This is a genomic window from Achromobacter sp. LC458 (genome assembly GCF_001005835.2).
Classification (GTDB): Bacteria; Pseudomonadota; Gammaproteobacteria; order Burkholderiales; family Burkholderiaceae_B; genus Achromobacter; species Achromobacter spanius_B.
This window is the reverse complement of record NZ_LBHW02000002.1, coordinates 113,468-224,960: the sequence shown is the minus strand read 5'-3', so window position 1 is coordinate 224,960 and position 111,493 is coordinate 113,468. Positions and strand designations below refer to the sequence as shown.

Sequence of the window (111,493 nt, the reverse complement as noted above, 5' to 3'; positions counted from 1 at the left end):
AACCTGCCCGCCACGATCGAGGCCACCAGCCCCAACCTGTACGCCGACCAGATCGAATGGATGCACAAGAACCTGGCGCGCCGCGACAGCATCGTGCTTAGCGTGCACCCGCACAACGATCGCGGCACCGCCGTGGCCGCCGCTGAATTTGCCGTGATGGCCGGCGCCGACCGTATCGAAGGCTGCCTGTTCGGCAGTGGCGAACGCACCGGCAACGTCGACCTCGTCACGCTTGCCTTGAACCTGTACACGCAAGGCGTGCATCCCGGTTTGGACTTTTCCGACATCGACGAAGTGCGCCGCTGCGCGGAATACTGCAACCAGTTGCCGGTGCACCCGCGCCATCCGTATGCCGGCGACCTCGTCTTCACCGCGTTCTCCGGCTCGCACCAGGACGCCATCAAGAAGGGCTTCGCGCTGCAACAGGCCGACGCCGTCTGGGAAGTGCCGTACTTGCCGATCGACCCGGCCGACCTGGGCCGCAGCTACGACGCCGTGATCCGCGTGAACAGCCAGTCGGGCAAGGGCGGCGTGTCGTACCTGCTTGAGCAGGAACACGGCCTGGTCTTGCCGCGCCGCCTGCAAATCGAATTCAGCCGCGCCATCCAGCGCGTGACGGACGAGACGGGCAGCGAAGTCACCGCCGACGACGTGCACACCATCTTCAATCGCGAATACCTGGAACAAAAGGCGCCCTGGAAGTTGATCCGCCACCGCATCGACGGCAACCCGTCGGCCGGCGAAGGCCAGCATTTCAGCATCGAAGCCGAACTCGAATACAACGGCGAACGCCGCATCGTGACGGGCAAGGGCGATGGCGCCATCTCGGCATTCGTGGCGGCGCTGGACGTGCCCGTGCGCATCATGGACTACCACGAGCACGCCATCGGCACCGGCACCGACACGCGCGCCGCCTCCTATGTCGAACTGCGCGTGGGCGAGTCCTCCACGGGCTTTGGCGTAGGCATCGACCGCGACATCGTGACGGCCTCGTTCCAGGCCGTCCTTAGCGCCGTGAACCGCCACATCAACGCGGGCGCCGTGGCGTCCGCCGAGCAGGAAGCCGCCGAGGCCGCGTGATCCGCGCTCGCCTTCTGAACTGAACGCCCGAAGCCGGCCCGAAACATGGGCCGGCCAACAACCAGGAACACACCTCTTCCTGGCGCGACCGGCACAAAAAAGCCCGCCTTATCGGCGGGCTTTCTGCTTTCTGCTTTCTGCTTTCTGCATTTGATTGAACGCGCGCCGCGTTCAGCCTCGCGGCCACATGTCCGACGCACCGATATCCGGCGCATTGGCCTCAAGCAGGCGCTCATGCACCCACGCGCCGATCGCCAGCGTGCGGTAGTCGTCATAGCGCTGCCCGATCAGCTGCAACCCCACGGGCAGCCCTTGCGGGCCGGTGGCGAACGGCAGGTTCAGGCAGGGCAGGCCGAACAGCGTCCAGGGCCGCGAGAACTGCGGATCGCCCGTGCCCAGGTCGGCAAATGGCGCCTCGCCGGCGGCGCTGGGCGCCAGCAACACGTCGCAGTCGTCAAACCAGCTGTTCACCCGAATGCGCGACTCTTCGGCGCGCGCCAGGTTCTTGATGTGTTGCTCGGCCGATATCTGCGCGCCCGCTTCCAGCACCGCCTGGATCTTCGGGCTAAGTTGGCCGGCGTGTTGCAGGCGCTCGAAAGCCAGCGACTGCGACGCCTCGTACGCCATGATGTCGGCGTGCAGCTGCACCAGCATGCAATCCTGCGACGGCAGCGGCACCTCTTTCACGGTGGCGCCCGCGCGCGACAAGATCGCCGCCGCCTGGGCGAACGCTTCCTTCGTTTCGGCCTGCGCGTGCCGCCACTGCAACGTGCGGCACATGCCCACGCGCGGCTTGGCGTCGTAGGACAGGTCCTGCATGCGGGCATCGCGCATCATCACGGACGCAAACAAGGCCACGTCGGGCACCGAACGGGCAAAGCCGCCCACCGTGTCCAGCGATTCGGCCAGGCTTTTTACGCCCGCGCGGGGAATGGCGCCGAACGTGGGCTTGAAGCCGACGATGCCGCAATAAGACGCCGGGCGGATGATGGAACCCGCCGTTTGCGAGCCCAATGCGAAGGGCACCATGTCGTCCGCGACCGCGGCGGCCGAGCCACTGGAGGAGCCCCCAGGCGTGTAGGCCTCGTTGCGCGGATTGCGGGTCGGGCCGGCTTGATAGGTCGCAAATTCAGTGGTGACCGTCTTGCCCACCACGATGGCGCCCGCGCCCCGGCAAAGCGCCACGGCGGCGGCGTCCAGGCCGGGGCGGTGGCGCTCATAAATAGGCGAGCCGTAGCGGGTAGGCAGATCGACGGTGTCGAACAGGTCTTTCACGCCGATCGGCAGGCCATGCAGCGGACCCTGCAAAGGGCCATCGTCCAGGGCCTGTGCAACGTCCAGCGCCGCCTGTTTTTGCAGGGCGGTCCAGGCGTGGATGGTATTTTCGCGCTGCTCGATACGGGCAAAACAGGCTCGTACCAGTTGCACCGCGGTTAACTCGCGCCGTTGCAGCTTGCGCGCGGCTTGAACCGCGCCAAGGCTGTTTAAGGCAGTAGACATTTTCCTTTCCTCTTTACCGGCGCCGCGCAAGGCGTGGCAGCTGATTACGCACCCGGTCCCCTTGACCGAGGGGTCTGCCCTTGCGTTGCCGGCGGCGTTGTTGCGCCGTGGGGCAATGCGGACCGATCCCTGCCATTGTGCGCGCCGCGTCAATTAGGAAAAACACCAAAAACACCGTGTTTTCCCGGGTAAAACGACTGCAACGCGCCTAGGCTTTATGTTGTTGCGTTCACACCAGCATAGCGCAAACCCGTGCAACACAAAGGTCATATTTGTCTTGTAAGATGAAAACGTTTTCAGCAAATCGACAGTAATCCCGGTATGGCTACGCGCCCGTCGCCCCGCTTTTCCATCATTGAAGTGGCCCGCAAGGCAGGCGTATCGCCGGCGACGGTTTCGCGCGCGTTCAATCAACCCGAGATCGTCCATCCCGACACGTTGGCGCACATCCGCAACGTGGCAAAGCGCGCGGGGTTCAGGCCGAACCGCGTTGGCCGCAGCCTGCGCTCCGGCAGCACCCGCACCATCGGGTTGATTCTGCCCACCCTGTCCAATCCCGTGTTCGCCGAGTGCTTTGAAGGCGCCGAGCGCCGTGCGCGCGAATCGGGCTACAGCGTCATGTTGACCGCCACCGGGTATGACCCCGCCGTTGAATCCGCCGCGGTCCAAGGCCTGATCGACCATCAGGTCGACGGCCTGATACTGACCGTGGCCGACGTCAACAAAAGCGCCACGCTGGACGATCTGGACAGCGCCGGCATGCCATATGTGCTGGTCTACAACGAGTCGTCCACGCACCCGTTTGCGTCGGTGGACAACCGCGCCGCTGCCAGTGACATGGTCGCGCATCTGGCCGCGCTGGGGCACCGCCGCATTGCGCTGGTGACCGGGCCGCTGACCGCCTCGGATCGCGCCCGCCGCCGTTTGACCGGCGCCCGCGCCTGCGCCAAGAAGCTGAACCTGGACACCGTGCAGCACATCGCCATGAGCTCGCACACCGGCAGCGATGCCGACGTGCTTAAGGCCGCGCTGCGCGGCAAACAGGCGCCTACCGCCCTGTTCTGCTCGAACGACTTGCTGGCCACTGCCGTCATCGCCGATCTGGTGGCGCTGGGCCTGCGCGTACCCACCGACATTTCGGTGTGCGGCTTTGACGGCATGCGCTTCGGCGCCTTGCTGACGCCGCCGCTGACGACCGTGGCGCAACCCAGCGACGGCATCGGCCAGACGGCGTGCTCGAACCTGCTGGCGCAGATCCATGGCCAACCCGCCCAATCGAACCGCTTGCCGCATTGCATCGTGGTGGGCGGTACCGCGGCGTCCGTACGCCGCTGATCTCTTCAATTACGACAACGCACGCATCATGCTCATTGCCCAAATCACCGACCTGCACATGCGCACCCCGGGCGACAAGGCCTACGGCATCATCGACCCGGCCGCATTCCTGGCGCCGGCCGTGCGCGCGCTGAACGCGCTGACGCCGCGCCCCGACTGCGTACTGATCACAGGCGACTTGACCGACCTGGGCCGCCCGCACGAATACCAGGTGCTGCGCGACCATCTGCAAGCGCTGGAGATTCCGTACTTTCTGCTGCCCGGCAACCATGACGACCGCGCGCAACTGCGCGCCGCCTTTCCCGACCACGATTACCTGCAAGGCGGCGGGCCGTTCATTCAGTACGCCATCGAAACCTATCCGCTGCGCCTGTTGGCGCTGGACACGGTGGTGCCGATGAAAAGCCATGGCGAACTTTGCCAGGACCGCCTGGACTGGCTGGCCGCGCGCCTGGCCGAACAGCCGGACCGGCCGACGCTGGTGTTGATGCACCACCCGCCGTTCCTGACCGGCATCGAACACATGGATGCCATCGGCCTTCTGGCCGGGGCGCCAGAGCTGGAACGCGTGGTGTCGCGCTTTCCCAATGTAGAACGGGTGCTGTGCGGGCATTTGCATCGCACTATCTTCCAGCGCTTCGGCGGCACGATCGCGTCAACCTGCCCGGGCACGGCACACCAGTTGGCGCTGGAGCTGGGGCCGCGTCCCACGCTGCAATACATCATGGAACCGCCGGGCTACCAGCTGCATTGGTGGCAAGGCACGAACCTGGTTACGCACCACGCGGTGCTTGGGGAATATCCCGGGCCCTATCCGTTTGCCTGAGCGCTGCGCCGAAGGGGCGCGCAGCGTTGTTTGCAGCCGTTTGGCTTGCCACGAATCCGTCATGTTTGCGCTGCACAATGAAAAGGTTTTCATAACAGGCAACAATGCGGATCTAACAATTAGATCGTCGAGACAGCATGTCATCCATCGTTCTGGATAACCTCACCAAACAGTACGGCGGCGCCGCCGCCATCCACGGCGTCAGCTTCACGGTGCCGGCGGGCAGCTTCACGGTGCTGCTGGGCCCATCCGGCTGCGGCAAGTCGACCACCCTGCGCATGATCGCCGGCCTGGACACGCCCACATCGGGCACCATCCGCATCGGCGATCGCGACGTTACGCAACTGCCGCCGGCCAAGCGCCGCATATCCATGGTGTTCCAGTCATACGCGCTGTTCCCGCATTTGTCGGTGCGCGAGAACATCCTGTTCGGGCTCAAGGTCCGCAAGGAACCCGCGCGCGACTTCGACCGCCGCTTGCAGCGCGTGGCCGGGCTGCTGGGCCTGGAGCATCTGCTGGACCGCAAGCCGTCGCAGTTGTCGGGCGGCCAGCAGCAGCGCGTGGCGCTGGGGCGCGCGGTGATTTCCGAAGCACCGGTGTGCCTGATGGACGAGCCGCTATCCAATCTGGATGCGCAGCTGCGCCACGAGATGCGCCGCGAGATCCGCGCCTTGCAGCAGGACCTGGGCATCACGATGGTGTACGTCACGCACGACCAGACCGAGGCGATGAGCATGGCCGCTCAGGTGGTGCTGTTGCGCGGCGGTCAGATCGAACAACACGACACGCCCGACGGCCTGTACGCACGGCCGGCCACCGAGTTCGCCGCGCGTTTCATCGGCACGCCGCCCATGAATCTGATCGGGCTTGCCGCCGCGAACGGCGCCGCCGTTATCGCCGGCACGCAAGGCCCCGTGATCGCCAACGCACCGGCCGGTGCCGTCAAGCTGGGCGTGCGCCCGGAACACATCCGCATCGACAGCACCGGCATACCGGTCATTGTCGAAAGCGTTGAATACTTCGGCGCGGATTCCATCGTGGTGTGCCGGGTAGGCGACACCAGCGGCGTGGCCGTACGAGTGGGCGGCCATTTGCGCGCCCGCGCCGGCGAGGCCCTGAACCTGTCCTGGCAGGACGGGCAACAGCATTTCTTTGCCGCCGATTCGGCGGTGATCAACACCGTCGGGCGCTAGAAGACGCCCATTGCACAGGAAAGGAAACGCCACCATGCGACGCATCGTACTGAAGACCCTGGCCGCCAGCCTGGCCGCCGCTTGCCTGTCCCTGCCGGCACAGGCGCAAAACAAACCCGTCGAGGTCGAGTTCTATTACCCGGTTGCCGTTGGCGGCCCGATCACCAAGATCGTCGACGACATGGTCGCGGACTTCCAGAAGGAAAATCCCGACATCAAGATCAAGCCGATCTACGCCGGCTCGTATCAGGATTCGATCGCCAAGGCGCTGACGGCGCTCAAGGGCGGCACGCCGCCGCAACTGGCCGTGCTGCTGTCCACCGACATGTTCACGCTGATTGATGAAGACGCCATCGTGCCGATCGATTCGCTGGCGAAAAGCGACGCCGACAAGAAGTGGCTGGGCAGCTTCTACGACGCGTTCATGCAGAACAGCCGCACGGGCGGCCACACCTGGGGCGTGCCGTTCCAGCGTTCGACCATCGTGATGTACTACAACAAGGACCTGTTCAAGGCAGCGGGCCTGGACCCCGAACGCGCGCCCGCCACCTGGGCCGAGCTGGTCGATTACGGCAAGAAGCTGACCAAGCAGGACGCCTCGGGCAACACCACGCAGTGGGGCATCGAGATCCCGTCGGGCGGCGCGTTTGCGTACTGGCTGTTCCAGGCGCTGACCACGCCGAACGGCGCGATCCTGATGAACGAAGCCGGTAACGAGGTCTACCTGGACAAGCCGGCGGTGGTGGAAGCCGCGCAGTTCTGGCGCGACCTGTCGGCCAAGCACAAGATCATGCCCACCGGCACCATTGACTGGGGCACCACGCCCAAGGACTTCCTGGAAAAGAAGGCCGCCATGGTCTGGACCACCACCGGCAACCTGACCAACATCCGCAAGAACGCCGACTTCCCGTTCGGCGTGGCGATGATGCCGCAGCAAAAGCGCGGCGGCAGCCCGACGGGCGGCGGCAACTTCTATATCTTCAAGAGCGGCACGCCGGCGCAGCAGCAGGCCGCGCTGAAGTTCGCGCAGTGGGTCACCACGCCGGAACGCGCGGCCGACTGGAGCATCGCCACGGGCTACGTGGCCGTGACGCCGGCCGCCTGGCAAACCGAAAAGATGAAGAAGTACGCGCAGGAAGTGCCGGCCGCCACGGTCGCGCGCGACCAGCTGGAGGTCAGCGTGGCAGAATTTTCCACGCATGAAAACCAGCGCGTCACCAAGACCCTGAACGACGCGCTGCAAGCGGCGTTGACGGGTTCGAAGACGCCGCAGCAGGCGCTGACCGACGCACAGCGCGAGGCCGACCGCATCCTGCGTTCCTACAAATAAACCGACAAGCACGATGAGCCGCTCTTTACATGCGCTTTATGGCTGGCTGCTGTTGCTGCCAGCCATCGTGCTGCTCGCCGCCTTCACGCATTACCCGGCGGTGGCGACGCTTTGGCACAGCTTTTTTTCCACGCCCAAGGGCGCGCGTCCGGCGCGTTTCGTGGGCCTGGAGAACTACGCCGTCATGCGTGACGACCCGGTGTTCTGGCAGTCGCTGTGGAACAACCTGTGGTTTGCGCTGGGCACGATCCCCACGTCCATCGGCATCGCGCTGATCATGGCGTTGTGGGTGAACCGCAACCTGAGCGGCCGCGGCTTTTTGCGCATGGCGTACTTCACGCCCACCGTGCTGCCGATGGTGGCGGTGGCCAACATCTGGCTGTTCTTCTACACGCCGCAGTACGGGCTGATCGCGCAGGTGATGGGTTGGTTCGGTTCGCCCGGCCCGAACTGGCTGGGCAACCGCGAAACTGCCTTGCCCGCGCTGATGCTGGTCACGGTGTGGAAAGAATCCGGCTTCTTCATGATCTTCTATCTGGCCGCCTTGCAGACCGTGTCGCCGTCGCTGCGCGAGGCCGCGATGCTGGAAGGCGCTTCGCGCTGGCAGTATTTCCGCCGCATCCTGTGGCCGCTGTTGATGCCCACCACGCTGTTCGTGCTGATCAATGCGCTGATCAACGCCTTCCGCCTGGTGGACCATGTGGTCGTCATGACGCGCGGCGGGCCGGATAACGCCAGCACCCTGCTGCTGTACTACATCTACCAGGTGGGTTTCAGTTTCTGGGACACGGCTTACGCCGCCACGCTGACCGTCGTGTTGCTGGTGGTGCTGGCGCTGACCGCGCTGTTCAAGTTCCGCTGGCTGGATCGCAGGACGCACTATCAATGAAAGACAAGCTAGATACCCTGGGCGCCTGGGCGCTTGGCCTGTTGTGGATCCTGCCGCTGGCCTACGCGATGTGGGCGGCTTTCCACCCACCCGCCTACGCAACCCGCTTCGAGCTGTTCGCGCCGTTGACGCTGGATAACTTCGTGCGTGCCTGGCACGCGGCGCCGTTTCCGCGCTATTTCCTGAACACCTTCCTGCTGGTGACGATGGTGTTGGCAGCGCAGTTGGTGCTGTCCACGTTGGCGGGCTACGCGTTCGCGCGCTTCGAATTCCGGGGCCGCGATTTCGTCTTCATGCTGGTGCTGCTACAGCTGATGATCATGCCCGACGTGCTGCTGGTAGAGAACTACCGGTCCATGAGCCAGCTGGGCGTCCGCGACACCGTGTTCGCCATCGGCCTGCCGTACTTCGCGTCGGCGTTCGGCATTTTCCTGTTGCGCCAGACCTTCAAGACGGTGCCGCGCGAACTGGAAGAGGCGGCGCGCATGGAAGGCGCGGGCCCCATGCAGATTCTGTGGAAGGTGTATGTGCCGTTGGCCAAGCCGATCTACGTGGCGTACGGGCTGGTGTCGGTCAGCCACCACTGGAACAATTTCCTGTGGCCGCTCATCATCACCAACTCGGTGGAATCCCGGCCGCTGACGGTGGGCTTGCAGGTGTTCTCGTCCACGGACCAGGGCATCGACTGGTCGGTCATTACCGCCGCCACGCTGATGTCGGCGGCGCCGCTGCTGATTGCCTTCCTGCTGTTCCAACGGCAATTCGTGCAGTCGTTCATGCGGGCGGGGATCCGCTAGCCTGTGGTCTGTGGTCTGCGGTCTGTGCGGCTGGCGCCGCGCACCCGAAAAAATCCCCGCCTTGAGCGGGGATTTGTTTTGTGGCGCTTGCCGAGAGCCGCGCCGTCAGTAGCCGACGGTCAGCCCCGGCAGGTCCACCGTGATGCGCGGGCGTTCCAGCGCCAGCGCCAGGTGCTCGGCGAACTCGCGGGCTTCCTTGGTGTCGGTGGACAGGGTGTCGTAACCCAGGGCATCGGCCACGCCCAGCACCTTATCCAGCAACAGCACTTTGCCGCTGGGCCGCAAGGGTTCGCAGCCCAGGGTTTCCCAGGCGCCGTCGAACCAATCGCGCGCATCGCTCTGGCGCTGCGGGGACGGCTCTACCGTGGCGGTCAGGTCCAGCGACCGGCGGGGGTCGAAAACAATGGTGATGTCGCTGCGCATAAGGGTTTCCTTGAAAGGGCGTCAGGCCGCAAGGGTAAGGCAAAAAACACCGGTCGGATTGTCCGCCCGGCGACATTGCTTACCACCCGCGCGAGGCTTCCCAGGTGACTTCGACGCCCGCTGCCTGCGATTGCCGCAGCATGTCCAGCAACGGAAACGCGCGTTCCTTCAGGCCCACCGTGCGCGCCATGGCCGCACGGGGCGCCTTGTCTTCGTCGTCTTCGTCGTCAAGCGGGCGTTCGGCGACCTCGATGGCGTGTTCGATGCCGGCGATGGCGGGGCCCAGTTGCTCCACCGTGAAAACGCCGCGTTCGGGGATCTTGTCGCCGATGGGTTTGCCCGCTGCCTGCAGAATGGGACCGGCGTGGTCGGACAGCATCAGGACCTCGGCCACGACCTTGGAGTGAAAGGTAATCAGCATATTGCGGTCTCCCTTATTGAATACGTTACATACACTACCGCAACGCCCCAGGGATGCCAACTGGCGCCCTCGCGCGCGCGACACGGCCCGGACACCGGGCACCCGCGCCGCTGGCTAGGCATTTGATTTTGTTCAGAGTTCCGCCCGCCGCGCGAACGCTTGCCGGACGGTTTGCACGCCCGATCCGCCCGATTGGGCCGCCAAATCAACTATCATTCCGGATGATTCCCGTGACACTGCCGGCCCGGACACCGTCCGTTTGATTCCCGCCTTGGTCACTCACCCAGAACTTCTTCAGACGCCCATGCTCCCCGAGCAACAAAAACAGCTTATCTCCCTGATCCAGGCCGCCGTTGCGCAGAGCCTTCCCGACGCCCAGGCCAATGTGCTGCTTGAGCGCCCCAAGGTCGCCGCCCACGGCGACGTCGCCACCAACGTAGCCATGCAGCTGGCCAAGCCGGCCCGCCGCAACCCGCGCGAACTGGCCCAGGCCATCGTGGACGCGCTGATGACCGCCCCCGGTGCCCGAGATCTGGTCGACAGCGCTGAAATCGCCGGCCCCGGCTTCATCAACCTGCGTATCACCGCCGCCGCGCGCCAGGCCGTCATCGCCGCCGTGGCCGAGCAGGGCGCAAGCTTTGGCCGCGCCCCGCGCAGCGGCGAGAAGATCCTGGTTGAATTCGTGTCGGCCAACCCCACCGGCCCGCTGCACGTGGGCCACGCGCGCCAAGCCGCGCTGGGCGACGCCCTGTGCCGCCTGTACGACGCCATCGGCTGGGACGTCACCCGCGAGTTCTACTACAACGACGCCGGCAACCAGATCCACAACCTGGCCATCAGCGTGCAGGCGCGTGCCCGTGGCCTGACGACGGAATCCCCCGACTGGCCGGAAGACGGCTACAAGGGCGACTACATCGCCGACATCGCGCGCGACTTCCAGGCCGGCAAGACCATCCAGCCGTCCGACGGCGAACCCGTCACCGCCACCGGCAACATCGACAACCTGGACGACATCCGCGTTTTCGCCGTAGCGTACCTGCGCCGCGAACAAGACCTGGACTTGCAGGCGTTCGGCCTGGCGTTCGACAACTACTACCTGGAAAGCTCGCTGTACACGTCGGGCCGCGTCGAAGCCACCGTCAAGGCGCTGGTTGCCGGCGGTCATACCTATGAAGAAGGCGGCGCGCTGTGGCTGCGCACCACCGAACTGGGCACGGGCGACGACAAAGACCGCGTCATGCGCAAAAGCGAAGGCGGCTACACCTACTTCGTGCCGGACGTGGCGTATCACAAGGCCAAATGGGAACGCGGCTTTCACCGCGCCGTGAACATCCAGGGCAGCGACCACCACGGCACCGTGGCCCGCGTGCGCGCCGGCTTGCAGGCGCTGGAAGAGGGCATTCCCAAGGATTACCCGTCGTACGTGCTGCACAAGATGGTCAAGGTGATGCGCGGCGGCGAAGAGGTCAAGATCTCCAAGCGCGCCGGCAGCTACGTCACCATGCGCGACCTGATCGACTGGGTGGGCCGCGACGCCGTGCGCTACTTCCTGATCCAGCGCCGCGCCGACACCGAATTTGTATTTGACGTGGACCTGGCCTTGTCGAAAAGCGACGAGAACCCGGTCTATTACATCCAGTACGCGCACGCTCGCATCTGCACGATGATCAACAACGCCGGCATGCCCGCCGCTGACGTGGCCGCCGCCGATACGTCCTTGCTGACCGCGCCGTCCGAATTCGCGCTGATGCAACGCCTGGCCGAATTCCCCAACGTGGTGGCGTTGGCGGCGCAAGACCTGTCGCCGCACCACATCGCGTTCTGGCTGCGCGACTGCGCCTCGGACTTCCACGCCTGGTACAGCGCCGAACGCGTGCTGGTGGACGACGTGGCCCTGAAGCTGGCCCGCCTGCGCCTGGCCGCCACCACGCGTCAGGTCCTGGCCAACGGCCTGGAACTCATGGGCGTATCCGCGCCCGAGCGGATGTAACATCGGTTCATGGCAACAAAGCGCAAACCCCCCCGCCGTTCCTCCGGCGAAAGCGGCAGCACCCTTTACGGGGCGCTCGCCGGCCTGCTCATCGGTCTGATCGTGGCCGCCGTCGTGGCCTTCTACGTCACCAAGGCCCCGATCCCCTTCGTGGACCGGGCCACTCGCCAGGGCGACCCCGGCAAGCTGCCCGATCCGCGCCAGGCGCCGGACCCAAACGCCGGCCTCTACGGGCGCGACGGCGCGGCGGGCGCGCCACCCACCGGCCCCACCGCCACCGCTCCGGCGCCGCTACCGGGCGCCGGCACGGGCTCGGGCGCCGCGTCCAAGCCTGACGAAACCCCGTCCCGGCTGGACGATCTGGGCGCGCTGATCGCCACGCTACCGTCCACCGCCAAACCGCAAGCCGCCGCGCCTGCGGCCAGCACCCCCGGCACCGCGCCCACGCCTTTGTCCAAGCCCGCGCCAGCGCCCACGCCGGCTCCTGCCGCCAAGGCCGCCGCGCCGGCCGCAACCGGCACGTACTACCTGCAAGCCGGCGCATTCCGAGGCGAAAACGACGCGGAATCGCTCAAGGCCCGCATTATTCTGCTGGGCTTGCCGGTTGCCGTGCAAAAGGCCGAAGTGAACGGCAAGCCGCTGAACCGCGTGCGCGTCGGCCCGTTTGCGCGGCTGGACGACATGAACCGGGCGCGCGGCCGCCTGGGCGAAAACAAGATCGAAACCGCCGTGGTGCGCCAGTAGCGCGATGCGGCGCCATTTTTTTCATTGAACTAATCCGGCCCCGGGCCTGTCTGTAACTTTTTACTCAGGAACCTCTCATCCATGTTGTCCCCCAAGATCGTTCGCATCATGGCCGCGGCCGCGCTGACCGCCTCCGCGTTCTTCAGCCCGGTTAGCCACGCCCAAGGCACCCAAGCCTACGTGGCCATCAACCCGCCGCTGCCCTCCGATACCCCGGGCAAAGTGGAAGTGCTGGAATTCTTCGCCTACACCTGCCCGCACTGCGCCGCCATGGAACCCATGGTCGAAGCCTGGGCCAAGACCGCGCCGTCGGACGTCGTCCTCAAGCAAGTGCCCATCGCCTTCAATGCCGGCATGAAGCCGCTGCAACAGGTCTACTACACGTTCATGGCCCTGGAACGCCCCGACCTGCACGCCAAGTTCTTCACCGCCATCCACGGCGAAAACAAGCGCCTGTTCGACAAGAAGTCGATGGGCGAATGGGCCGCCTCGCAAGGCGTGGACCGCGCCAAGTTCGATTCCGTGTTTGACTCGTTCAGCGTGCAAACCCAAGTGCAGCGTGCCACGCAGCTGGCCGACGCCTACCGCATCGACGGCACCCCGTCGTTTGCCGTCGGCGGCAAGTTCATGACCTCGCCGGTCATGGCGGGCAACAGCTATGAAGGCGCCCTGAAGGAAGTCGACAAGCTGGTCCCGATGGCGCGCAACAAGTAAGTCACGCGCCCCCCTTCGCTTCATCGTGCAAAACGCCTCGGCCACATGGCCGGGGCGTTTTTCTTTGGGAAATCGTTGAGAAAGTCTTCCCTCTTTCTGATTTGCCGGGGCTACACTTTTGCCACAAGAATTCGCCGCGACGACGGCATCAAAAGGGTGGAAGACAAATGAAGCAGCAATTCCTGCGTAAACGCGCGGCACAAGCGCTTGGCCTGTGCCTGGCATTGACCGCCATCGCCACGCACGCCAACACGGCGGACGGCGTGAAGATCGGCGTACTGACGGACATGGCGGGCGTTACCGCCGACGCCACCGGCAAGGGCTCGGTGGAAGCCGCCCGACTGGCTATCGAAGAAATGGGCGGCACGGTGCTGGGCAAACCCATCTCGCTGGTCTCGGGCGACCACCAACACCGCCCCGACATCGGCAGCAGCATGGTCCGCAAGTGGTACGACACCGACGGCGTGGACGTTGTGGTGGACGTGCCCAATTCCTCGGTCGCGCTGGCGGTGCAGGGCATCGCGCGTGAAAAGAAAAAACTCGTGCTGTTCTCCAGCCCCGGCACCACCGCGCTGTCGCAGGCGCAGTGCTCGCCTTACGGCGTGCAGTGGACGTACACCACCTACGCCTTGTCGCGCGGCACCGCCACCGCCGTGGTGAACGAAGGCAACAAGCGCTGGTTCATCCTGGCGTCGGACTACGCCTTCGGCAAACAGCTGGCGGCGGACACGGAAACCGTCGTGAAAGCCAATGGCGGCGAAGTCGTAGGCACCGTGTTCCACCCCCTGAACGCGTCGGACTTTGCGTCGTTCCTGTTGCAGGCGCAGGGGTCAAAGGCGCAGATCATTGCCATTGCGAATGCGGGCGGCGACACGATTTCGGCCATCAAGCAGGCGGCGGAATTCGGCATTGGCGGCGCACAACAGCTGGCAGCGATGCTGCTGCTGATCACGGACGTGCACAGCCTTGGGCTGCAGGCGGCGCAGAAAACCTACCTGACGGTGCCGTCGTACTGGGACATGAACGAGGGCACGCGCGCCTTCACCAAGAAGTTCGAGGCGCGCGTCGGCCGCCCGCCCACCTTCCTGCAAGCCGGTGTGTACGGCCAGGTGCGGCACTACCTGCAAGCGGTGAAGGCGGCCGGCACGGCGGACTCGGACGCAGTGATGGCCAAGATGAAATCGCTGCCCATCGATGACCCGTTCAGCATGAACGCACGCATCCGCGAAGACGGCCTGGTGGTGCGCGACATGATGCTGGCGCAAGTGAAGACCCCCGCGCAGTCCAAGGCCCCGTGGGACTACTACAACATCGTGCGCAGCATTCCCGGGGACACGCTGGCCTGGCCGCTGTCGGACAGCCAATGCCCGCTGGTCAAGCGATGACGCGGCCCAAGCCTGACGCCGGGGCTGCCCCGCGCGCGCAGCCCCGGGGCGATGCCGTCACGCTGGCCGACTTCGGCAGCTTCTACGCGGGCGGCAGGCCGGTGCGCGTGGCCGGGCTGCCGCAGCGCGAGATTGCTTTCACAAAAAGCGCGTCGCTGGCGTATGACCCGAATGGCCTGTACCACTTCGAGCAGGCGTATGTGCAGTACTTCATCCCGGCCCGCTTGGCACATCCGCTGCCCATCGTGCTGCTGCACGGCGGCGGCATGACGGGCGCGATGTGGGAACAGACGCCGGACGGTCGCGCGGGCTGGATGCAGCACTTTTTGCGCCAGGGCCACGCGGTGTATGTGGTGGACAACGTCGAACGCGGCCGCGCCGGCTGGGCGCCGTTTGAGCAGGTGTGGCCCGAGGCGCCCATCATGCGTACCGCCGAAGAAAGCTGGTCGTTGTTCCGTCTGGGCCGCGCCGAGGATTTCGGGATGCGCCGCCCCTTCGCGGGGCAGCGCTTTCCGGTGGGTGCGTTCGACGATTTCATCCGGCACGCGGTGCCGCGCTGGCTGAGCAACAACGAGGCGGCGTTGCACGGTTTCTGCGCGGCGCTGGATCGCATCGGACCCTGCGTGGTCGTGGCGCACAGCCATGGCGGCGAGGTCGCTTACCGGGCGCTTCATGCGCGGCCCGATCTGGTGCGTGGTGTGATCGGCATCGAACCGTCGGGCTACTCCGCCGACGTCACGGCCGCCGCCGTGGCGAACAAGCCGTTCCTGTTCGTCTATGGCGACTATCTGGACGCCACGCCGCTATGGCAACGCCTGTGCGCAAGCGGGCGGGACTATGCAGAATCGTTGGCACGCCACGGCGCCCGGGTAGACACGTGGCGGCTGGCCGACATGGGTATCGCCGGCAATTCGCACATGCCGATGATGGACGACAACAGCGACGACATCGCCGCCCGCATCGGCGCGTGGATCCGCGGCGGCGTCACATAAGCCGGCGGCGCTATGCGCTGACCGCCGCCGCTTTTCCCAGCGCCTGGGTCAGGTCCGCGATGATGTCCTCGGGCGCTTCCAGGCCGATGTGCAAGCGCACCAGCGCGTTCTCGCCTTCGCCCCAATAGCGGTGCTTGGACAAATCCTTGGGCGACACCAGCTGCACCAGGCTTTCGTAGCCGCCCCACGAAAAGCCGATGCCGAACAACGTCAGGGCATCCACGAACGCGCGCGCGGCGGCGGGCGACAAGCGCAACTCAACCGACAGCATGCCGTTGGACCCGGAGCAATCGCGCTGCCACAGCGCGTGGCCGGGATCTTCAGGCAACGCCGGGTGGAAAAGGCGCACGGTTTCGGGGCGACTCTTGAAGAATTCGCACACCTGCAAGGCATGGCGCGCGTGCTGCGCCATGCGGATCGGCATCGTGCGCACGCCGCGCAGCGCCAGCCAGGCGTCGTCGGCGCTGATGGAATAACCCATCGCGTACTGCGTGCGGTTCAGCTTTTTGGCAATGCCTTCGTCGTTGGTCACCACCGCGCCCAGCATCAGGTCCGAGTGCCCGCCCACGTACTTCGTGCCGGCAATGATCGACACCTGCGCCCCCAGCGTCAACGGACGGTAGATGTAGCCCGAGCCCCAGGTGTTATCGGTGGCCAGCACCAACCCGTGGCGCTTGGCGAAGGCGGCCATGGCGCCCATGTCCAGCATTTCAAACAGCAGCGAGCCGGGCGATTCCACGTACAGCAGTTTCGTGTTGGGCTGCACCAGCGCGTCCAGGTCGTCGTCGGCCGCGAAGTAGGTGATGTCGATGTTCATGCGCTTGAGCACGGCGTCGTCCAGTTCCCGCATCGGGCCGTAGACGCAATCGGAGATCAGCGCGTGGTCGCCGGCCGAGCACAGCGCCATCATCACCATCGTCATCGCGGACAAGCCCGAGGGCGCCAGGTAGCAATGCGTGCCGCCTTCCAGCTGCGTAAAGACCTGTTCCAGCGCGGCGTGGGTGTCCATGCCCATGCGGCCATAGGTGGTGGCGCGACCGCCTTCGGCCTTGCTGCGCTGCGCTTGTTCCAGCGCGGCCAGGTTCTGGAACCGCACGGTGCTGGCGCGCATCGGCGGCAGCGGCACGGGCGCGGTACCGGTCTGGGGGTCGAACGGGGCGGTGCCCGCGTGCTGCAAAACCGTATCGATGTGTTTGGAGGTCATCTTCGAAGGAACGCTGGAGAAATGAACAGGGCCGGACTCGGGGCGAACAGGGTGAACCATATCAGGCGTGGCGGCGCCTGTCCCTAGGCGGTGACCCAACTGACCGTTTCGGGCAGGTCGGCGCGGCGCGTGCGGTAGCTGTTGGCCGGATGATCGGCGTCGGCATAGCCGAACGAGATGCCGCAGACCACGCGCCGGTCGGCGTCGATGCCCAGCACGTCGCGCAGTACCTCGGGGTACATCGCCAGCGACGCCTGGGCCACCGTGGCCACGCCGTTGGCCTGCGCCGCCAGCAGGAAGTTGGCGACGTAGCCGCCGCAATCCATCGCGCCGTATTCGCCCAGCGCTTCGTCGGTGGTGATGATGGCTACGTGCGGCGCATCAAACAGCTGGAAGTTGCGCAACTCTTGCCTGCGATAGGCGTCGCGATCACCGCGCGCCACGCCCACCGCGCCGTACAGCTGAAAGCCCGATTCGCGGCGGCGCGCCAGGTATTCGTTGCGGTATTCGCGGGGGAAGGGGAAGTCGGGGGTGAAGCCCGACGCCGCATCGGCTTGTTGCGCGCGCGCCAGCAGCGCGGCGCGCAAGCGATCGGTACCCGCGCCTTCGGTCACCGCGACCCGCCAGGGCTGGCAGTTGCACCATGACGCCGTGCGCTGGGCCAGCGTCAAGATGCGTTCGATGACGTCGCGCGGCACGGGCGCGGGCAGGAAGGCACGGCAGCTGTGCCGGGCCAGCAGCTGGGCGTGCAGCGCGGCGTCGGGGCCGGCTGCGGTGTCGAGGCCGGGGCCAGCGTGGGAGGCATGTCGGGCCGGGGCGGCTTGCGATGTTTCGGACGCTTGCGATGTTTCTGGCGCTTGCGATGCTTCTGGCGCTTGCGATGCTTCTGGCGCTTGCGATGCTTGCGATGCCTGCGCGGCGTTTGTCGTCATGGCGTGTCTCTCTCTGTCCTTGGGGTTCCGTGGCAGCGCTGAACTGCGGGGAATTTGCCCTTATGATGCCATTCTCCGGGCTACCCGGCGCCCACCTCCACCAGGCCACGTCCCATGCTGCCCTTCGACACCCTGATCGCTTTTTTCGGCATTGCCGTGCTGCTGGCGCTGACGCCCGGGCCGGACAATGTGTTCGTGCTGATGCAGTCCGCTATCTGGGGACGCAAGGCGGGCATGCTGGTGGTGCTGGGGCTGTGCACCGGTCTGCTGGGCCACACGGCCGCCGTCGCCCTCGGGCTTGCCGCCGTGTTCGCGGCCTCGCCCATGGCGTTCACGGCGCTTAAGCTGGCGGGTGCGGCGTACCTGACATACCTGGCGTGGCAGATCCTGCGCGCCCCCGTGGAATCGGAAGACGGCAAACGGCCCGAACCGCTCAAGCCCGGCGCGCTGTACCGGCGCGGCATCGTCATGAACCTGACCAACCCAAAGGTGCTGCTGTTCTTCTTCGCCTTCCTGCCGCAATTCACCACGCCCGCGCTGGGCCCGGTCGGCTTGCAGGTCATGCAGCTGGGCGCCGTGTTCATGGTGTCGACGTTGCTGGTGTTCGGCGCCATCGCGTTCTTTTCCGGCGCGTTCGGCGAACTGCTGCAACGCTCGGTCACGGCCAAGCGTTGGCTCAATCGCATCGCCGCCCTGGTGTTCGTGGGCCTTGCCGTCAGGCTGGCCACGGCGACACGCTGACGGGTCCGGTCATGAACCCGCCGCGCTTGTCGATCACGCAGCCGTGAACCGCACAATGCCGTCGTCGCCGGTGGCACGACGCAGCTTGCCCTCGAAATACAGCGCATGCAGGTGCGCCAGCGCTTCGCCCATGGCGAAGGTCAGCTGATGCAGGTCCAGCTTGCGCTTGAACAGCACCGGCAAGATGTCCGTCGTTGACTGCGGCTGCGCGGCGCATGCCTCAAGCACTTCGGCCAGACGATCGCGGTGGTGTTCGTGCTGCTGCGCAATGCGCTCGTGCAGGCCCTTGAACGGCCGCCCGTGCGAGGGCAGCACCAGCGCGTCGCGGGGCAGGCCGGCGTAGCCGTCCAGCGACCGCAGGTACAGCGGCAAGGGGTTGGCGTCGGGCTCGTAATCGAACACGCTGATGTTGGTGGAAATGCGCGGCAGCACCATGTCGCCCGAGATCAGCACGTTCAGGTCGACGCTGTACAGCGAGGCGTGTTCCGGCGCGTGGCCGTAACCCACGATCACGCGCCAGTCGTGGTCACCGATGCGCACCTGATCGCCGTGCATGATGCGCGTGTAGCGGGCGGGCACCGCCGGCACCAGGTTGGGGTAGTAGTTGGCGCGCTGGCGGATCTGCTCTTGCGCGTCCAGGTCCATCAGGCCATGGCGCGCAAAGTGTTCGACGGCGGACTGGCCGCCCGGGCCGCCGCCCGCTTCGTTACGGCGCGACGACCACAACGAGGCCACCATGAAGTCCGTCATCGTCATCCACAGCCGCGCGTTCCAGCGTTCGCACAGCCAATGCGCCAGGCCGATGTGGTCGGGGTGCATATGCGTGACCAGGACGCGCAGCACGGGCAGGCCTTCCAGTTCGTTCTTGAAGACGTCTTCCCACAAGGCCTTGACCTCGTCGCGCGAGATGCCACAGTCAACGATGGTCCAGCCGTCCTGGCCGTCGATGCGGTCGCGCAGCAGCCAGAGGTTGATATGATCCAGCGCGAACGGCAGCGGCATCCGGATCCACTTGACGCCTTCCGCCACCACATGGGCCCGGCCGGCTTCGGGCTGGAAGTCCGCCCAGGGGTACTGCAATTTCTGTTCGTTGGGGTTCATTGCCTCTTGCTCCACGCTTGACGTTGACGTCAAGTCATCATAATTTACGTTTACGTAAACTGCCACACGCCGCATGCCCTCGTCAACCTGGACCATCTCTGAGCTCGCCCGCGAGTTCGACGTCACGCCTCGCACGATCCGCTTCTATGAAGACCAGGGTATCGTCAGCCCGGCGCGCGAGGGCCGCAACCGCATCTTTGGCCCGCGCGACCGAACGCGCCTGAAACTGGCGCTACGCGGCAAACGCCTGGGCTTGCAGCTGTCTGAAATCCTGACGCTGATCGACATGTACGACGGCCCCGGCGATACCGAAGTGCAATTGCGCCAGTACCTCAGCGTGCTGGAGCAGCACCGCGACACGCTGGAACAACAGCGCCGCGACATCGAAGACACCTTGCAGGAAATTGCGCAGCAGGAACGCGAATGCCGCGCGCTGCTGGCGCAAAAACCCTGAGGGCGCGCACGTGGCGGCCCTGCAAACCCTTGCGCTGTTCGTCCTGACGGCGCTGGCCGAAATCATCGGCTGCTACCTTCCATACCTGTGGTTGCGCAAGGGCCATTCCATCTGGCTGCTTGCCCCGGCCGCGGCCAGCCTGGCGCTTTTCGCGTGGCTGCTGACGCTGCACCCCGCCGCCTCCGGCCGCGTCTACGCCGCTTACGGCGGCGTGTACATCGGCATGGCGTTGATGTGGTTGTGGGCGGTTGACGGCGTGCGGCCCAGCGCAAGCGACTGGCTGGGCGTGGGCCTGTGCCTGGCCGGCATGCTTGTGATCATGTTCGGACCCCGCCCGACCTGACGCGGCGCGGCCTGCGCGGCCCGGCCTACGCGGCCCGACCTGCACAGCCCGACCTCCCCCCGTCGGCGCCTCAGAAAGTTCCGATCAAAAATAAGACTTATCCAATATCTTTGCGTCCGACAGGAAGGCAAGATCGGCAATCGCCATCCCCGCTGCATCGCGGCCGTGATTGCCCGAAGCCCTTGCGCGCCTTCCTTCGGCTTTGCTTCTGTCTTGCCGGGTTCTTGCGGCGGCGCACGGTGGTCAATGGCGGTGTCTCTGGCAACAGGATTCCTCATGCACACGAAGCCCCAACACCCCATCCTCGACCGCCAACCGCAATTGCGCATCGCCGCCGACGCGGCCGGCTTTGAATGCCTGGATACGCATTGGCGGGGCTTGTCGGCGATGTACCGTTTCCAATGCACCGCAGGGCACCAATTCCAGCGCACGCTGCAAACTTTCGGCCGCGCGCTGCAAGTCAAATGCCCGTTATGCGCGGCCGAGGCCAACTTCACACGCTTGGGCGAACTGGCGCAGAAGAACGGGGTCACCTGCCTGGAGCCGCACTGGCTGGGCTGGGATGTACCGCATCGCTTTCAATGCGACGCCGGCCACGCCTGGAACCGCAAGGGCAACAAGGCGCTGCAACGTATCGGTTGCGCCGTGTGTGGGCGCGACGCGGGCTACCGGCGTCGGCGCGACGACCTGCTGGTGCGTATCCAGAAGACCGCCATCGCGCGCGGCGGGCAGTGCCTGGATACCGCCAGCCCGCGCGGGCAAAAGAGCTTTCAGTTCCGCTGCGGCGCGGGGCACGAATGGGAAGCGGCGGGTGCGGATGTGCTGCGTCGAACCTGGTGCCCGGAATGCGCGCGCCTGCGCAAGGTCGAAGGCTATCGGCATCCTGACGGCCTGGCCCGCCTGCAACGCAAGGCCAAAGAGCGCGGCGGCCTGTGCCTGTCGGACGCGTATCGCGGGCTGGGCGTGCGGTATCGATTCCGCTGCGCCGACGGCCACGAATGGCTGACCACCGGCGGCAAAATTCTGCTGGGCAGTTGGTGCGGCGTTTGCGCCAACTTGAACAAGCGGCTGGGCATCGAGGCCGCGCATCAGGCGGCCCGCGATCGCGGTGGCGAATGCCTGACGTCCGTGTACTTGAACACCACCCGAAAAATGCACTGGCTGTGTCATCGCGGTCACGATTGGCATGCGCCGTTCGCGTCGATTCGCGCGGGCCATTGGTGCGCGCAGTGCGCCCACATGGCCCGCATCACCAATGCCAAATCGTTGGCCGCCATGCGTTATCGGGTCATGGGGCTGCCGGTGGATGACCGCGGGCTGCCTCACAAGCCCAGGCTTAATCGGCCTTGATATTGCCTTCTTTGATCAGGCGGGCGTTGTTGGTGAATTCCGCCTGCACCTGCTTGGCAAACGCCTCGCCGGTCGCGGTGCCCGGTTGCAGATACGACTTGGCCAGCAGGTCCTGGAAATCAGCGCTGGCCACCGCGCGCGTCAGCGCCGCCAGCAGCGGCTGGGACACGGTGGGCGGCAAGTTGGCGGGCGCAAACACGCCGAAGTTCGAGTAGTACTGCGCCTGCGGCAACTTCAGTTCGGCCATCGTCGGCACGTCGGGCCATGCGGCCAGGCGTTGCGGCGCCATCACCGCCAGCGGCTTTAACGCGCCGTTAGCCACGTGCGGCAGCACCACGTCGCTATTGACCACCAGCAATTCCACCACGCCGCCCAGCCCGTCGGTCAGCGCCTGACTGTTGCCCCGATAGGGCACGTGCAGCATCTGCGTGCCGGTCTGCCTGGTGACGGCGGCCATGCCGATATGCGCCACGGTGCCCTGGCCCGGCGTGCCGTAACGCACGCCTTCCGGATGCGACTTGGCGTAGTCGATCAAGCCCGCAAAGTCCTTGACCGGCAGGGCCTTGGTGGCAACGATGGCCACCGGCGCGACGGCCACGCTGGCCACCGGCGTCAGGTCCTTCATCGGGTCGTAGTTGGTCTTGGCCAGATGCGGGAAGATCGTCAGCGGGCTGGTCGACGCCAGCAGCAGCGTCGTACCGTCCGGCTGCGAACGCGCAACGAAGTCAGTGCCCACCGAAGCGCCCGCGCCCGGCTTGTTTTCAACGATGACCGTAACGTTGGCTTCCTTGCGCAGCACGTCGCCCAAACGGCGGCCGATGGCGTCCGCGCTACCGCCCGCCGTGTACGGCACCACCAGCGTGATGGGTTTGGCGGGCCAGCCTTGGGCCATGGCGCCGCTTGCCACGATTGCCAGGGCCGCCCCCGCGGCCTTGATCAGCAAAGTCTTCTTTTTCATATTGTCCTGGTGATGTTGCGTAGCACTGCGTGAGGTAAAGCGTCGGGCGAACAGGCCCGTCAGGCCGTCAGATAGCGTTGCGCCAGGCGAACCCAGTACGACGCGCCCGCCGGAATCAACGAATCATTGAAGTCATAGCTGGCGTTGTGCAACATGCACGGGCCCAGCCCGTGGCCGGCCATGCGGTGTTCGCCATCGCCGTTGCCCAGGAAGACATAGCAACCCGGCTTTTCCTGCAACAGGAACGCGAAGTCTTCCGATGCCATGGCGGGTTCGATCGTCAGCGCGCGTTCGTCGCCGACCACATCGCGCATGACCTGCATGCAGAATTCCGTTTCGGCCACGGTGTTGACCAGCGCCGGGTAGCGGCGTTCGAAGAACACGTCGGCCTCGCAGCCGTGCGCGGCGGCGATGTTGCCGGCTATTTCGTTCATGCGGCGTTCGATCAGGTCGACGACCTCGGTGCGATACGCCCGCACCGAGCCGCCCAGCCACGCCGTGTTCGGAATGACGTTGATGACGCTGCCGCCTGCCTGCACCTGCGTGATCGACAGCACCGCCGCGTCCAGCGGACGCTTGCTGCGGGTCAGGATGGTTTGCAGCGCCTGGCCGATGGCGAACAGCGCGGGCACCGGGTCGTTGCAATCCTGCGGCGCGGCGGCGTGGCCGCCCTTGCCCTTGACGGTGATCTTGAAGCCATTGGCCGCCGCCATCATCGGGCCGGCGCATACGCCGAACGCACCGGCCGGCAGGCCCGGCCAGTTGTGCATGCCAAATACGGCTTCACAGGGAAAACGTGTAAACAGGCCGTCCTGGATCATGGCGCGGCCGCCAGCGCCGCCTTCCTCGGCAGGCTGGAAACACAGGTAGACGGTGCCATCAAAGCCGCCGGCCGTCTGCAAGTGCCGCGCCGCCGCCAGCAGCATGGCGGTGTGGCCATCATGGCCGCAACCGTGCATCTTGCCGTCATGGCGCGAGCGGTGTTCAAACTGGTTTTCTTCCTGCATGGGCAGGGCGTCCATGTCGGCGCGCAACATGATGGCCCGGTCCGACGTGCCACGCTTGATCACGCCCACCACACCGGTCTTGGCGATGCCCGTATGCGTCTCGACGCCCCAGCCGCGCAGCGTGTCCGCCACCACTTTGGCGGTTCGGTGCTCTTCGTAGCACAGCTCCGGGTGCATATGGATATCGCGCCGCAGCGCCACAATTTCGTCCAGATTGGATAGTTCAAGCACGGCACACTCCGCTTCGGTCAGGCAAATTCGGGGGACAGGCAGGCATAGTAAACAGCGTTCTTCCCCATGAAAGCGGCAAATTCCTAGGGATAACCCGACTCCAATTTACGTTTACGTAAACGTAATATTTGCGGTGCATCATTGCGCGGCGACACCGGATCGGCGCATGATGAGCCACACGATGGCGGCACGGCGCTGGCCACAGGCGCCCATAAGAATGTAAGCACCCACTATCACGGAGACATCGATGAACCTTCCCGGCCTGAACTTCGACCTGGGCGAAGACCTGGACATGCTGCGCGACGCCGTGCGCAATTTTGCGCAGGCCGAGATCGCTCCGCGCGCTGCCGAGGTGGATCGCAGCGACCAGTTCCCGATGGACCTTTGGCGCAAATTCGGTGAGCTTGGCGTGCTGGGCATGACGGCCGACGAAGAATACGGCGGCGCCAACATGGGCTACCTGGCCCATATGGTGGTGATGGAAGAAATCTCGCGCGCCAGCGCCTCGGTCGGCCTGTCATACGGCGCGCACTCGAACCTGTGCGTGAACCAGATCAACCGCAACGGCACGGCCGCACAAAAGGCCAAGTACCTGCCCAAGCTGATCTCCGGCGAACACGTGGGCGCCTTGGCCATGAGCGAACCGGGCGCCGGCTCGGACGTGGTCAGCATGAAACTGCGCGCCGACAAGAAGGGCGACCGCTACGTGCTGAACGGCACCAAGATGTGGATCACCAACGGCCCCGACGCCGACACACTGGTGGTCTACGCCAAGACCGACCCCGAGGCCCACCAGCGCGGCATCACCGCCTTCCTGGTCGAAAAAGGCTTCAAGGGCTTCTCGGTGGCGCAAAAGCTGGACAAGCTGGGCATGCGCGGCAGCCACACGGGTGAACTCGTGTTCCAGGACTGCGAAATCCCCGAAGAAAACGTGCTGGGCCAGGTCAACGGCGGCGTCAAGGTGCTGATGAGCGGGCTGGACTACGAACGCGCCGTCTTGTCCGGCGGCCCGCTGGGCATCATGCAGGCCGTGATGGACGTGGTGGTGCCCTACATCCATGACCGCAAGCAGTTTGGCCAGGCCATCGGCGAATTCCAGCTGATCCAAGGCAAGGTCGCCGACCTGTACACCACGCTGCAAGCCAGCCGCGCCTTCTGCTACCAGGTCGGCAAGAACCTGGACAAACTGGGCGCCGAACACGTGCGCCAGGTGCGCAAGGACTGCGCCGCATTGATCCTGTACACGGCCGAGAAAGCCACGTGGATGGCGGGCGAAGGCGTGCAGATCCTGGGCGGCAACGGCTATATCAACGAATACCCGGTGGGGCGCCTGTGGCGCGACGCCAAGCTGTATGAAATTGGCGCGGGCACCAGCGAAATCCGCCGCATGCTGATCGGCCGCGAACTGTTCAACGAAACCGCCTGACACGCCGGCCGAGCGCCCCACCATGATCCGCATGTCCGATGTCCAGCATATCGAGCAGGCCCCCGCCCCGGGGCCCTCGGCGCTGGACGTGGCGCGGATCATCCTGGCCGGGTTTGACCGCCACTACGCGCTGTTTCGCTACAGCGCGCAGCGGGCCAAGGCGCTGTTCGAATCGGGCGACTGGCACGGCATCCAGCACCTGTCGCGCGAACGCATCGAGTACTACGACATGCGTGTGCGCGAATGCGCCACGCAGCTGGAAGCGGTGCTGCGCGGCCGCCCGGAAGGCGCGCTGGACGACCTCCCCGGCCACAACGGCAACGCCAACGGCAACGGCGTGGCCGTACCCGCCCTGACCGGCGCCCAGACCGCCTACTGGCAACAGATCAAGCAGGAATTCGTGGGCCTGCTGGGCGAGCACAAGCAGCCGGAATGCGCCGAGACTTTCTTCAATTCCGTCTCGTGCCGCCTGTTGCACCGCGACTATTTCCACAACGATTTCCTGTTCGTTCGGCCCGCCGTTGCCACCGACTATCTGGACAGCAGCACGCCGTCGTACCGGGTGTATTACCCGGCAACCGACGGCCTGGAAAAAAGCCTGATCCGCATGGTGGCCGACTTCGGCCTGGCGCTGCCTTTCGAAGACTTGCCGCGCGATACGCGCATGCTGGCGCGCGCCGCCGTCGCGCAATTGCGCACGCTGCTGCCGCGCCACGTGGGCCGGCGAATCGCCAGCGATTGCCAGATCCATGCGCTGGGCTCGCTGTTCTTTCGCAACAAGGGCGCCTACATCGTCGGCCGCCTGATCAACCAGACCACCGTCTACCCCTTTGCCGTGGCGCTGACGCGCAACCCGGCGGGCCAGGTCACGCTGGACGCGCTGCTGCTGGGCGCCGACGACCTGAGCACGCTGTTCAGCTTCACACGCGCCTATTTCCTGGTCGACATGGAAACGCCGGCCGCCGTGGTGAACTTCCTGGCCAGCCTGTTGCCGCGCAAGCCAAAGGCCGAGCTCTACACCATGATCGGCCTGCAAAAGCAGGGCAAGACGCTGTTCTACCGCGACTTCCTGCATCACCTGGCCCATTCGCGCGACGCCTTCGACATTGCGCCCGGCATCAAGGGCATGGTGATGTGCGTGTTCACGCTGCCGTCCTATCCCTATGTGTTCAAGCTCATCAAGGACCGCATCGACAAAGACGGCATGGACCACGCCACCGTGCGGCGCAAGTACCAGATGGTCAAGCTGCATGACCGCGTGGGCCGCATGGCCGATACCTGGGAGTATTCGCAGGTGGCGTTGCCGCGCAGCCGCTTCGCGCCCGCCTTGCTGGACGAACTGCGCCGCCTGGTGCCCAGCCTGATCGAAGAAACGGCCGACACGGTGGTCATCCGCCACGTCTACATCGAACGGCGGATGACGCCGCTCAATATCTATCTGCGCCAGGCCTCCGACGCCTTGCTGGACCCCGCCGTGCGTGAATACGGCGACGCCATCCGCCAGTTGGCCGCCGCCAATATCTTCCCCGGCGACATGCTTTACAAGAACTTCGGCGTGACGCGCCTGGGCCGTGTCGTCTTTTATGACTACGACGAAATCCAGCGCATGACCGAGATGAATTTCCGGCGCATTCCGCCGGCTCCCAACGAAGAAGCGGAAATGGCGTCCGAACCCTGGTACGCCATCGGACCGAACGACGTATTTCCCGAAGAATTCGGCCGCTTCCTGCTGGGCGACGCGCGCGTGCGCGGCGCCTTCATGCGTCACCATGCCGACCTGCTGGAACCGGACTGGTGGCAAGCCTGCCGCGCCCAAGTGGCGCAGGGCCGTATTGAAGAATTTTTCCCTTACGATACGGACAGACGCCTGCGTCCGGCACGCCGTTCTGGCGACCGCGCAGCGCCGACACCCAGACGCTGTCCCGACCCCCACAGGAGTTAGTCATGTCAGATCCCATCGTTATCGTTTCCATCGCCCGCACCCCCATGGGCGGCATGCTGGGCAGCCTGTCCGGCCTGGCCGCGCATGAGCTGGGTTCGGTGGCCATCAAGGCCGCCATCGAACGCGCCGGCATCAAGCCGGACCAGGTCGACGAAGTCATCATGGGCAACGTGCTGCAAGCCGGCCAGGGCCAGGCGCCCGCGCGCCAGGCGGCGCTGGGTGCCGGCCTGCCGCTGGGCGTGGCATGCACCACGATCCACAAGGTGTGCGGTTCAGGCCTGAAGGCAGCCATGTTCGGCCACGACCTGCTGGCTGCCGGCAGCGCGCAGGTGGTGGTGGCGGGTGGCCAGGAAAGCATGAGCAACGCGCCGTACTTGCTGCTCAAAGCACGCCAGGGCTACCGCTTCGGCCACAACACCGTGTATGACCACATGGCGCTGGACGGCCTGGAAGATGCCTACGACAAGGGCAAGGCCATGGGCGTGTTCGCCGAAGACTGCGCCGCGAAGTACGAATTCACGCGTGAACAGCAGGATGCTTTCTCACTGGAATCGCTGCGCCGCGCCCGCGCCGCCACCGAAGACGGCAGCTTCAAGTGGGAAATCGCGCCCGTTACCGTTGCCGGCCGCAAGGGCGACACCGTGATCGACACCGACGAAGCCCCCACCAAGGCCATGCCGGAAAAGATTCCCACGCTCAAGCCCGCCTTCAAGAAAGACGGCACCATCACCGCCGCCAACTCGTCGTCGATTTCCGACGGCGCCGCCGCGATGGTGCTGATGCGCGCGTCTACCGCCGAAAAACTCGGCGTCAAGCCGCTGGCCCGCATCGTCGGCCACAGCCAGCATTCGCAAGAGCCGGGCTGGTTCACCACCGCGCCGGTTGGCGCGCTGAAAAACCTGTTCGCCAAGACCGGCTGGAAGGCCGAGGACGTGGACCTGTACGAAATCAACGAAGCCTTCGCGGTGGTCACCATGGCCGCCATGAACGACTTCAAGCTGCCGCACGACAAGGTCAACGTGCATGGCGGCGCCACCGCCCTGGGCCACCCCATCGGGGCATCGGGCGCGCGCCTGATGGCCACGCTGGTCGGCGCATTGCGCAAGACCGGCGGCAAGCGCGGCGTTGCCACGCTGTGCATCGGCGGCGGTGAAGCCGTGGCGATGGCTATCGAAATGGTCTAAGTACGTGGCCTAAGTCATGGCCTAAATCACGGCCTGAACCACGACCAGGGAGACGGAATCATCTCCGTCTCCCGATTGGTTTTTCGCCGCGCCTTTCTTGTATGTCTTCCGGACGCGACTACGAGTCGCGGGTCATGCCGGGAAAGGCGCAACGAAAACCCATTCGACAAGAATGCCCGGCCCACCGGGAAGCAGAGACAAACCGCTCGACCAGAGCGCCTTCAAATTCCAATCACGCAGGACGGGTGGAACCCCATGCCCATCATCGAATCCCGCATCAATCCGCGGTCGCAGGACTACACCGATAACGCGCGCGCCATGCAGGCGCAGCTGGACGATCTGAATCAGAAACTGGCGCAGACCGCGCTGGGCGGCAGTGAAGCCGCGCGCGCCAAGCACGTGGCGCGCGGCAAGCTGCTGCCACGCGACCGCGTCGAAAACCTGATCGATCCGGGCACGCCGTTCCTGGAACTGTCGCCCATGGCGGCGCACGGCATGTACGACGGCGACGCGCCCGGCGCGGGCGTCATCACCGGCATCGGGCGTGTGTCGGGCACCGAATGCGTCATCGTCTGCAACGACGCCACCGTCAAGGGCGGCACGTACTACCCGATGACCGTCAAGAAGCACCTGCGTGCACAGGAAATCGCGGCGCAAAACCATCTGCCCTGCGTCTACCTGGTGGATTCGGGCGGCGCCAACCTGCCGCAGCAAGACGAAGTGTTCCCCGACCGCGAACACTTCGGCCGCATCTTCTACAACCAGGCGCAGATGTCCGCACAGGGCATTTCGCAGATCGCCGTGGTGATGGGCTCGTGCACCGCCGGCGGCGCCTACGTGCCCGCCATGAGCGATGAATCCATCATCGTGAAGAACCAGGGCACCATCTTCCTGGGCGGCCCGCCGCTGGTAAAGGCGGCCACGGGCGAAGAAGTCAGCGCCGAGGACCTGGGCGGCGGCGACGTGCACACGCGCCTGTCCGGCGTGGTGGACCACCTGGCCGCCAACGACATGCACGCGCTGCAACTGGCGCGCAACGCCGTCGCGCGGCTCAATCGCAAGAAGCCCGCGCAACTGGCCACCATCGCGCCGCGCGAACCGCGCTACGACCCTAGCGAACTGAACGGCATCATTCCCGCCGACACGCGCAAGCCCTATGACGTGCGCGAAGTCATCGCGCGCATCGTGGACGGCTCGGAGTTCGATGAATTCAAGGCGCGCTTCGGCCCCACGCTGGTGACCGGCTTTGCGCATATCCAGGGCATGCCCGTGGGCATCGTCGCCAACAACGGCATCCTGTTTTCAGAGTCGGCGCAAAAGGGCGCGCACTTTATCGAACTGTGCGCGCAGCGCAAGATTCCGCTGGTGTTCCTGCAGAACATCACCGGCTTCATGGTCGGCCGCAAATACGAAAACGAAGGCATCGCGCGCCACGGTGCCAAGATGGTGACGGCGGTGGCCACCGCCGCCGTGCCCAAGTTCACCGTGCTGATCGGCGGCTCGTTCGGCGCCGGCAACTACGGCATGTGCGGTCGCGCCTATTCACCGCGCATGCTGTTCATGTGGCCCAACGCCCGCATCTCCGTCATGGGCGGCGAGCAGGCCGCCAGCGTGCTGGCCACCGTCAAGCGCGACGGCATCGAAGCACGCGGCGGCCAGTGGTCGGCCGACGAAGAAGCCGCGTTCAAGGCGCCCATCCGCGAACAGTACGAACACGAAGGCCATCCGTACTACGCCACCGCGCGGCTGTGGGACGACGGCATCATCGCGCCCGCCGACACGCGCCGCGTGCTGGGGCTGGCGCTGTCGGCCGCGCTGAACGCGCCCATCGAAGACACGCGTTTCGGCGTCTTCCGCATGTAGGGCATCGGCCCCATCGCGCCCCTTACCGCAGCGCTTGCAGTTCAAGAAGAATTACAGCCAGGATGACATTCATGTTCGACACTTTGCTGATTGCCAATCGCGGCGAGATCGCCTGCCGCGTCGCCGCCACTGCCCGCCGCATGGGCATCCGCACCGTCGCCGTCTATTCGGACGCGGACGCCAACGCGCGCCACGTGGCCGCTTGCGATCAAGCCGTGTACATCGGCGGATCGGAACCGCGCGCCAGCTATCTGCGCGCCGACGCCATCCTGCAAGCCGCGCGCGACACCGGCGCGGGCGCCATCCACCCGGGGTATGGTTTCTTGTCGGAAAATGAAGCGTTCGCGCAAGCCGCTCAACAGGCCGGCATCGCGTTCGTGGGCCCGCCGGCATCCGCCATTGCCGCCATGGGCAGCAAATCAGCCGCCAAATCGCTGATGGAAAAAGCCGGCGTGCCGCTGGTGCCCGGCTATCACGGCGACAACCAGGACCCGCAATTCCTGAAGACGCAGGCGGACGGCATCGGCTACCCCGTGCTGATCAAGGCCAGCGCGGGCGGCGGCGGCAAGGGCATGCGCGTCGTGGAATCTTCCGGTGCATTCCTGGACGCGCTGGCCTCGTGCCAACGCGAAGCGGCATCCAGCTTTGGCGATGACCGCGTGCTGATCGAACGCTATCTGCAAAAGCCACGCCACATTGAAATCCAGGTGTTCGCGGACACGCAGGGCAATTGCGTCTACCTGTTTGAACGCGATTGCTCGGTGCAGCGCCGCCACCAGAAAGTCATTGAAGAAGCCCCCGCCCCCGGCATGACCGAAGAGCGCCGCCGCGCCATGGGCGAAGCCGCCGTGGCCGCCGCGCGCGCCGTGGGCTATGTGGGCGCGGGCACGGTGGAATTCATTGCCGAGCCCGACGGCCGCTTTTACTTCATGGAAATGAATACGCGGCTGCAAGTCGAACACCCGGTCACGGAAATGATCACCGGCCACGACCTGGTGGAATGGCAGCTGCGCGTGGCCGCCGGCCAGCCGCTGCCGGCGCGCCAGGAAGACCTGCGCATCAACGGCCATGCCATCGAGGCCCGCATCTACGCCGAGAACCCTGAAAAGGGCTTCCTGCCGTCGATCGGCACCCTGGCCTACCTGGGCCTGCCGCCGCACACCGCGTTCGCCAACGCCGACATCCGCGTCGATGGTGGCGTGCGCACGGGCGACACGATCACGCCGTTCTATGACCCCATGATCGCCAAGCTGATCGTGCATGGCGCCGACCGCGACCAGGCCCGCCAGCGCATGTTGCAGGCGTTGGCGCAAACGCAGGCCGTGGGCGTGCAGACCAACGTGGCCTTCCTGTCGCGGCTGATGAAAGACACCGCGTTCGCGGCGGCCGACCTGGACACCGGCCTGATCGAACGCCAGCGCGCCACGCTGCTGCCCGAACCGCAGCCCGCCGACGCCGCCACGCTGGCGCTGGCATCGGCCGCCGTGCTGGTGCGCCAGGGCCTGGCCCAGCCGAACGCAACGTCTGCCGGCAAAGGCCCCGCCGACCCTTGGGATGCACGCGACGGCTGGCGCTTGGGCGGCCAGTATCAGCGCCACCTGCAATGGGTGGACAACGGCGAGACGCGCCGCGTCACCGTTGCGCGCCAAGGCGGCGCGTGGACGCTGGACACCGGCGCGGGTCCGCAGCCGTTCCTGTGGCGCGCGCATGCCAGCGCGAACCCCAACCTGGCCTATGGCCTGCGCATTACGCTGGCCGGCCATGAAAACGCCGGCACCGTCGTGCTGCACGCCGACCGCGCCCACGTCTTTGGCGACAACGGCGCACATGTGCTGGAACTGTACGACCCGCTGGCGCACGCGCAGGACACGCAGGGCGAGCATGCCGGCGGCCTGACCGCGCCGATGCCGGGCAAGATCATCTCGATCTCGGTCAAGGCGGGCGACACGGTCGAAAAGGGCCAACCGCTTCTGGTGATGGAAGCCATGAAAATGGAGCACACCATTTCCGCGCCGGGCGACGGCAAGGTCGAAGAAGTTTTCTACGGCGTGGGCGACCAGGTCACCGAAGGCGCCGAGCTGGTGTCGATCGGGGCGTAAACGCGAATCGCCGCACACGGTCGCGGAGGGGTGGCGCGGAGGGGTGGCGCGGGTTGGTGGCACGGGTTGGTGGCACGGGTTGGTGGCGCGGGCTGGTGGCGCGGGCTGGTGGCACGGGCTGGCGGCAAGGGCTGGCGGCGCCCTCGGCGGCATGGCCTGCGAGGCGCGCTCTGCCGCCTTGACCGCTGCGCATTGCGCCGCCGGCTGTCGCTTTAGTTTCGCGTCAGCCGGCTGTCACTAGAATGTGCCTTCCGGCGCCGTCCGCGCGCCTGCCGCGCACGCTCTCATGCCCGCCCCCGATTCTCCCAGTCCGCTTACCCGCCCACCTTTCCTGCACTTCCTGTTCGCCCGCGTCAGCGCGTCACTGGCCTTCCAGATCGTCTCGGTAGCGGTCGGCTGGCAGATCTACGCGCTGTCCGGCAGCGCCATGGACCTGGGCTTGATCGGCCTGGCCCAGTTCCTGCCCATGGCCGCGCTGACGCTGGTGGTGGGCCACGTGGCCGACCGCTACGACCGCCGCAAGATCGTCGCCGTGTGCATGGCGATGGAAACGCTGGCGACGCTGGTGCTGGCCATTGCCGCGCTGCATGGCGTGGGCGGCAAGACGCTGATCTACGCCACCATCATCATCATGAGTTCGGCGCGCGCGTTCGAAGCACCCACCTTGTCCACGCTCATCCCCGCCGTGGTGCCGCGCGCATGGCTGCCGCGCGCCACGGCACTGTCATCATCGGGCGGGCAGATCGCCCAGATCGCCGGACCCGCGCTGGGCGGCATCGGCTACAGCCTGGGCGCCGGCTGGATCTATTGCGTGGCAGCCGCGTTGTACCTGACGGCATTCGCGTCCATTGCCACCCTGGTCATCGAACGCGCGCCGCCGCGCAAGGAACCCACAACCTGGCGCACGCTGTTCGCGGGCATCACCTTCATCTTCCAACGCCGGCTGCTGCTGGGCACCTTGTCGCTGGATCTATTCGCGGTGCTGCTGGGCGGCGCCACGGCCTTGCTGCCGCTGTTCGCCAAAGACATCCTTAATGCCGGGCCATGGGCCTTGGGCGCCTTGCGCGCGGCGCCCGCGTGCGGCGCGGCCTTGATGTCGTTGACGCTGGCGCGCTTAAACCTGGGCGACAACGTCGGGCGGCTGCTGTTCGGTTCGCTGATCGTGTTCGGGTTGGCGACGACCGTATTTGGTTTGTCCACGTCAATTCCGTTGTCCGTGGCGGCCCTGGTCGTGCTGGGCGCGGCCGACGCGGTCAGTGTCGTGGTGCGGTCCTCGCTGGTGCAGCTGAACACGCCCGACCACATGCTGGGCCGTGTCAGCGCGGTGAACACCTTGTTTATCGGCGCGTCGAACCAGCTGGGCGAATTTGAATCCGGTTTGACGGCCGAGCTGTTCGGCGCGGTGCCGGCCGTGGTGCTGGGTGGCATGGGCACGATTGCGGTCGCCGGGCTGTGGATGCGGTGGTTTCCGGAATTGCGAAGGCTGAAGACCCTGCACGGCCACGAGTCGGCACAGACCTGAGGGCGGGGCGCGGCGAAAGAGTAGACTGACCGCCTCTTTCCTTTGTTGTGAGTCCATTCTCCATGCTAGTCAAAGCCCTGCGTGTCGGCCTGGGTCAACTGATCGTCATTGGCGACGCGCTGACTCGTCCGCGCCCGCAACAGCGATCGGCCCAAGGCCAGGCCAGCGTCAACGCGGAAGCCGCCGCGCTGTCGCTCTACCAATTCAAGGCCTGCCCGTTCTGCGTGAAAACGCGTCGGGCCATGCACCGCCTGAACGTGCCCGTAACGCTGCACGACGCCAAGAACGACCCCCAGGCGCGTGAACAGCTGCTGGCCGGCGGCGGCAAGATCAAGGTGCCTTGCCTGCGTATCGACGAGGCCGCCGGCACGCGCTGGATGTATGAATCCAGCGAGATCATTGCGTATCTGGACCAGCGTTTCGCCAACGTGGCCTGAGTGGCCTGAGTGGCCTGCGCGGTCCGCGCCTGATATTCCCTAGCCCTCGCGCGCTGTCGGCATGGCACTTGCTGGGCCAACGACTCGGCGGGCGCGGCCCCGGCCCGCCGCGTGTCGCTCGCACGGGGCCCCGCACAGGGAGCAATCATGGCAACTCTTAACGACATGACCATCGCGATTCTGGCCGTGGATGGTTTCGAACAGGTAGAACTGACCGGTCCGCGCGACCGTCTGCAAGCGGAAGGCGCCCGCACCGTGTTGATATCGGCGCGCAGCGAGCCGATTCAAGGCATGCATCACGACAAACCCGGCGACCGCTTTCCCGTGGACCTGACGTTCACGCAGGCCGAAGCGGAACCCTCGGTATTCGACGGGCTGCTGTTGCCCGGCGGCGTAATGAACGGGGACGAAATCCGCATGCATCCCAAGGCGCAGGACTTTGTGCGCGCCATGTTGGACGCGGGCAAGCCCGTTGCCGTTATCTGCCACGGGCCGTGGCTGCTGGTGTCCGCGAACGTCGTGCGCGGCCGCACCATGACCAGCTGGCCGTCGCTACAGGACGACCTGCGCAACGCTGGCGCCAACTGGGTGGATCAGGAAGTGGTGGTGGACGGCACGCTGGTATCCAGCCGCAAACCCGACGACATCCCCGCATTCAGCAAGGCGTTCATCGAGGTCTTGCAGGCGTCCAAGCGCTGATGTGTTTCAAGGCGCGCGCGGGGGCTAACGGCTATCGGCTAACGGCTAACGGCTAGCGGCTGGCGGCTAGCGGCTGGCGGTGAACAGTCGACGGTCAACAGCCAGCGGCTAGCGGCTAGCTGGCCCCGCTGCCTGGCGCAGATCGGCCACGTTAAGCATGCGCGCGTTGCAGGCTTGCACCAGTTCGGGGTCGTGGCTGGCAAACAGCACGACGCGGTCGCGCGCCCAGGTCTTGAACACGTCGGCCAGCACGGCGCGCGCCTGCGCGTCCAGCCCGTTGCTGGCACCGTCGGCAACCACGACGGCCGGCTCGCCCAGCGCGGCGGCCGTCAGGTACACCTTGCGGCGCGTGCCCGTGGACATCTGCTCAAAGCGCTTGTCCAGATGCGGTTCCAACCCCAGGCGCGATGCCAGATCCAGCACGCTGTCATCCAGGCCGACGTTTTTTTGCGCCGCCGCTTTCAGCAGGAAGTCGCGCCCGGTCTGCGTGGGAAATTCCAGGCAGTTGTCCGGCACATAAGCCACGCGCGACCGGGCGAGCCGCGGTGCTTGCTCAAGGGAATGCCCGTCTATCCAGACGTCTCCGCCGTCAGGCGGGATCACGCCCGCGATGATGCCCAGCAAGCTGGATTTTCCGGTGCTGTCTTCTTCGCACAGCGCCATGCAGCCGGGCTCGAACGTATGAGTCAGGCCTTGGAATACAAGGTAGTCGCCGTAGCGCTTGCTGAGGTTGTCGATGCGTAGCATGGCGGGAAGTTTGCCAGAGGAACGGGCGTTCGACCAGAAGCCCGTGCCGCGCGCGCAGGCGGCAGCGGCCGGGCGCTAGGTTCGCTTGCCAACGCCGGGCGGCACCACGCCCCGGCGCTCAATCGGCGTGGAGAAAACGATGGATGTTCGGGTTTCGCCATAGCCGTTGATCGTGCCGATAAAGCGTTCCAGATCCGCCAGGCCAGTGGCCACCACCGTCATCATGTAGGAATCCGCGCCGGCGACGTGATGGCACTCCAGCACTTCGGGCGCCTGGCGCAAGCGATCCAGAAGCGCCTTCTTGCCCGGCTGCGTCGCCGTGATGCCAACGATGGCCTTTACCGGGTATCCCGCTTTTGCGGCGTCCACCTCAACCGAAAAACGCTGCGCGATGCCCGCGTCCTGCAAGCGCTTAAGTCTTTCCGCCGTGGCCGCCACCGACAAACCGGCCGCTTGGGCCAAGGTCTTCAACGGCGCGCGCGCATCCTCTTGCAGCGCGCGCAACAGACGCCACGCGATGTCATCCAGATCATTTTTATCCATTCTTGCGCAGCCCCATTTTCACAAGAAAAAACGACAGGAAAATCGCTTTTCAGAAGAAGAATGTACTGTATCGAAGCCCGGGGCGGACTCGATAATTTGGGTTCCTCAACGCAGACGGCTGAACCAAAACAGCATGCTCGATATCCAGCACTACGGCAGTTTCATCGTTGCCATCCTGATATTCCAGGCGGTGCCCGGCGCGGGCACGATCGCCATTCTTGACGCCACCGCGCGCAACGGCAAGCGCGCGGGCATGGCAGCGGTGATGGGCACGCTGGCGGGCGACCTGCTGTTCATGGTGGCGGCCGTGGCGGGCCTGGCCGCCATCATGCAGGCGCACCCGCTGATCTTCCGGGCGCTGCAATGGTCCGGCGTTGCGTACTTGTTGTGGCTGGGCGTGCAGCTATTGCGCAAACAGGCCGCGATGGATGGCGGGGCGCCTGCCAGGCGCGTGTCGGCGCGGGCCGCCTTTCGCCGCGCGTTCCTGGTCAGCCTGACCAACCCCAAGGTCATGCTGTTCTTTGTGGCGTTCTTTCCCTTGTTCCTGAAGCCGCAAGCCAGCCCTGCAACGCTGTTGGCGATGATGCTGCACGTGACGGTGCTAAGCCTGCTTTACCAAACCGCCTTGGTGTCGATCGGCCACCGGGTGGCGCGGCGCTGCTCGGCATTGCCGGGCGCCCGGACTGTGGCGAGGCGGCTGGCCGGGTTGGCGTTGATCGGCCTGAGCGTCAAGCTGGCGACGGACGTGCGCTGATCCGAGCGCGCCAAGCGCGTGGGTCCGATAACGCAGCGCCGATCACGCATCACCCGCGTCGCAGCGCCTTCAACACGATGGAAAACGCCGGCGAGGGCTGGCGGCGGCTGGGATAGTAAAGGTGATAGCCGGTGAACGTCGGGCACCAGTCTTCCAGCACGCGCACCAGTGCGCCGGCTTCGATGTGCGGCATCAGTTCATCTTCGGGCAGCAAGGCCAGCCCCAACCCCGCCAGCGCCGCGTCCACCTGCGGCGGTGCGGTGTTGAAGATCAGCTGCCCATCCACGCGCACATTCACCTGCCGGCCCCGGCGTTCAAAGTCCCACACATACAAGCCGCCAGACGTCGGCATGCGCTGATTGATGCATTGATGCGCGGTCAGGTCGTCGGGCGTCAACGGTATGGGATGCCGGGAAAAGTAGTCGGGCGAGCCCACCACCGCCATGCGCAGCACCGGCCCGATTGGCACGGCGATCATGTCTTTGTCGATGGTGTTACCCAGGCGCACGCCTGCATCGAAGCGGTCGGCGACGATATCGCGCAGCCCATAGCTGACGTCGAACTCGACATTGATTTCGGGGTAATCGCGCAGTACCGGCGCCAGCCGGGGCAACAGCACGGACCGCAGGATGTGATCGCCGCAGGTGATGCGCACCGTGCCGGCAGGCTTGTCGCGCAGTTCGGTCAGCGCATCCAGCTCCGCTTCGATCTCGTCAAAGCGGTGGCCGATGGCCTGCATCAGCCGTTCGCCGGCGGGCGTGGGCGACACGCTGCGCGTGGTGCGCGTCAGCAGCCGGATTTGCAGCCGTTCTTCCAGGCCGCGCACCGCCTGGCTTAACGCCGATTGCGTCACGCCCAGCGTGCCCGCCGCGCGCGTGAAGCTGCGTTCCCGCGCCACGGTAACAAAGGCCAGCAGATCGTTCAGGTTGCGTTTCGCCATGCGCGCGGCTCGTCTTATTTATTAGCTGGGCTAATAGGCTAATTAAGGATTCATTACCTAGTCTAGCTTATCGCTCATCTTCAAAATGGAGACCATCCCGTCAATTCCCGTCAATTCCCGTGAAGGAAGCCGCCATGCAAGCGTCCAACCCCCTTGAAACCGCCGCTGTCGATCCGGCCCGTCAACCCGATGCCTACCGCCGCACCTTGTTAAAGGCCGCCGGCATCGGCACCGGCATGGCAGCGCTGGGCGCGTTGTCGTCCACGGGCAGCGCCGCGTTGGCCGCTGCCGCGCAACCGGCAGGCGCAACGCCCGAAGGCGCCGATAACTTCTACACCAGCGACCGCGTCACGGTCCAGAAGGTGACGTTCAAGAACCAATACCAGATGGAGGTGGCTGGCAACCTGTTCACCCCCAAGGATCTGGACCGCCGCAAAAAAACGCCCGCGATTGTGGTCGGCCACCCCATGGGCGCCGTCAAGGAACAAAGCGCAAACCTGTATGCCACCAAGATGGCCGAGCAGGGTTTCGTCACGTTGTCTTTGGACCTGTCGTTCTGGGGCGCAAGCGCCGGCCAGCCGCGCAACGCCGTATCGCCGGACATCTACGCCGAAGACTTCAGCGCGGCCGTGGACTTCCTGCGGGCGCAGCCCATGGTCGATCGGGACCATGTCGGCGCCATCGGCGTGTGCGGAAGCGGCAGCTTCGTCATCAGCGCGGCCAAGATCGACCCACGCATCAAGGCCATTGCCACGGTCAGCATGTACGACATGGGCGCCGCCAACCGCCACGCGTTGAACCGCGCGCTGACGCCTGCGCAACGCCAGGCCATCATTGCCGACGCCGCGCAGCAACGCGATGTGGAATTCGCCGGTGGCGAACGAAAGTACACCAGCGGCAGCGTGCATCAGCTGACCGCCGAATCGACGCCTGTGGACCGCGAGTTCTACGACTTCTACCGCACGCCGCGCGGGCAATTCACGCCCGCCGGCTCCTCACCCGCATTGACGACGCACCCCACGCTGACCAGCAACGTCAAGTTCATGAACTTCTATCCGTTCAACGACATTGAAACGATTTCGCCCCGCCCGCTGCTGTTGATCGCGGGCGACCAGGCGCATTCGCGCGAGTTCAGCGAAGACGCCTATCGCCGGGCGGCCGAGCCCAAGACCCTGCACATCGTTCCCGGTGCCGGCCATGTCGACCTCTACGACCGCGTCACGTTGATTCCGTGGGCGACGTTGAACGCATTCTTCGACAAGCACCTGGGGCGCGTGGAGGCGTCATGACCACATCCACGCAGCAGGCCACGGCGGGCGGCACGCCGGATCACGACGCGCCCGGCGCTGGGCACGTCAGCCCCGATGCGCCGGCCCATTGGGGCGGCGTCTTTGCGATGACGTTGTGCGTCTTTGCGCTGATCGCCTCGGAATTCATGCCGGTCAGCCTGCTGACCCTGATCGCCACGGACCTCCAGGTCAGCGAAGGGCTGGCAGGGCAGGGCATTGCCATTTCGGGCGCGTTCGCCGTACTGACCAGCCTGTCCATCGGCAGACTGGCCGGCAGCATGAACCGCAAGTCGCTGTTGCTGGGATTGACGGCGCTGATGGCCGTCTCTGGCGCCACCGTGGCGCTGGCGCCGAATTACCCGGTGTACATGGTGGGCCGCGCGCTGATCGGCGTGGTCATCGGCGGTTTCTGGTCGATGTCGGCGGCGACCGCCATGCGGCTGGTACCGCCGCGCCAGGTGCCACGCGCCTTGGCCGTCTTCAATGGCGGCAATGCGCTGGCCACCGTCGTGGCGCCGCCGCTGGGCAGCTACCTGGCGGCGGCGATAGGGTGGCGCGGCGCCTTCCTGTGCCTGGTGCCGGTGGCGGCACTGGCGCTGGCGTGGCAATGGGTCAGCCTGCCCGCCATGCAAGCCGAGCCGCCTACGCGAGCGTCGGGCAACGCCTTCACGCTGCTCAAGCGCCCCTTCGTTGCGCTGGCCATGGCCGCTTGCGGTGCGTTCTTCATGGGGCAATTCGCGCTGTTCACCTACTTGCGGCCTTTCCTGGAAACCGTCACGCACGTGGGCGTGTCGGCGTTGTCGCTGGTCTTGCTGGCCATTGGCGTGGCGGGCGTCGTGGGCACCGGCCTGATTGGCACGGTCCTCAAAAAAGGCCTGTATCCGCCCCTGATCGTCATCCCCGTGTTGATGGCGGCCATCGCCCTGGCGCTGATCCCGTTCGGCGCCTCGCTGACCGTGGTCGCGATACTGTTGGGCTTGTGGGGGCTGCTGGCCACTGCCGCGCCCGTCGGCTGGTGGAGTTGGGTCGCACAAGCCATGCCCCGGTCCGCCGAAGCCGCGGGCGGCTTGATGGTGGCGGTGATCCAGCTGTCCATCGCGCTGGGGTCGACGATAGGGGGGCTGCTGTTCGACCACAGCGGGTATCGAAGCACCTTTGCAGTCAGCGCCGTGGTGCTGCTGGTGGCGGCGATGCTGGCCACCCTGACGTCACGGTCGCACGCGCGCGCGGCGGCAGGCGCGTAGGGGCCGGGCGGTGGCAAGTAATGGGCATGCCGGCGGGGTCACGGCTCGCCCGCGTCAAAGTCACTAGAATGCCATCATCACGTTCCAGTCTCGTACTCGGCCCGCGTTCAAAAAGTTGCGCCTCGCCGTGGACCGCACAACGTCCATCCCCGACCCGAATCAGGTGCAGCACCCATGCCAACCATGAAACCACCCGCCCCCTTCGAAGACGCCGTGACGTTTCAATTCGGCGATTCGCCGGAACTTGCCGACGCCTTGCTGGCCCTTGTGCTGGCCGGAACCAAGACCGCCACTTGCGGCGCGCTGCACCACTTCGGCGACGAAGAGCCCGTACCCCAAGCGGGCCGGCGCGATGTCGTGCTGGACGGCCAGGGCCGCCCCGCCTGCGTCATCGAGACGACCGGCGTATTGATCCAGCGCTTTGACCAGGTCGACGAAGCGTTCGCCGTCGCCGAAGGCGAAGGCCCGTACCCGGTCTGGCGCGACGAACACATTGCCTACTTCGAACGCAATGGCGGTTACTCGCCGGACATGATGCTGGTGTGCGAGCGCTTCCGCGTCGTTCACGTTTTTGACAGGTCGGCCCCTTAAGGTTCAAAGAGCCCAGGCCCCGCCTCACACGGGTGATCGCGGTCTTGATCCGCGTCGTAAAATGGCGATCCAAATTCCTTTGGAAAACCGCATGTCGCCCATCCCGTTTTCGACGCCCCTGCCCGGCCGGGATCAGACTTGGCGCTTCATGCATAGCCGCCAGTCCGCGCACTTTCCCGGCGGCGATGCGCGCATCGTGTTCTACGATGCGCCACCGGACGAGGCCACGCTGGCCCAGATCACAGACGTGCACCTGTGGGCGCCGCACGAAGATCCCCTGCAAGTCCTGCCCGAGCTCATCGCCCGGCTGCCCTCGCTGGTCCATTTGTCGATTGGACCGGGCGTCATCCTGCCCAGCGTCGTAAAGGGGCTGCGCGCCGATATGCTGCCCGCCAGCCTGCGCCACTTGTCCATGCATCCCCAATCGGGCACCTATACCTGGCAGGCGGGTCCGATGCCCCGCCTGGAATCCCTGACCGTCGGCGCAACGCTGCGCTTGGACCCACAGGACTTCCCCGCGTTGATATCGCTATCGGCCATTCCCGATCGGCGCGGCGCGTTGGTGGATAGCGCGTTGCAGCTGGCGTTGAAAGAACTGAACCTGTGGAACGTGCCGTTCGATTCGTCGCTGTTCAATCGCCTGGCGCCGCTGCCGCTGGTCGCGCTTGGCCTGTTGGGTGGGCGGACCCTGACAACGCTATCCGGCATTGAACAGCTGCCCGGCCTGCGTTCGCTGCGTCTGAAGAACCTACCCTTGCTGGATACGATCGGCTCGATTGCGACCCTTGCCGAGTTGGAATTTCTGAACATCCAGTACTGCGCGCGCATTGCGGATATCAGCGTGCTGGCAACGTTGCGACGCTTGCAGGAACTGACCTTGGTTGGCTGCGGCAATGTGGGTCTGGGCCAGCTGGAACACACGTTGCGCGCCTCGTTGCGGCGCGCGAATATCGCTGCTACACGGTAACCACGGTGCCACTTCATGGCACTTCAAGGCGTTTCAGGAGATCAAGGATATGCACTGCAATCGCAAGGCGTGGGCAAGCTGGCAGCGATCGGGCCGCCTGGCATTGACGTTGGGTATTGCCGCATTGCTGGGCGCTTGTTCTATGTCCTCCGGCATGTGCGACGCATTCGGTCCCAGCAAAAGCGCGTCGATCGCGGTGCCGCAAAACGCATCGGTTGATGCGGTGTTCGCCTGCATCGATCAGGCAAGCGTCTCCAGCAAAGACCATGGTTCGCTGTTCGACAGCGGCTACGCCATCCGCGACACGCAATCCGGCGTGCTGGAGTCAAAAAATTACAGCACGCCCAACACCGGCGGCTTCCGTCTGCGGGCCGAGGTCTCAAAGCAGACGTCTACCTTGAAGCTGTCTTTGCGTGGCGCGGGCGCTTATTGCACGGACCTGGGCGTGGACAAGGAAATGGCCCGGCTCGCGTCGGACATCAGCAGCTGCCTTCAGCGGTAATTCCCAATGACCGTTCAACGTACGCTTGTGCTGCTTGCCGCGCTGACGCTGCCGCCCGTTGTGGGCGCGCAAGCCCCGTCCAGCGTTGCCGCCTGGACGCCGCCAGGCCCGACGGCATGCGCCTTTTCAGGGTGGACCACCAACCAGAAGCCCGAAATTCTGGTGCGCGCCGAGGCGTCCGCCACGTCCGACGTGCTGGGCAGCCTGCCCACTACGCTGAGCGATGGCCCCGATCCGGATATCGATTACTACAGCGTGACGTTCGATGTCACCGAGGCGCGCGACGGCTGGCTCAAGATCAAGAATGCCAGCGACGACATGACGGGTGGCGACGTCAGCCAGCCCCGGCCCGTGTATCGCGGCGAAGGCTGGATCGAAGCGGCGGATGCGCAAGTCGGCATCCAGTCGGCACGGGGTTACGCGCGCCCGGACATCGCCACCGAACGGCTGCTGGACCTGGGCCACGACTGGCTGACCGAGCGCGCCACGCTGCAAGGCATCGTGGCATGCGAAGGCGACTGGCTGCTGCTTGATTACGAGATGCGCAACAACGAGAAATTCGAACGCCTTGCCCCGAAGGATCGTGCGCGGGGCCGCGCGTGGTTTCGGGGCCTCTGCGCGTCCGCCGAGACGACCTGCGATATGCGTTCGGTGGATGAATGAACCACCCGGCTACAGCGACTCCAGCTGCTTGGGGTCGAACGCCCATTGATGCGTCCTGTTGTCCGCACACTGAATGACCGTCTTGCTGCGCTTCTGCGGCCCGATATCTTTCAGCTTGATTTCCGCATTGCAGACGGGGCAGCTCCCACCCATCGTGGTGAGGTAGACCCGCCCCGACTTATCGGCTTCGAAGTTGAACAAGCCGGCAAGCCGTACAAACCGCTTCTTCATCAAACCATGGCCGATCAGAAACGCAATCGCGCTGGGCACAACAAACCAGAACCACCACACGCCCCACTTGAAAGCCACTTCGCCAATGGTGACGGCCAGCCCCGCCGCGCCGAACGCGGCAAGCCATCCCCGCTGTAGCGAACGGCCCGCCAGCGCGATGGGTATGACGTCCATGCGCACGAGCTGCGGCCGATCCCAGCCGCCCTCCTTGGAGAGCGGTTCTTTATATGCCGGAGCGGCCGGCTCCTTTTCCACATCGAAGCCACCCAGCGGCGGCGGCGCCTGCTTGGCGTCGGACAAGCCGGACAAGGTTTTGCTGCACTCGTCGCAAAGCCGGCCACGACCGCGATGCGCCGCCCCACAAGTTTGACAATGCACGCGCGCTCTCTCGTGAATGATGACGACGGGCAAAAGGATACAACTGATTGGCGCCCCAGGCACCCGCGCGCGCCACCCTGGTTCCCCTACGCCCCCATCGTCAAAATGATCTTCCCCACGTTCTGGGACGATTCCATTCGGCGGTGCGCGTCCGATGCGCGTTCAAGCGTATAGGTGCTGTCGACGACGGGAACCAGCCCGGCGCCGCTGGAAAAGCGGTCCAGCCAATGCTCGCGAAAGCGCTGCACCATTGCGTGTTTTTCGGCTTGTGGACGCGATTTCATGACGGTGCCGATAATTTGCAGATGGCGATAGAGGATGTCTTCAAGCGCGATGTTGACCTGGCCGCCGCCGCCCAGGATACCGACCTGAACCAGCCGCCCGCCGTTGGCCAGCGACGCGATGTTGCGTGCGAAGTTGGGCGCGCCGATGAAGTCGATGACTACGTCCACGCCCCGCTTGGACGTGTGTTCGGCCACGACCCGCGCGTAGTCCTGCGTGCGATAGTCGATGACGCAATCGGCGCCCAGTTGCTGCACCTGTGCCAGCTTGCTGGCCTCGGCCGTGGCGTACACGGTGGCGCCCGTCGCTCTGGCAAGCTGCACCGCCGCGGAACCCACGCCGCCGGCCGCCGCGTGGATCAGCACGGAATCTCCGGCACTCAAGCGCCCAAGGTGCAGCATGGCTTCGTGCGCGGTGACGAACACTTCGGGGATCGCGGCGGCATGGACGTAATCCAGCGCGTCGGGAACGGGCAAGGCCATGCGCCAGTCCAAGCGCGCAACTTCCGCGTAGGCGCCGCCGCCCACCACACCCATCACGCGGTCGCCCACCTTGAATCCACGCACGGCGCTTCCTGCTTGCAGCACTACGCCGGCGATCTCCAGGCCCATGATGGTGGAATCGCCAAAGTTCGGGCGGCCGTAGCCACCCCGGCGGTGCGTCAGGTCGGCGCGATTCACGCCAGCGGCATGCACGCGGACGATAAGGTCGTCCGGGCGCATTTCGGGCGGGGGAACATCGGCCACTTCAAGCACGTCAGCCTCGCCAAACTGTTCAAAAATAATCGCTTTCATTGCTTGTCCTTCGCGCCGCTTTCGGGTGTTGCGGCAAGTGTGTGTTGTGCAATCGCCGATGCGGTAATTGCTGCGGGAAAGCCGACGTAGAACGCCAAGTGTGTGATCGCCGCCGCCAGTTCTTCACGCGTCACACCGTTGCCGACGGCGCGACGCAAATGGGCAGGCAGTTCGTCCGTGTGGCCAGCGGCAATCAGCGCGGCCACGGTGACCAGGCTGCGGTCTCGGAGCGCCAGCGCGGGGTCGCCCCAGACGTCGGGGTAAAGCGTGTTGTCGACGAAGGCCGACAGCGTGGGCGTAAAGGCGCGCGCGACCTCACGCGGCTGGCTGAAATCGATGTTGGACATGTGCTTTCCCTGTTCAAGCCTGACTGATGAACTTGTGCGTGAGGTAGTACTCGATACCTTCAACGCCGCCTTCCGAACCGTGTCCGCTTTCCTTCATGCCCCCGAACGGCAGCTCGGTCGCGACGATGCGATATTGGTTGATGCCGATCATGCCGGCTTCCAGCCCATCGGCCACGTCGATCGCCGTGCGCGCATCGCGGGTGAACGCGTAGGCGGACAAGCCGTAGGGCAAGCGGTTGGCTTCCTGCAAACCGTCCGCAAGCTCATCAAAGGCCATCAGCACCGCGATGGGGCCAAAGGGCTCTTCGTGCATGATCCTGGCTTGCATCGGTACATCGGCCAGCACTGTCGGTTCGAAGAAATAGCCTTCCCCTTCGATGGCTTTGCCGCCAGTCAGCACCGTGGCCCCGCACGCCACCGCATCCGCGATCAAGGCCTGCATCTTCTCAAGTTGGCGCGGGTTCGCCAGCGGGCCGACCTGCGTGGCAGGATCAAGCCCGTTGCCCACTTTCAGGGCGCGCGTGGCCTTGACGAAATGTTCGCGGAATTCGTCATAGACGCCGCGCTGCACCAGAAAGCGTGTCGACGAAATGCAGACCTGGCCCGTGCCACGAAACCGGTTGGCGGCGCCTTCGATCGCGGCGCGTGCGACGTCGGCATCGTTGAACACCAGAACCGGCCCGTGCCCGCCCAGCTCCAGCGTGATGGGCTTCACCCCTTCGGCGGCGCGTGCCGACAACAACCTGCCGATCGGCACCGACCCGGTGAACGTCACCTTGCGGATCACCGGAGACGCAATCAACTGCCGCGAGACGTCGTCGGGCACGCCAAAGACCACTTGCAGCACGCCTTTGGGCAGGCCGGCATCGTCCAGGGCACGTGCCAGTGCCAGCGCGGTGGCGGGGCTTTCTTCGCCCGGCTTGATGATGACGCTGCACCCGGCGGCAAGCGCGGCGGCCAGCTTGCGTGCCGGCGTGATGGCCGGAAAGTTCCAGGGCGTGAAAGCGGCCACCGGCCCGATTGCTTGCCGCTTGACCAGCTGCTGCACGCCGGGGCGGTTGGCGGGCACGACGCGGCCGTCTATGCGTTTGGCTTCTTCGGCAAACCAGTCGAAGTAATCGGCCGCGCGCAACACTTCATCGCGGCTTTCAACCAGCGGCTTGCCTTCTTCAAGCGTCATCAGCGTGGCAATGTGCTCGGCCCGCTCGCGCATCAATTCCGCACCGCGCTTGAGCACCCGGGCACGCTCGTTGGGAAACGCGGTGCGCCATGCGTTGAACGCCTGCTGCGTCACGTCAAGCGCGCGCTCCAGGTCGGCGGGCGTCGCAAGCGGCACGCGGCCCAGTTCCTGGCGCGTGGCCGGGTTGATGACGGCGGCGGTGTCGCGGTCGCCAGCGCCTATCCATTCGCCGTTGATGAAGAGGTAAAGCGGATCATAGTTGCCGTTCATGGCTGCAAACTCCGATAAGATTGTTCGTTTCCTGCCGGGCCAGGACCTGACCATGGAACGAAGTCTAGGCGCGAGACGGGCGCGGATTTAGCCCCCGGCGAAGGAATGACTTTCTCTGCCAGAGGAAAAGTCGCCCCCACACAATGGACCCATGATGGACAAGCTTTACAACATGTCGGTGTTTGCGAAGGTGGTCGAAATGGGCAGCTTCACTGCCGTCGCCAACCACCTTTCCACCACGGTCGGCAACATTTCACGCGCGGTCACGACGCTGGAAGAAGGGCTGAACGCCCGGCTGATCCAGCGATCCACCCGCCGCCTGGTTGTGACCGACGTGGGGCATCGGTTCTATGACCGCTGTGTGGCGATCCTGGGCGATGTCGAACGGGCGGAAGCCGAAGCAGGCCATGCAACGATCTCGCCACGTGGCGTCTTGCGCGTTCACGCGGTGCCTGGCCTGGGTCGCACTCTGGTCACCCGCGCGGCGATGGCTTACAGACAGGAATACCCCGATGTTTCCGTTGACCTGCTGCTTTCGCAGCGCATGCCGAACCTGCTGGAAGAGCAGCTTGACGTCGGGATCGTGATCGCGCGCGCCTTGCCCGACTCCACCTACGTCAGCCAGAAAATCGGCGTCAGCCACTGCATCCTGGCCGCATCGCCCGCCTACCTGAAGCAGCATCCGCCCGTGCAAACCCCCGAAGACCTTGCCCGGCATGACTGCGTGCTGCTCAGCACCGTGGACTACGCCCCGGACGAATGGCATCTGGAAAGCGCGGACGGTACGTTCACCCACTGCCCGCCCGGCGCGCATTTCGGCGTGAACGATATGGACGCCATGGCGACGGCCCTGCGCGATGGCGCGGGCATCGGCCTGCTTGCCGGCTTCTCGGCAATCGAGGATCTGCGCCGAGGCACGCTGGTGCGCGTGCTGCCCGGCTATTACACGAACCGGCGCAACGTGTATGCGCTGTACCCATCACGACAATTCGTGGATGCAAAGATCAAGTTGTTCGTAGACGCGTTGAAGCTGCACGTGGGCGCGCAGCTGGCGGGGTATGCGGCGGAACTGGGGATTGTGGCGCAAGAGGCGGGGTAGCGAATGGCGCCGGGGGAAGGTTATGGCTCAGGACTCGGCAGCGTCCCGTTGCGCCAGCCACACCGTCGCGCCACCGCAAGCCGGATCCTTTTCCATATGCTGCTTCACGGAAAACCCATTGGCGTTGAGCAGTTGCCGGTACTCATTGGGGTCCAAACTGCCGTGATAAAGCGGCTTGGTTTCGAACTGGCCAATGGCTTCTCCCAGCGACGTCCCGCTGGTGAACATCAACACCGCCCCGGGCGCCGCCAGACGACGAAAAGTGCTGAACATGGGACGCTGGTCCTCGGGGCTCAGATGGAAGAAGCTATGCCAGGCGATCAAGCCGTGAAAGCTCTGGGTGAACGGCAACCGCCGCATATCAGCGGCGATCCATTGATGGTCAGGGAAAGTGGATTGCGCCCGCGATAACAAGGGCAACGACGTATCGATGCCCGTCACCAAGCACCCGTTTTCGATCAAATGACGCGCGATTGGGACACCGTTGCCGCAACCGATGTCGAGCACTTGCGCATTCTGGACGGGCATCAAAGACAAAAACTTCGTCAACCAGCCGAGTTCGACAAGCCCCGTCCCGCGCAGCGCTTCAAACGCTGCTGCGTGGTCTTGATAGATGGCGATAACGTTATCGGCGGGTGAGGGCATCTTCTTTGGTCGAAATAGCATTCAGGAGGCGCAATCGGATGCACTATTCGGAGAAGACCGCTGCAATCGCAAGGCACGCTTCGTTACGCCCCTTTTATTCCATGGCGGCGCGTCCAGCCCCATGGGTTCGGTGTCGCCCTGGTAGGAATGCGCGTCCGGCGCTTCAAGTTCGGTCCAGTGCTTGATGAATTCCGGTCGGCTCATCGGCGGTTCTCCTGGTTGTTCCTATGAAGGCATGTCTTGATTACAGCGTATCAGGCATCCGTCGACACCGTAGTCGCCTCCCACGCTCGAAACTCGTCATCCAACGCAGCAAGCTTGGCTCGCACCAGCATCAGCGCATCGCTGCCCAGCAATAGATGCGCCGGAGGATGGTCGGCCTCGATCGCGGCAAGCATCGCGCGGGCAGCCTTGACCGGGTCGCCAAGTTGCTTGCCGCTTTTCTCTTCACGCGCCTGCCGGATCGGGTCGAAGATGACATCGTAGTCCGGGATGGAACGTGGGGTTCTTGTCATTGAGCGGCCGGCCCAGTCGGTTCGGAAAGAGCCGGGCGCGACCGCGGTGACGGCAATGCCCAAGGGCTTGACCTCTTTGCCCAGGCTTTCCGAAATGCCTTCCAGCGCGAATTTGCTGCCGCAGTAGTAGGCGATTCCCGGCATCGTTATGTGTCCGCCCATCGACGTGATGTTCAGGATATGACCGCGTCGTCGCGCGCGCAGGTAGGGCAGCACTGCCTTCATCATGGCGACGGCGCCGAACACGTTCACGTCGAACTGCCTGCGCATCTCCGATAGCGGCGACTCTTCCAGTACGCCCTCGTGCCCATACCCGGCGTTGTTGACCAGGACGTCGATAGGTCCCACGCTGGTTTCGATTTCCGATACGACGTCGTCAATGCGGTCGAACTGGGTGACGTCCAGCACGCGCCCATAGGCCGCATCGGACAGCGATTCGAAATCGCGCTTCGCGTCTGCGCTTCTTACCGTGCCCACCACCGTGTGCCCGGCGGCCAGCGCTTCTTGCGCCAGCGCGCGGCCGAATCCGCTGCTGACTCCGGTGATCAGGAATATCTTGTTCAACGCCATGTTGCGTCTCCAAAATGCAAAGAGGAGACTGCATACTATTCTTGCCATAGACGACTTATCAGCCCGAATTCGCTGAATTTCTTGCATAAAGCTATGAGCCTAAACGCCGCCTTGACTCAATGTTCGGCCACGCATTCCGATACGCCCAAGCGCACGGTCGCGCTACTGCGCGCCTTGGCGCCCGCCGAAGGCTATAACCTGACCGCGCTGCCCAGCGTGCGCATCCTGCGTTCCGACCGAGCGCTTTCACGCACCCCCGTTTTGTATGACCCCGGCATTGTGATCGTGTGCCAAGGGCGCAAGCGGGGGTACTTTGGCGGGCAGATGTATCAGTACGACGAGGATCACTATCTTGCCGTCTCGGTGCCGGTTCCTTTCAGCATGGAAACCGATGCAACACCGGAACGCCCATTGCTGGCGCTTTATCTGCACCTTGATTTCACTGTGGCTGCCGAGCTGGCCGCGCAGATCGGCAACGCAAGCGCGGGCGATGGGGCGGAGGTGCCCAAGAGCATGATGTCGACTCGGATGGACCACAGGATGCACACCTGCGTTCTGCGCTTTCTTGAAGCCATGCACCAGCCAATTGAAGCCGCCGTGCTGGGCCCGGGCCTGCTGCGCGAACTGTACTTCCGCGTGTTGACCGGGCCACAAGGCGGGGCGATGCGCGAGGCACTGGCGATGCGAGGGCAGTTTGGCAGGATAGGGATGTCGCTACGGCATATTCATGCCGCGTACGCCGAACCGCTTGATGTGACGCAGCTTGCGCAGAAGGCGGGCATGAGCGTTCCCAGCTTCCACAGCCATTTCAAGGCGGTCACGCAAGTGTCCCCGATGCAGTACGTGAAATCGACGCGGCTTCATCAGGCAAGGCTGTTAATGGTGCGCCAGGACTTGACCGCTGAAGCGGCGGGCCACGCCGTAGGCTACACAAGCACATCGCAATTCAGCCGAGAGTTCAAGCGGCTTTTCGGCTTGACGCCGGCGGCCGAGGCGAGACGCATGCGCGAAAGCTTCGCGATTCCTGCGTCGTTTGCCGACGCCACCTATGTGTCGTCGCACTGACGTTGGGGGCTACCGCTTGTCCGGGGTGCCGCGATAGACAGGCCCGCTGGGCAAGGCGCTTTTAGCTGCGAACAAACGCAAGCAGCAAGTGATATTCGCCCTGGTCCGCGGCGCGTAGCGCGTTGAGATAGCGAGTCCGAGCGTTGGAGGCGTTCACAAGATTTCCCGCGCCCCCCCAGGAAAACTGCGCTTGCCCCAGGCTACGTAGAAGAGCGTCAGCCATCATTCGGGAATGCCGCCCGTTGCCGTTTGGGAATGGGTGAATCCAGACCAGGTCGCGGTGAAAGCGGGCAGCGATTTCGTCAGGTGGATAGGCGCCACGCTCGATTCCCCAACGGGTGTTGGCAAGCAGTTGCGATAGACGTGTGCTGACCTGCGTCCAGTCACAACCGATATTCTTGTCCGACCGCCGGAAGGTCCCTGCCCAGCTCCACGTCTGGTCAAACATTTTGGAATGGAGCGTTCGGCAGAATCCTTCGCTTAGAACATCTGGCGAACGAGCCCTTTTCAACCAGCGCACCGCACGCAACAGGTTTTCCTGCTCCCAATCATTCAAGTCGCCCTTGGTGCTCAGGTGCTCGGGGATGAGGCCCGCCCGTTCATCGGGGTCCAGTGGTGTCTGGCCGTCTTGATAGTCAAGATCTAGCGCCATAGCTCGGACCATCGGCCCCGTAGCAGTTCATCGATTCTGCGCTCTACTTGTTTACGGAGTCGGTCCTCTGTTGGGCGCTGGTCTTCGAGGCCCATGGTGTGCGCAACGCCTCCGACCTCTTCCAGCGCGACAGCGCGGGCGCGCTCTTGAACCCTATCCGTGAGCGGCTTGCGAGGCACCAAGGCATAAACAAGTTCGCAATCAAGTCCGTCCGCCAGCTTGCGCAGTTGCCTGAGCGAGATGCGTTCGTCCGCTTCCGCTTGTTCTGATTTATGAAGCGTGGGTGCCGAAATTCCCAAGCGTTCGGCTTGCTGCCGCTGAGTCAAGCCGAGTGACTCCCGGATCAGCTTCAACCAACCGCTAGCAGGCGGTTTTCGCCCCAGCAGGTTTGCGTAAGCAGAGAGCGCGGCCTGCAGTTGTTCCAAGCGAAGTTGGTTGAGTTCGGGGGACATTTTCTAGCCTGTACGCGGTCATAAGTTAGGAAAATATTAGCCTATAGCGCAGCAAAACGGCAGATTTTATTAGCCTATAGTGCAACAGACTTTGCGCGGTTGCTGCACTATAGGCTAATGATGAAGGGTGCGGTCCCCGTCCCCCGCGCCCCCCTAACGCCTGTCCGCGCAAGAAAAAGGGCCGCAAATCCGCGGCCCTTGCTCACTCTTGCCAGCCTGAATCAATCAAGCCTTGCGCACCTGCGCGATCAGCGCGTCCAGTTGCGTCAGCATCAGGTCGATTTCTTCGGCCGTGACGTTCAGCGCGGGCATGAAGCGCAGCAGGTTGGGGCGCGGGGCGTTCAACAGCAGGCCTTGCGGGTTCTGGTTGCGGGCGGCTTCGACGATGGCGGGGCCGTCGTCGCGGTCCATGATCAGGGCGCGCAGCAGGCCTTGGCCGCGTTCGCCCTTCATGCCGTACTTGGCCGACAGGGCCAGCAGGCCTTCGGACAGTTGCTTGGCGCGCGCGTTGACGGCGTCCATGAAGCCCGGGGCGGCCAGGGCGTCGAACACGGCCACGCCCACGGCGGTGGTCAGCGGGTTGCCGTTATACGTACCGCCCTGGTCGCCGTGCGAGAACACGCAGGCGTCCTGGCGGGCCAGCAGCGCGGCCAGCGGCACGCCGCCGCCGATGCCCTTGGCCAGCGTCATGATGTCCGGCGTGACGTCGGAATGCTGGTAGGCGAACATTTTGCCGGTGCGGCCCATGCCGGTCTGGACTTCGTCCACGATCAGCAGCAGCTGGTTCTCGTCGGCCAGCTTGCGCAGGCCCTGCATGAACTCCTTGGTGGCGGGGATGACGCCGCCTTCGCCTTGCACCGGCTCCAGCATGATGGCGACGGTCTTGTCGTCGATCAGCTTCTTCACGGATTCCAGGTCGTTCAATTCTGCCTTGGGGAAGCCTTCGACTTGCGGGGCGAACATCTTGTCCCAGCCCGGCTTGCCCGATGCGGACATCGTGGCCAGCGTGCGGCCGTGGAAGCCGTGGTTCATCGTGATGATCTTGTAGGCGCCGTTCTTCTTGACCTGGCCCCACTTGCGCGCCAGCTTGATGGCGCCTTCGTTGGCTTCGCCGCCGCTGTTGGCGAAGAAGACGCGGTCAAAGCAGGACGCGCCGGTCAGGCGTTGGGCCAGCTCGATCGAGGGAATGTTGTAGAACGCCGGCGACGGGTTCATCAGCTTTTGCGACTGTTCGATCAGCGCGCGCTGCATTTCCGGCGCCGAATGGCCCAGCGTGTTCACCGCCCAGCCCTGCACGAAGTCCAGGTATCGCTTGCCCGCATGATCCTCCAGCCAGGAGCCCTTGCCGCTGACGAACACGAGGTCCGGGCGGGAAGTGATGTCCATGAGGGTGTTGACGTTGAACTGGCTGAATTCCATGGCGGTTCCTGCGGGGTAAGGACAGCGGTGAAGGAAAAACTTCGCGGGCAAAGCGCGAAAAGGCAAATGTAGCACCGACAGAGGGATGCTATCGTGACGCACCCCCCGCCGAATCGCCCCGGGCCGCCTCACAAGGGCCGCCGTTCGGGCGCTCTATTTTATGAGAAGTGGCGCGCCCCTCGCGCGCAGCCCTTGTCGCTTTTTACTGACCGATCATGAAACGTATTCTTTCCAGTCTTGCCGCCGGCTTGGCGCTGGCGGCGGCCGGCGCGCCGGTGCACGCCGAATATCCCGAACGCGCCATCCGCCTGATCGTGCCGTTCCCGCCCGGGCAGGCCACCGACATCTTTGCCCGCGCGCTGGCTGAAAAGCTGGGCGCCGCCGTCAAGCAGCCCATCGTGGTGGAAAACCGCGCCGGCGCGGGCAGCAATATCGGCATGGAACAAGCCATGCGCGCCCCGGCCGATGGCTACACGCTGGTCATCGCGGGTAGCGCCGCCGCCGTCAACCAGACGCTGTACAAGACCATCAACTACAGCCTGACCAAGGATTTCGCGCCGGTGTCGGGCGTGTTCTCGGTGCCGCTGATGTTCCTGGCCACGCCGGCCTCGGGCATCACGTCCCTGAAGCAGCTGGTGACGCAGGCGCGCGCCAATCCGGGCGAACTGGCTTACGCCAGCGCCGGCATCGGCGGCACGCAGCATCTGTCGGCCGAGATGTTCAAGGCGGCGGCCAACATCGATATCCGCCACATTCCGTACAAGGGCAGTGGCCCGGCGCAGGCGGATTTCCTGGGGCACCAGGTGCCGCTGATGGTGGATTCCGTGACCGCGGGCCTGCCGCACGTGCAGAACAAAAAAGCCGTGGCGCTGGCCGTGACCACCGCCAAGCGCCTGCCGCAGTTGCCGGACGTGCCGACGGTGGCCGAATCGGGTTATCCGGGTTTCGAGGCCATCGGCTGGGCCGCCGTGCTGGCCCCGCGCGATACGCCGGCCGACGTCACCAACTACCTGAGCCGTCAGATCGGCGTGGCGCTGAATACGCCGGAGATGCAGAAGTTCCTGCGTGACCGGGGCGCCGAACCGATGCCGCTCAGCCCCGAGGCCACGGGCAAGTTCATTGCCAGCGAAGTGGACAAGTGGGGCCGCGCGGTCAAGCAGTCCGGCGCGCAGGTGGACTAAGCGTTCCTCCTTCCGCCAAAGCCGTCCCTGTTTTGCACGGGACGGCTTTTTTATGGACGCCACCTTGCCCAATGCCGCCGCTTTGGGTGGTTTTTCTGGATAGTGCATCTTGCCGCAGCCGGTTTATCGGTGGGTTGCGCTTGCCTAAGCTCGAAACTCCATCGATTCATGAAGGGGTTTTCCATGGCAGACCATTCCATCAAGGGCAAAGTCGTGCTGATCGCCGGCGGCGCAAAGAACCTGGGCGGCTTGATTGCGCGCGATCTGGCCGCGCACGGCGCCCGCGCCATCGCGATCCACTACAACAGCGCGGCGTCCAAGGCAGCGGCGGACGCGACGGTAGCCGCCGTCGAAGCGGCCGGCGCCAAAGCCGTGGCCTTGCAAGCCGACCTGACAACCGCGGGCGCTGTCGAGAAGCTGTTTGCCGATGCGGTAGCCGCCGTGGGCAAACCGGATATTGCGATCAACACCGTCGGCAAGGTGCTGAAAAAACCGTTCACCGAAATCAGCGAGGCCGAGTACGACGAGATGACGGCGGTCAATTCCAAGACGGCCTTTTTCTTCCTGCGCGAAGCGGGCCGGCACGTCAACGACAACGGCAAGGTCTGCACGCTGGTGACGTCGCTGCTGGGCGCGTTCACGCCGTTCTATGCCGCTTACGCCGGCACCAAGGCGCCGGTCGAGCATTACACCCGCGCCGCGTCCAAGGAGTTCGGCGCGCGCGGGATCTCGGTCACGGCGGTGGGCCCCGGCCCCATGGACACGCCGTTCTTCTACCCGGCCGAAGGCGAGGACGCGGTGGCATATCACAAGACCGCGGCCGCGCTGTCGCCGTTCAGCAAGACGGGCTTGACCGACATTGAAGACGTCGTGCCCTTCATTCGCCACCTGGTCAGCGACGGCTGGTGGATCACGGGCCAGACTATTTTGATCAACGGCGGCTACACCACCAAGTAAGTAGCCGCTAATCTGTCGGGCATGGACCGATTCGACCAGTACCGCGTATTCGCCCAAGTCGCCGAGATGGGCAGCTTCATCAAGGCCGCCAACGCGCTGAACGCACCTCGCGCGTCGGTGTCCGCGGCCATCCAGCAACTGGAGGCCCAACTTGGCGTACGCCTGCTGCACCGCACGACGCGGCAGGTGCGGCTGACGGCCGACGGCGAACAATTGCTGGCGCGCGTGCAGCCGCTGCTGGCGGACGTGGAAGACATCGACCAGTTGTTCCATGCCAGCCAGTTGCAGGCCTCGGGCAGATTAAGCATCGACGTGCCCAGCCGGGTGGCGCGCCGCCTGATCGCGCCCGCGCTGCCCAGCCTGCTGCGCCGCCATCCCCGCCTGGTGTTGGCGTTGACCTCGACCGACCGCGCCATCGACCTGGTGCAGGAAGGCGTGGATTGCGCCGTACGAATCGGCGCGCTGGCCGATAGCAGCCTGGTGGTGCGGCCGCTGGGTCGAATCGCCCTGATCAACTGCGCCAGCCCCGGCTACCTGCGCGAACACAGCGAGCCGCGCAAACCCGCCGACCTGTCGGAAGGGCACTGGACGGTGGGCTATGCCTCCCCGAAGACGCGCCGCGAGCTGCCTTGGGAATTTCATGCCGACGACGGGCACATCGCGCAACCGCGCAGCCGCGTGATCGTGGACAACGCCGAAAACTACATCGCCTGCTGTCTGGCGGGGATGGGGCTGATCCAGATACCGCGCTTTGACGTGCAGCATCTGCTGGATGCCGGCGAGCTGGTGGAAGTGATGCCGGCGTTTCGCGCAGCGCCGATGCCGGTGTCGCTGATCTACCCGCATCGACGCCAGCGCACGCGGCGCCTGACCGTGTTCCAGGATTGGTTTGAATCGCTGATGCGGCCCCATCTGGAGGCCTGAAACCCGCGCATGCCGCCCATGCCGCGCTTGCCGGGCGAGCCAAAGCGGTGCGAAACGCGCTCGCCGCCGGCGCACCCGCCGCACCAAAACGGGGCGGCGCGCGGCGGCCGAGCAACGCATCCGCAGCGCCACCGCGCGCCATGCGTAATGGCACGGAACTTGCTTTTCCAGCTTTGTATACCGAATCGGTGTGCAACGCGTCGACCCGTCCCGGGCGATGCGCGCCCTGGAGAGTTCCTCATGAACCGTAGAACCCTGTTGTTGTCCCTTTGCACCGCCGCCAGCCTGCTGGCCGCGCCGCTGACGCACGCCGACACGTTGGATGACATCGTCAAAGCCGGCACCATCAAGATCGCCGTGCCGCAGGACTTCCCGCCGTTCGGCTCGGTGGGCGCCGACATGAAGCCGCTGGGCTATGACATCGATACGGCCGCGCTGATCGCCAAGCAATTGGGCGTGAAGCTGGAACTGGTGCCGGTCACCAGCGCCAATCGCGTGCCTTACTTGCAGACCCGCAAGGTGGACCTGGTGATCTCCAGCCTGGGCAAGAATGCGGAACGCGAAAAAGCCATCGATTTTTCCGACGCCTACGCGCCGTTCTTCAATGGCGTGTTCGGCCCGGCGGATTTGAAGGTGTCGTCGGCGGCGGACCTGGCCGGCAAGACCATCGGCGTCACGCGTGGCGCGGTCGAAGACATCGAGCTGTCGAAGATCGCCCCGGCCTCGGCCACCCTGAAGCGCTATGAAGACAACAACGGCACCATCACCGCCTTCCTGTCGGGCCAGGTGCCGATGATTGCCACGGGCAACGTGGTGGCGGCCGCCATCCTGGCGCGCAACCCGCCCAAGAAACCCGAGACGAAATTCCTGATCAAGAATTCGCCGTGCTACATCGGCATGAACAAGGACGAGCCCAAGCTGCGCGCCAAGGTCAACGACATTCTGGCCGCCGCCAAGCGTGACGGCTCGTTGTCGGCGATTTCGCAGAAGTGGCTGGGGGCCGAGCTGCCCAAGGACCTGTAAGTTCCGACGGCGGCCATCATGGCTTACCAATACGACTTCGCGTCGGTATTCGACTACACGCCGGTGCTATTGAAAGGCATCGGCGTGACGGTGGAACTGATCGCTTTCGGCGCGGTGGCGGGCGTGGCGCTGGGCATCGCCTGCGCCTGGGTCCGCACGCAGGGGCCGCGCGGGCTGCGCGCGCCCGTGGCCGCCTATGTCGAGGTGATACGCAACACGCCGTTCCTGATCCAGCTGTTCTTCGTGTTCTTCGGCCTGCCATCGCTGGGTGTGCAGCTGGGCGAGATGCAGGCGGCGTGCCTGGCGATGGCGCTGAACCTGGGCGCCTACAGCGCCGAGATCATCCGCGCGGGCATCGACGCCACGCCCAAAGGGCAGTACGAGGCGGGCGCCAGCCTGGCGATGACGCGCTTTCAGGTGTTCCGGCACGTGGTGCTGAAGCCCGCCTTGAAACGCATCTGGCCGGCGCTGTCGTCGCAGATCGTGATTGTGATGCTGGGCTCGGCAGTGTGCTCGCAGATTGCGGCCGAAGACCTGACCTTTGCCGCCAACTTCATCCAGTCGCGCAATTTCCGCGCGTTTGAGGTGTACCTGGTCACCACCGGCATCTACCTGGTGCTGGCCATTGTCCTGCGCCAGTTGCTGCGCCTGGCGGGCTGGCGACTGTTTCGCAAGGCGGCGCGATGATTGAATTTTCAATGTGGGACATCGTCCGCAACCTGCTGCTGGCCGCGCGCTGGACGGTGGTGCTGTCGCTGGTGGCGTTCGTGGGCGGCGCGCTGATGGGCATGCTGGCGCTGATGATGCGCACGTCGCGCGTGGCGCTGATGCGCCGCGCCAGCTGGGCGTATATCGAACTGTTCCAGGGCACGCCGCTGTTGATGCAGCTGTTCCTGGCGTTCTTCGGGCTGTCGCTGCTGGGGCTGGAAGTGCCGCCCTGGCTGGCAGCGGGCGCCGCGCTGACGCTGTGGTCGGGCGCGTTCCTGGCCGAGATCTGGCGTGGCTGCGTGGAAGCCATTCCAAAAGGCCAGTGGGAAGCGTCCGCCAGCCTGGCGCTGGGCTACGTGCAGCAGATGCGCTACGTGGTGCTGCCGCAGGCGCTGCGCATCGCCATTGCGCCCACCGTCGGCTTCGCCGTGCAGATCGTCAAGAGCACGGCGCTGACCTCCATCATCGGGTTCACCGAGCTGTCCAAGGCCAGCACGGTGATCACCAACGCCACGTTCAGTCCCTTCACCGTCTACGCCTGCGCCGCGCTGATCTACTTCGCGCTGTGCTGGCCCCTGTCGCGCCTTAGCCTCCGGCTGGAAAGGAAGTTGCATGCCCCTCATCGCCCTTGAAGACGTCCGCAAGAAATTCGGCGACAACGAAGTCCTGAAGGGGGTGACGCTGCGCGTTGAACCCGGCGAGGTCATCGCCATCATCGGCAAGAGCGGCTCGGGCAAGAGCACGCTGCTGCGCTGCGTGAACGGGTTGGAGCAGATTGACGGCGGCGCCATCATGGTGGCCGACGCGCAGTTGGGCGACGACGAGCTGCGGCTGCGCGCGCTGCGGCTCAAGGTTGGCATGATCTTCCAGCAGTTCAACCTGTTTCCGCACCTGACGGTGGGGCGCAACGTGATGCTGTCGCCCATGGTGGCCAAGCGCATGCCGGAAGCGGACGCGGCCGACATGGCGCGCGCCATGCTGACGCGCGTGGGGCTGGCGCACAAGTTCGATGCGTGGCCCGAGGAACTGTCCGGCGGTCAGCAACAGCGCGTGGCGATTGCGCGCGCGTTGGCGATGCAGCCGCTGGCGCTGCTGTGCGACGAAATCACATCGGCGCTGGACCCGGAGCTGGTCAATGAAGTGCTGGCGGTGGTGCGCGAACTGGCGGCCGACGGCATGACGCTGCTGATGGTCACGCACGAGATGCGCTTTGCGCGCGAGGTCTGCGACCGCGTCGTCTTCATGCACCAGGGCCGCGTGCATGAGATCGGGCCGCCCGAGGAGTTGTTCGCATCGCCCGCCACCCCCGAACTGCGGCAATTCCTGGGGATGACGAACCTGGCGATGTGACGGGAAGCGCGATCAGCGCGAAAAGCCGCGCGCGGCGATTTCCCAAATGTCCTGCACCACGCCATCGCGCACCACGACCAGGCCGTCATGCAGATTGAATGTAGGGTCCACGTGCGAGGGCACCAGGCGCAGCACGTCGCCCAGCGCTGGCGCGGTGGCGCCGGGCGCGACACGCACCACGCCATGTTCATCATTGATGGCGGCGTAGGTCAGGCCGGACGCGTCGAAGACGGCGGGCGGGCCGCATTCGGCGGTGGTCGATTTCAGACCCGCGTCCAGGATGACGCGCTCGGGCGCGGGCACGCTCATGACGGTGGACAGCACGAACAGGCTGTTCTGGAACGTAAGCGGGCCGTCCCAATCGTTGGCGCCGTAATCGCCATCCATGAACGCGTACGAGCCCGCTTGCAGTTCGGTGTAGACGCCGCTTGCCGCATCGAATTCCGCGCTGCCCGTGCCGCCGCCGGTGATGATGTCGCACGCGATGCCGCTTTCGCGCAGCAGCTGGGCGTAAGACGCGGCGATGCGCGCGGCCTGGCGGCAGATCCGCGCGCGTTCTTCGCGCGTACGGGCGTGCTGCACCGAGCCGTGATAGGCCTGAAGGCCCACGAAGTCCACGCCGGGAAGATCGCGCGCCTGTTGCGCCAGCGCCAGCACCAGGGCGTCGTCCGAGACGCCGCAACGCCCTTGTCCGACGTCCACTTCGACCAGCACATCGATCTGGGCGCCGGCTTGCACCATGGCTTGGGAAATGTCCGCCAGGTTTTTCGCGTTATCCACGCAGACGCTCAGCTTGGCCACGCGCGCCAGCTGGCCCAGCAGGGCCAGCTTGGCCGGCCCGACGACTTCGTTACTGATGTGGATGTCGTGGATGCCGGCCGCCACGAAAGGCAGCGCTTCGCTGACCTTCTGGCAGCAGATGCCGCGCGCGCCCAGTGCCAGTTGGCGCCGCGCGATCTCGGGACATTTGTGCGCCTTGGCGTGCGGGCGCAGGGCGACTTCGTGGCGGTCCGCCCAGGCCTGCATGGCGCGCAGGTTGGCCTCGAAGGGGCCCAGGTCCAGCACCAGGCTGGGCGTGTCGACGCGGGCCAACGGGTCGCCCGGTTGCGCGGGCGGGGGCAGCGCTATGCCGCGTATGACTTCCTGGGACATCGAGGTAACTCCGTGATCTACAGCGCGTGGGATGTAACCGCCAGCGGCGACACCATAACTAAAGCACGACCTTCCATAACCCCAAGGCTTATTCACCCCCAGGTAAACGATAGCTCCGTAACCATTGGCTACGGATGCCCCGCATGCCAGAATTTCAACATGAAAACGGCCCCCAAGGGGAGGCCCATTTTTGTGCCCGGACGGCGCTTTTATTGAACCGCCCGCCACAGGAATGACAAGACGATTTCCGTCACAAGAACCCTACCTGACAACACCGGAGAAGCTCGCATGAAACTCAAACACTGGATCACCGCCCTGACCGTCGCGGTTGCCGCCGTCGGCACCGTGGGTTCCGCACAGGCCCAGCAGTTCTTCCGCATCGGCACGGGCGGCACGGCCGGCACGTACTACCCCATCGGCGGCATCATCGCCAACGCCGTGTCGCAGCCGGGCAAGCTGGTTGCCACGGCCGTGGCGTCCAACGGGTCGGTGGCCAACATCAACGGCATTCTGGGCGGCTCGTTCGAAGCCGGCTTCACGCAGTCGGACGTGGCGTACTGGGCCTATAGCGGCACGGGCACGTTCGAAGGCAAGCCCAAGGCGCAAGACCTGCGCCTGATCGCCACGTTGTATCCCGAGAGCATCCACCTGGTGACGCGCAAGGGCGCGGGCATCAAGAGCGTGGCTGACCTGAAGGGCAAGCGCGTGTCGATGGACGAACCGGGCTCGGGCACGCTGGTTGACGTGCGCCTGATCCTGGGCGCCTACGGCATGACCGACAAGGACATCAAGGCCGAATACCTGAAGCCGAACCAGGCGGGCGACAAGCTCAAGGACGGCGGGCTGGACGCGTTCTTCTTCGTGGGCGGTGCGCCGGCCGGCGCCATCGCCGAACTGGCCTCCAGCGGCGCGGGCATCGAAATCGTGCCGCTGGTCGGCCCGGAAATCGACGCGCTGCGCGCCAAGCAGGAGTTCTTCACGCCCGACACCATCGCCGCCAACACGTATCAGAACGTGGGCGAGGTCAAGACCATCTCGGTCAATGCGCAAATGGTCACGTCGGCCAAGCTGCCGGAACAGGTCGTGTATGACGTCACCAAGGCGCTGTACAGCGACGCCACGCGCAAGACGCTGGACAACGGCCACGCCAAGGGCAAGCTGATCACGCGCGAAAACGCCATCAAGGGCGCCGGCATCCCGTTCCACCCGGGCGCCGAGAAGTTCTACAAGGAAATCGGCTTGTTGAAGTAAGCCCAAGCCGTACTCGCGACGGCGATACGCCGGCGCGCCGGGTACCCCCCGGTGTTGCGCCGGCATTGCGCAGGGCCGCCTCGTGCGGCCCTGTTTGCGGATTCACCTGAGAAATACGTCGATGGAAATAGACCACGAAAAGACCCAGCAACTGGCGGAAAAGTACGATTCCGAAATCCGCTTCCGGCCCCTGGACAAGACCGCCACCTGGATCGTCTCGGGCCTGCTGGTCACGCTCTCGATCTTTCATTACTACACCGCGGGCTTTGGCCTGCTGCGCGAGGCCACGCATCGCGGCGTGCACCTGGCGTTTGTGCTCAGCCTGATTTTCCTGGTGTTCGGCTTTTCGAAGTCGCACTATCAGCGCGAGCCGAAGTCCACCTGGTACGCCCCCGGCGGCATCCCGCTGTATGACTGGATCATCGCCGTGGCGCTGGCGCTGTCGGTCATGTACATCCCGTACATCTTCGAAGACCTGGCGTTCCGCGTGGGCAATCCGCTGCCCATCGACGTGTTCATGGGGTCCATCCTGCTGATCGGCCTGCTGGAAGCCACGCGCCGCGCCATGGGCTGGCCGCTGCCGATCATCGCCCTGGTGTTCATGGCCTACGCCATGTTCGGACCGTATTTCCCCGGGCTGCTGCAACACGCGGGCAACACCTGGTCCCAGATCGTCAACCACATGTACCTGACGAGCCAGGGCGTGTACGGCGTGGCGGTCGGGGTGGTGGCGACCTACGTGTTCCACTTCGTGCTGTTCGGCGTGCTGGCCACCCGCATCGGGCTGGGCCAGTTGTTCCTGGACGTGGCCTCGACCATTGCCGGCCGCTATGCGGGCGGCCCGGCCAAGGTGTCGGTGTTTGGCTCGGCCATGTTCGGCATGTTGTCCGGATCATCGGTGGCCAACGCGGTCACGGTGGGGTCGCTGACCATTCCCGCGATGATCCGCGTGGGCTATCCGCGCCACTTCGCGGCCGGGGTCGAAGCCGCCAGCAGCACGGGTGGGCAGATCACGCCGCCCATCATGGGCGCGGCCGCGTTCCTGATGATCGAATTTTTGGGCATCCCGTACCAGCAGATTGCCATCGCCGGCATTTTCCCGGCCTTCCTGTACTTCTTCGGCCTGTTCATGCAGGTGCACTTCGAGGCCAAGCGCGAGGGGCTGCGCGGCCTGACGGCCGAGGAAATGCCCAAGCTGAAGCAATCGATCAAGATGCGCTGGCCGACCTTGATCCCGCTGTTCCTGCTGATCGGCGTGCTGGCCAGCGGCCGCACACCGTACCTGGCGGCGTTCGCGGGCATCACCGGCTGCATCCTGGTGGGGCTGCTGAATCCGTATCAGCGCTTGCGTTGGCGTGACCTGTACGAAGCCTTCGAGACCGGCGCCAAGTACGCGCTGGCCGTGGGCGCGGCCGCCGGCACGGTGGGTATCGTGATCGGTGTGGTGACGCTGACCGGCGTGGGCTTCAAGGTGTCGTACATCGTGATCTCGGCGGCGCAGTCCATCGCCGGCGTGGCCTCGGTGGTGATTCCGGAAGCCATCGCGAACACGCAGTCGCTGACCTTGGTGGCGGCGTTGATCATGACGGGCATCGTCTGCATCCTGATGGGCTGCGGCATTCCCACCACGGCCAACTACCTGATCATGGTGGCGGTGGCCGCTCCCACCCTGGTGCAACTGGGCGTGCAGCCGATTGCGGCGCACTTCTTCGTGTTCTATTTCGGCATCCTGGCGGACATTACGCCACCGGTGGCGCTGGCGGCCTACGCGGCGGCGGGCATGGCGGGCAGTGACCCGTTCAAGACCGGCAACACGGCATTCAGGCTGGGCATCACCAAGCTGATCGTGCCGTTCGTGTTCGTGTTTTCGCCGTCGCTGCTGATTTCGGTGCAAGGCTTTACCTGGTACGACTTCTTCGTCACGCTGATCGGCTGCATGGTGGGCCTGGTGCTGCTGTCGGCGGCGTTCTCGCGTTACATGCTGGTTGGCATGAAAAGTTGGGAACGGTGGCTGTGCACGCTGGGCGCGTTGCTGACCATCGTGCCGGGCGTGACCAGCGGCGTGATCGGGCTGGCCCTCTGCATCCCGGTGTTCATCCACCAGCTTGCCGGACTGAAGCTGGAGAACGCGGCCAAGGCAGCCTGAGAAGCCGCCTTGCCGGGGCGACCCGGCCAGGCAGAAAAAACAGGGGCGGACCTGAGTGTCCGCCCCTGTTTTCTTTTGCACAATCGCGCATTTTGGCAGCAAATACGGGCAGAATGGGGGCCGTCCACGACAGGGTGACGCCATACAACATTCCGCCTTTTCGCCGGTTGCCCGGCTAAATAAATCAGCGTAAAGTAAAATTCATGTTTGCTGGTCTGCCGATATGCGGGCCGACTGTGCAAACAGGCACAACACTGCGCCATATGTTCGATATCCTGGTTTATCTGTTCGAGAATTACTACACGCCGCAAGCCTGTCCTGCGGCCGATGTGCTCGCAAAGCGGCTAGCCGCCGCCGGTTTCGAGCACGAAGACATCGACGACGCGCTCGGTTGGCTGTATGGCCTTGCCGAGACCACCGAACGATGTGTCGACCTCGCTCAGGCGCCCAACACCGGAACCCGGATCTACACCGACAACGAATACAGCCAGCTCGGCTCCGAATCCATTGGCTTCATCGCCTTCCTGGAATCGGCCGGCGTGCTGCCGGCGCCCCTGCGTGAGATCGTCATCGACCGAGGCCTGGCTTCGCCCGAAACGCCCGTGCCGCTATCCAAGATCAAGATCATCGCCCTCATGGTTCTCTGGAGCCAGGAAGCCGAGATCGACAACCTGGTCCTGGAAGAGCTGCTGGACGAAGAGGGCGTACGGTTGTTGCATTGACCCGGCGCGCAGGCTCTTTGCAGTTGCTGTGACCGGTTGCGATGCCGTACGTAGGCCGATTCGCCCCCAGCCCTAGCGGCCCGCTGCACGCGGGCTCGCTGGTGGCCGCGCTGGCCAGTTGGCTGGATGCGCGCGCCCACGGCGGGCGCTGGCTGCTGCGCATCGAAGACGTGGACACGCCGCGTACCGTGGCGGGGGCCGCCGACACGATCATGGCGCAACTGCGCGCATTGGGCTTGCACTGGGACGGCGACGTCCTGTGGCAGTCCCAGCGCAACGCCGCCTATCAATCCGCGTTCGACTCGCTTGACGCCCGTGGCCTGATCTACGGCTGCGGCTGCACGCGCCGTGAAATCGCCGATTCCGCATTGCGGGGCCAGACCGTGCCTGGCGCCGACGGCGAACGCCCCTACCCGGGCACCTGCCGCCACGGCCTGCCGCCTGGGCGCCAGGCGCGTGCTTGGCGCTTGCGGGTGCCCGACGGCGTTGAACATTTCGAAGACCGCTGGCTGGGTCCGCAAGAGCAGGACGTGGCTGCCGCCGTGGGCGACTTTGCCTTGCGGCGCGCCGACGGCTTGTGGGCGTATCAATTGGCGGTGGTGGTGGACGACGCGGAGCAGGGCGTAACCGACGTGGTGCGCGGCGCGGATCTGCTCAGTTCCACGGCGCGCCAGCGCGTGCTGGGCCGCCTGCTGGGCTTGCCGCCGCTGCGCTATCTGCACGTGCCGCTGATTCTGGATGCGGGCAGCGGCTTGAAGCTGTCCAAGCAGAACGGCGCGCCCCCCATCGACACCGGCGCACCGCTGGCCGCGCTGCAAGAAGCGTGGCGCGGTTTGGGTTTTGCGCCCATCGCGGCAACCGACCGGGAAGGCTTCCTGTCGGCAGCCACCGCGCACTGGGCGCGGCGCTTTCCGCTGTCATCCACTACAAATTAGTGTGCCGCTACAGTGGTTGCAGGTCTTCGCCCAGCATCCGCACCAGCAAGGCTTCGCCGTTTTCCGCCACGCGCAGTTCGCCATACCGTGCCACTTCAAAGCGCTTGGCCTCGCCCTCCTGGAAGAACCAGGCGTTGGTGACGATACGCACACCGCGATCGCGGACGCGGTATCGCAACGGCACCTCGGTCGGTGCATGCGGCTGCACGTCCGGCTGGATGCGCAACGGCGTGGCCACGCCGCGCGAATCGGCTTGCAGCATCACATAGCCGTCGGGTTCGAACCCCATCAGCGAATCCTCGTCCGCCAGGCGATCACCCCCCAGCCGCAAGCGGGTGATGTCGCGGCTGGCGGCGAAATTCAGCGCCATGTAGTCGCCCTGCATCAACGAACGGGGATCGACCGGCGCCAGTTCCAGAATCACCACCTTGCCGGTAGCCAGCAGCTTTTCGCGCTGCCAGATGCCGCCATTGGCCACCACCAGCACCAGCGCCAGACCGCCCAGAATGGCCAGCGTGCGCCAGCGCAGCGGGCCGGACACCGGCGGTAGCGGCGCGCGCCGGTCGGGCGCCTGCGTACGCATCAGTCGGGGCACCAGCCAGACCAGGCCTCGCAGCACGAACAACAGCAAGGCGCCTCCGCCCAGCCACAGCGCCTTTTGCAGCAAGGGCACATCCAGCTGGTAGTAATAGACGCCCAGATAAGCCAGCAGGCTGAGCACGCCGAAGATCACCAGCCGCAGCTGGTTCAGCCCAAAGCCCAGCAACAGCCAGGCCAGCGCAAAGCCCACGCCCGGGCTGGGCAGCCAGAAAAGCGCCAGGGCCAGCAAGGCGATGGGCACGCCCCAGGTCACGCCACCCGTCAGCACGTGGCGGCGCGGCCATAGCACCGCCAGCGCGGCGGCGGCCGGCAGCAGCGCACCGGCCACCACCAGCAACGCGCCCTGGGGATTCAGCTTCAACATGGCCGGCAGGTGCAGGGCCGAGATGCCGCCCGCCAGCCAGACCATGCCTTGCACGGACAGCAGGAAGGCCCACGCCAGCGGCTCCATCGCGTGGCCGCGCTTGCCGCCCACACGATGGCTCCAGGTCAGGATGACGGCCGTGGCCCAGGCGCCGATCACGGCAATCGGCAGCCAGACGAAGCCGGCGCGGCCCGCGTCGAAGTACAGCCAGGCGTCCAGCAGGTCGTCGCGCATCAACTCCGGGGACAGGCCGCGCCAGATCAGGGCGGCGCCCGCCGCCGCGATCAACAGGCCCGATAGAAAACGCAGGATCACATCCGGCCCCAGCGCGTAGACCACTGCCGCCAGCAGCAATACAAATAAGCAGGCGCTGGTGAACGATGTGGAACTGGACAGCCCGTAGATGATGAGGATCTGGCCCGTGAAGGCCATCGCGGTGCCGCATTGGCGCCAGAATGGTCCGGCGTCGCTGCGCAGCACCGCCACGCCCGCGCCGCACAAAACCAGCCCGGCCACCAGCGCGCCTTCTTCCGACGTCACGATGCCCGAGAACGCCACGAACACCAGCAGCAGCAAAGTGGCCAGCCAGGCGCTCAGGCCCAGCAGGCATTGCACATACCAGGGCGGCTCGGCATGCGGCATGGCGGCAGGGGCCAGTTGCACGACGGGGGTGCCGGCATCGCCGGATTCGACCGCGTTGCCCGCCGACGCGGCGGCCGGTTCGGCATCGGCGGTGACCAAGGCGGCGTCGGGTTCGGCGGCCAGCTTGCGCAACCAGCGCGCGGCCAGCACGGCCTCGGCCATGAGCAGGGCGGCCAGGGGCAGCGCAGCCCATACGCCGGGCTCCAGCCGCAACAGCCATTCGCCCACCACCCGCAGGGACACGCAGATGACGCCCGCCGCCAGCATGGCCAGAATGACCAGGTCGCGCCGGCCGCGCTGATAGTAAAAGCCCAGCCCCAGCGTCGCGGCCAGCCAGGCGATGCCGTTAAGCGAGCCCACCCCGCGCAGGATGAAGTCCCCGAACATCAGGGACAGCACCAGGGCGCTGATGGCGATGAAGGCCAAGACGCGCGGCCCGATCAGCGTGCTGGCCCGCCAGCGGCGCGCCGCCAGTTCCCAGCCCAACAGCAGCGTCAGGTTTAGCGCGGCCATGATGAGGTTGGGCAGGCCCGAGCCGTCATAGAGGGCATACCAGGTGAAGACGCGTTCGCCCAGCCACAACGCGGCCGCCACATTCAGCACCAGCGCCCACAACAGCCACACCGCCTGGCTGGCCGAAGCCAGCGCCCAGGGCAGCAGCAGAACCGCCCACCAGGCGAACAATTCCCAGGTATCGGCGCCAGTCTGGTAAGTTTGACCCAATAACGCGAGCAAGGCGCCCAGCAAGATGCCGGCCAATGCCAGAAGCGCGCCGGGGACGCTGCGCCGCACGCCAGGCGAGGCCCGAAGGCGCAAACCGGCCCAGGCCGCCGCCAACGCCGAGATCGCCAGCAAACCCTGCGTGCCGGCAAAGCGTTGCACTTTTGTCATGTCTTGCCAGTTGGCGGCAACCCAGCAAATCGCAGCGCTGCCCAGCAGCAAAACGCCTAGCCACAAGGTGCTTCGCGCCAAGAATTGACGCCAAGCGTGCAGTTCGGATCCCGCTTGCCTTTCAGTGCCGACTTGCATCTGGCGAATCTCCGATCTTATTATCCGCGCTACTAAGGCGGGACTACCGCCACTGGATACACATGAATAAAACGCTGATTATTGCCGAGAAGCCCTCGGTGGCCCTTGATATATCACGCGCCTTGGGAGGCTTTGCGCGCGAGGGCGACTATTTTGAAAGCGAACGTTACGTACTCGCATCCAGCATCGGCCATTTGCTGAGCTTGGTCGCGCCCAATGATCCGGTCAAGGGAAAGTGGAGCTTCGCGCACCTGCCCGTGATTCCGCCGGAATTCGAACTCGGCCCCACCGACAAGAAGTCGGCGGAACGCCTGAAGCTGCTGGTCCGCCTGGCCAAGCGCAAGGACGTGGATTCGATCATCAACGCCTGTGACGCGGGACGCGAGGGCGAACTGATCTTCCGCTACATCATTCAGTATGCGGGTGTGAAAAAGCCGATTCAGCGCCTCTGGCTGCAATCGATGACGCAGGCCGCCATCCGCGAAGCCTTCGCCAACCTGCGCGACGACGTGCAGCTCAAGCCGCTGGAAGCGGCCGCCCGCTCGCGCGCTGAAGCCGACTGGCTGGTCGGCATCAACGGCACGCGCGCCATGACCGCCTTCAACAGCAAGGACGGCGGCTTCTTCAAGACGCCGGTGGGCCGGGTGCAAACGCCCACGCTGGCCATCGTGGCCGAGCGCGAAGAGCGCATCCGCCGCTTCGTGCCCCGCGACTACTGGGAAGTGCGCGCCACCTTCATCGCCGCCGCCGGCCTGTACGAAGGCCGCTGGATCGACCCCCAATTCAAGAAAGACGACCGCGACCCGGAAAAGCGTGAATCGCGCCTGTGGTCCGCCGCCGCCGCGCAAAGCGTGGTGGCAGCCTGCCGCGACCAGCCGGGCAACGTCACCGAAGAATCCAAGCCGTCGACCCAGATGTCGCCGGCCCTGTACGACCTGACGTCGTTGCAGCGCGAGGCCAACGGCCGTTTCGGCTTTTCGGCCAAGACCACGCTGTCGCTGGCCCAGACCCTGTACGAACGCCACAAGGCGCTGACCTATCCGCGTACCGATTCGCGCTACCTGCCCGAGGACTACATCACCACGGTGCAGGAAACGATGCGCGCGCTGGCCACGGGCGGCTCGAACGCCGTGGGCGGCCTGTCGCGCCACGCGGGCACCGTCGTCAGCCAGCAGTGGGTGAAGCCCAACCGCCGCATCTTCGACAACAAGAAGGTGTCGGATCACTTTGCCATCATCCCCACGCTGCAAATCCCGCACGACCTGAGCGAAGCCGAGGCCAAGCTGTACGACCTGGTGCTCAAGCGCTTCCTGGCCGTGTTCTTCCCGGCGGCCGAATACCGCGTCACCACGCGCCTGACCGAAGTGCAGGGGCATCGCTTCCGCACCGACGGCAAGGTGCTGGTCACCCCGGGCTGGCTGGCCGTGTACGGCAAGGAAGCCCAAGGCGAAGACGCCAACCTGGTGCCGGTTGCCGATGGCGAAACGGTGCGCACGGAAGACGTCGAAGCCGTGGGCCTCTCGACCAAACCGCCCGCCCGCTTTAACGAAGGCACCTTGTTGTCCGCCATGGAAGGCGCCGGCAAGCTGGTGGACGACGAAGAACTGCGCGAAGCCATGTCCGAACGCGGCCTGGGTACGCCGGCCACACGCGCCGCCATCATCGAAGGCCTGCTCAACGAGGTGTACCTGCGCCGCGAAGGCCGCGACCTGGTGCCCACCGCCAAGGCGCGCCAGCTGATGACGCTGCTGTCCGGCCTGGATGTGACCGAACTGACCTCGCCCGAACTGACGGGCGAATGGGAACACAAGCTCAAGCAGATCGAGCAGGGCGGCCTGGGCCGCGAGGCCTTCATGCGCGAAATCGCGCAGATGACCCAGGTGATCGTCAAGCGCGCCAAGGAATACGAGCGCGACACGGTGCCCGGCGACTACGCCACCTTGCAAACGCCGTGCCCCAAGTGCGGCGCGGTGGTCAAGGAAAACTATCGCCGCTTTGCCTGCACCGCCTGCGATTTCTCGATTGGCAAGCATCCGGGCGGCCGCACGTTCGAACTGCCGGAAGTCGAAGAGCTGCTGGCCAAGCGCGAGATCGGTCCGCTGCAAGGCTTCATCAGCAAGATGGGCCGTCCGTTTGCCGCCATTCTGCGTATCAGCGACGAGTACAAGCTGGAATTCGACTTCGGCCAGAACGACGAAGACGACACCGAAGCGGTGGACTTCTCCGGCCACACGCCGGTCGGCCCCTGCCCCAAGTGCCAGTCGCGCGTGTTCGAGCACGGCATGAGCTACGTTTGCGAAAAGTCGGTCGGGCCTGAGAAGACCTGCGACTTCCGCTCGGGCAAGGTCATCCTGCAACAGGAGATCTCGGCCGAACAGATGGGCAAGCTGCTGACCACCGGCCGCACCGACCTCTTGGACGGCTTTGTGTCCAGCCGCACGAACCGCAAGTTCAAGGCATTCCTGGTGCGTCAGCCCGACGGCAAGATCGGCTTCGAGTTCGAGCCGCGTCCTGAAAAACCGGGTCGCGCCCCGTCCAAGACCGCCTCGAAGACGGCGACGAAGACCGCAGCGAAGACGGCAGCGAAAAAAGCGCCGGCCAAGAAAGCGGCGGTGAAGAAAACCGCAACTAAGACAGCCACCAAGACGGCCACCAAGACCGCCGCCAAGAAGGCAGTCAAAAAGGCCGCGCCGAAGAAAACCGCTTCGTAACGGGAATCCAGGCGCGACGAAAAGGGCGGAGCCACTCGCCCCTGATCACGCCTGATCCCGTACCCGGCTGCCATTTGCCGACCCACGCCCGGACAACCCGGGCGTTTTCCATTGTTGGGCCGCACACGCTGGGGTATTGTTTACGCCAAACAGCGCCACCCAAAGCGCCAACCAAAAATCAATTCGAGGACGACATGACCCACAGCCCCCGCTTCACCACGCGCCGCCGCATCCTGACCGCCGCCGGCGCCCTGGCCGGTGTCGCCTTGCTTGACGGGCGCGTTGCCTTTGCCCAGCCCAAGCTGGGCCGCGTCGTCTACGGACAAGGCAGCATCGATCCCTTTTTTGCGGCCGGCTACGTGGCGCTCAAGAAGGGCTACTTCAACGAAGGCGGCCTGGACGTTGAATACCTGAATTCGCAAAGCGGCCCGCGCACCAACCAGCTGCTGGCGGCCGGCCAGATCGTGTTCGGCGCCACCGCCGCCACGGCCGCCCCCGCGCTGACCATTGCCGGCAAGGCCGCCACGCTGGTGTTCGGCTTTGACCGCAAGCTGACGTACGCCAACATCATCGTGCGCCGCGAAGACTTCGAAAGCGGCAAGATCAAGTCGTTGAAAGACCTGGCCGGCAAGCGCGTCGGCGCCACGCAACCGCAGTCCAGCACCTGGCTGATGGCGCTGTACCTGATGCAGAAAGCCGGCGTGGCCGACAAGGTCGACATCCGGCCCCTGGGCGATCTGGCCACGATGCTGGGCGCGCTCAAGACCGGCTCGGTATCCGCCAGCATGGCCACCATGTCGATGATGGAACAGGCTCGCCAGGAAGGCTGGGGCGTGCCGATTTTCGACGCCACCACCGAAGCCTCGTGGAACGAATTCATGGGCGGCGACGTGCCAGGCATTGCCGCGTTGACGCTGCAAGACACCATCCAGAAGCGCCCGGAAGTGGTGCAGGCCTTCGTCAGCGCAATGGTCAAGGCGCAGGACTTCATCACCGCCACCCCGGCCTCGGGCATCGCCGACGTCATCTACGACGACTACCTCAGCGCGTTCCCGCGCGCCGCCATCGAGAAAACGCTGGGCGTCTACAAAGACACGGTGTTCTTGAAAGACAACATCATCACCGAAGACGCATACAACCGCATGACGGCCATCATGGGCGACGGCCGCCAGTTTTCCAATGACGAAATCAAGACCGTGCCCTATGCCAAATGCGTGAACATGAGCTTCGTGCGCAAAGCGCGGGGCCTTTGATGATTACGCTGGACAAGGTCGGCAAGGCGTACCAGTCACGCCAGGGCACGACGCATGCGGTGGGCAACGTCAGCCTGACCATCGAAGCGGGTGAATTCGTCTCCATCGTCGGCCCCTCGGGCTGCGGCAAGAGCACGCTGCTGAACATGATCGCCGGCTTTTTGCGGCCCACCACCGGCAGCATCCACGTGGATGGCCGGCAAGTGGACGGGCAGGTGCCGCCAGCACTGGGCTACATCTTTCAGAAAGACACCTTGCTGCCGTGGTTCAGCGTCAAGAAGAACGTGGCGCTGGGGCTGAAGTTTCACGGCGTGGCCGCCGACAAGATCGCGCAGCGCGTGGCCGAACTGCTTGAGCTTGGCCACCTGACCGACTTCGCCGACGCCTTTCCGCACCAGCTGTCGGGCGGCATGCGGCGGCGCGTGGCGCTGTTGATGAGCCTGGCTGTCGAGCCGCGCATCCTGCTGCTGGACGAGCCCTTTGGCGCGCTGGACACACACACCAAGACGCACCTGCATCGCGAGCTGATGGAGATCTGGCGCAAGCTGGGCCAGACCATCGTGATGGTCACGCACGACCTGGACGAAGCCATCCTGCTGTCGGACCGCGTGGTGGTGCTGTCCGGCCCGCCCAGCCGCGTGCTGCTCGATGAACGCATCCGCATCCCGCATCCGCGCGACGTGTTCACGCTGCGTGAAACGCCGCAGTTCGTCGCCCATGTGCAAAGCCTCTGGAGCGTGCTGGGCCAGCAGTTCCGCGCCGCCGCCTGATTCTTCCTGCCCCATGATTCCGACTGAAACCTCAAATTCCTTGCAAGACCAGCTACGGCTGGACCGCCGCGCCGGCATCAAGCGCCGAGTCCGCATCACGTTGTGGCAGGTGCTGATTCTTGCCGTCATTCTTGGGTCATGGGAAACGCTGACGCGCATTCCGTGGTTCACGCAGAACACCTTGTTCGACCCCTTCTTCATCAGCCAGCCGTCCCGCGTGGCGGTGCGTTTGTGGGAATGGCTGCAACCCGGCCCGCGCTCGGTGTGGCCGCATCTTTGGCTGACCTTGCAAGCCACGATGGTGGGGCTGGTGGTGGGGGTGGGCAGCGGCTTTATCGTCGGCATGACGCTTAGCCGCAGCCGCTTCCTGGCCGACGTCTTCAACCCGTTCATCGTGGCGTTCAACTCGATGCCGCGCATCGCCTTCGTGCCCCTCATCACCATGTTCTTCGGCCTGGGGCTGGCTTCCAAGGTGGTGACATCGTGGTTCGTGGTGTTCTTCCTGGTGTTCTTCAACACCTACAAGGGCGGGCGCAGCGTCGAGCGTGAATTGGTGGACTTCTGCCGCACGCTGGGCGGCTCGCCGCGCCAGATCCTGTGGCGGGTGCGCATACCCACCGCCGCGGCCTGGACGTTCGCCGCCTTGCCCAACGCCATCAGCTTTGCGTTGATTGGCGTGGTGCTGGCCGAATTCGTCGGGTCGACCACGGGCATGGGCTACCTGATGATCACCGCGCTGGCCACCTTGAACGCCACCGACATGTTCGCGGCCGTAACGCTGCTGTCCATCGTTGGTATCGCGCTGGTTTATTGTGTGACCTGGCTGGAACGGCGGCTGCTGCATTGGGCGCCGGAATTCAGGGAATGACCATGGAACATTCGGGACAGCATTGATGAGCACTCTTCCCTATTTGCGTAACTTCGACCTGACGGGCCAGGTGGCGCTGATAACCGGGTCCGCGCGCGGGCTGGGCTTTTGCATTGCGCGCGCGTTGGCCGGCTGCGGCGCGCGCGTGTTGATCAACGGCCGCAACAGCGCGTCGGTGGACGCCGCCGTGGCCGAGCTGGCCGATGCGGGCCTGGACGCGCATGCCTTGCCGTTCGACGTCAGCAACGACGCCGACATGGCGCGCGCCTTTCAACGCATCGACGACGAGCATGGCCGGCTGGACGTGCTGGTCAACAACGTGGGCGCACGCAACCGCAAGACGCTGCGCGACACAACGCCGGCCGAAATCCGAGAATTGATCGATACCGATCTGGTGGCCGGCATGCTGCTGGCCAAGTTCGCGGCCGAACGCATGGTGCGCCAGGGCGGCGGGCGCCTGATCGCGATCACGTCGGTGGTGGGGGAATTGGCGAGGGCGGGCGACGCGGTCTATCCCGCCGCCAAGCAGGGTTTGACGGGCATGGTGCGCGCGCTGGCGGCAGAATTTGGCGGCCAGCACATCACCAGCAACGCCATCGCGCCGGGCACGTTCGCCACGGAAACCAACGCGGCCATGGTGGCGGACCCGAACTTCGGCCCGCGCATCGCCGCGCGCAATCCAACGGGCCGGTGGGGCGAGCCGGAAGAAATCGCCGGCGCGGCGGTGTTCCTGGCGTCACCGGCCGCGTCCTACGTGAACGGGCACGTGCTGGTGGTGGACGGCGGCCTGTCGATCCAGTTCTAGGCGATCAGGTCGTCTCGTCCTGGTACCAGACGCCTTCGGCCAGCATCATCTTCTGGTGGCCGTGGCCCGCCGGCATCATCGGAAAGCAGTTCTCTTGCGCGGTCACCGCCACGTCAAGAAAGTACGGCCCGTCATGCGCCAGGCATTCGGCCAGCGCGGCGTCCAGCTTGGCCGGATCATCCACGCGCGCCGCGCCCCAGCCGAACGCGCGCGCCAGCGCCACGAAGTCAGGCAGCGACGCGTTATAGCTGTGGCTGTAGCGGCCGCCGTGGATCAGTTCCTGCCATTGGCGCACCATGCCCATGTAGCCGTTGTTGCACAGCACGACCTTCACGGGCGTCTGGTGTTGCATGGCGGTGGACAGTTCCTGGATGTTCATCAGCACCGATGCATCGCCGCTGACGCACACGACGGTCTTGTCGGGATGCGCCACCTGCGCACCGATGGCGGCGGGCACGCCATAGCCCATCGTGCCGGCGCCGCCCGACGTCAACCAGCGGTTCGGCTTGTCGAAACGCAGGTATTGCGCGGCCCACATCTGGTGCTGGCCCACGTCGGTGGACACGATGGCGTCGCGATCGGCCAGCGCGGCGTTCAGGCTGGACATCAGGTGCTGCGGCAAGATGGCGTCGGCGGCAGGCGTGAAGCCCAGGCAGTCCTGCGCGCGCCAGGCCTCGATACGCTTGAACCACGGCGCCAGGCGCGCGGGCTCCAGCGGTGCGTCGCCCAGTTCGGCGCGCAGCGCGCGCACCAGCGGCAGGCAGTCGCCCACCAACGCCACGTCCACGCGCACCACCTTGTTGATGGAGGCCGGGTCGATGTCGATATGGATCTTGCGGGCGTGCGGGCAAAACTCGGACAGCTTGCCGGTGATGCGGTCGTCGAACCGGGCGCCGATGCACACGACCAGATCGGCGTTGTGCATGGCCAGGTTGGCTTCAACGGTGCCGTGCATGCCCAGCATGCCGACAAACCGCGGGTCGGATGCGGGGAAGGCGCCCAGGCCCATCAGCGTCAACGTGCACGGCGCGCCGGTGTGGCGCACCAGATCCGTGAAGGCCTGGCAGGCCTCGGGGCCGGCATTCACCAGGCCGCCACCGCCGTAGAAGATGGGACGCTTGGCCTGTGCGATCAACGCGGCGGCGCGGCGCACGGCCGACTGCGGCAACTTGGCCGCCAGCTTGCCCGACTGCCGGCGCGCTCGCAGCGCGGCCAGCTTTTGCTGCGACGGCAGGCCCGGCACATCGTCATCCGCATCGCGCGGGACGGCCAGCTGCACGTCTTTCGGAAAGTCCACCAGCACCGGGCCGGGCCGGCCCTGGCGGGTCAGTTCAAATGCGCGCCCCACCACGTTGGCCACGTCGTCCACGGCGCGGATCTGGGTATTCCACTTGGTGACGGAACGCGAAATGCCAATGGCATCGCATTCCTGAAAGGCGTCGGTGCCGATCGCGGCGGTAGCGACCTGGCCGCTGATGCACAGCACCGGAATCGAATCGCACATCGCGTCCAGCAGGCCGGAGGTGGTGTTGGCCATGCCGGGGCCAGAGGTCACGAACACCACGCCCGTGCGGCCGGTGCTGCGGGCATAGCCCTCGGCGGCGTGCACGGCGGCCTGCTCGTGGCGCACCAGCACGTGGCGCAGGCGCGGCTCGGCGTACAAGGCGTCGTACAGCGGCAGGACCGCGCCCCCCGGGTAGCCGAACACGGTATCGACCCCGTTCGCAATCAGCGTATCGAGCAGAATCTTGGCCCCGTTGGCAGGAGGGGCTTCGGTGGCGGCTAGCGCGGCGGCGGCGGTGGGGTGCAGGCGATCGTTCATGCTATCTATCTTATTCGTAGGCGCGCAGAATTTTTATCTTCTTTTCCACGAATACGGGTTAGCCGGAGTAAATTCATCTTTGATTTGGAGGAATCAAAGAAAATGAACCTGGACAAGTTTGACCTCGCCATTTTGAAGGTGCTGCAAGAGAACGCGCGCGCCAGCTTGAATGAGATCGGCGCGGCGGTGGGGCTGTCGTCTACCCCGTGCTGGAATCGCATCAAGCGGATGGAGGGCGCCGGCGTCATCCGGGGCTACACCGTGGACATCGACCCGGCCAGCCTGGGCTTCATGGACACGGTCATCGTGCACGTGACGCTGGAAAGCCACAGTGAAGAAACCTTGTACGAGTTCGGCCGCGCGCTGGCGGCCATCCCCGAAGTGCTGGAAGCGTTTCTGGTGTCGGGCGATTACGACTATTACATCCGCATCGCCGTGCGCGACACGCGCGACTACGAACGGCTGCTGCGCGAGCAGCTGTACCGCATCCCCGGCATCCGCCACAGCAAGTCCTGCTTTGTGCTGCGTCGGCTGAAGGAGACCATGCTGCCGCTGACCGGCCCGGTGGCCTGAAGCGGCGCTCAGCGCAGGATGTAGTCCTGCGGCACGGCCGGTTCCGGTAGCGGGCGCACGCCCAGGCCTTCCAGCAAATCGATCTCGATGACGCGGGCCAGCGCCGACAGGGGCAGGTCGTTTTCTTCCAGGCCGAAGGGGTCCTCAAGCTCGTCACCCAACGCGTCCAGCCCAAAGAAGGTGTAGGCAATGATGATGACCGCCACGGGCGTCAGATATTCCAGCGTGCCCACCAGGCCAAACGGCAGCAGCAGGCAGAACAGCCATGCCGTGCGATGCAGCAGCAAGGAATACGCGAACGGACAGGGCGTGAACTTGATGCGTTCGCAGGCGGCCTGGATGGCGGCGCACTGGGCCACGCGTTGGGTCAGGCCCTGGTAAAGAATGTCGCTGAGTTCGCCGCGCCGCAGGCAGCCGGCCAGATCGCGGTTGATGGCCATGAGCAGGGCGTCGGGCACGTTGCGGCAACCGGCCAGCGTGTCCAGTTCGTCTTGCTGCACCCAGGGGCGCACCGCATCGACCATGTCCTGCTCGCGCAGCCGCGCCGCCAGGCCATAACCGAAACCGATGCAGCGCCGCACCAGCCGTTCCTGGATCGGGTTGGCGGTGCTGGCGGCCAGCAGCACAGCGCTTTCGCGCGCCAGGCTGCGCGCCTGCACGATCAGGTCGCCCCATTGCTTGCGGGCTTCCCACCAACGGTCATAGCAGACGTTGTTGCGAAACCCCATGAACACCGACAGCGCCAGCCCGAACAGCGAAAACGGCACCGCCGTCAGGTGCGCGGGCGAGAACCACTGGCGGTGGTACATCCACACCACCACGCAGGACAACAGCGTGATGACGAGGATCCTGCTGAGAATGCGCGGGATGATGGAACCGCGCAACACAAAGAACAAACCCAACGCGGAAGGCCGCGGACGGACGATCATGATGAATATCAAGTAAAGACAAGGCGGCGCTCACTATACGCCTGTCATCCGTGTCACAAGCGCGTCGATATAATTCTGTTTCGTCTCATTCCCCCACCGTCTCGCCCCACGCCTCCATGACCACCGAAGCCACCCCGATCAAGCCCTGGCACGTCGTTCGCCGCTCGAAGTTGCATGGCAATGGCGTCTTCGCCGCCCGCAAGATCCCCGCGGGCACACGCATCATCGAGTACGGCGGCGCGCGCATCAGCGCCAAGGAAGCCGACCGGCGCCATCCGACCAACCCGGACGATCCGTTCCACACGTTCTTCTTCGCGCTCAGTTCCGGCCGCGTGATCGACGGTGGCGACCAAGGCAATGACGCGCGCTGGATCAACCATTCCTGTCAGCCCAATTGCGAAGCGCAGGAAGGCAAGCACGGCAAGCGCGTCTACATCGTGGCCTTGCAGGACATCCCGCGCGGCACCGAGCTGTCGTACGACTACGGGCTGGTGCTGGACGGCCGCATCACCAAGGCGCTGAAAGAAGGCTACCGCTGCCTGTGCGGCACCCCGCCGTGCCGAGGCACGATGCTGGCGCTGCCGAAGAAGAAGACGGATAAGAAGGCATCGAAGGAAGCGGCGGAAGCGGTGACGGAGAAGGCGGAGAAGGTGGCGGAGCCGCGGACGAAGGCCGCAGCGAAGAAGGCCGCACCGAAGAAGGCAGCACCGAAGGAGGCCGCGACGAAGAACGCAGCGACGAAGAAGGCTGCACCGAGAAAGGCTGCACCGAAGAAGGCAGCAACGAAGCGGGCAGCAACGAAAAAGGCCCCGACCCAGGCGGCCCCGGCCGACAAATCCGTCCCCTGAAACTCGGCGTACGCACCCCCGCCCCCCCTGTCCCACCATCCGCGCGGACAGGCGTACAATCGCCGATGTCGTTAACACGACATGCAGTACGTCTTCAGGGCGGGGTGCAATTCCCCACCGGCGGTATGCCATGCAATGTGGCGAGCCCGCGAGCGCCCGGCGTCCTTCACGGACATCGGGGTCAGCAGATCTGGTGAGATGCCAGAGCCGACGGTCATAGTCCGGATGAGAGAAGATGTGCCGGCACAACACCCGTCATCCAGGCGCACTTGCGCCTGGAACGTCGTATTGTGCTTGGCTGTCGATTAGCCCTGAAACGTTTTTCGCCCCCTTCATTTTGCGAGAGCGTTTCAATGTCCAACCTCAATACCCCGCAGTCCCTCCCCAGCCTGGCTTCGCAACCGTTCACCGCCCGTTTGCAGCGCGCGCTGCATCATTTGCGCCTGGGCCGTCCCGTCATCCTCATGGACGACTTCGATCGCGAGAACGAAGCTGACCTTATCGTCGCCGCCGACAAGCTGACCGTGCCCGTCATGGCGCAACTGATCCGCGACGGCAGCGGCATCGTCTGCCTGTGCCTGCCCGGCGAAACGCTGGACCGCCTGGAACTTCCGCCCATGGTCACGCGCAACCAAAGCCGCTTCGCCACCGCATTCACCGTGTCGATCGAGGCGCGCGACGGCGTCAGCACCGGCGTGTCCGCCGTGGACCGCGTCACCACCATCCGCGCGGCGATTTCGCCGACCGCGCAAAGCGAAGACATCGTGAGCCCCGGCCACGTCTTCCCGCTGCGCGCGCAGCCCGGTGGCGTGCTGACGCGACGCGGTCACACCGAAGGCTCGGTCGACCTGGCCGTGCTGGCCGGCCTGCGCCCGGCCGGCGTGCTGTGCGAACTGATGAACCCCGACGGCACCATGATGCGCGGCGCCTCGCTTGAACGCTACGCCGCCCAGCACGGCCTGGTCGCCCTGACCATCGCCGAACTGGCCGACCACCTGCAACAGCTGAAAGACGGCCAGACGCAGCCCGTGGACGACGAAGTGCTGGAAATGGCCGCCACGGTCTGACGTCGGGCATTGAGAAATGCGTGCGTGAAAAGGGCGTGGCGATCTGACACCATCGCGACTGAATTCGTCGATGGCATAATCCGCGCTTGCGGGTAAAAAATCAGATTGCCTGCCGTAAATTCCATGAGCCATTGCTCAGGTTTGATACTCGCCTTTCAACGCATCCATGACCGCCATTCCCCAGCCCCGAAAATCGCCGCGCCAGCTCCGTTCCCAGCACACCGTCGACACGATCCTGCAAGCGACGGCTCACGTGTTGGCCTCGCACGGCTACGCGGGCACCAACACCAATCTGATCGCTGAAACGGCGGGGGTCAGCGTCGGGTCGCTGTACCAGTACTTTCCGAACAAGAACGCGCTGATCGCGGCGCTGCACCAGCGCCATGACAACCAGATGCTGGATGTCATCGACGATGTGCTGAACAGCAATCCCGCCGCGACGCTGCAAGAGCGCGTGGCCGCCATCGTGCAGGCCATGCTGCACGCGCACCTGCTGGAACCCGCGCTGCACCGCGTGCTGGAACGGGAATTCCCCTTGTTCGACACGCCGCGCGAACACAGCATGGCCGACCAGGACATCCACCGCCGCATGCGGCATCTGCTGGAACTGCACCGGGCCGAGATCGCGCAGCAGGATCGCGATCTGGCGACCTATGTGGTGCTGCGCATCATGGAATCGCTGGTGCACGCGGCGGCGTTGGAGCCGCCCGCGGGCTTTTCCACCGAGCAGCTGGAAGAGGCCGTGGTGGATGCGGTGATGGGGTATCTGGGTACGCCGGTGGCGAAGAAGGCAACGCGCAAGAAGGCGGCGAAGTAAGTGGTGGCGAAGTAAGTGGTGGCGAAGGAAGCGGCGGCAACGTAAGCAGCGGCGAAGTCAGCGGCGGCGACTGGCGCTATTACCGGCTCCCGCCGGCGTCCTGCGCCATGCGGGCCAGGCAATCGGAAGCCTTGCCCACCACGATGCGCGCACTGCACGCCAGCATCAGGTTCAGATTCAAGCCGAAGTCTTCTACCGTGTAGCCATCGGCGTCGACCATGCGCGCGGCGCCGTCGTCGGCCGCCGCCCCCACCGCCACCTGATCGATCAGCGATCCCGCCTGGCTGGTATAGCCCCATACCGGCTTGCCGCAGGCGATGGCGTAGCCCACCTCGAAGGCCGTGCCCGAATCCGGCTCGGTACCCCGGAACGCATTCAAGTTGGCCATCACCATGTCGGCACGCCGGATCAACGCGACGTTCTCGCGATAGATCCACTGCGCCAGTGCCGCGCCCGACAGGTCTTGCGGCGCCGTATTGTCCAAGGGAAAAAGCCCCTCGAATCCGTACGTCGCGCACAAGGCCTTGAGCCGCTGGCCATGCGCCACGGCATCGGGCAGGAAGACGTCGAACCCCGCAAGATACACGCTGCGCATAGGGGCTACTCCGGTTCTGAAACGTTGAAGGGCTGGCCGGTGGTAAAGAACGAACCGCCCGCCACATAGTGAATCGAACGGCGCTCGTCTTGGGGGAAGTGCCAGCGGTTTTGCGAGAACACATCGGGCGCGGCCCACGCGGCCACGACTTCGCCGATGAACAGATCATAAGCCTGCTGGTTGTGCGGTTCGGGCACGACCTTGCATTCCAGCCAGCCCAGGCAGTCGCTGACCAGCGGCGCGCCGATCTTGCTGGCGGCAAACGTGGTCAGCCCGCAGTGTTCGAACTTGTCCACGCCCCGGCCCGTTTCCGAGCCCACCTTCAAGGTGGCCGCAGCCTGCGCGCGCGACGGTATGCACAGCGCGAATTCGCCCGATGCTTCGATGAGTTCGCGCGTGTAGGTGTTCTTGTCCACCACCACCAGCATCTTGGCCGGATTGAAATCCAGCGGCATCGCCCACGCGGCCGCCATCACGTTGCGCGATGCGCCATGGGCGCTGGTGACCAGCACGGTGGGGCCGTGGTTCAACAGCAGGTAGGACCGGGGCAACTCTACGGCTTCGATACGTGACATGGCGGCCTTGTTAGAACATGCCATTCTGATTGGCGGGGTTCTCGGGAATTTCCTGGCTGACGTCCCAGTGTTCGACGATCTTTCCTTTGTCGACCCGAAAGATGTCGACGATGGCCTGACCTCGATCTTCAGGCGAATCACGCCATTGATTGTGGATCACCACCAGATCGCCCTCGGCGATCACACGCTTGATGTCGACGATGGCTTGCGGATGCTGGCCGAAATAAGGCGGGAAGAAATCAACCATGGGGCTGACGCCATCACGCATGTAAGGGTTGTGCTGCACATAGTTGGGGCTGACGTACAGGCGCACAGCCTCATCGACGTCGCGGTCCTGGAACATCATGCGAAAAAACGCAACGACGATCTCCTTGTTCGACTGCGGCGCGGCCGCCAGCGCGGGCGCGCAGGCCAGGCTTTGGGACGCAAGCAGCACACAGGCGGCCAAGGATTTGCACTTCATACGCATACGGACAACTTCTGGATACGCCGGCTGGCGGCCTGCCAGTTTACAAACAAAAAGGCGGGTTCCGGCAGGCTTGCACAATAGAAAAAGGAGCCCTTGACGGGCTCCCAGGTACCTTGGCGGCAGGGGCCGGCGGCGGCTTCAGTAGCCCACCGTGTAGCGGCGGCGCGCATGCTGCGGGGTTTCGATTTCGTCGGCCAGCGCAATCGCGTAGTCCTCCATCGAAATCCAGCTCTTGCCTTCGTCATCGGCCAACAGGTGGTCTTCGCCCAGGCGGAACTGGCCGGTGCGCTCGCCCGGCTCAAACATTGCCGAGGGCGACAGGAACGTCCAGTTCAGCACCTTTTCCTGGCGCAGCGTGTCCAGGAACACGACGCCGGCGCGCGCCTCGGGTTTGTAGGCATCCGGAAATTCAGGGGTGTCGATCAGCAGCGTGCCGGGCGCCACCAGCAGGCTGCCCGCGCCGCCGACCACCAGCAGGCGCGGCACGCCCGCGTTCTTCACGGCGGCGATCAGGGGCTTGGCGTCGGTCGACACGAAGCGCGTGGCGCTGACCACGGCGTCGTGGCCGGCCAGCAGGGGGGTCAAGGTGGCGGGGTCGGTGGCGTCGCCCTGCTGGATGGTCAGGCCGGGCTGGGCGTTGACGTCGGCTGGGTTGCGGGCGATGCCCGTTACCTGGTGGCCGCGCTTGAGCAGTTCGTCCGCCACGCGCGAGCCCACACGGCCCGTGATTCCGATCAATGCGATTTTCATGGTCTTGCTCCTGGGAAAGGGGCGGGGCGGCAGGCGGTGCACGATGCGCCGCCTGTCGCCCCGAATCTGGCAATCCATACTATTCGGTCAATTCCGAACAACAAACCCATCAAAAGGGACGAGTTTTTTGCAATCCATGCATCAATGGATCATGAATCAATGGATCATGAACCCATAGACCCACCCGGACCAATCAACCGGCAGCGGCCGCGCGCTGCGCCTGATACACCTGCAAATGCGAATAGGCCACGCGCAGATAGGTCGCGTCCACGCCCAGCGTGTGGGCGCGATGCACCATGTCGCCCACAATGTGGTCCGCTTCCACCGGCAGGCCCTGGCGCAGGTCGCGGAACATGGACGCCGTCATGGGTTGCGTGCGGTCGCTGATCAAGTTCTGCACAAACGCATCGGCCTCCGGACGCACCGCATGGCCGGAAGCGGCGGCCACGGCCTGCGATTCTTGCAGCAGGCTTTTCAGGATATCGATGCCGTCGTCGGTGGACGCAATCTGGCCGATCGAGCCGCGCATCAGGCACGTGGCGGCGGCCAGCGTGGTCAGCATCACGTACTTTTCCCACATGTCCTGGTGGATGTCTTCGCTAAGGCGGCTGACATATTCACCGCCGGCCAGAGCCTGTTCCAGCGCCACGCAACGCTCGCTGCGCGCCGGGCCCGCGCGTTCGCCGAAGACGATATTCGCGTGCTTGCCCAGGTGCACCACTTCGCCGTCCGGGCCCAGCGTGGCGTTGATCTGGCACAGCCCGCCCAACACGCGATGCGGTTCAAATTCGCGGTCCAGCACGTCGTATTGCAGCACGCCGTTCATGATGGGCAGCACGGCGGTATCCGGACCGACAGCGGGGCGGATGGCGTCGATGGCGCTGGCCAGGTCGTACGCCTTGCAGCTGAGCACAACCACGTCATAGGTGCCTTGCAGCGTCCGCTGCGTGACCAGCTTCGGATGCAAGGTGGCATCACCGAGCGGGCTCTTGATGCGCAAGCCTTGTTCGCGCAAGCGCGCGGCGCGCGGTTCGCGCACCAGAAAGGTCACATCCGCGCCCGCCTGCGCAGCGCGCCCGCCGAAATATCCGCCCGTGCCGCCGGCACCCAAAAACAACAACCGCATTCGTCTCTCCTGTAGCCGCCCACCTGTATTGCGGGCTGAACTGGAATTATGCGCTTGGCAACAAGCCTCGCCCACCCCGGCGTGCATACAAACGAGCCCGCGCGGCCACAACGCGTCGCAGGGCCGATCATCAGCCTGGGCCGGTTATTTCATGAATGTCACCAGTACCCAGGTGACGTCCTGCCCATTGATCTGCGGGAAGATCGTCTGATGCATGAAGGTCTGGGGGCCCGTGGCAAATTCCTGGCACGTCCATGTGCCGGGGTAGGGGCAGGCCTGGCCCGACCGACCGTGCGCGGCGCCCGCGGGCGCGGCCACGGCTTCGTGCATCCACCGCCACGTTATTGGGCGCCCTTGGTACGCCGGCAAGGGCTCATGTTTGGCCACGACGCACCAGACGTCGGCCACTTCGTGCGCGCGCCACTGACCGGCGCGAGGGGCAAGCTGGCCCGTTTCGGCGCCGCGCGCCGGTTCAGGTTCAGGCGCCCGCTGGTCGATATCGCGTTGCCAGATGACGCGCCCGCGCGAGGTGTCCTGGGAGATGGGTGGCGCGACATCGTCGGCCTTGAAGTAGCGGCGTGACTGGTCTTGCGCCAGCGTGTACCACCAGCCCTCAGACGGAATCGTGCTGCCCGCGACGACGTGGGTGGGTACGGGATCGACCGCCGGCGCCCCTGGTTCATGACCACGAATGTCCGGCGTGGGCCAATCGCTGTCATCGTCGAACCGCGCCAGCCAACGCTGAGTGTCGCGACGGTTGAAGCGTTCGTTCGGGTCGCCGTCCCATTCGCCGAAGCCGACCAGATCCAGCTGCGGGTGGCGAATTCTGCGCAGCAGCCGGTTGAGCAAAACGGGAAGCGCGGGCACGCCGTCTTCCACCGGATAGAGCTCGGGTTGCGGCCCCAGCTCGATCCAATGACCGCCACTCAGGGCGTCGATACGGATACGCGGATCGGCAAGTTGCGCGATCACGTCTTCGCTGGAAAGAGACGCCTTATTGCGCCAGATGTCGGACAGGAAGAAGCCCCAGGTGGGTGGACGGATGCCGGAAGGCAGCTGCGGCGTGAGCGACATGCCGAATGGGTAATCGGTATCCAGGCCATAAAAATGTGGCGCCAACGCGCGATCCCATACCGCTGTTTCGGCACGCATGCCGAATTCCAGCGGGTTTCCCATTGAAAAGCCGCTGTAGACCTGGGCCGGCTTCAGGCGGCCGATTGCATCCAGCACGAACCGCCGCCACGCGTCCTTGTTGTCCAGCCACCATTGCCAGCGGTAATAAAACTGGATTGATGAATAGTTTTGTTCACGATCGCCCCGCAGATTGTGCCGCCACAGATACGCGGAATGGGTTGGCGAACTTTGGTAGTTCTTTTCGTCTGAGAACTTTACGACGAAAACATTTTCCAGAGGCTTTCGCCTCGCCCACTCGCGTATATCGCCAAGCCGCTTCGAGCCGTAGGGATGCGGGCGCTCGGAGTCGGGATGCGTGGCGACGGTGAACGGATGCCCAACCAGATTCTCGAATGCCTCCTTCACATCGATCATCGCGAGCGTTGTCTGAAGGTAATGCGTGGGCTCGTAGGTGAAGTAGAACGTCGAAAACAGGGTTGTCGATAATTCGAACGCGCCGTGGTCGACGGCGGTGTGAGGCCATTTTTTCAGGTCGGTGACCATGCCGAACAGATCGTCGTCGTCGATCAAAGGGTGACTGGTGCTCATCGTCCTCTCCTTGGCTTTCGATCGCTATCGCCTGCCTTCTCTGGCCGATAGCCGGTGCAATCCTCCGGCACCCGCAAGAGTGCAACTTTTTGGGGATCCCGGCCCATCAGTTCAAGGTAGTCGCTTATCTGCACATCCCTGACCCAGTCGTTCGGAAACTTGATCTCCACCGCCGCGAACACGTTGTCGACCTCAAACGGCTGCTGGCGGTATTCCACGATGACCAAATCCGGCGCCAGGCTGCCTTTCGGCCTTGGCCAGAAGGGGAAATATTCACTGATGCGCAGGGGTCGCGTCGCCGGGTCGCCCAGCATCGCCGCGCGCGACGCGGCGTTGTAGTTAGGTTCCGCTTTCAAAGGGCTTTGCCACGCCAGCAGGTCATCCACCGCTTCAAACACCAGCGACGCCGTGGTCTGCTTGAGCGCGATATCGATCGTGGTTTCGATGACCTCGCCCGGGATCTTCTTGCGTATCCGTCTGGGCACGATCAGCGGCGACTTCAGCGCCCACTGGCACACCATGCTGATCACCGGCCGGAATGGGATCTTGCGTTCGATGTACTGCCGGTACGTCACGTTTTCACGGCGGCCGCGCGACACCGTGACGTTGCCGCCAGTGCGCACGAACGTCGAGCTCTTGATGTCGATCTCTTTCTTCATGCCGCTGATGGCATCTTTAAGGATGGTCTGGACCTCTTTCTTGCGCTGGCCGATCTGCGCCAGCGTCTCGGCCGTTTCGATGGCGGTTTGCGCCGTTTCGTAGGCGGCGTAAGCACGATAGGCGCGATATCCCCAGATAAGCGCACCGACAACAGGGGCTGCCATGCAAGACCTCCTTGTCGACGGGAACCAGGCCGGCATGCAAGAGGCACGGCGTCCTGGACCTCAACCCGAAGCCAAGATCTTGCGCAATAGACGCGGGGCAGGTCTATAGGAGGAGTCTGATAGCGCATATCAGGGGGAGCCGAATTCCGACATGGCGCAAGACGGTTGGCCAGGGACCAGACCGGGCAACCGAGTGCCACGGGTCACCGGTCTCACGTGTCGCCCGCTTTCGATCAAGCCTCTTGATTGCGCTCCATCCACGCTTCGTAGCCGCCGCGCAGCGCCCACGTCTTGGGGTATCCCGCAGCGCGCAGGCGCGAGGCGAGCAGTGCGGCCGAGACCTCGTTCGGGCAGGCGCAATAGACCACGATGTCGGAATCCAGCGCCTGCGCGTCCAGCTTGGGCAGGGGCGCCTTCAGGTCCACGGCGATGGCGCCGGGAATGCGCGCGCCGTCGCCTTGCGCGTCGGGCCGCACGTCAAAGACCAGCGTGTTGCGGCCGTCCTGGCGCCATTGCATCAGCTCGTCGACCGACACGCGCGGGATGACGCGCAGGCTGCGCAGCAGGATCTTGCGGCGCAAAAAGCGCGCCAGTATGTACAGCGCCAGCACCGCCGCCAGCACACCCAAGCCCATCGGGCCGTAGGTGCCCAGCACATCCAGCACGTCGTTGATGACGCTGTGGAACAGCCCGCCCAGCAGCAGCGCGGAACCCGCCCAGATCATCGCGCCGACCAGGTCGTAGACCAGGAAGCGCCGATACGCCGTGCCGGTCAGCCCGGCCATGACGGTGGACAGCGCGCCCGCGCCGGGCAGGAACTTGCACACCAGCAAGGCGCGCACGCCAATGCGCAGGTACAGGCGCTGCGTCTGGCGTATGCAGGAATCCTGCGACAAGGACATCTTGCAAACCACGCCCAACAGCCGCGCGCCATATCGGCGGCCGGCCACATACCAAAGCGTGTCGGCCAACAGGCAGGCAACGGTCGCGGCCAGCCACGGCGCGAGCCAACCCGCCGCGCCGCCCAACGCACCGGCAGCGATCAACATGGGATAGGCGGGCACGGGCAGGCCCGCCTGTTCGACCAGGACGTTGGCGAACACCAGCCACCCGCCGTATTGCTCGAGCAGCAATTGAATGTCTTGCATGGATCTTCCAGCTTGCCGCGCCACGCACGGCCGAAGCGGCGATTTTAATGGGCCTGCCGCCCGCGCGGCGCTTGGCGAACGCGCCCGCGCACCAAAACGCGGTTTTCCACGCGCCGTGTCCATCCCTTGGGACGGCAGGCACCAAATTGGTGCCACGTTTCCCTGCCAGGGTGCCTATAATTCCGCCCGGCCATCAGGTTTCCCCGACTAGTGCAGGGCAAGCGCATGGCATACAACTTGCTTCGCCAGGACTGGCAGCGAACCCGACCATGTGGGTGGGACGCGCCTTCCGGCGTCCCCATCCGATGACCGATCCCACGCCCACGTTTTCGTCCGATTGCCCCGGCTTGTCCGCCGGTGGCCGGGACCGTGGCACGTTGGACCGCGATTCCGCGCGACACCCGCATTGCCGGCCGTGCGCGGCGCTGTCCGGCACACACCGTGCCGCCGCCGCATCGCTGCCATCCCATCACGTTTCCATCCCCCGCGAAGGAGTCACCCGCATGAAATCCCTGTCCCCCTCGTCCGCAGGCGGCATTGCCCGCCGTGGCCTGCTCAAGCTGGCCGCGGCCGCCGCCACCGGCGTGCTGCTGTTCTCGGGCGCGGCGCAAGCCCAAGCCCCCGCCAAGACCAAGGTTGCCGCCATCTACACGGTACCGGTCGAGCAGCAATGGGTGTCGCGCATCCACAAGGCGCTGACCGCCGCGCGCGACCGTGGCGAGATCGACTACACCTTCTCGGAAAACGTCACCAACGCCGACTACGAGCGCGTGATGCGCCAGTACGCCGAGCAGGGCAACAAGCTGGTCGTCGGTGAAGCCTTCGCCGTGGAAGCCGCCGCGCGCAAGGTGGCCAAGGACTATCCGCAGACCGCCTTCCTGATGGGCTCGTCGGGCAAGCCGCAGCAGCCCAACTTCTCGGTGTTCGACAACTACATCCAGGAACCCGCGTACCTGACCGGCATGATCGCCGGCGGCATGAGCCAGACCGGCAAGATCGGCCTGGTGGGCGGCTACCCCATCCCCGAAGTGAACCGCCTGATGCAAGCCTTCATTGAAGGCGCCAAGGAAGTGAACCCGAAGGCCGAATTCACCGTGACCTTCATCGGTTCGTGGTTCGATCCCCCGAAGGCCAAGGAAGCCGCCTTCGCCATGATCGACAAGGGCGCGGACGTGCTGTACGCCGAGCGTTTCGGCGTGTCGGATGCCGCCAAGGAACGCGGCAAGCTGGCTATCGGCAACGTGATCGACACGCAGCCGCAGTACCCCGAGACCGTCGTGGCATCCGCGTTGTGGAGCATGGAACCGACCATCGACGAAGCCCTCAAGCAGGTCAAGGCCGGCACGTTCAAGGCTGAAGACTACGGCCAGTACTCGTTGATGAAGCACAAGGGCTCGTCTCTCGCGCCGCTGGGCACCTTCGAAAAGAAGATCCCCGCCGATCTCGTCGCCAAGGTCGACGCCAAGCAGAAGGCCATCCTGGATGGCAGCTTCGCCGTCAAGGTCAACGACAAAGAACCCAAGTCCTCGGCACGATGAACCAAGCGCCTCTCGCCCTGCAACTGACAGGGATCACCAAACGGTTCGGCAGCCTGACGGCCAACGACGATATCTCGCTGACGCTACGGCAGGGCGAGGTCTTGGCCTTGCTGGGCGAGAACGGCGCCGGCAAATCGACGCTGGTGTCGATTCTGTTCGGCCACTATGTGGCCGATGCCGGCAGCATTGACGTGTTCGGCAAGCCCCTGCCGCCCGGCCGGCCCGACGCCGCGCTGGCGGCGGGCGTGGGCATGGTGCATCAGCACTTCACCCTGGCCGACAACCTGACCGTGTTGGACAACATCATGGTCGGCACGGAATCGCTGTGGAAGCTGGCCTCGGGCCGCGCCAAGGCACGCCGCCGCCTGGTTGAACTGGGCCAGCGCTTCGGCCTGGGCGTGGACCCGGACGCGCGCGTGGGCGGCTTGTCCGTCGGCGAAAAACAGCGCGTTGAAATCCTGAAGGCGCTGTATCGCGGCGCGCGCGTGCTGATCCTGGATGAGCCCACCGCGGTGCTCACGCCGCAAGAAGTACAGGATCTGTTCGCCACCTTGCGCGGCTTTGTCGACGACGGCCTGGCCGTCATCTTCATTTCGCACAAGCTGGACGAAGTGATGGCCGTATCGCGCCGCGTGGCCGTGCTGCGCCAGGGCAAGCTGGTGGCCGAACGCGACACCGCCGGCACCAGCCCCGCCGAGCTTGCGGAACTGATGGTGGGCCGCAAGGTCGTCATGCCGCGCGCCGAGGCGGTGGCCGCCGCCGAACAGGCCGCGCCGGTCGTGACCTTGTCGCAAGTGACCGTGCGCGACGGCCGCGATGGCGCGCCGCGCCTGGACAGCCTGGACCTGACCGTCCACAAACATGAAATCGTGGCGATCGCGGGCGTGGCCGGCAACGGCCAGCAGGCGCTGGTATCGGTGCTGACCGGCCTGCGCCACCCCAGCGACGGCACCATCCGGCTGGGCGCGGAACACGCGCCCGCGCCCACCACGCCCGCCGGCTGGACCGCTGCCCGCGTCGGCCGCATCCCCGAAGACCGCCACGGCGAAGGCATGATCGGCGACAGCCCGCTTTGGGAAAACGCCATCGTTGAAGACCTCAAAGACAAGCGCTTCGCGCGCTACGGTTTGATCCGCGCACGCGCCGGCCGCGCCTACGCCGCGTCACTGGCCAAGCAGTTCGATGTGCGCGCGGCCTCGCTGGATGTGCGCACGCGCAGCCTGTCGGGCGGCAATATGCAAAAGCTGATCCTGGGCCGCACGCTGGCGCGCGAACCGCGCTTCATCGTGGCCGACCAGCCCACCTGGGGCCTGGACATCGGCGCCGTGGCCTATGTGCGCGAGCAGCTGCTGGCCGCCCGCGCGCGCGGCGCCGGCGTGCTGCTGGTGTCCGAAGACCTGGAAGAAATCTTTGCGCTGGCCGACCGCATCGCCGTGCTGTGCGGCGGCAAGCTGGTGGCCGTCAAACCGGTGGCCGAATGGACGCCCGCCACCGTCGGCCTGGCCATGACGGGAACGCGCGCGTGACGACTCATACCGTCGCGCGCCGCGCCCGCCGCGCCCCCCTTTACCGAGCCTTACTCGCATGAAACTGATCCTGGAACGCCGCCCCGAGCCCAGCCGCCTGGCGCTGGCCTTGGCCCCCATCGCGGCCATCCTCTTCACCCTGGCGGTCTGCACTTTGCTGGTCGCCTGGGCCGGCGCGCCCGTGGGCCGCACCTACGCGCTGCTGTTCGAAGGCGCGTTCGGCTCGCGCTTCGCGCTGTCTGAAACGCTGACCCGCGCCACGCCCTTGATGCTGACGGGCCTGGCCTGTGCCGTGGCGTTTCGCGCGCGCTTCTACAACATCGGCGCCGAAGGCCAGCTGTACCTGGGCGCGCTGGCGGCGGTGGCCATCGGCGGGCTGCACGACGGCACGGGGTTCGACCTGCCCGTGCCCGTGCTGTTCGGCGGCATGATGCTGGCGGCCGCGCTGGCCGGCGCCTTGCTGCTGCTGATTCCCGCGCTGCTCAAGACCCGCCTGGGCGTGGACGAAGTGGTAACCACCTTGCTGGGCAACTTCATCGTGCTGCTGTTCGTGTCCATGATGCTGGACGGCCCCATGAAGGACCCGATGGCGATGGGCTGGCCGCAGTCCGTGGCGCTTAACGGCGACCTGGAATTGGGCAAGCTGATCGAGCGCACGCGCGCCCACACCGGGCTGCTGTGGGCCGCGGGCCTGGCGCTGGGCTTGTGGCTGTTGAATCGCTACACGGTGTTCGGCTTCCAGATGCGCGCCGTGGGCGCCAACGCGCACGCCTCGCGTTTCCTGGGCCTGCCGGTCAACCGCGTGATGCTGGGCACCGCGATGTTGTCCGGCGCCCTGGCCGGCCTGGCGGGCGCCATCGAAGTGGCGGGCCGCACCGGCTACGTCACGCTGGATATGTCGCCGGGCTATGGCTACACCGGCGTGGTCGTCGCCATGCTGGCCGGGCTGCATCCGCTGGGCGTGATCCTTGCCAGCATCTTTGTCGCCGGCATGCTGGTCGGCGCGGACAGCATGAGCCGCGCCATCGCGGTGCCGAACTACATCGCCGACGTCATCGTCGCCACCTCGTTGCTTGCCATGCTGGTCGCGACGCTATTTGCGCAGTACCGCCTGCGCCGCAACCGGGCTTGAGGAGCACGCCATGGAATGGATGGATCTGTTGAGTTCCTCGGCCTTCTGGGTCGCCGTGCTGCGTCTGGCGACGCCGTTGATTCTGGGCACCTTGGGCGTGCTGCTGTGCGAGCGCGCGGGGGTGTTGAATCTGGGCATCGAAGGCATCATGGCCGCCGGGGCATTTACCGGCTGGCTGGTCGTGTACCTGGGCGCGCCGCTGTATGTGGGCGTGTTGGCGGCGGCCTTTGCCGGTGCCGTGTTCGGTTTGCTGCATGCCGTGCTGACGGTGCCGCTGGGGCTGTCGCAACACGTGTCGGGATTGGGCGTGACGCTGCTTGCCACCAGCCTGTCGTACTTTGCTTACCGGGTGACGTTTCCCAGCGTGAACACGCCGCCCACGATCACGCCGTTTGCCGAGATGAAATTCCTGGACGGCATTCCGCTGATCGGCCCGGTGCTGGCGGGGCAGACGCCCATGACACTGATCGCGCTGGCCGCCGTGCCCATTCTTGCCTGGGTGCTGAACCGCACCCCGGTCGGGTTGGCGATCCGCATGGTGGGCGAAAACCCCGCCGCCGCCGAAGGGCAGGGCCTGTCCGTCACGCGACTGCGCATCGGCGCGATTGTGGCCGGGTCGGCACTGATGGGCGTGGCCGGTAGCTTCCTGACGCTGGCGGCGTTCAACGCGTTCTTTTTCAACATGGTCAACGGCCGCGGCTGGGTGTGCGTGGCGCTGGTGGTGTTTGCATCGTGGCGGCCCGGCAAGGCGCTGCTGGGCGCGTTGATCTTCGCCTTCTTCGACGCGCTGCAACTGCGCCTGCAACAAGGCGGCGCGGCCTTGCCCGGCCTGCCCGAGCTACCGTATCAGGTGTACCTGATGCTGCCCTACATCCTGTCCATCCTCGCCCTGGTAGTCATGGCGCGCCGCGCCGCCTACCCCCAAGCGCTGATGAAGCCGTACCGCAAAGGCGAACGCTAGCGGGGACCCAGCCCCGAAGCGCTGCGCGCTTCCCCCTCAAGGGAGCATCGCGACGGACCGGCGGAGCCGGCTCCGCGCGACCCCGAGGGTGGGGTACTTTTGCGGCATTGTGAAATACTGAACTTCCATTAGGATCACCCCATGCTCGATCTGATTATCAAGAATTGCACGCTGCCCGATGGGCGCACGAACGTCGACATCGGCGTGGCGCAGGGTCGCATCACGGCGGTGGAGCCCGCGCTGAAAGCCGAAGCCGGGCAGGTGATCGATGCCGCCGGCCAGCTCGTGTCGTCGCCCTTTGTGGACGCGCACTTTCACATGGATTCCACGCTGTCCTTCGGGCTGCCGCGCGTGAACCAGTCCGGCACCTTGCTGGAAGGCATCGCGCTGTGGGGGGAACTCAAGCCGCTGTTGACGCAGGAAGCGCTGGTGGAACGCGCGTTGGCGTATTGCGACTGGGCTGTTGCCCGGGGCCTGCTGGCCATCCGCTCGCACGTAGACGTCTGTGACCCGCGCCTGCTCGCCACCGAAGCGCTGCTGCACGTGCGCGAAAAGGTCAAACCCTACCTGGACCTGCAACTGGTCGCCTTCCCGCAAGACGGCGTGCTGCGCGCGCCCGGTGCGCTGGACAACCTGAAGCGCGCGCTCGACATGGGCGTGGACGTGGTCGGCGGCATTCCGCACTTTGAACGCACCATGCAGGACGGCGCCGAATCCGTGCGCATCCTGTGCGAACTGGCCGCCGAACGCGGCCTGCGCGTGGACATGCATTGCGACGAAAGCGACGACCCCTTGTCGCGCCACATCGAAACGCTGGCCTACCACACCCAACGCCTGGGCCTGCACGGCCGCGTCACCGGTTCGCACCTGACGTCCATGCATTCCATGGACAACTACTACGTGTCCAAGCTGATCCCGCTGATGCGCGAAGCCGGTGTCGCGGCAATTGCCAACCCGCTGATCAACATCACGCTGCAAGGCCGCCACGACACCTATCCCAAGCGCCGTGGCATGACCCGCGTGCCCGAACTGCTGGCGGCCGGCGTGCCGGTGGCGTTCGGCCATGACTGCGTGATGGACCCCTGGTACAGCCTGGGCTCGGGCGACATGCTGGAAGTGGCGCACATGGGTCTGCACGTGGCCCAGATGACGGGCCAGGACGCCATGCGCGCCTGTTTCGAGGCCGTGACGACCACGCCCGCCAAGATCCTGGGGCTGGACGACACGGGCATCGCGGTCGGCAAGCGTGCCGACCTGGTGTTGCTGCAAGCGCGCGATCCCGTCGAAGCGCTACGCCTGCGCGCGACCCGCCTGATGGTGCTGCGCGCGGGGCAGGTGATTGCCACCACGCCGCCCGCTACCGCCACCTTGAATCTGCCGGGCCGCCCGGGTCAGGTCAGCTTTCAGACACCGGCCCGCTGACATACGGCGGCCGCTTGGCGGCCGTCACGATAATCTCCACCAGCAGCTCCGGCGCGGCCAGCTTGGCCTCGCAGGTGGCGCGGGTGGGCATCGCATCGGGCAGCGCCCACTCGGCCCACACGCTGTTCATACCCGCGAAATCGCGGTCGATATCCTTCAGCCAGATCTGCACCGACAGCAGTCGCGACTTGTCGGTGCCGGCCTCGGCCAGATAGCCGTCGATCTTGGCCAGCGCGTCGCGCGTCTGCGCCACGATGCCGCCTTCGGCCGCTGACGTCACGCCCGCCACATAGACCGTATCGCCATGGATCACGATGCGGCTCAGGCGCTGGTTGGTTTGCTTGCGCACGATGTCGTCGTTCATTCGTCTTGCTCCTTTTCTGATGGGGTGGACGCCTTGGCCGCGTCCGAAAAACGGTCAATCCGGAAGGGCGCAATCGGCATGTCCGTCGCGCCGGTGGTAATCAAATCGGCCATGATGCGGCCCACGATGGGGCCTAGTTCAAAGCCATGCGCCGAAAAGCCGAACGCATGGAACGCGGTCTCGTGGCGGCTGCTGCGACCGATCACGGGGATCTCGTCCGGCATGGCCGCTTCGATGCCCGCCCAACCCCGGTTCACGATGGCGTGGCGCATGTGGGGGAATAAGTCACACACCGTACGCGCGCCTTCCGCCAACGAGCGGAAATCCAGCTCGGTCCATTCGGCGTCGCGATCCACCCAGGCCCGCCGCCCGCCACCGATCAGCACCGTGCCGTTGCCGCGCTGCTTGAACGATAGCGCGCGCCCGGTGCCCAGCACGACGGGGTCCAGAAAGTGATCCATGCGCAACGTCACCAACATCATCGGGCTGATGGCCAGGAGCGGCACCGGCTCACCCCACTGCGCCGCGATACGGTCGGCCCAGGCGCCCGCGCAGTTCAACACTTGCGGCGCGGTGTAGGCGCCGGCATCAGTGTCCACGCGCCACTGCGTGCCGTCGTGCGTCACGCCATGCACGCGCACGCCTTCCAGAAAACGCGCACCCAGGCTCGCGGCCTTGGTACGAAACGCCAGCGTTGTGCGATACGGGTCGGCCGCGCCGTCCTCGCGCGCGATCAGCCCGCCCTGGATGGTTGGCGCGATGGCGGGGATCATGTCGCGCAGGTCCTCGGCGCTGATCCATGCTTCGTGCGTGTAGCCGTGGTCCGTCATCGTGCGCAGGCGTTGCCGCAACGTGTCGGCGTCGGCGGCGTTCTCGGCCACGCGCACCTGCCCGTGCTGCTCGAAACCACAATCGTCGTCCACCAGGTCGCCGATGCGAACCCAAAGTTCGCGCGAGGCCAGCGCCAGCGGCACTTCGGCCAGATGCCGCGACAAGGTCCGCACGCCGCCCGCGTTCACGCCCGACGCATGCCGACCCACGTAATTCTTTTCGATCACCAGGGCGGGCACGCCCGCACGCGCCAGATGCAGCGCGGCCGAGCTGCCGTGCAGGCCCCCGCCAATGATGATGACCGCCGCCGACCGCGTTGAACCGGTCATGGCATTACTTTTTGAGGCGGACAACGGCTTGGCGGGAATCGTCCGTCTGCGGCAGCGACGCCAGCTCGCCCAGCGTCAGCGGCTTGGTCGGAAAGCGCAGCCGGTAATAGCCCACTTCCTGCGTCGGCACGCCGCGCTCTTCGGCGATGATCTCGGCCACCGTCAACCCGCAGAAGCGCCCCTGGCACGGCCCCATGCCGCAGCGCAGAAACGCCTTCATCTGGTTGGGTCCGCTGCACCCGAGCTTGACCGTTTCGCGCACCTGCGCGGCGGTGACTTCCTCGCAGCGGCACACGATGGTGTCGCCGGTGGGCCGCCGGAACGCATCAGGCGCCTTGTAGAGCGTATCGAAGAACTCGCGGCCTCTCACGGCACGGGCAAGCGCCTCGCGCGGCGCCACGGCCTGGCTATCGCGCTTGGCAGCGTCGATACGGCCCAACAGATGCGCGGCTTGCAGGGCGGCCAGCCGGCCCCGGTGTTCCGCCGCCAACGCGCCCGCGATACCCGCGCCGTCACCGGCCATGCCGATGCCGTCCACCGTCGTCAGGCCCCACTCGTCGACCTGCGGCTCCCAACAGTCCAGGGCGTCGTTCCAACGATGCTCGGCACCCACGGCGCGCGACAGGTTCACGTTGGGCACCACGCCCTGATGCAGCATCAGTTGTTCGGCCGGCAAGGTCTTGGTGACGCCGCCCGCCGTGTAGCGCACGCTTTGCAGCTTGCCGTCGCCAACGGCCTCCAACGCGGTCACGCCGCGTGTGATCGGCACCGCGGCCTTGACAGCCCGCAGCAGCTTCAAGCCCTTGCCCAGATACGGCGACCGCAGAAAGCCCCAGACCTTGGGCAGCGCCTGGCCCATGCGTCCTGGCGGCGTGGTTTCCAAGAGCGCGTCGATCTTCACGCCCGCGTTCAGGTATTGCCACGCCACCAGATACAGCAGCGGGCCGCTGCCCGCCAGCACCGTGCGATCCGCCGGCACCACACCGGCCGACTTCAACAGAATCTGCGCGGCACCCGCCGTGATCACGCCCGGCAGCGTCCAGCCCGGAATGGGGAAGGGGCGCTCTTGCGCGCCCGTTGCCAGCAGCAAGCGGCGCGCATGGATGATGCGCGCTTCGCCCGCCACGGAATACGCCACTTCAAAGCCCTTTTCGGGATGCGGCGCGGTGCGCTCGGCCACCGCCCACACCGTGGCGCCCGGCACGTAGCGCGCGCCCGATTGTTTGAAGGGCGCAATCAGCGACGCACCATGCCAGTAGTCCTCGCCCAGGATGCCGCGGTCGGTCACCGGCGTGGTCGTGATGGCGCGATAGATCTGTCCGCCCGGCGCCGGCTGTTCGTCCAGCAGCACGGTATCCACGCCCAGCCCGGCCGCCACCGTCGCCGCCGCCAACCCGGCCGGACCCGCGCCCACCACCAGCAAATCGCATTGCGTTGTTTCGATCATGCCTGCACCTTGCGCGCGCCCAGCTGGCGCTCGATCTTCATGCCTTCGCGCACGGCCGTCATGCAGCCCTGCTGGTTCGCCTGGCCGTCAATGGTGACCAGGCAGTCGTAGCACACGCCCATCATGCAATAGGGCCCGCGCGGCACTTCGTTCACGGCGGTGTCGCGACAGGCCGACACACCGCCCGCGAACAAGGCGGCCGCCACGCTGTCGCCCTGGCGGCATTGCAGCTCGGCCCCGTTGACCGTCACGCGCACGGGCGCGCCTTGCGCCTGGCGCTGCGCCTCATCAAGCCTCTTGAACATGAAACCTCCGGGTCGAGAAGGGCGCCATGTCGTCGGCAAGCTTGCCGGCCACGATCATGGGCGCCAGATTGAGGGCGTGCGCGGCGGCCAGCGTCACGCCGCTATGACAGGTCGCGACAAAGGCGCCCGGGCACGTTTCGGATTGCTGATAGATCGGAAAGCCGTCCTTGGACATCACGCGCAGCGCCGCCCAGCTACGCACCACGCGCACGTCGCGCAATGCAGGCAGCGTGCGTACGGCGCGGTCGGCCAGCGTGCCCAGGATCGGCAGCCCCACCAGGTTATCCACATAGCCGGCTTCTTCCTGCGAATCGCCGATCAACCACGTGCCTTCATCGGTTTGGCGCAAGGTGGACAACGGTGTTTCCAACAGGCGGCGCGTGCGTTCCAGCACCACGATCTGGCCGCGTTGCGGGCGCACCGGCACATCCAGACCCACCTGCGCACCCAGGTCCTTGTTGGACAAGCCCGATGCCAGCACCACCTTGCGCGCGCGCACCGTGCCCGAGGGCGTCGCGATCTCAAACACGCCGTCGCGCTGCTTGATGCTTTGCGCCGGACGGCGCGGCAGGTAATCCACAACCCGCTGTGCAAAACTCGCATGCAAGGCGCGCAGCAGCTTGAGCGGGTTGGCAATGCCATCGACCGGCGTCCACGTCGCGCCGCGCACATCGGGGCCGATGCCCGGCACCAGGTCGGCCACTTCGGCGCGGTCCAGCAGCTTCCAGTCGTATTGCGCCATGCCCGGCTGCGCCAGCAAGGTCTTCATGAACGTGCCGCGCGCTTCCACCTCTTCGTCGCTTAGCAGCGCATGCAGCCCACCGCGCTGTTCCAGGTGCACGTCCACGCCGGTTTCATCCAGCAGTTGCGCGGCCAGACGCGGCCAGCCGGACGCGGACGTCATCGTCCACACGCCGTAGCGCGGCAGGCCCATGCCCTTGCTTTGCACCCACACCAGCCCGAAGTTGCCGCGCGACGCGCGGTAGGCCACGTCGCCTTCGTCCAGCACGGCCACATGGTCCAGCTCGCGCCGCAAGCCATAGGCAATGGCTGATCCCACCAGCCCGCCGCCGATCACCGCGGCGTCATAAATGCCGCGATGCACGGGCGCGCGGGGCGCCAGTTCTTTCTCGTCCGTCATTAGCGTCCCTTTCCTACAAACAGCTTTTCCAGGCCGACCACGCGGTCCAGAATGAAAATGGCGATGATCGTCACGTAGATCAGCACGGCCGACACGGCGGTCACGAGCGGATCGATGGTGTCTTCGATATGCAGGAAGATGCGCACCGGCAGCGTCGTCGTGGACGGCGAGGCGATGAAGATCGACATGGTCAGTTCGTCAAAGCTGGTAATGAAGGCGATGACCCAGCCGCTGACCACGCCCGGCAGCAGCAGCGGCAGCACCACGCGCCGGAATGCCGTCCAGTTGGACGCGCCCAGCGATTGCGCGGCGCGCTCCAGCGCGGGGTCGATACCGGTGGCCGACGCCAGCACCAGGCGCAGCGCGTAAGGCATCACCAGGATGACATGCGCCACCACCAGGCCCACATAGGTGCCGGCCAGATCCACGGTGGTGAAGAACTTCAGGAATGCCAGGCCAAGCACCACATGCGGAATCATCAGCGGCGACAGGAAGAACGCCACCAACGCCTCGCGGCCACGAAAGCGGTTGCGGGCCAGGGCCAGCGCGCTGGGCACGGCCAGCCCGATGGCCAGCGTGGCGGACAGGGTGCCCAGGCCAAGGCTGAACCAGAACGCCTCGATAAAACGCGGGTTGTCCAGGATGGCGCGGAACCAGCGCAACGACAGCCCGCCCGTGGGCAAGGAAATAAAGCCCTCGGACGTGAACGCCACCGCGCACACCATGACGATGGGCGCCAGGATGAACAGGATGAAGATCGTGTGAAAGACCAGGCCGATGGGGCCGTTACGAAATTGCATGTCAGCCTCCTGCCTGGTTGAAGACGGCACCGTACTTGCGTTCAATGATCCGGTTGGCGGACAGCAGCACGACGACGGTGGCCAGCAACAGCACCACGGCCAGCGCCGCGCCCAGCGGCCAGTTCAGTGTGTTCAGGAATTCGTCGTAGGCCGCCGTGGCCACGTTCTTCAAGCGCCGGCCGCCAATGATGGCCGGCGTGGCGAACGAGCTGGCCGCCATCGCGAACACCATGATCGCGCCCGACAAAATGCCGGGCATCACCTGCGGCACGATCACGCGTCGGATCACCGTGAACTGGGACGCGCCCAACGACAGGGCGGCCGCTTCGGTGGCGGGATTGATCCGTTGCAACGACGCCCACACCGAGATCACCATGAAGGGCACCAGCACGTGCGTCAGCGCGATGCCCACGCCCAGATTGCTGTACATCAGGTCCACGGGCGTGCTGATCAGCCCGATGCCCATCAGCGCCTTGTTGATAAGTCCGGTGGACCCGAACAGCAGCGCCCAGCCCAGCGTGCGCACCACCACTGAAATCAACAAGGGCCCCAACACCACCATCAGGAACAAGCCTTTCCATGGGTTGGCCATGCGCGACAGCACGTAGGCCTCGGCGGTGCCCAACACCAGGCAGGCAACGGTCACGGCCGCCGCCACGCCGAAGGTGCGCGCGTAGATTTCGTAGTAGTAGCCGTCGCTGAAAATCTCGACGTAGTTCTTCCAGGTGAAGGTCACCTGCATGCCGCCATAAAACTGGAAATCGAAGAAGCTGATCAGGAACACCAGCGCCATCGGCACCACCAGGAACGTGGCGTAGACCACCAGCGCCGGCGCGCTCAACACCCACGGGTTGGCGCGCGCGCTCATGACGCCAGGCCCTTGGGCGCGGCCGCGACTTCGCACATGTCCTGCGCGCGCCAGCGCAAGTGCACGGGCTCGCCCTCGGCGGGCACAGCCACGCCGTCGTTCTGACGGATCACCATCACTTCGCCCACCGATGTGTCGACCTGGCACAGCCAATGGTTGCCCTGGAATACGCGCGTTTTCATGCGTCCGGGCAACGCACAGGCGGCAGGCTCCGAGAACAGGATTTTTTCGGGGCGGACGATCACCGCGCCTTGCGGCACGGGTGCGCCGGCCATGGGGATATGCGCTTCGCCGATGCGCGCGCGCGTCTCGTTTTCGTATTGTTCGGCCGTGGGCGTGAACACATTCGCCTTGCCCAGGAAGCCGCCGACGAAGTGGCTGGCCGGCCCTTCGTAGGCTTGAAAGGGCTCGGCCACTTGTTCGACCCGGCCCTGGTTCATCACCACGATGCGATCCGACAGCGCCAGCGCCTCCGACTGATCGTGGGTGACCAGAATGGTGGTGGTGCCGATCGTGCGCTGGATGCTGCGCAGTTCCAGCTGCATTTCCTCGCGCAGCTTGGCGTCCAGGTTCGACAGTGGCTCGTCCAGCAGCAGCACGCTGGGCCGGATCACCAGCGCGCGCGCCAAGGCGACGCGCTGCTGCTGCCCGCCCGACATGCGAGCCGGATGCCGGTCCGCCAGATGCGCCAGCCCGACCAGCTTCAAGGCATCGGCCACGCGCGCTTCGCGTTCTTCCTTCTTGATCCGCTGCATCTCCAGGCCGAACGACACGTTTTCAAACGCGGTCATGTGCGGGAACAGGGCATAGTTCTGGAACACCAGCCCCAGCCCGCGCTTGTTGGCCGGGACGCGGCTGACGTCGCGCCCGTCCAGCACAATGCTGCCGCTGGTGGGTTCGACAAAGCCCGCGATCATTTGCAGCGTGGTGGTCTTGCCGCAACCCGAAGGCCCCAGCAGGGAAATGAACTCGCCGCGATTGACGGACAGGCTCAGTTCTTCCACGGCGGTCGTTTCGCCATAGCGCTTGCACAGGCGGTTCAGCACTAGATAACTCATGAAGGCTCCCGTGGGCGACGCGCCGCGCCGCCCCGTATTGCACGATCGGCGATGCGTGTCAGCGCTCGATTTCCCGCGTCCAGCGCTTGTTCCAATCGTCTCGGTTCTGGTTCACCGTGTCCCAGTCGATCACGATCAGGTCGGCGGCGCGCTTGCCGATAGGCAGCGGCACGCGCGGGTCATCGGTGACCTTGGCCTTCTTGTTGACCGGCCCGTAGCCGTACGCGTTGGCCAGCTTTTCCTGCACTTCGGGCGTCACCAGATACTGCACAAACGCCTGCGCCATGGGATTGGTCTTCGGCTTGGCGACCGGGCATACCGAGGACAGCAGCGCATAGGCGCCTTCCTGCGGATACACGAAGCCCACCGGGAAGCCGGTGTCGGCAAACGATTTGGCGCGGCCGCTGCCCCACACGGAAATCACGGCTTGGCCCGACGAGAACAGTTCCGTCATCTTGCCCGGCGAGGGCTCGTACACCAGCACGTTCGGGCCGACCTCATTCTTGAAGGTGGTAAAGCCCGCGTCGATCTTCTTTTCGCCGCCGCCGCCTTCACGCGCATATTCCACCAGCGCGTGCAGGCCGTAGGTATTGTTCAGCGGTGGCACCACCAGCTGCTTCTTGTACTTGGGGTCCTTCAGGTCTTTCCACGACGTGGGCGCGGCCCACTTCTTTTCGTCGAAGACCTTCTTGTTGTACATGATGCCGGTGGCCACGATGCCGATAGCCACGGCCTTGTCGTCCTTGTAGCGCGCGGTGCTGTAGATATCGTCGGCGGGCAGGCCCTTGATGGGTTCGCAAAAGCCCAGCGCGATGGCCTGGTACATGGGGCCGTCATCGATGATGGCCACGTCGATCTGCTGGTTGCTCTTTTGCGCCTGCAAGCGCGCCACCGTGTTGGTGGAGTTGCCGGCCACGTAGTCCAGCTCAATACCGTGCTGCTTGGCGAAGGGCGGGAAGATGTCCTTGCGCATGATGTCTTCGAACGAGCCGCCGTAGCCGGCCACCACCAACTTCTGCTGCGCTGCTGCGTTTGCGCTGAGTCCGACGGCTACCGTCGTCGCCGCGATCACTGCAAGTACCTTGCCCATGAGAACCCCCGATTGTTGGTACACTTTGTCCGTACATGAATGTCCGGACAAATAATGAATCCGACTAGACATCGTTGTCAATCGGTTATTGTCCGTACAAACCCCATATAAAAATTCAAGGAGCACCCCCCATGACCCGATCCTCCGAGCGCGCGGCCGGCCCCGCCGGAGCCCGGCAGGCGCGTGGCAAGCCTGAATCGCCCGCCTCCGGGGGCGATGCCGGCGGCCCCCGCTACAAGAGCATTTTTCAGGCGCTGTCGCACGACATCAGCACCGGCCGCTACCCCGTCATGACGCTGCTGCCCACCGAGCACGAGCTGTGCGACCAGTTCAACGCCAGCCGCCACACCATTCGCGAAGCCATCCGCATGTTGACGGTGGCCGGCATGGTGTCGCGCCGCCCGGGGGTGGGCACCCGCGTTGAGACCGCCCGCGCCAGCACCCGCTTCACGCAGCGCATCTCGCAGTTTCCAGACCTGCTGCAATACGCCCGCAACGCTGCGCTGCTGGTGCAGGACGTGCGCACCATCAAGCTGCCCAAGCGGCTGGCCGAAGCGCTGGGCTGCGCGGCCGATAAAACCTGGCTGCATATCAACTCCATCAAGACGCTGGACGACGCCGACACGGCAGCCGCCACCACGCTGATCTACGCCGATCCCGAACATTCGAACGTGCAGGTCGAGGTCAAGTCCCGCATCTCGCTGCTGCGGCTGATCGAGGATCACTTCGGCGACCGCATTACCGAGGTCAACCAGGAGTTCTCGGCCACGCCCATCAATGCAACGGTGGCCAGGCAACTCAAGGTCGAGCCCAAGACGGCGGGCTTTGTCATTACCCGCCGCTATTACGGTGAGGGCGGCCTGTTGCTGCTGGCCACCATCACCACCTTCCCGCACGACAAGATGAAGTACTCGATGACGCTCAACGTGGCGTAGGCTGGCTAGTGGCGATGACGGCCTTGGCGCCACGCGCGCCATAGGCCGTGCGCGCCGCCTCGGCCGTGATCTTGCCGTCGGCCAGGTCCTGCTCGATGCGGGCCTGCGGCCGTTCGGCGGGCGGCCCGTAGCCGCCGCCGCCCGGCGTTTCGATGCGCACGCTTTCGCCGGACGCCAGCGCGATATTGGCGGTCTTGGAAAACAGTTCTTCCTCTTGCGGCGTGCCGAAGTTGCGCACCAGCCGCGCGCGGCGTCCGTCACCCCCGCCATCCACGCCGGCCGCCACGCCCACCGTGTGGCTGTCGGACCGCGCCGAGAACACGATGCCCGGCCCCACGGCGCGTATCTGTTTGGCAATCGCCATGCCGCCGCGCGTGCGGCCCGCGCCACCCGAATCCGGAATCATCGCGTACTCGTCCATCAACAGCGGGTACTCGTTTTCCAGCGCTTCCACGGGCAGGTTCGACGTGTTGGTCATGTGCACGTGCACGGCATCCATGCCATCGGTATCAAAGCGCGCGCCCGCGCCGCCGCCCAGCGTTTCCAGATAGACGAAGTGGCCCGCGCGCTCGCGCCATCGGCCGGAAAACACAATGGCCGGGCAGCAATCGTTGCTGGACGCCATGGTTTTCTGCGGCGGCAGCAGGCCTCGGAACGCGCCGAATATCGCGCCCGCGACTTTCTGCGCGGTAATCGATCGCGCACCGACGGCGGCGGGATGCTCGGGGTTGGTGATGGTGCCCACGGGCGCCGACAAGGTGATGGGGTCGAACAGGCCCGCGTTGGGCGCAAGGTCAGGGTCCAGCAACGCCTTTACGGCGTAGTAGACGCAGGCGCGCAACGCGTTGAACGGCAGGTTCATCGCGCCTCGCGCCTGTTTGCCGGACCCTTCGAAATCGAAATGCAGCTTGTCGCGCCGCACGGTCAGCGTCACCTGAATCGGCACCGGATCGCCGCCCATGCCATCGTCGTCCAGATCGCTGCGGAAGGTGTAGCTGCCTTCCTGCAATTCGGCGATGCGGTTGAGCAGGCGACGGCGCGTGTACGTGATGACGTCATCCACGGAACGCAGCACGGCCTCCAGCCCCATCTGGCGGATCAGGCCTTGCACGGCGGCGGCGCCCCGGCGGTTGGTGGCCATCTGCACGCGCAGGTCCAGCACGCGTTCTTCGGGGTCGCGGGTGTTGGCGCAGATCAGGCGCAGCAGGTCTTCGTCCGTTTGTCCGTGCCGGGCGATGCGGCAGGCGGGGATGCGTATGCCTTCTTCGAAGATGGACTTCAAGCCGCCCGCGATGGACCCCGGCACCGCGCCGCCGACGTCGGAATGGTGCGCGATGTTGGCGGCGAAAAATCGCAGCACGCCGTCCCAGAACACGGGCGTCACGATGTTGATGTCGGGCAGGTGGCTGCCGTCGGCCAGGTAAGGGTCGTTGCAGATGAACACGTCGCCTTCACGAATCTCGTTGACCGGATACGCGCGCAGGATGGCGCCCATGGCGCCGTCCAGCGAGCCCAGGTGCAGCGGAATCTGCGTGCCCTGCGCCACCAGCCGCCCGGTGGCGTCGAACAGCGCCACCGAGCAGTCCTTGCGTTCCTTGATGTTGGTGGAGAACGACGCGCGCACCAGCGTATTGTTCATGTCCTCGGTGATGGACAGCAGGCGGTTGCAAAATACCTCCATGCCGATCGGGTCGGCCAGCGCAATGCCGGCGTCGGAACTGTCGGGCTCGGGATTGTTGGGCTTGGAATTGTCGGGCTTAGCCATGCAAGCCTCCTTGCAAACGAATGATCAGGTTGCCGTAGTCGTCCACGCTGGCCTCATGGCCCACGCCCACCACCGTGGTCGAGCTCATTTCCTCAAGCAGGGCGGGGCCGGTGAAGCGCGCGCCGGTCGGCACCAGGTCGCGGTCGTAGACGGGTGTTTCCAGCCAGCCGTGCACCGGGCCGAAGTAGGCTTTGCGCCGTCCCAGGCTGGCGTCTTGCAACGCGCCGCCGATGTGACGCGGCGCCAATGGCGCTTTCACCACCTGGCCCACGGCCTGCATGCGGCAGTTGATGATCTGCACCTTGCGGTCATCGACCGTGTAGCCGTATTCGCGTTCGTGCGCGTCGGCAAAGCGGCGCGCGAATTCGGCGTAGCCGCCCGCGCCCATGCCGTCGACGCTGACCTGCACTTCAAAGTTCTGCCCTTCGTAGCGGGCGTCGATGGCGCTGTGGCAGACGCGTAGCGCGGGGTCCACGCGTTCTTGTTCCAGCCAGCGTTCGGCCTGCTCGCGCAAGCCATTGAAGATGGCGGTAATGGCGGGCCAGCCGGCTTCGCTGGCCAACGAGATTTCGCTTTGCACGAAGTCAAACGAGATGTCGCTGAGCAGGATGCCGCGCGCGCACATGGTGCCGGGTTCCTGCGGCACGATCACGACGGGGATGCCGCATTCCTCGGCGACCTCGACCGCGTGCAGCGGCCCGGCGCCGCCGTAGGCGTACAGCGCAAAATTGGACAGGTCGTAGCCGCGCTCGGTGGACACGGCGCGGATGGCGCGGCTCATGTTGGCCGCCGCGATGCGCAGGATGCCTTCGGCCGCCGCTTCCAGGTCCATGCCCAGCGGCTGCGCCACGCGCTGCGCGATCACATCGCGCGCGGCGTCGGCGTGTACGGGCATGCGGCCACGCAGCAGGGCAACGGGGTTCAGGCGCTGTAGCGCGATCTCGGCGTCGGTGATGGTGGGCTCCTGGCCGCCACGGCCGTAGCCGACCGGGCCAGGCACCGCGCCCGCGCTGTGCGGCCCCACCTTCAGGGCGCCGGCATCGTCCAGCCACGCGATACTGCCGCCGCCCGCGCCGATGACGTGAATATCGACCATGGGGGTCTTGACGGGGTAGCCGGCCACATGCCGATGCGAGGTGAACAGCGGCCGGCCTTCGCACACCAGCGACACGTCGGTGCTGGTGCCGCCGACGTCGAACGTAACCAGGTTCAGGCTGCCGATGGCGCGGCCCACGGCCGCTGCGCCCACCACGCCGGCCGCCGGGCCGGACAGGCAGGTGCGCACGGGGTACTGGCGCACGGTGCCGATCGACATCAGGCCGCCGTTGGAATGGATGGTGTGCGGCTCGTGGCCGATGTCCAGATCGCGCACGCGCTGCATGAAGCGTTCCAGGTAGCGCGCCATCTTGGGGCCGACGGCGGCGTTCAGCACGGTGGTGGACAGGCGTTCGTATTCACGGAATTCAGGCAGCACGTCGGACGACAGGCTGATGTAGGCGCCCGGCATGGCCTCGGCCACGATTTTTGCAGCGCGGCGTTCATGCTCCGGATTGCGGTAAGCATGCAGAAAGCAGACGGTGACGGCCTCGATGCCGGCGGCGGCAAACTGCCGCGCGGCCGCCAGCACCTGGTCCTCGTCCAGCGGGGTCAGCACGTCGCCCGATGCGCTGACGCGTTCGCTGACTTCAATGCGAAACTCGCGCGGCACCGCCACGGGCGGTTTGCCGACGCTGTAGTCGTACAGGTGCGGGCGGGTCTGGCGGCCGATCTCCAGCACGTCACGAAAGCCGCGCGTGGTGATGAGGCCGACGCGCGCGCCCTTGCGTTCGATGATGAGGTTGGTGGCAACCGTGGTGCCGTGCCCCACGTGCGACACCTGCGAGGGCGGCACGCCATGGTCCGCCAACATCTGGCCGATGCCCGTGGCAATGGCCTCGGACGGGTCGTGCGGGGTGGACGGCACTTTGTGAAAGTGCACGACGCCCGCGTCCTCGTCGATCATCGTGAAGTCGGTGAACGTGCCCCCGACGTCTATCCCTATGCGATACATATCGTTGATTCCAAAGAAAGGACTAGGCGCGCAAGATCAGTCCAGGCGAATGCCGGCTTGCTTGACGACGCCGCACCATTTGTTGATCTCGCTTTTGATCATCGTGGCGAAGGCGGGGCCGGCCACGTCAGACACTTGTGCGCCCTGTTGTTCCAGGTACGTTTTCATGGCGGGCGCGTGCAGGGTCTGCACCAGGCCGTCCGTAAGTTTCTGGCGCAGCGGCTCGGGCAGGTTGGCAGGCGCCAACATGCCGAACCACACCATGGCTTCGTAGCCGGGGTAGCCGGATTCCGCGACGGTCGGCACATCGGGCAGCAGCGCGGAGCGCTGTGGCGAGGTGACGGCCAGCGCCTTGATCTTGCCGTCCTTGATGTAGGGGTAGGACGTCATCACCACGTCCATCATCATGTTGATCTGGCCGCCCACCAGGTCGATCAGCGCGGGACCCGAGCCGCGATACGGCACGTGCACCATGGAGACGCCGGCGGTGGACTTGAAGAGTTCGGCAGCCAGGTGGTTGGAGGTGCCCTGGCCGTTGGACGCGAAGGAATACTTCTCGGGTTCCTTCTTCAATAGCGCGACGAACTCTTGCAGGTTGTTGGCGGGCACTGACTGGTTGACCGACATCACATTCGGAATCGTGGCGATCACGGTCAGTGGCGTGAAGTCCTTGACGGCGTCGTACGGCAGCTTGGAATACACGCAGGGCGCGCTGCCGTGCGTGCTGACCGATCCCATCAGGATGGTGTAGCCGTCGGCCGGCTGGCGGGCGACGTATTCGGTGCCGACGGTGCCGCCCGCGCCGGGCCGGTTTTCAACAATGACGTTGGCGGAAAGGCGCTGGCCGAGTCCTTCGGCGATTTTGCGCGCGATCAAATCGGTGGACCCGCCCGCCGCGAACGGCACGACGATGCGGATGACTTTGTCTGGCCAGGCCGCTTGCGCGGCGCTGGCGGTGGCGGTGGCGAAGATTACGAGTCCGGCGGCAATGCGACAGCAACGACGTATCAGCCCTTGGTTCATGGCTTGGTTTCCCCTTGTTGATAGAACTTCCTTGTGGCCGGATCATGCGTGTCCGGTCCTGGTTCGCTGCAACAACAGGGTCATCCTAGGCTTCTGGCTTCAAGGGCAGCAGCCCTGCGGGCTTATATTTGTATAAACGCTATTTATAGGTGCATGGCCGTGAAGAATCCGGACCTGAATCTGCTTTTGCATTTTGACGCGCTGATGGCGTGCCGCAACGTGTCGCGCGCGGCCGAGGCGATGAACATCAGCCAGCCGGCGATGAGCGCGGCGATGAATCGGCTGCGTCAGCTGTTCGGCGACCCGTTGCTGGTGCGCGAGGGCGGTGCGTGGCAGCCGACGTTGCGCGCGATGGAGTTGCATCAGAACTTCAAGCCCTTGCTGGAAAGCTGGCATCGCGCGACTCGCACCCGCGAGGCGTTCGACCCGGCGAATTCATCGCGCACGTTGTCGTTGTACGCAACGGACTATGTGCAATACACGTTGCTGCCGAAGTTGATTCCGCGGCTGGCGGTGGATGCGCCGCACTTCCAATTGCAGATTGTGCCGGCCCGGCCACAACATGGCTTGAGCATGCTGGACACGAACCATGTGGAGTTGATCGCGGGTTATTTTCCTGACCCGGCGCCGGATCTGCGCACACGCTTTCTGTACCAGGAGCCGGCGGTGTGCATCGTGCGCGAGGGGCATCCGTGTTTGCGCAAGCGTTGGAACCTGGACGCGTACCTGAGCTATGGGCATCTGGATCTGGCGGCGCACACGCGTTATTTCAGTACGGCGATTGATCGCATCTTGATGGGGCAGAACCGCAGCCGCAAGATCGTGGCGACGTTGTCCAGTTATCTGGTGTGCCCGTTCATTGTGGAAGGGTCGGATTTGATTGCGACGATGCCGGTAAGCGTTGCACGCGCGATGTCGGGCGCGGCGCGGATTGTGACGCAGAAGGTGCCGTTGACGTTGCCGCAGATTACGGTGTCGTTGTACTGGCACGAGCGCTATCAGGACGACCCGGCGCACGCGTGGCTCAGGCAGTACCTGGCCGGCGTGCTGGGGTAGCGGGTGGCGCCGTGCCGGACCTTATTTCAAGGGCAGGCAGATGCGGGTTTGCAGTTGGGCGGGCGGGGTGTTGCGGGGGTCGTTCAGGTATTGCTCGAACATGGGGATGTCGGCGGGCAGGTGGCCGCTGGCGGGTAGCCATTCAGAGAACATCCATTGGTAGGGTTTGGCCATTTCGTTGTAGGGGCCGGTATAGGTCAGGATGGCGCAGCGGCAGGCGGGGATGATGTGGCGTTGCAGTTCTTCGCCCAAGTCGGCGTCAACGTTGACGGCCATGCCGGCCAGGGATCGCAGCTTGTTTTCGGGGACTTGTTCGGGGTCGTCGAAGTAGACGCCGAAGCCTGGCGTTGCGGGGTCGGCGATGCCACGGCCGTAGGCAAGCATGAAGGCGCGGGTAAAGACGGGGCCGATGTCTTGGTAGCTGCCTTGGTGGGGCAGGACGGCGAGGGTGGCGCCGGGGAAGGGTTCGATGGCGATGGGGTACACGGCAGGCTCCTGAAGGGCTAAGGGTTGGGAACGCGCGGCGCGGTAGCGGCCGGGCGGGGTGCCGAAGAAGTTGCCGAACGCCCGATTGAAGGCGGCGTCGGAGTCGTAACCGGCGCGTTGTGCAATGGCTCTTAACGGCGCCTGGGAATCGGCCAAGGCAGCGGCGGCGCGATGCATGCGGATGCGTTGGACGGTGGCGTTGACCGTTTCGCCCATCATGGCGCGGTAGACCCGGTGAAAGTGATACGGCGACAGGCAAGCCAGGTCGGCCAGCTGGTGCAGATCGGGGTCGGCGTCAGGGTGGGCGGCGAGCCAGCGCAGGACGGGGTCCAGGCGGTCGGTGTAGAGGGATCGGGTTTCGGGCTTCATGCTTGCTCCTTGGAGGGCAATGTAGCTTTGGGGGATTTGCGGATTTTGCGGTTTTTTTGTTGGGGAGGGTTCTTTTGACGCACGGCGTGGCGGCGGCTGGTGGGAGGCGGGTCAACGATTGCGGTCCGGAGCCTTCGCTCCGGACTGCCCCGTCGTCATCCTCGTTGTCGCCTGCGGCGACTGCCTTCGGATTCCCTCGGGCTTATCGACTCCCCGCCTCCCACCAGCCACCGCCACACCATGCTCGGTCAGTTTGCGCTGACGTCAGGGGGGGAGGGTGGAGTGCTTGGCGTTTTTTTGCGAGGGTGGTGGTGGGCTGGAAGATCTTGCGGGGCCCGCCCCAGGCCGGCCGCGCGGGCGGCCTTTTGGGGCTTACGCGCGTTGGTGCGGGGTCGTCTTGATTGGTGCCGGGCCGTCTTGATTGGTGTGGCGTGCTGGGTGCTTGGTGCTTGGTGTTGCTCCGTGCTTGGTGCTTGGTGTTGCTCCGTGCTTACTGCCTGCTGTTGCTGCTTGATGCTGTTGCTGATGCTGATGCTGGTGCTGGTGCTGGTGCTGATGCTGGTGCTGGTGCTGTTGCTGATGCTGGTGCGGGTGCTGATGCTGGTGCGGGTGCTGGTGCGGGTGCTGATGCTGGTGCGGGTGCTGATGCTGGTGCGGGTGCTGATGCTGGTGCGGGTGCTGGTGCGGGCTGGTGCGGGTGCGGGTGCTGGTGCTGCCGCTGCTGGCGCCAGTGCCAATGCTAGAGCTTGATGTTCATTCCTGCCGGCGGGATAGACGCCTCTTGGTAGTGCGCTCAATATCCGCGCAGCGGATCGTAGATGTTGGGTAGCGCATCGCCGCGCTCGTTGGCTTCGATCAGCCATGCGGTGTGACGGGCGCGTTCCTTGCGGTCGGGGATCGCCGCGCAATGGGGCGTGATGATGATCTGCGGGTGCGTCCACAAGGGGGAGTCCGCCGGTAGCGGCTCTTGTTCGAAAACGTCCAGCACCGCTTGGTGCAATTGGCCGCTGTCCAGCGCGGCGATGACGTCTTGCGTGACCATATGCGTGCCACGGCCGGCGTTGATCAGGCTGGCGCCGCGCGGCAGCTG

106 protein-coding genes, 2 pseudogenes and 1 riboswitch (2 of these 109 cut by a window edge) are annotated in these 111,493 nt (G+C 65.3%); of the genes and pseudogenes, 61 read left to right on the top strand and 47 right to left on the bottom strand.

The genetic code is table 11. The features are described 5' to 3' along the window. Positions 1-1,080: the 3' portion of a 2-isopropylmalate synthase gene (gene leuA, locus YH64_RS03245; RefSeq protein WP_046803933.1), read on the top strand. It extends 633 nt beyond the left edge of the window; the window shows 1,080 of its 1,713 coding nt (coding positions 634-1,713); its start codon lies off the left edge, out of view; its stop codon occupies positions 1,078-1,080. A gap of 171 nt (positions 1,081-1,251) precedes the next feature. Here the strand turns inward: leuA and YH64_RS03240 are convergent, their stop codons facing one another. Continuing rightward, on the bottom strand, positions 1,252-2,580 hold the full coding sequence (locus YH64_RS03240) for an amidase (RefSeq protein WP_046803934.1): 1,329 nt from the start codon (positions 2,578-2,580) through the stop codon (positions 1,252-1,254). Positions 2,581-2,901: 321 nt separating this feature from the next. Between YH64_RS03240 and YH64_RS03235 the strand changes: the two genes are divergently transcribed. From YH64_RS03235 to YH64_RS03210, 6 genes are all read left to right on the top strand, one after another. Continuing rightward, positions 2,902-3,915, top strand: a complete 1,014-nt coding sequence (locus YH64_RS03235; protein ID WP_046803935.1) for a substrate-binding domain-containing protein — start codon at positions 2,902-2,904, stop codon at positions 3,913-3,915. 28 nt (positions 3,916-3,943) lie between these two features. Continuing rightward, the gene (locus YH64_RS03230) at positions 3,944-4,741 is read left to right on the top strand and encodes a phosphodiesterase (RefSeq protein ID WP_046803936.1); all 798 of its coding nucleotides are present in this window, start codon (positions 3,944-3,946) and stop codon (positions 4,739-4,741) included. 137 nt (positions 4,742-4,878) lie between these two features. Next, entirely contained in the window at positions 4,879-5,934 is a 1,056-nt protein-coding gene (locus tag YH64_RS03225; RefSeq protein ID WP_046803937.1) for an ABC transporter ATP-binding protein, read from the top strand. A 34-nt stretch (positions 5,935-5,968) separates the two neighbouring features. Continuing rightward, positions 5,969-7,264, top strand: coding sequence for an ABC transporter substrate-binding protein (locus YH64_RS03220; RefSeq protein WP_046803938.1), 1,296 nt, complete (start codon positions 5,969-5,971; stop codon positions 7,262-7,264). A 13-nt stretch (positions 7,265-7,277) separates the two neighbouring features. After that, positions 7,278-8,153: a carbohydrate ABC transporter permease gene (locus tag YH64_RS03215; RefSeq protein ID WP_046803939.1), complete on the top strand. Its 876-nt coding sequence runs from the start codon at positions 7,278-7,280 to the stop codon at positions 8,151-8,153. Continuing rightward, the gene (locus YH64_RS03210; protein WP_046803940.1) at positions 8,150-8,950 is read left to right on the top strand and encodes a carbohydrate ABC transporter permease; all 801 of its coding nucleotides are present in this window, start codon (positions 8,150-8,152) and stop codon (positions 8,948-8,950) included. The genes YH64_RS03215 and YH64_RS03210 overlap by 4 nt, the downstream gene beginning before the upstream one ends. Before the next feature lie 105 nt (positions 8,951-9,055). On the opposite strand, the gene YH64_RS03205 is transcribed toward YH64_RS03210, so the two are convergent. Together YH64_RS03205 and YH64_RS03200 are read right to left on the bottom strand one after the other, a co-directional pair. Then, positions 9,056-9,373, bottom strand: a complete 318-nt coding sequence (locus tag YH64_RS03205) for a hypothetical protein (RefSeq protein WP_046803941.1) — start codon at positions 9,371-9,373, stop codon at positions 9,056-9,058. A gap of 79 nt (positions 9,374-9,452) precedes the next feature. After that, positions 9,453-9,794 (bottom strand): DUF1840 domain-containing protein, encoded by a 342-nt coding sequence (locus YH64_RS03200; protein WP_046803942.1) that lies wholly within the window; start codon positions 9,792-9,794, stop codon positions 9,453-9,455. 304 nt (positions 9,795-10,098) lie between these two features. Here YH64_RS03200 and argS point away from each other — a divergent pair, with 304 nt between their 5' ends. The 5 genes from argS (at position 10,099) to YH64_RS03175 (ending at position 15,619) form a co-directional block, all read left to right on the top strand. After that, on the top strand, positions 10,099-11,784 hold the full coding sequence (argS, locus tag YH64_RS03195) for an arginine--tRNA ligase (RefSeq protein WP_046803943.1): 1,686 nt from the start codon (positions 10,099-10,101) through the stop codon (positions 11,782-11,784). A gap of 9 nt (positions 11,785-11,793) precedes the next feature. Further along, entirely contained in the window at positions 11,794-12,528 is a 735-nt protein-coding gene (locus YH64_RS03190; protein WP_143215232.1) for an SPOR domain-containing protein, read from the top strand. Between the two features lie 81 nt (positions 12,529-12,609). Continuing rightward, positions 12,610-13,242 (top strand): thiol:disulfide interchange protein DsbA/DsbL, encoded by a 633-nt coding sequence (locus YH64_RS03185; RefSeq protein WP_046803945.1) that lies wholly within the window; start codon positions 12,610-12,612, stop codon positions 13,240-13,242. 167 nt (positions 13,243-13,409) lie between these two features. Beyond that, a complete protein-coding gene (locus YH64_RS03180) occupies positions 13,410-14,627 on the top strand; it encodes an ABC transporter substrate-binding protein (RefSeq protein ID WP_046803946.1) in 1,218 nt (405 codons plus the stop codon). Beyond that, positions 14,606-15,619, top strand: coding sequence for an alpha/beta fold hydrolase (locus tag YH64_RS03175; RefSeq protein ID WP_240434018.1), 1,014 nt, complete (start codon positions 14,606-14,608; stop codon positions 15,617-15,619). The genes YH64_RS03180 and YH64_RS03175 overlap by 22 nt, the downstream gene beginning before the upstream one ends. 10 nt (positions 15,620-15,629) lie before the next feature. On the opposite strand, the gene metC is transcribed toward YH64_RS03175, so the two are convergent. Both metC and YH64_RS03165 read right to left on the bottom strand, forming a co-directional pair. Further along, the gene (metC, locus tag YH64_RS03170) at positions 15,630-16,823 is read right to left on the bottom strand and encodes a cystathionine beta-lyase (protein WP_046803948.1); all 1,194 of its coding nucleotides are present in this window, start codon (positions 16,821-16,823) and stop codon (positions 15,630-15,632) included. A gap of 83 nt (positions 16,824-16,906) precedes the next feature. Beyond that, on the bottom strand, positions 16,907-17,755 hold the full coding sequence (locus tag YH64_RS03165) for a nitroreductase (RefSeq protein WP_082134410.1): 849 nt from the start codon (positions 17,753-17,755) through the stop codon (positions 16,907-16,909). 114 nt (positions 17,756-17,869) lie between these two features. On the opposite strand from YH64_RS03165, the gene YH64_RS03160 reads away from it, so the two are divergent. Further along, positions 17,870-18,496, top strand: a complete 627-nt coding sequence (locus YH64_RS03160; protein WP_046803949.1) for a LysE family translocator — start codon at positions 17,870-17,872, stop codon at positions 18,494-18,496. A 33-nt stretch (positions 18,497-18,529) separates the two neighbouring features. On the opposite strand, the gene YH64_RS03155 is transcribed toward YH64_RS03160, so the two are convergent. Then, positions 18,530-19,597 (bottom strand): MBL fold metallo-hydrolase, encoded by a 1,068-nt coding sequence (locus YH64_RS03155; protein WP_046803950.1) that lies wholly within the window; start codon positions 19,595-19,597, stop codon positions 18,530-18,532. A gap of 73 nt (positions 19,598-19,670) precedes the next feature. Here YH64_RS03155 and YH64_RS03150 point away from each other — a divergent pair, with 73 nt between their 5' ends. From YH64_RS03150 to YH64_RS03140, 3 genes are all read left to right on the top strand, one after another. Continuing rightward, positions 19,671-20,051, top strand: coding sequence for a MerR family DNA-binding transcriptional regulator (locus YH64_RS03150; RefSeq protein ID WP_046803951.1), 381 nt, complete (start codon positions 19,671-19,673; stop codon positions 20,049-20,051). Positions 20,052-20,061: 10 nt separating this feature from the next. Next, positions 20,062-20,394 carry a YnfA family protein gene (locus tag YH64_RS03145; RefSeq protein WP_185975325.1) on the top strand — a complete coding sequence of 111 codons (333 nt, stop codon included), beginning with the start codon at positions 20,062-20,064 and terminating at the stop codon, positions 20,392-20,394. A gap of 276 nt (positions 20,395-20,670) precedes the next feature. Then, positions 20,671-21,744: a hypothetical protein gene (locus YH64_RS03140; RefSeq protein WP_143215231.1), complete on the top strand. Its 1,074-nt coding sequence runs from the start codon at positions 20,671-20,673 to the stop codon at positions 21,742-21,744. Here the strand turns inward: YH64_RS03140 and YH64_RS03135 are convergent. Together YH64_RS03135 and YH64_RS03130 are read right to left on the bottom strand one after the other, a co-directional pair. After that, positions 21,731-22,702 (bottom strand): tripartite tricarboxylate transporter substrate binding protein, encoded by a 972-nt coding sequence (locus YH64_RS03135; RefSeq protein WP_046803952.1) that lies wholly within the window; start codon positions 22,700-22,702, stop codon positions 21,731-21,733. The genes YH64_RS03140 and YH64_RS03135 overlap by 14 nt on opposite strands. 59 nt (positions 22,703-22,761) lie before the next feature. Next, entirely contained in the window at positions 22,762-23,940 is a 1,179-nt protein-coding gene (locus YH64_RS03130; protein WP_046803953.1) for a M20 aminoacylase family protein, read from the bottom strand. A gap of 247 nt (positions 23,941-24,187) precedes the next feature. Between YH64_RS03130 and YH64_RS03125 the strand changes: the two genes are divergently transcribed. The 8 genes from YH64_RS03125 (at position 24,188) to YH64_RS03090 (ending at position 35,112) form a co-directional block, all read left to right on the top strand. After that, the gene (locus tag YH64_RS03125; RefSeq protein ID WP_046803954.1) at positions 24,188-25,366 is read left to right on the top strand and encodes an isovaleryl-CoA dehydrogenase; all 1,179 of its coding nucleotides are present in this window, start codon (positions 24,188-24,190) and stop codon (positions 25,364-25,366) included. A 22-nt stretch (positions 25,367-25,388) separates the two neighbouring features. Further along, positions 25,389-27,308: a bifunctional isocitrate dehydrogenase kinase/phosphatase gene (gene aceK, locus YH64_RS03120; protein ID WP_046803955.1), complete on the top strand. Its 1,920-nt coding sequence runs from the start codon at positions 25,389-25,391 to the stop codon at positions 27,306-27,308. Positions 27,309-27,310: 2 nt separating this feature from the next. Next, positions 27,311-28,492 (top strand): acetyl-CoA C-acetyltransferase, encoded by a 1,182-nt coding sequence (locus YH64_RS03115; RefSeq protein WP_046803956.1) that lies wholly within the window; start codon positions 27,311-27,313, stop codon positions 28,490-28,492. 255 nt (positions 28,493-28,747) lie between these two features. Then, a complete protein-coding gene (locus YH64_RS03110; RefSeq protein ID WP_046803957.1) occupies positions 28,748-30,355 on the top strand; it encodes a carboxyl transferase domain-containing protein in 1,608 nt (535 codons plus the stop codon). A gap of 71 nt (positions 30,356-30,426) precedes the next feature. Then, positions 30,427-32,454 carry an acetyl/propionyl/methylcrotonyl-CoA carboxylase subunit alpha gene (locus YH64_RS03105; RefSeq protein ID WP_046804047.1) on the top strand — a complete coding sequence of 676 codons (2,028 nt, stop codon included), beginning with the start codon at positions 30,427-30,429 and terminating at the stop codon, positions 32,452-32,454. A gap of 286 nt (positions 32,455-32,740) precedes the next feature. Next, on the top strand, positions 32,741-33,976 hold the full coding sequence (locus YH64_RS03100) for an MFS transporter (protein WP_046803958.1): 1,236 nt from the start codon (positions 32,741-32,743) through the stop codon (positions 33,974-33,976). A gap of 62 nt (positions 33,977-34,038) precedes the next feature. Then, the gene (locus YH64_RS03095) at positions 34,039-34,413 is read left to right on the top strand and encodes a glutathione S-transferase N-terminal domain-containing protein (protein WP_046803959.1); all 375 of its coding nucleotides are present in this window, start codon (positions 34,039-34,041) and stop codon (positions 34,411-34,413) included. 147 nt (positions 34,414-34,560) lie between these two features. Then, a complete protein-coding gene (locus tag YH64_RS03090) occupies positions 34,561-35,112 on the top strand; it encodes a type 1 glutamine amidotransferase domain-containing protein (RefSeq protein ID WP_046803960.1) in 552 nt (183 codons plus the stop codon). 108 nt (positions 35,113-35,220) lie between these two features. Here the strand turns inward: YH64_RS03090 and YH64_RS03085 are convergent, their stop codons facing one another. Beyond that, on the bottom strand, positions 35,221-35,859 hold the full coding sequence (locus YH64_RS03085) for an ATP-binding cassette domain-containing protein (RefSeq protein ID WP_046803961.1): 639 nt from the start codon (positions 35,857-35,859) through the stop codon (positions 35,221-35,223). A 75-nt stretch (positions 35,860-35,934) separates the two neighbouring features. Then, complete coding sequence (locus YH64_RS03080) at positions 35,935-36,402, bottom strand: Lrp/AsnC family transcriptional regulator (RefSeq protein WP_046803962.1); 468 nt, start codon at positions 36,400-36,402, stop codon at positions 35,935-35,937. Between the two features lie 133 nt (positions 36,403-36,535). On the opposite strand from YH64_RS03080, the gene YH64_RS03075 reads away from it, so the two are divergent. Next, complete coding sequence (locus YH64_RS03075) at positions 36,536-37,156, top strand: LysE family translocator (RefSeq protein WP_046803963.1); 621 nt, start codon at positions 36,536-36,538, stop codon at positions 37,154-37,156. 49 nt (positions 37,157-37,205) lie between these two features. Here the strand turns inward: YH64_RS03075 and YH64_RS03070 are convergent, their stop codons facing one another. After that, positions 37,206-38,096 (bottom strand): LysR family transcriptional regulator, encoded by an 891-nt coding sequence (locus YH64_RS03070; protein WP_046803964.1) that lies wholly within the window; start codon positions 38,094-38,096, stop codon positions 37,206-37,208. Positions 38,097-38,230: 134 nt separating this feature from the next. On the opposite strand from YH64_RS03070, the gene YH64_RS03065 reads away from it, so the two are divergent. The 6 genes from YH64_RS03065 to YH64_RS03040 all read left to right on the top strand — a co-directional run bounded on the left by YH64_RS03065 (position 38,231) and on the right by YH64_RS03040 (position 43,352). After that, positions 38,231-39,385, top strand: coding sequence for an alpha/beta hydrolase (locus tag YH64_RS03065; RefSeq protein WP_082134416.1), 1,155 nt, complete (start codon positions 38,231-38,233; stop codon positions 39,383-39,385). Next, positions 39,382-40,629, top strand: coding sequence for an MFS transporter (locus YH64_RS03060; protein WP_082134411.1), 1,248 nt, complete (start codon positions 39,382-39,384; stop codon positions 40,627-40,629). Before YH64_RS03065 ends, YH64_RS03060 begins: the two co-directional genes overlap by 4 nt. 174 nt (positions 40,630-40,803) lie before the next feature. Continuing rightward, a complete protein-coding gene (locus tag YH64_RS03055; protein ID WP_240434016.1) occupies positions 40,804-41,220 on the top strand; it encodes an ASCH domain-containing protein in 417 nt (138 codons plus the stop codon). Between the two features lie 91 nt (positions 41,221-41,311). Continuing rightward, positions 41,312-42,187, top strand: a complete 876-nt coding sequence (locus tag YH64_RS03050) for a hypothetical protein (protein WP_046803965.1) — start codon at positions 41,312-41,314, stop codon at positions 42,185-42,187. A gap of 49 nt (positions 42,188-42,236) precedes the next feature. Beyond that, complete coding sequence (locus YH64_RS03045) at positions 42,237-42,689, top strand: hypothetical protein (RefSeq protein WP_046803966.1); 453 nt, start codon at positions 42,237-42,239, stop codon at positions 42,687-42,689. 6 nt (positions 42,690-42,695) lie between these two features. Beyond that, positions 42,696-43,352 carry a hypothetical protein gene (locus YH64_RS03040; RefSeq protein ID WP_046803967.1) on the top strand — a complete coding sequence of 219 codons (657 nt, stop codon included), beginning with the start codon at positions 42,696-42,698 and terminating at the stop codon, positions 43,350-43,352. 9 nt (positions 43,353-43,361) lie between these two features. Here the strand turns inward: YH64_RS03040 and YH64_RS03035 are convergent, their stop codons facing one another. From YH64_RS03035 to YH64_RS03020, 4 genes are all read right to left on the bottom strand, one after another. Continuing rightward, positions 43,362-43,883: a hypothetical protein gene (locus YH64_RS03035; protein ID WP_143215230.1), complete on the bottom strand. Its 522-nt coding sequence runs from the start codon at positions 43,881-43,883 to the stop codon at positions 43,362-43,364. A 164-nt stretch (positions 43,884-44,047) separates the two neighbouring features. Next, positions 44,048-45,037: an NAD(P)H-quinone oxidoreductase gene (locus tag YH64_RS03030; protein ID WP_046803969.1), complete on the bottom strand. Its 990-nt coding sequence runs from the start codon at positions 45,035-45,037 to the stop codon at positions 44,048-44,050. Beyond that, positions 45,034-45,384: a carboxymuconolactone decarboxylase family protein gene (locus YH64_RS03025; protein WP_046803970.1), complete on the bottom strand. Its 351-nt coding sequence runs from the start codon at positions 45,382-45,384 to the stop codon at positions 45,034-45,036. Before YH64_RS03025 ends, YH64_RS03030 begins: the two co-directional genes overlap by 4 nt. A gap of 13 nt (positions 45,385-45,397) precedes the next feature. After that, complete coding sequence (locus YH64_RS03020; RefSeq protein ID WP_046803971.1) at positions 45,398-46,834, bottom strand: NAD-dependent succinate-semialdehyde dehydrogenase; 1,437 nt, start codon at positions 46,832-46,834, stop codon at positions 45,398-45,400. A gap of 154 nt (positions 46,835-46,988) precedes the next feature. On the opposite strand from YH64_RS03020, the gene YH64_RS03015 reads away from it, so the two are divergent. After that, the gene (locus tag YH64_RS03015) at positions 46,989-47,933 is read left to right on the top strand and encodes a LysR family transcriptional regulator (protein WP_046804051.1); all 945 of its coding nucleotides are present in this window, start codon (positions 46,989-46,991) and stop codon (positions 47,931-47,933) included. Between the two features lie 27 nt (positions 47,934-47,960). Here YH64_RS03015 and YH64_RS03010 read toward each other — a convergent pair whose 3' ends face one another. The 3 genes and pseudogenes from YH64_RS03010 to YH64_RS03000 all read right to left on the bottom strand — a co-directional run bounded on the left by YH64_RS03010 (position 47,961) and on the right by YH64_RS03000 (position 49,663). Then, entirely contained in the window at positions 47,961-48,578 is a 618-nt protein-coding gene (locus tag YH64_RS03010; RefSeq protein WP_046803972.1) for a class I SAM-dependent methyltransferase, read from the bottom strand. Between the two features lie 101 nt (positions 48,579-48,679). Further along, a pseudogene (locus YH64_RS30440) lies at positions 48,680-48,782 on the bottom strand (cupin); the annotation flags it as partial. A 50-nt stretch (positions 48,783-48,832) separates the two neighbouring features. Continuing rightward, positions 48,833-49,663: an oxidoreductase gene (locus tag YH64_RS03000; RefSeq protein WP_046803973.1), complete on the bottom strand. Its 831-nt coding sequence runs from the start codon at positions 49,661-49,663 to the stop codon at positions 48,833-48,835. 93 nt (positions 49,664-49,756) lie between these two features. Between YH64_RS03000 and YH64_RS02995 the strand changes: the two genes are divergently transcribed. Beyond that, entirely contained in the window at positions 49,757-50,728 is a 972-nt protein-coding gene (locus YH64_RS02995) for an AraC family transcriptional regulator (protein WP_046803974.1), read from the top strand. 61 nt (positions 50,729-50,789) lie between these two features. Here YH64_RS02995 and YH64_RS02990 read toward each other — a convergent pair whose 3' ends face one another. The 3 genes from YH64_RS02990 to YH64_RS02980 form a co-directional block, all read right to left on the bottom strand. After that, a complete protein-coding gene (locus YH64_RS02990; protein ID WP_046804052.1) occupies positions 50,790-51,380 on the bottom strand; it encodes a mobile mystery protein B in 591 nt (196 codons plus the stop codon). After that, complete coding sequence (locus YH64_RS02985; protein WP_082134412.1) at positions 51,371-51,832, bottom strand: mobile mystery protein A; 462 nt, start codon at positions 51,830-51,832, stop codon at positions 51,371-51,373. The genes YH64_RS02990 and YH64_RS02985 overlap by 10 nt, the downstream gene beginning before the upstream one ends. Positions 51,833-52,057: 225 nt before the next feature. Beyond that, on the bottom strand, positions 52,058-53,251 hold the full coding sequence (locus tag YH64_RS02980; protein ID WP_046803976.1) for an acetylornithine transaminase: 1,194 nt from the start codon (positions 53,249-53,251) through the stop codon (positions 52,058-52,060). A gap of 215 nt (positions 53,252-53,466) precedes the next feature. Here YH64_RS02980 and YH64_RS02975 point away from each other — a divergent pair, with 215 nt between their 5' ends. The 7 genes from YH64_RS02975 (at position 53,467) to YH64_RS02945 (ending at position 59,394) form a co-directional block, all read left to right on the top strand. After that, positions 53,467-54,432 carry a tripartite tricarboxylate transporter substrate binding protein gene (locus YH64_RS02975; RefSeq protein WP_046803977.1) on the top strand — a complete coding sequence of 322 codons (966 nt, stop codon included), beginning with the start codon at positions 53,467-53,469 and terminating at the stop codon, positions 54,430-54,432. A 183-nt stretch (positions 54,433-54,615) separates the two neighbouring features. Then, a complete protein-coding gene (locus YH64_RS02970; RefSeq protein WP_046803978.1) occupies positions 54,616-55,389 on the top strand; it encodes an SDR family oxidoreductase in 774 nt (257 codons plus the stop codon). Between the two features lie 21 nt (positions 55,390-55,410). Continuing rightward, positions 55,411-56,313, top strand: a complete 903-nt coding sequence (locus tag YH64_RS02965; protein WP_046803979.1) for a LysR family transcriptional regulator — start codon at positions 55,411-55,413, stop codon at positions 56,311-56,313. 240 nt (positions 56,314-56,553) lie between these two features. Beyond that, positions 56,554-57,336: a transporter substrate-binding domain-containing protein gene (locus YH64_RS02960; protein ID WP_046803980.1), complete on the top strand. Its 783-nt coding sequence runs from the start codon at positions 56,554-56,556 to the stop codon at positions 57,334-57,336. Between the two features lie 18 nt (positions 57,337-57,354). Then, positions 57,355-58,023: an amino acid ABC transporter permease gene (locus YH64_RS02955; RefSeq protein ID WP_046803981.1), complete on the top strand. Its 669-nt coding sequence runs from the start codon at positions 57,355-57,357 to the stop codon at positions 58,021-58,023. Then, positions 58,020-58,676, top strand: a complete 657-nt coding sequence (locus YH64_RS02950) for an amino acid ABC transporter permease (protein ID WP_046803982.1) — start codon at positions 58,020-58,022, stop codon at positions 58,674-58,676. Before YH64_RS02955 ends, YH64_RS02950 begins: the two co-directional genes overlap by 4 nt. Continuing rightward, the gene (locus YH64_RS02945; RefSeq protein ID WP_046803983.1) at positions 58,657-59,394 is read left to right on the top strand and encodes an amino acid ABC transporter ATP-binding protein; all 738 of its coding nucleotides are present in this window, start codon (positions 58,657-58,659) and stop codon (positions 59,392-59,394) included. Before YH64_RS02950 ends, YH64_RS02945 begins: the two co-directional genes overlap by 20 nt. Before the next feature lie 12 nt (positions 59,395-59,406). Here the strand turns inward: YH64_RS02945 and YH64_RS02940 are convergent, their stop codons facing one another. Further along, entirely contained in the window at positions 59,407-60,546 is a 1,140-nt protein-coding gene (locus YH64_RS02940) for a DSD1 family PLP-dependent enzyme (RefSeq protein ID WP_046803984.1), read from the bottom strand. 288 nt (positions 60,547-60,834) lie between these two features. Between YH64_RS02940 and YH64_RS02935 the strand changes: the two genes are divergently transcribed. The 4 genes from YH64_RS02935 to gluQRS all read left to right on the top strand — a co-directional run bounded on the left by YH64_RS02935 (position 60,835) and on the right by gluQRS (position 65,600). Next, on the top strand, positions 60,835-61,797 hold the full coding sequence (locus YH64_RS02935) for a TAXI family TRAP transporter solute-binding subunit (RefSeq protein WP_046803985.1): 963 nt from the start codon (positions 60,835-60,837) through the stop codon (positions 61,795-61,797). A gap of 121 nt (positions 61,798-61,918) precedes the next feature. Then, positions 61,919-63,943, top strand: coding sequence for a TRAP transporter permease (locus tag YH64_RS02930; protein WP_046803986.1), 2,025 nt, complete (start codon positions 61,919-61,921; stop codon positions 63,941-63,943). 263 nt (positions 63,944-64,206) lie between these two features. Continuing rightward, complete coding sequence (locus YH64_RS02925) at positions 64,207-64,665, top strand: DUF494 family protein (protein ID WP_006216709.1); 459 nt, start codon at positions 64,207-64,209, stop codon at positions 64,663-64,665. A 41-nt stretch (positions 64,666-64,706) separates the two neighbouring features. Continuing rightward, positions 64,707-65,600 carry a tRNA glutamyl-Q(34) synthetase GluQRS gene (gene gluQRS, locus YH64_RS02920; RefSeq protein WP_046803987.1) on the top strand — a complete coding sequence of 298 codons (894 nt, stop codon included), beginning with the start codon at positions 64,707-64,709 and terminating at the stop codon, positions 65,598-65,600. Positions 65,601-65,607: 7 nt separating this feature from the next. Here gluQRS and YH64_RS02915 read toward each other — a convergent pair whose 3' ends face one another. Next, positions 65,608-68,235: a GDYXXLXY domain-containing protein gene (locus tag YH64_RS02915; protein ID WP_143215229.1), complete on the bottom strand. Its 2,628-nt coding sequence runs from the start codon at positions 68,233-68,235 to the stop codon at positions 65,608-65,610. A gap of 62 nt (positions 68,236-68,297) precedes the next feature. Between YH64_RS02915 and YH64_RS02910 the strand changes: the two genes are divergently transcribed. From YH64_RS02910 to YH64_RS02890, 5 genes are all read left to right on the top strand, one after another. Continuing rightward, positions 68,298-70,946 carry a DNA topoisomerase III gene (locus YH64_RS02910; RefSeq protein WP_046803989.1) on the top strand — a complete coding sequence of 883 codons (2,649 nt, stop codon included), beginning with the start codon at positions 68,298-68,300 and terminating at the stop codon, positions 70,944-70,946. Between the two features lie 194 nt (positions 70,947-71,140). Then, positions 71,141-72,199, top strand: a complete 1,059-nt coding sequence (locus YH64_RS02905) for an ABC transporter substrate-binding protein (RefSeq protein WP_046803990.1) — start codon at positions 71,141-71,143, stop codon at positions 72,197-72,199. Further along, positions 72,199-72,969, top strand: coding sequence for an ABC transporter ATP-binding protein (locus tag YH64_RS02900; protein WP_046803991.1), 771 nt, complete (start codon positions 72,199-72,201; stop codon positions 72,967-72,969). Before YH64_RS02905 ends, YH64_RS02900 begins: the two co-directional genes overlap by 1 nt. Before the next feature lie 13 nt (positions 72,970-72,982). Continuing rightward, complete coding sequence (locus YH64_RS02895; RefSeq protein ID WP_120153330.1) at positions 72,983-73,837, top strand: ABC transporter permease; 855 nt, start codon at positions 72,983-72,985, stop codon at positions 73,835-73,837. A gap of 25 nt (positions 73,838-73,862) precedes the next feature. After that, positions 73,863-74,642: an SDR family oxidoreductase gene (locus YH64_RS02890; protein ID WP_046803993.1), complete on the top strand. Its 780-nt coding sequence runs from the start codon at positions 73,863-73,865 to the stop codon at positions 74,640-74,642. Between the two features lie 4 nt (positions 74,643-74,646). On the opposite strand, the gene ilvB is transcribed toward YH64_RS02890, so the two are convergent. Then, entirely contained in the window at positions 74,647-76,473 is a 1,827-nt protein-coding gene (gene ilvB, locus YH64_RS02885) for a biosynthetic-type acetolactate synthase large subunit (RefSeq protein WP_143215227.1), read from the bottom strand. Positions 76,474-76,566: 93 nt separating this feature from the next. On the opposite strand from ilvB, the gene YH64_RS02880 reads away from it, so the two are divergent. Beyond that, complete coding sequence (locus YH64_RS02880; RefSeq protein WP_046803995.1) at positions 76,567-77,037, top strand: Lrp/AsnC family transcriptional regulator; 471 nt, start codon at positions 76,567-76,569, stop codon at positions 77,035-77,037. An 8-nt stretch (positions 77,038-77,045) separates the two neighbouring features. On the opposite strand, the gene YH64_RS02875 is transcribed toward YH64_RS02880, so the two are convergent. After that, positions 77,046-77,966, bottom strand: a complete 921-nt coding sequence (locus tag YH64_RS02875; protein ID WP_046803996.1) for a bestrophin family protein — start codon at positions 77,964-77,966, stop codon at positions 77,046-77,048. A gap of 116 nt (positions 77,967-78,082) precedes the next feature. Here YH64_RS02875 and YH64_RS02870 point away from each other — a divergent pair. The 3 genes and pseudogenes from YH64_RS02870 to YH64_RS02860 all read left to right on the top strand — a co-directional run. Beyond that, positions 78,083-78,589 (top strand): annotated as a pseudogene (locus YH64_RS02870) (SET domain-containing protein); the annotation flags it as partial. A gap of 311 nt (positions 78,590-78,900) precedes the next feature. After that, positions 78,901-79,055, top strand: a riboswitch (FMN riboswitch). A gap of 112 nt (positions 79,056-79,167) precedes the next feature. Then, positions 79,168-79,881: a 3,4-dihydroxy-2-butanone-4-phosphate synthase gene (gene ribB, locus YH64_RS02865; protein ID WP_046803998.1), complete on the top strand. Its 714-nt coding sequence runs from the start codon at positions 79,168-79,170 to the stop codon at positions 79,879-79,881. Between the two features lie 166 nt (positions 79,882-80,047). Beyond that, entirely contained in the window at positions 80,048-80,698 is a 651-nt protein-coding gene (locus tag YH64_RS02860; RefSeq protein WP_046803999.1) for a TetR/AcrR family transcriptional regulator, read from the top strand. Positions 80,699-80,777: 79 nt separating this feature from the next. Here YH64_RS02860 and YH64_RS02855 read toward each other — a convergent pair whose 3' ends face one another. The 8 genes from YH64_RS02855 to YH64_RS02820 form a co-directional block, all read right to left on the bottom strand. After that, positions 80,778-81,293: a nucleoside 2-deoxyribosyltransferase gene (locus YH64_RS02855; protein WP_046804000.1), complete on the bottom strand. Its 516-nt coding sequence runs from the start codon at positions 81,291-81,293 to the stop codon at positions 80,778-80,780. A 5-nt stretch (positions 81,294-81,298) separates the two neighbouring features. Continuing rightward, positions 81,299-81,868 carry a flavin reductase family protein gene (locus YH64_RS02850; protein WP_046804053.1) on the bottom strand — a complete coding sequence of 190 codons (570 nt, stop codon included), beginning with the start codon at positions 81,866-81,868 and terminating at the stop codon, positions 81,299-81,301. A 10-nt stretch (positions 81,869-81,878) separates the two neighbouring features. Next, positions 81,879-82,337, bottom strand: coding sequence for a nuclear transport factor 2 family protein (locus YH64_RS02845; protein ID WP_052945974.1), 459 nt, complete (start codon positions 82,335-82,337; stop codon positions 81,879-81,881). A gap of 138 nt (positions 82,338-82,475) precedes the next feature. Next, positions 82,476-83,087: an NAD(P)-dependent oxidoreductase gene (locus YH64_RS02840; RefSeq protein ID WP_046804001.1), complete on the bottom strand. Its 612-nt coding sequence runs from the start codon at positions 83,085-83,087 to the stop codon at positions 82,476-82,478. A gap of 193 nt (positions 83,088-83,280) precedes the next feature. Beyond that, positions 83,281-84,213, bottom strand: coding sequence for a 2-dehydropantoate 2-reductase (gene panE, locus YH64_RS02835; protein WP_046804002.1), 933 nt, complete (start codon positions 84,211-84,213; stop codon positions 83,281-83,283). A 144-nt stretch (positions 84,214-84,357) separates the two neighbouring features. Beyond that, positions 84,358-85,935, bottom strand: coding sequence for a type VI immunity family protein (locus tag YH64_RS02830; protein WP_052945975.1), 1,578 nt, complete (start codon positions 85,933-85,935; stop codon positions 84,358-84,360). Then, on the bottom strand, positions 85,932-86,795 hold the full coding sequence (locus YH64_RS02825; RefSeq protein WP_255444098.1) for a VRR-NUC domain-containing protein: 864 nt from the start codon (positions 86,793-86,795) through the stop codon (positions 85,932-85,934). The genes YH64_RS02830 and YH64_RS02825 overlap by 4 nt, the downstream gene beginning before the upstream one ends. A gap of 197 nt (positions 86,796-86,992) precedes the next feature. After that, entirely contained in the window at positions 86,993-87,907 is a 915-nt protein-coding gene (locus tag YH64_RS02820; RefSeq protein WP_046804004.1) for a DedA family protein/thiosulfate sulfurtransferase GlpE, read from the bottom strand. A gap of 503 nt (positions 87,908-88,410) precedes the next feature. Here YH64_RS02820 and YH64_RS02815 point away from each other — a divergent pair. From YH64_RS02815 to YH64_RS02795, 5 genes are all read left to right on the top strand, one after another. Then, positions 88,411-89,445, top strand: coding sequence for a BMP family protein (locus tag YH64_RS02815; RefSeq protein ID WP_082134413.1), 1,035 nt, complete (start codon positions 88,411-88,413; stop codon positions 89,443-89,445). Then, the gene (locus YH64_RS02810; RefSeq protein WP_143215226.1) at positions 89,442-90,971 is read left to right on the top strand and encodes an ABC transporter ATP-binding protein; all 1,530 of its coding nucleotides are present in this window, start codon (positions 89,442-89,444) and stop codon (positions 90,969-90,971) included. Before YH64_RS02815 ends, YH64_RS02810 begins: the two co-directional genes overlap by 4 nt. 58 nt (positions 90,972-91,029) lie before the next feature. Further along, positions 91,030-92,103: an ABC transporter permease gene (locus YH64_RS02805; RefSeq protein WP_046804006.1), complete on the top strand. Its 1,074-nt coding sequence runs from the start codon at positions 91,030-91,032 to the stop codon at positions 92,101-92,103. Between the two features lie 10 nt (positions 92,104-92,113). Then, positions 92,114-93,064 carry an ABC transporter permease gene (locus YH64_RS02800; RefSeq protein ID WP_046804007.1) on the top strand — a complete coding sequence of 317 codons (951 nt, stop codon included), beginning with the start codon at positions 92,114-92,116 and terminating at the stop codon, positions 93,062-93,064. 141 nt (positions 93,065-93,205) lie between these two features. Continuing rightward, entirely contained in the window at positions 93,206-94,486 is a 1,281-nt protein-coding gene (locus tag YH64_RS02795; protein WP_046804008.1) for an amidohydrolase family protein, read from the top strand. On the opposite strand, the gene YH64_RS02790 is transcribed toward YH64_RS02795, so the two are convergent. The 9 genes from YH64_RS02790 to YH64_RS02750 are packed head-to-tail and all read right to left on the bottom strand — an operon-like array spanning position 94,461 to position 102,719. Continuing rightward, on the bottom strand, positions 94,461-94,850 hold the full coding sequence (locus tag YH64_RS02790; protein ID WP_046804009.1) for a RidA family protein: 390 nt from the start codon (positions 94,848-94,850) through the stop codon (positions 94,461-94,463). The two genes, YH64_RS02795 and YH64_RS02790, sit on opposite strands and share 26 nt — an antisense overlap. After that, positions 94,847-96,010, bottom strand: coding sequence for an FAD-binding oxidoreductase (locus YH64_RS02785; RefSeq protein ID WP_046804010.1), 1,164 nt, complete (start codon positions 96,008-96,010; stop codon positions 94,847-94,849). The genes YH64_RS02790 and YH64_RS02785 overlap by 4 nt, the downstream gene beginning before the upstream one ends. Positions 96,011-96,014: 4 nt before the next feature. Next, on the bottom strand, positions 96,015-97,457 hold the full coding sequence (locus YH64_RS02780) for an NAD(P)/FAD-dependent oxidoreductase (protein WP_046804011.1): 1,443 nt from the start codon (positions 97,455-97,457) through the stop codon (positions 96,015-96,017). Then, complete coding sequence (locus YH64_RS02775) at positions 97,454-97,762, bottom strand: (2Fe-2S)-binding protein (RefSeq protein ID WP_046804012.1); 309 nt, start codon at positions 97,760-97,762, stop codon at positions 97,454-97,456. The genes YH64_RS02780 and YH64_RS02775 overlap by 4 nt, the downstream gene beginning before the upstream one ends. Then, a complete protein-coding gene (locus YH64_RS02770) occupies positions 97,746-98,903 on the bottom strand; it encodes an FAD-binding oxidoreductase (protein ID WP_046804013.1) in 1,158 nt (385 codons plus the stop codon). Before YH64_RS02770 ends, YH64_RS02775 begins: the two co-directional genes overlap by 17 nt. After that, positions 98,903-99,703: an ABC transporter permease gene (locus tag YH64_RS02765; RefSeq protein WP_046804014.1), complete on the bottom strand. Its 801-nt coding sequence runs from the start codon at positions 99,701-99,703 to the stop codon at positions 98,903-98,905. The genes YH64_RS02770 and YH64_RS02765 overlap by 1 nt, the downstream gene beginning before the upstream one ends. Before the next feature lies 1 nt (position 99,704). After that, positions 99,705-100,571 carry an ABC transporter permease gene (locus YH64_RS02760; protein ID WP_046804015.1) on the bottom strand — a complete coding sequence of 289 codons (867 nt, stop codon included), beginning with the start codon at positions 100,569-100,571 and terminating at the stop codon, positions 99,705-99,707. Then, positions 100,568-101,629 (bottom strand): ABC transporter ATP-binding protein, encoded by a 1,062-nt coding sequence (locus tag YH64_RS02755; protein WP_046804016.1) that lies wholly within the window; start codon positions 101,627-101,629, stop codon positions 100,568-100,570. Before YH64_RS02755 ends, YH64_RS02760 begins: the two co-directional genes overlap by 4 nt. A gap of 58 nt (positions 101,630-101,687) precedes the next feature. Further along, positions 101,688-102,719 carry an ABC transporter substrate-binding protein gene (locus YH64_RS02750; protein ID WP_046804017.1) on the bottom strand — a complete coding sequence of 344 codons (1,032 nt, stop codon included), beginning with the start codon at positions 102,717-102,719 and terminating at the stop codon, positions 101,688-101,690. Positions 102,720-102,850: 131 nt separating this feature from the next. Here YH64_RS02750 and YH64_RS02745 point away from each other — a divergent pair, with 131 nt between their 5' ends. After that, on the top strand, positions 102,851-103,654 hold the full coding sequence (locus tag YH64_RS02745; RefSeq protein ID WP_046804018.1) for a GntR family transcriptional regulator: 804 nt from the start codon (positions 102,851-102,853) through the stop codon (positions 103,652-103,654). On the opposite strand, the gene YH64_RS02740 is transcribed toward YH64_RS02745, so the two are convergent. From YH64_RS02740 to YH64_RS02730, 3 genes are read right to left on the bottom strand one after another with little or no spacing between them, the layout of a single operon-like run. Then, positions 103,641-105,419, bottom strand: coding sequence for a hydantoinase B/oxoprolinase family protein (locus YH64_RS02740; protein WP_082134414.1), 1,779 nt, complete (start codon positions 105,417-105,419; stop codon positions 103,641-103,643). The genes YH64_RS02745 and YH64_RS02740 overlap by 14 nt on opposite strands. Further along, complete coding sequence (locus tag YH64_RS02735; RefSeq protein ID WP_046804019.1) at positions 105,412-107,469, bottom strand: hydantoinase/oxoprolinase family protein; 2,058 nt, start codon at positions 107,467-107,469, stop codon at positions 105,412-105,414. The genes YH64_RS02740 and YH64_RS02735 overlap by 8 nt, the downstream gene beginning before the upstream one ends. Positions 107,470-107,505: 36 nt before the next feature. After that, positions 107,506-108,492: a tripartite tricarboxylate transporter substrate binding protein gene (locus YH64_RS02730; RefSeq protein ID WP_046804020.1), complete on the bottom strand. Its 987-nt coding sequence runs from the start codon at positions 108,490-108,492 to the stop codon at positions 107,506-107,508. Positions 108,493-108,645: 153 nt separating this feature from the next. Here YH64_RS02730 and YH64_RS02725 point away from each other — a divergent pair, with 153 nt between their 5' ends. Next, positions 108,646-109,548: a LysR family transcriptional regulator gene (locus YH64_RS02725; RefSeq protein WP_185975324.1), complete on the top strand. Its 903-nt coding sequence runs from the start codon at positions 108,646-108,648 to the stop codon at positions 109,546-109,548. 21 nt (positions 109,549-109,569) lie between these two features. Here YH64_RS02725 and YH64_RS02720 read toward each other — a convergent pair whose 3' ends face one another. Beyond that, the gene (locus tag YH64_RS02720) at positions 109,570-110,403 is read right to left on the bottom strand and encodes a GyrI-like domain-containing protein (RefSeq protein WP_046804021.1); all 834 of its coding nucleotides are present in this window, start codon (positions 110,401-110,403) and stop codon (positions 109,570-109,572) included. Positions 110,404-110,889: 486 nt separating this feature from the next. On the opposite strand from YH64_RS02720, the gene YH64_RS30050 reads away from it, so the two are divergent. Further along, a complete protein-coding gene (locus YH64_RS30050; RefSeq protein WP_185975323.1) occupies positions 110,890-111,153 on the top strand; it encodes a hypothetical protein in 264 nt (87 codons plus the stop codon). 43 nt (positions 111,154-111,196) lie between these two features. On the opposite strand, the gene YH64_RS02710 is transcribed toward YH64_RS30050, so the two are convergent. Continuing rightward, positions 111,197-111,493, bottom strand: partial view of a glyoxylate/hydroxypyruvate reductase A gene (locus tag YH64_RS02710; RefSeq protein ID WP_046804023.1) — the 3' portion only. Its footprint extends 639 nt past the window's final position; only the last 297 of its 936 coding nucleotides appear in the window; the start codon falls outside the window, past its right edge; its stop codon occupies positions 111,197-111,199.

What these genes read in the sequence shown, in the direction of transcription:
- YH64_RS03140 (WP_143215231.1), top strand. Translation starts at nt 20,671, where the DNA reads ATGCACACGAAGCCCCAACACCCCATCCTCGACCGCCAACCGCAATTG.
- YH64_RS03175 (WP_240434018.1), top strand. Translation starts at nt 14,606, where the DNA reads ATGCCCGCTGGTCAAGCGATGACGCGGCCCAAGCCTGACGCCGGGGCT.
- panE (WP_046804002.1), bottom strand. Translation starts at nt 84,213, where the DNA reads ATGCGGTTGTTGTTTTTGGGTGCCGGCGGCACGGGCGGATATTTCGGC.
- YH64_RS02790 (WP_046804009.1), bottom strand. Translation starts at nt 94,850, where the DNA reads ATGAACGACGACATCGTGCGCAAGCAAACCAACCAGCGCCTGAGCCGC.
- YH64_RS02750 (WP_046804017.1), bottom strand. Translation starts at nt 102,719, where the DNA reads ATGGGCAAGGTACTTGCAGTGATCGCGGCGACGACGGTAGCCGTCGGA.
- YH64_RS03220 (WP_046803938.1), top strand. Translation starts at nt 5,969, where the DNA reads ATGCGACGCATCGTACTGAAGACCCTGGCCGCCAGCCTGGCCGCCGCT.
- YH64_RS02765 (WP_046804014.1), bottom strand. Translation starts at nt 99,703, where the DNA reads ATGCAATTTCGTAACGGCCCCATCGGCCTGGTCTTTCACACGATCTTC.
- YH64_RS02970 (WP_046803978.1), top strand. Translation starts at nt 54,616, where the DNA reads ATGGCAGACCATTCCATCAAGGGCAAAGTCGTGCTGATCGCCGGCGGC.
- gluQRS (WP_046803987.1), top strand. Translation starts at nt 64,707, where the DNA reads ATGCCGTACGTAGGCCGATTCGCCCCCAGCCCTAGCGGCCCGCTGCAC.
- YH64_RS03060 (WP_082134411.1), top strand. Translation starts at nt 39,382, where the DNA reads ATGACCACATCCACGCAGCAGGCCACGGCGGGCGGCACGCCGGATCAC.
- YH64_RS02795 (WP_046804008.1), top strand. Translation starts at nt 93,206, where the DNA reads ATGCTCGATCTGATTATCAAGAATTGCACGCTGCCCGATGGGCGCACG.
- YH64_RS03090 (WP_046803960.1), top strand. Translation starts at nt 34,561, where the DNA reads ATGGCAACTCTTAACGACATGACCATCGCGATTCTGGCCGTGGATGGT.
- YH64_RS02895 (WP_120153330.1), top strand. Translation starts at nt 72,983, where the DNA reads ATGATTCCGACTGAAACCTCAAATTCCTTGCAAGACCAGCTACGGCTG.
- YH64_RS02825 (WP_255444098.1), bottom strand. Translation starts at nt 86,795, where the DNA reads ATGCCGGCCTGGTTCCCGTCGACAAGGAGGTCTTGCATGGCAGCCCCT.
- YH64_RS03045 (WP_046803966.1), top strand. Translation starts at nt 42,237, where the DNA reads ATGCACTGCAATCGCAAGGCGTGGGCAAGCTGGCAGCGATCGGGCCGC.
- YH64_RS03040 (WP_046803967.1), top strand. Translation starts at nt 42,696, where the DNA reads ATGACCGTTCAACGTACGCTTGTGCTGCTTGCCGCGCTGACGCTGCCG.
- YH64_RS03000 (WP_046803973.1), bottom strand. Translation starts at nt 49,663, where the DNA reads ATGGCGTTGAACAAGATATTCCTGATCACCGGAGTCAGCAGCGGATTC.
- YH64_RS02740 (WP_082134414.1), bottom strand. Translation starts at nt 105,419, where the DNA reads ATGGCTAAGCCCGACAATTCCAAGCCCAACAATCCCGAGCCCGACAGT.
- YH64_RS02840 (WP_046804001.1), bottom strand. Translation starts at nt 83,087, where the DNA reads ATGAAAATCGCATTGATCGGAATCACGGGCCGTGTGGGCTCGCGCGTG.
- YH64_RS03155 (WP_046803950.1), bottom strand. Translation starts at nt 19,597, where the DNA reads ATGAACCCCAACGAACAGAAATTGCAGTACCCCTGGGCGGACTTCCAG.
- YH64_RS02820 (WP_046804004.1), bottom strand. Translation starts at nt 87,907, where the DNA reads ATGCAAGACATTCAATTGCTGCTCGAGCAATACGGCGGGTGGCTGGTG.
- YH64_RS02955 (WP_046803981.1), top strand. Translation starts at nt 57,355, where the DNA reads ATGGCTTACCAATACGACTTCGCGTCGGTATTCGACTACACGCCGGTG.
- YH64_RS03015 (WP_046804051.1), top strand. Translation starts at nt 46,989, where the DNA reads ATGGACAAGCTTTACAACATGTCGGTGTTTGCGAAGGTGGTCGAAATG.
- YH64_RS03125 (WP_046803954.1), top strand. Translation starts at nt 24,188, where the DNA reads ATGAACCTTCCCGGCCTGAACTTCGACCTGGGCGAAGACCTGGACATG.
- YH64_RS03085 (WP_046803961.1), bottom strand. Translation starts at nt 35,859, where the DNA reads ATGCTACGCATCGACAACCTCAGCAAGCGCTACGGCGACTACCTTGTA.
- YH64_RS03025 (WP_046803970.1), bottom strand. Translation starts at nt 45,384, where the DNA reads ATGTCCAACATCGATTTCAGCCAGCCGCGTGAGGTCGCGCGCGCCTTT.
- YH64_RS02915 (WP_143215229.1), bottom strand. Translation starts at nt 68,235, where the DNA reads ATGCAAGTCGGCACTGAAAGGCAAGCGGGATCCGAACTGCACGCTTGG.
- metC (WP_046803948.1), bottom strand. Translation starts at nt 16,823, where the DNA reads ATGACCTCCAAACACATCGATACGGTTTTGCAGCACGCGGGCACCGCC.
- YH64_RS02760 (WP_046804015.1), bottom strand. Translation starts at nt 100,571, where the DNA reads ATGAGCGCGCGCGCCAACCCGTGGGTGTTGAGCGCGCCGGCGCTGGTG.
- YH64_RS02925 (WP_006216709.1), top strand. Translation starts at nt 64,207, where the DNA reads ATGTTCGATATCCTGGTTTATCTGTTCGAGAATTACTACACGCCGCAA.
- YH64_RS03185 (WP_046803945.1), top strand. Translation starts at nt 12,610, where the DNA reads ATGTTGTCCCCCAAGATCGTTCGCATCATGGCCGCGGCCGCGCTGACC.
- YH64_RS02755 (WP_046804016.1), bottom strand. Translation starts at nt 101,629, where the DNA reads ATGAGTTATCTAGTGCTGAACCGCCTGTGCAAGCGCTATGGCGAAACG.
- YH64_RS03230 (WP_046803936.1), top strand. Translation starts at nt 3,944, where the DNA reads ATGCTCATTGCCCAAATCACCGACCTGCACATGCGCACCCCGGGCGAC.
- YH64_RS02945 (WP_046803983.1), top strand. Translation starts at nt 58,657, where the DNA reads ATGCCCCTCATCGCCCTTGAAGACGTCCGCAAGAAATTCGGCGACAAC.
- YH64_RS03180 (WP_046803946.1), top strand. Translation starts at nt 13,410, where the DNA reads ATGAAGCAGCAATTCCTGCGTAAACGCGCGGCACAAGCGCTTGGCCTG.
- YH64_RS02900 (WP_046803991.1), top strand. Translation starts at nt 72,199, where the DNA reads ATGATTACGCTGGACAAGGTCGGCAAGGCGTACCAGTCACGCCAGGGC.
- YH64_RS02735 (WP_046804019.1), bottom strand. Translation starts at nt 107,469, where the DNA reads ATGTATCGCATAGGGATAGACGTCGGGGGCACGTTCACCGACTTCACG.
- YH64_RS02785 (WP_046804010.1), bottom strand. Translation starts at nt 96,010, where the DNA reads ATGACCGGTTCAACGCGGTCGGCGGCGGTCATCATCATTGGCGGGGGC.
- YH64_RS03215 (WP_046803939.1), top strand. Translation starts at nt 7,278, where the DNA reads ATGAGCCGCTCTTTACATGCGCTTTATGGCTGGCTGCTGTTGCTGCCA.
- YH64_RS02905 (WP_046803990.1), top strand. Translation starts at nt 71,141, where the DNA reads ATGACCCACAGCCCCCGCTTCACCACGCGCCGCCGCATCCTGACCGCC.
- YH64_RS03240 (WP_046803934.1), bottom strand. Translation starts at nt 2,580, where the DNA reads ATGTCTACTGCCTTAAACAGCCTTGGCGCGGTTCAAGCCGCGCGCAAG.
- YH64_RS02725 (WP_185975324.1), top strand. Translation starts at nt 108,646, where the DNA reads ATGGCCGTGAAGAATCCGGACCTGAATCTGCTTTTGCATTTTGACGCG.
- YH64_RS02910 (WP_046803989.1), top strand. Translation starts at nt 68,298, where the DNA reads ATGAATAAAACGCTGATTATTGCCGAGAAGCCCTCGGTGGCCCTTGAT.
- YH64_RS02770 (WP_046804013.1), bottom strand. Translation starts at nt 98,903, where the DNA reads ATGACGGACGAGAAAGAACTGGCGCCCCGCGCGCCCGTGCATCGCGGC.
- YH64_RS03160 (WP_046803949.1), top strand. Translation starts at nt 17,870, where the DNA reads ATGCTGCCCTTCGACACCCTGATCGCTTTTTTCGGCATTGCCGTGCTG.
- YH64_RS03030 (WP_046803969.1), bottom strand. Translation starts at nt 45,037, where the DNA reads ATGAAAGCGATTATTTTTGAACAGTTTGGCGAGGCTGACGTGCTTGAA.
- YH64_RS02850 (WP_046804053.1), bottom strand. Translation starts at nt 81,868, where the DNA reads ATGTCACGTATCGAAGCCGTAGAGTTGCCCCGGTCCTACCTGCTGTTG.
- YH64_RS03070 (WP_046803964.1), bottom strand. Translation starts at nt 38,096, where the DNA reads ATGGCGAAACGCAACCTGAACGATCTGCTGGCCTTTGTTACCGTGGCG.
- YH64_RS03205 (WP_046803941.1), bottom strand. Translation starts at nt 9,373, where the DNA reads ATGCGCAGCGACATCACCATTGTTTTCGACCCCCGCCGGTCGCTGGAC.
- YH64_RS03065 (WP_082134416.1), top strand. Translation starts at nt 38,231, where the DNA reads ATGCAAGCGTCCAACCCCCTTGAAACCGCCGCTGTCGATCCGGCCCGT.
- YH64_RS02815 (WP_082134413.1), top strand. Translation starts at nt 88,411, where the DNA reads ATGAAATCCCTGTCCCCCTCGTCCGCAGGCGGCATTGCCCGCCGTGGC.
- YH64_RS02960 (WP_046803980.1), top strand. Translation starts at nt 56,554, where the DNA reads ATGAACCGTAGAACCCTGTTGTTGTCCCTTTGCACCGCCGCCAGCCTG.
- YH64_RS02805 (WP_046804006.1), top strand. Translation starts at nt 91,030, where the DNA reads ATGAAACTGATCCTGGAACGCCGCCCCGAGCCCAGCCGCCTGGCGCTG.
- YH64_RS02950 (WP_046803982.1), top strand. Translation starts at nt 58,020, where the DNA reads ATGATTGAATTTTCAATGTGGGACATCGTCCGCAACCTGCTGCTGGCC.
- YH64_RS02830 (WP_052945975.1), bottom strand. Translation starts at nt 85,935, where the DNA reads ATGAGCACCAGTCACCCTTTGATCGACGACGACGATCTGTTCGGCATG.
- YH64_RS02775 (WP_046804012.1), bottom strand. Translation starts at nt 97,762, where the DNA reads ATGTTCAAGAGGCTTGATGAGGCGCAGCGCCAGGCGCAAGGCGCGCCC.
- YH64_RS03200 (WP_046803942.1), bottom strand. Translation starts at nt 9,794, where the DNA reads ATGCTGATTACCTTTCACTCCAAGGTCGTGGCCGAGGTCCTGATGCTG.
- YH64_RS02880 (WP_046803995.1), top strand. Translation starts at nt 76,567, where the DNA reads ATGAACCTGGACAAGTTTGACCTCGCCATTTTGAAGGTGCTGCAAGAG.
- YH64_RS03150 (WP_046803951.1), top strand. Translation starts at nt 19,671, where the DNA reads ATGCCCTCGTCAACCTGGACCATCTCTGAGCTCGCCCGCGAGTTCGAC.
- YH64_RS03115 (WP_046803956.1), top strand. Translation starts at nt 27,311, where the DNA reads ATGTCAGATCCCATCGTTATCGTTTCCATCGCCCGCACCCCCATGGGC.
- YH64_RS03020 (WP_046803971.1), bottom strand. Translation starts at nt 46,834, where the DNA reads ATGAACGGCAACTATGATCCGCTTTACCTCTTCATCAACGGCGAATGG.
- YH64_RS03165 (WP_082134410.1), bottom strand. Translation starts at nt 17,755, where the DNA reads ATGACGACAAACGCCGCGCAGGCATCGCAAGCATCGCAAGCGCCAGAA.
- YH64_RS03095 (WP_046803959.1), top strand. Translation starts at nt 34,039, where the DNA reads ATGCTAGTCAAAGCCCTGCGTGTCGGCCTGGGTCAACTGATCGTCATT.
- YH64_RS02980 (WP_046803976.1), bottom strand. Translation starts at nt 53,251, where the DNA reads ATGGAATTCAGCCAGTTCAACGTCAACACCCTCATGGACATCACTTCC.
- YH64_RS02780 (WP_046804011.1), bottom strand. Translation starts at nt 97,457, where the DNA reads ATGATCGAAACAACGCAATGCGATTTGCTGGTGGTGGGCGCGGGTCCG.
- YH64_RS02995 (WP_046803974.1), top strand. Translation starts at nt 49,757, where the DNA reads ATGAGCCTAAACGCCGCCTTGACTCAATGTTCGGCCACGCATTCCGAT.
- YH64_RS02935 (WP_046803985.1), top strand. Translation starts at nt 60,835, where the DNA reads ATGAAACTCAAACACTGGATCACCGCCCTGACCGTCGCGGTTGCCGCC.
- YH64_RS03080 (WP_046803962.1), bottom strand. Translation starts at nt 36,402, where the DNA reads ATGGATAAAAATGATCTGGATGACATCGCGTGGCGTCTGTTGCGCGCG.
- YH64_RS03225 (WP_046803937.1), top strand. Translation starts at nt 4,879, where the DNA reads ATGTCATCCATCGTTCTGGATAACCTCACCAAACAGTACGGCGGCGCC.
- YH64_RS02810 (WP_143215226.1), top strand. Translation starts at nt 89,442, where the DNA reads ATGAACCAAGCGCCTCTCGCCCTGCAACTGACAGGGATCACCAAACGG.
- YH64_RS02990 (WP_046804052.1), bottom strand. Translation starts at nt 51,380, where the DNA reads ATGGCGCTAGATCTTGACTATCAAGACGGCCAGACACCACTGGACCCC.
- YH64_RS02720 (WP_046804021.1), bottom strand. Translation starts at nt 110,403, where the DNA reads ATGAAGCCCGAAACCCGATCCCTCTACACCGACCGCCTGGACCCCGTC.
- YH64_RS02745 (WP_046804018.1), top strand. Translation starts at nt 102,851, where the DNA reads ATGACCCGATCCTCCGAGCGCGCGGCCGGCCCCGCCGGAGCCCGGCAG.
- YH64_RS03100 (WP_046803958.1), top strand. Translation starts at nt 32,741, where the DNA reads ATGCCCGCCCCCGATTCTCCCAGTCCGCTTACCCGCCCACCTTTCCTG.
- YH64_RS03110 (WP_046803957.1), top strand. Translation starts at nt 28,748, where the DNA reads ATGCCCATCATCGAATCCCGCATCAATCCGCGGTCGCAGGACTACACC.
- YH64_RS03055 (WP_240434016.1), top strand. Translation starts at nt 40,804, where the DNA reads ATGCCAACCATGAAACCACCCGCCCCCTTCGAAGACGCCGTGACGTTT.
- YH64_RS03210 (WP_046803940.1), top strand. Translation starts at nt 8,150, where the DNA reads ATGAAAGACAAGCTAGATACCCTGGGCGCCTGGGCGCTTGGCCTGTTG.
- YH64_RS02845 (WP_052945974.1), bottom strand. Translation starts at nt 82,337, where the DNA reads ATGCGTATGAAGTGCAAATCCTTGGCCGCCTGTGTGCTGCTTGCGTCC.
- YH64_RS02890 (WP_046803993.1), top strand. Translation starts at nt 73,863, where the DNA reads ATGAGCACTCTTCCCTATTTGCGTAACTTCGACCTGACGGGCCAGGTG.
- YH64_RS03235 (WP_046803935.1), top strand. Translation starts at nt 2,902, where the DNA reads ATGGCTACGCGCCCGTCGCCCCGCTTTTCCATCATTGAAGTGGCCCGC.
- YH64_RS02875 (WP_046803996.1), bottom strand. Translation starts at nt 77,966, where the DNA reads ATGATCGTCCGTCCGCGGCCTTCCGCGTTGGGTTTGTTCTTTGTGTTG.
- aceK (WP_046803955.1), top strand. Translation starts at nt 25,389, where the DNA reads ATGATCCGCATGTCCGATGTCCAGCATATCGAGCAGGCCCCCGCCCCG.
- YH64_RS03190 (WP_143215232.1), top strand. Translation starts at nt 11,794, where the DNA reads ATGGCAACAAAGCGCAAACCCCCCCGCCGTTCCTCCGGCGAAAGCGGC.
- YH64_RS03135 (WP_046803952.1), bottom strand. Translation starts at nt 22,702, where the DNA reads ATGAAAAAGAAGACTTTGCTGATCAAGGCCGCGGGGGCGGCCCTGGCA.
- YH64_RS03010 (WP_046803972.1), bottom strand. Translation starts at nt 48,578, where the DNA reads ATGCCCTCACCCGCCGATAACGTTATCGCCATCTATCAAGACCACGCA.
- YH64_RS02800 (WP_046804007.1), top strand. Translation starts at nt 92,114, where the DNA reads ATGGAATGGATGGATCTGTTGAGTTCCTCGGCCTTCTGGGTCGCCGTG.
- YH64_RS02855 (WP_046804000.1), bottom strand. Translation starts at nt 81,293, where the DNA reads ATGCGCAGCGTGTATCTTGCGGGGTTCGACGTCTTCCTGCCCGATGCC.
- YH64_RS03075 (WP_046803963.1), top strand. Translation starts at nt 36,536, where the DNA reads ATGCTCGATATCCAGCACTACGGCAGTTTCATCGTTGCCATCCTGATA.
- YH64_RS02985 (WP_082134412.1), bottom strand. Translation starts at nt 51,832, where the DNA reads ATGTCCCCCGAACTCAACCAACTTCGCTTGGAACAACTGCAGGCCGCG.
- ribB (WP_046803998.1), top strand. Translation starts at nt 79,168, where the DNA reads ATGTCCAACCTCAATACCCCGCAGTCCCTCCCCAGCCTGGCTTCGCAA.
- YH64_RS03050 (WP_046803965.1), top strand. Translation starts at nt 41,312, where the DNA reads ATGTCGCCCATCCCGTTTTCGACGCCCCTGCCCGGCCGGGATCAGACT.
- YH64_RS02940 (WP_046803984.1), bottom strand. Translation starts at nt 60,546, where the DNA reads ATGTCCCAGGAAGTCATACGCGGCATAGCGCTGCCCCCGCCCGCGCAA.
- argS (WP_046803943.1), top strand. Translation starts at nt 10,099, where the DNA reads ATGCTCCCCGAGCAACAAAAACAGCTTATCTCCCTGATCCAGGCCGCC.
- YH64_RS02975 (WP_046803977.1), top strand. Translation starts at nt 53,467, where the DNA reads ATGAAACGTATTCTTTCCAGTCTTGCCGCCGGCTTGGCGCTGGCGGCG.
- YH64_RS02965 (WP_046803979.1), top strand. Translation starts at nt 55,411, where the DNA reads ATGGACCGATTCGACCAGTACCGCGTATTCGCCCAAGTCGCCGAGATG.
- YH64_RS03105 (WP_046804047.1), top strand. Translation starts at nt 30,427, where the DNA reads ATGTTCGACACTTTGCTGATTGCCAATCGCGGCGAGATCGCCTGCCGC.
- YH64_RS02860 (WP_046803999.1), top strand. Translation starts at nt 80,048, where the DNA reads ATGACCGCCATTCCCCAGCCCCGAAAATCGCCGCGCCAGCTCCGTTCC.
- YH64_RS02930 (WP_046803986.1), top strand. Translation starts at nt 61,919, where the DNA reads ATGGAAATAGACCACGAAAAGACCCAGCAACTGGCGGAAAAGTACGAT.
- YH64_RS02730 (WP_046804020.1), bottom strand. Translation starts at nt 108,492, where the DNA reads ATGAACCAAGGGCTGATACGTCGTTGCTGTCGCATTGCCGCCGGACTC.